This window comes from Paenibacillus yanchengensis (assembly GCF_042684845.1).
GTDB lineage: Bacteria > Bacillota > Bacilli > Paenibacillales > Paenibacillaceae > Pristimantibacillus > Pristimantibacillus yanchengensis.
In genome coordinates this window covers 1-97,369 of record NZ_JBHUMH010000056.1, presented here as the reverse complement: position 1 = coordinate 97,369, position 97,369 = coordinate 1, and the positions used below count along the sequence as shown (strand labels likewise).

Genomic DNA, 97,369 nt, shown 5'->3' with positions numbered 1-97,369 from the left:
GCCCCCCTTAAGATGAATTTTCCCAATTAGTAAGACCCCTTGAAGACGACGAGGTTGATAGGTTCGGGGTGGAAGCACAGCAATGTGCGGAGCTGACGAATACTAATCGGTCGAGGGCTTATCCTAACGAATGAAGCAAGCGATGTGTAACAAGCGACGATGTTCCTATCCAGTTTTCAGGGCGCAAATCTATATAACAATGGACAAGCTTTGTTGTTATATTACATTTGTGATTAGACACTTGGTAATGTCTAAACCTGAATAAACCTTTATTTACATAAAGGTATGATAATAGTGTGGCGGTGTAGCTCAGCTGGCTAGAGCGTACGGTTCATACCCGTGAGGTCGGGGGTTCGATCCCCTTCGCCGCTACCAATATAGTGTTAGATGGAGGCTTAGCTCAGCTGGGAGAGCATCTGCCTTACAAGCAGAGGGTCAGCGGTTCGATCCCGTTAGCCTCCACCATCTAACTTTCATCATTAGTGTGGAGCTGTGGTGTAGAGGCCTAACATGCCTGCCTGTCACGCAGGAGACCGCGGGTTCGAATCCCGTCAGCTCCGCCATTTTTTATTTTTTTATGTTTGGCTCGATAGCTCAGTCGGTAGAGCAGAGGACTGAAAATCCTCGTGTCGGCGGTTCGATTCCGTCTCGAGCCACCATTTTCTGCTTTGCGGAAAATTACGGAGGATTAGCGAAGTGGCCAAACGCGGGAGACTGTAAATCTCTTCCTAACGGTTCGGTGGTTCGAATCCATCATCCTCCACCATTGTATGAGCCATTAGCTCAGTTGGTAGAGCACCTGACTTTTAATCAGGGAGTCGAAGGTTCGAGTCCTTCATGGCTCACCAGTTTTTAACTGGTAGTAATATTAAAATCGATTGTAAATGAATGATAACCGAGACAAATTGTCGCGGTTTTTTTGTGTTTAGTTTTAATAATTTTTGATGATTGTTACAATAATAGATAGTATGAGTTGCTTTGAGCCGCTATTATTGTTTACACTATTTATAGTGTAGTTAATTTAAACGTAATACGATTACAGATACTGGACTGATAAACTATAAGCGGATAGTGGAGAGTGGAGAGCGATTATGAACAAACCAGAGTGGGTTCATACTTTACAACATATACTTAATTGCCAAATCAATATTAACAAGATGACGTTAAGCAATTGGCAAATGATGATCGATAATGAACTTTTAGAAAAGCATACGTTAGATAATGAAGCTTCGCGTAGTTTTGGCAACAGTGGCGATTATTTAATTAATTCTAAAGTGCTATCATACATACTATTTATAGATGAAAATCAAGTTATATTAGCTGAACTTCCTTATATCGAAAAAGCTACAGAAAGAAACTTAATCGGGTTATTAATTAAACAAAATGTGGTCATGGGAGATATGATAGATCCGAGTCCAGCTATATCTGAGAAAGAGCGAGGAGCACTGAAAATTGCAGAGTGGTTGAATGACCAATTACAAGCTGCTGAGCCAGCTCATTTTTTACCAGATCATTTAGTAGTCGGTAGTAGAATGTATACGGAAATGATTCCCTTCTTATTAGTGACAGAACATTTAAATATGGAGCAAGTGAAATATAGTGAGTTGGAAAAACTATTGCGTTCTTTTTTGGCGGACGAAGTTTTATTAATACCACTAAGAAGCGAAGAATGGTTAATTTGGGGACCAGTATCTTTGTTTCGTGATGAAGATGATGTGCTCGATATGCAAGAAGAAGAATCGGCAGAAGAGGCACTTGCTTCTATGGCTCTTGGACTGAACGAAATGCTCGCTAGTGAATGGTTAGGGGATTGTCACTTAGCTGTTGCTCATCCAGTATCACCTGCTAACAGTATGGTAGAAACAGTACAATTACTCCGAGAAACTATTAATTTGGGCAGAAAATTTCATATTGGAACAACTATACACTTACCATGGATGTTACAATTAGAAAGAATAATCAATGCAATACCGGAATCTCATCGTGTGAAATATTTGGAACAATCACTAAAGAAAGCGGATTTATTCGTGGAATCCGAAATGTTGGCAACACTCGAAACGTTTTTTTCTTTAGATTGTAATGTAAGTGAAACCGCAAAACGACTATATATACATAGAAATACGTTATTATATAGACTGGATAAGCTAAAACAAGAAACAGGACTGGACGTTCGGTTATTTCGTGACGCGGTATTGGTCAAGATTATATTACTTTTGTACAAAGTTACGAAAAGGAATTAAATTTTTTGTAACGTTTGTGCATAGTCAACAGCCCGATATTGGGATAAGATATAAACATAACGAAATTCCAAGTAGGGGGAAAAAACATGGCAGGCGTACGTTTAGAAGGAATTTACAAGAAATATCCAGGTGCAGAGACAGCGTCAGTAACAGATGTTAATCTAGATATTAAGGATAAAGAGTTTTTGGTTTTGGTAGGTCCATCCGGTTGCGGTAAATCTACAACTCTTCGTATGATAGCAGGTCTGGAAGAAATTAGTGAAGGTAAGCTATTCATCGGTGACCGACTTGTAAATGATGTAGCTCCTAAAGATCGTGATATTGCGATGGTTTTCCAATCCTATGCTTTGTATCCACATATGAACGTTTATCAAAATATGGCCTTTGGTCTAAAACTTCGTAAATTTAAAAAAGCAGATATCGACAAACGTGTTCGTGAAGCTGCAAAAATTCTTGATATTGAACATTTGCTTGATCGTAAACCTAAAGCATTGTCTGGTGGTCAACGTCAGCGTGTTGCTCTAGGACGTGCGATCGTTCGTGAGCCACAAGTGTTCTTGATGGATGAGCCGCTATCTAACCTTGATGCTAAACTTCGTGGTCAGATGCGTGCTGAAATCAGTAAACTTACAAAACGTCTAGAGACAACAACTATTTATGTTACGCATGATCAGATAGAAGCAATGACGATGGGTGACCGTATCGTAGTTATGAAAGACGGTTTCATTCAACAAACAGCTTCTCCAGAAGAGCTGTATAATCATCCAGTAAATATGTTTGTTGCAGGCTTTATCGGTGCTCCATCTATGAACTTTATTAGAGGGACACTAAGCGAGCAAGGAGGAACTGTTTCCTTCAAAACTACAAGTGTTGATATCGTTGTTCCTGAAGGACGTGCTGCAACGCTTCGTTCTAAAGGTTATATTGGCAAAGAAGTTATTCTAGGTATTCGCCCAGAAGACTTGCACGAAGAGCCAGTATTTTTGGAAGCATCTCCTAACACGATTGTTACTGCTAACGTAGACGTTGCAGAAAACTTGGGACATGAGATGTATCTATACTTGAACGGTATTGGTAATGATACTGTAATCGCACGTGTAGACGGACGTTCTGCAATCCGTGATGGCTCAAATGTAAAACTAGCTATCGATATGAACAAATCACACTTGTTTGATACAGAATCAGAATTGAATATTTTTGAAGTAGAATAATTACTAATATATAAAAACGATAATGAAGGATACGTCCTTCGTTATCGTTTTTTTTGTGCAAAGATTGCGTTCGAAGCTATTTTCATTTACGATGAAAGGAATGGATATTTAGAACATCCAATAATGGTAACAGTAAGAAAGTGAAAGGGGCCGAAGCAGTGGCGAAAAAACAAGTGAAGGTTGCAGAATTGGCCAAACATTTCGAAATGGAAGTATTAGCTGGCGAAGTTGGTCTGAAAAGAGTAATTACAGTAGATGACTTGTATCGACCTGGGCTAGAGATGGCAGGTTATTTTCATTATCATCCTAGTGAGCGAGTACAACTACTTGGTCGTACAGAAATTTCTTTTCTAAATACGTTAAATGCAGCAGAACGAGAAGATCGAATGAAGCACTTATGTCAGGATGATACTCCGTGTATTATATTGACTAGAGAGTTAGAGGCTCCTGAACAATTGTTGGATCAAGCGAATCGAACAGGAACACCTGTATTGCGCAGCCCGATTTCGACTACGATATTGATTAGTAGAATTACCGGATTCTTGGAGCATAAACTTGCACCGACAACTACGATTCATGGCGTACTTGTTGATGTGTACGGGGTTGGTATATTAATTACTGGTGGTAGTGGCATTGGTAAAAGTGAAACTGCATTAGAATTAGTAAAACGTGGACATCGGTTAGTGGCAGATGATGCTGTTGAGATTAGACAAACAGCAGATAGTCATTTACATGGTACAGCACCGGAGTTAATTCGTCACTTGTTAGAAATACGTGGTTTAGGTATTATCAATGTAATGACATTATTTGGGGCGGGAGCAGTTCGTACTCAAAAAAGGATTGGTTTAGTAATTAAATTAGAAATTTGGCAGCAAGAAAAGCAGTATGATCGTTTAGGGTTGGATGAAGTAAAAACAAAAATTATTGATACTGATGTACCATTGGTTACTGTACCAGTCCGTCCTGGTCGAAATTTGGCTGTTATTATTGAAGTCGGTGCAATGAATTTCCGATTGAAGCGGATGGGCTTTAATGCGGCATTACAGTTTACTAACAAGTTGACAGAAACAATTGCAGACGATATCGATGATTATGATTAAAACAATAAAGGAGTAGATCATCACAATGTATACACTGGCAATTGATTCAACCGCATTTCAAATAGGTTCATTAACCGTTCAATGGTACGGGATTATATTAGGCTTTGCAGCTCTTGTAGGTTTATTAATAGCCATTCAAGAAGGTAAAAGATTCGGTATGGCGTCGGAATTCTTTATGGATCTGTTGTTATTTGGCGCACCTTCGGCTATTATTGCAGCTCGTATCTATTACGTTGCTTTTAAGTGGGATGATTATAAACATAATTTTTGGGACGTATTTAAAATATGGGAAGGTGGCATAGCCATATACGGCGCGATCATTGGTGCGTTTATTTGTGGCATGATCTACTCTCGTTATAAGGGATATAGCTTTCTACGTATTGTAGATATTTGTGTGCCTGGCTTACTTGCAGGTCAGATGATTGGTCGTTGGGGTAACTTTATGAACCAAGAAGCGTTTGGTGGACCGACAACAGAGGCGTTTCTATCCAATACGCTACATTTACCTTCGTTTATTGTCGATCAAATGTTTATTATTGACTCTGCCTTTCCTGAAGGGGCATTCCGTCATCCAGCGTTTCTATATGAATCAGTTTGGAGTTTAGTTGGAATTGTTATATTACTTGTGCTTCGTCGTAGATCCTTTTTGCGAACTGGTGAGTTAATGGCTACTTACTTTATATGGTACTCTATTGGTCGATTCTTTATAGAAGCATTGCGCACAGACAGTTTAGCTTTTATGGGACCAAAATGGTTAGTGTCAATTATGGATGCGCTTTGGTCACCGATGACGTTGATGTTTACACAGGGCTATCTTGATCCAGCTTACGGCAATATCCGAATATCACAAGTAGTAGCATTGCTATTGATTGTTGGTGCAATTATATTTGTAGTCGTGAGACGTGTCAAAGGGTTTGCTAATACACGTTATTTAGATCCGATTGTAACAAGTAAACCAGAAAGAAATGTTCCGCTGTCCGATAAAAAATAAAGTAAAAACCAACTAGAATGAAAATGAGCGTGGAGAAAGGCAAGTACAATGATTAAAACAGTGTTATTTGATTTAGACGGTACAATACTAGATACGAATGAATTGATTATTATGTCCTTTTTGCAAGTGTTGGAGAACAATACTCCGGAACCATTAACACGGGATCATATTATTCCTTACATGGGTGAATCGTTAGTCGATCAATTGCGCAAATTAAGCGGTCGCCATGATGTGGATGATTTGGTTGCGGCATATCGAAAAATTAGCAGTGAACGGCATGATCAATATGTGAGGTTATTTCCAGATGTGAAGGAAGTAATACAGCAACTACGTAAACATCAGGTGCAGATTGGTATCGTGACGACGAAGGCTCGATTAACAACGATACGTGGGCTAGAATATACCGGTATAGCTGATTTAGTTGATGCTGTTGTTACAAGCGATGATGTAGAGAAAGTAAAACCAGATGCGGAGCCTGTTGTACAAGCATTACAATTGCTCAAAGCTACGCCACAATCGGCTATAATGGTGGGTGACAGTGCTGTAGATATAATTTCTGCCAGACGAGCAGGTGTACAAGCAGTCGGCGTTAGTTGGTCGTTAAAAGGTAAATCGCTACTGGAACAAAGTGGTGCAAATTATATGATAGATCATATGCGTCAGTTGTACGCGATTGTAGGATTGGAGTGACTAATCTCTGAAGCGTAAAGTGGATCGTTATGCTGTAGAAGGTGCTAATTCGCTGTGGCAGTTATATTCTACCGTTAGTCCAATTAGAGTAGTATGGAATTTTATTTGGATTCAGTTGTCTCGTTACTGTCCTATTCTACCCTTGAAAAATTGGATATACCGACATATGCTGCGAATGAAAGTTGGTAAACAAACGGCATTTGCACTTATGGTGATGGTTGATGTATTCTTTCCACAACGGATTTCTGTCGGAGATAATTCTATTATAGGGTACAATACAACGATATTGACCCACGAGTACTTGATTCGGGAATATCGTATCGGCAAGGTGATGATTGGATCAAATGTAATGATCGGTGCTAACAGCACGATATTGCCTGGTGTCACTATTGGTGACGGAGCGATAATATCGGCGGCAACACTTGTGCATCGAGATGTTCCACCCGGCGCTTTTGTTGGTGGTAATCCTATGCAAATTATATCGCATACAGAGCAATAGCATATGAAAGAAAAAGAAACGTTTTGCGTGGGGAGGAGACTCACATGCAAAACGTTTCCTTATATCTGTGAAGTTAGTTTGACGAAAATGACAAAAATATGATAATATAACGATGTCTTTATTTTATTAGCAAGATAACAAGTTAATGCTTTAATACACTAAAACAATAGCGGGTGACATAGATGAGTAAACCAAAAATGTTTGAAAAGCCACATGGTCTGACAGATTATTTGCCAGGTGCTGTTCGCAAATTGCGTTATATTGAGCAGACTGTATTGTCATGTATGGCAAATTGGGGATATGAACAAATAGTAACCCCTTCGATGGAATACTATGACACAGTAGGAATGGCAAGTTCTACTTCGGATCAGAAGCTGTTTAAATTACTTAATAATCGTGGAACAACGATGGTGCTACGATCAGATATGACAGGTCCAATAGCACGTGTCGTATCTTCTTTATTGCAAGATAGACAATTTCCAATTCGGCTTTCTTATCATGCGAATGTTTTTCGTTCCATTGAAGAAGAAGCTGGGCGGGAAGCAGAGTTTTTCCAAACAGGGGTAGAGTTAATCGGAGATTCTTCGGCTGAAGCAGATGCGGAAGTAGTCGCACTAGCTATTGCGACATTAAAAGCGATTGGTATCGATCGGTTTAAAATTGCGATAGGGCACGTTGGATTTATGAATAGTTTGTTTGCAGCTATATTAGCAGATGATCCATTGATGCAAGAAACGTTAAAAAGTAAACTACTCGATCGGGATTATGTAGGTTATCGTCAGCAGTTGCAACAGTTACAGCTTGATGTAGCGTTGAAAAACGAACTGGAAGGTATGTTGCTGCTACGTGGAGGCAAAGAAATCTGTGCCAAAGCGATGCAGATGAACAAAGACGAAACAGCACATAAAGCTATTTCGCATTTGAGTGATCTGTGGGATGCGCTACAAGATTATGGGGTAGCGGAGCATGTGATGATTGATTTAACGATGATCGGTGATTTCACTTATTATACAGGTATGATTTTTGAAGGCTATGCTGCCGATCTTGGCTTCCCCGTCGTTAGCGGAGGTAGATATGATAACTTGCTCGCACAGTTTGGCAGACCAGCAGCAGCGACCGGCTTTGCACTTAAAACAACGAGACTAGTGGAGCTATTGCAGCCAGAAGAAGATGGAGCGTCTTTACGTCATTTGATTGTATATACGGATGCGGGACGTAGTAAAGCGATCGCTGCTGCGCAACAGATGCGTTTGCAAGGCAAAGTAGTGATTACAGAGTATCTTGCTCAGATTCCAGCTAGTTTGTCAGTGCAAGATGCAAGCAAAGTTTATAAGGGACAATCTTTTATAGAAATACATTTGTATGATGGTGAAGAGAAGTAGGAGGAAAAATAATGAGTAAAGTAAATACAGAACTGCTGAAAGTTGCCATGCCGAAAGGCCGAATATACAAACAAGCATCACGTCTATTTCGTGAAGCAGGTATTCCTATACAAGACGATTTGGATGATTCCCGAAAATTAATTATTGAACTTCCAGAAGCGGGTATGGAGTTTATTATGGCTAAGCCTGTCGATGTGCCAACGTATGTGGAGTACGGTGTGGCGGATATAGGGATCGTAGGAAAAGATGTATTAATGGAAGAAAATCGTGATGTCTATGAACTGTTAGATTTAAAAATAGCTGCTTGTCGGATGTCAGTCATTGGTTTGCCGGATTGGGAGCCAACCTTTTATCCAAAAGTAGCAACGAAATATCCGAATGTAGCTTCTGCTTATTTTCGTGAGCAAGGGCAGCAAGTAGAAGTTATAAAATTAAATGGTTCTATTGAATTAGCACCTTTAATCGGTCTTGCTGATCGGATTGTCGATATGGTGGAGACAGGTCGGACATTGCAAGAGAACGGGCTAGTGGAGCATGAGACGATTTTTGGCATTACGAGCCGTCTGATTGCTAATAGAGTCAGTTATCAGATGAAAAATGAACGTATTCAACAAATATGTGATCAATTACAAGCGACTATCATTGCCAAGGGATAACCAAGCTTAGCATAATAAAAGCATGGCGATCAACTTAGCTTAGTCTCAATGACAAGGAGGAAAGTAAAGATGCGAGTAATGCGTGCGGAGCAATTTGGCATTAAACGAGAAGTAGAGTACGGAAATAAGCAACAGAATGAAGCGGTCGTTCAAATTGTAGCGGATGTCAAAGCTAGAGGAGACGCGGCGTTATTAGATTATACGAAACAGCTTGACGGTACGGAGCTTACCCCTCAACAATTGCGAGTAGATGAAAAAACGATTGCAGCAGCATATGAACAAGTTGATGAGCAGTTTTTGACAGCGATTCGGGAAGCTGCTCAGAACATTCGGTTGTTTCATGAAAAACAGAAACGAAATTCTTGGATGGACATGGAATCGAATGGTACAATATTAGGGCAAATTATGCGTCCGTTAAAGCGTGTAGGATTGTACGTGCCAGGTGGTAAAGCAGCTTATCCATCAAGCGTACTTATGAATGTAATACCTGCGCAAGTAGCAGAAGTTCCAGAAATTGTAATGGTTACCCCTCCAGCAACGAATGGTCAGCCCGGTGTAGATCCGTATATTTTAGTAACGGCAGCAGAAGTAGGGGTTACCGAAATTTATCAAATTGGTGGAGCGCAAGCAGTTGCTGCTCTTGCTTACGGTACAGAGTCGATAAAACCGGTCGACAAAATATGTGGACCGGGTAACATTTATGTAGCACTTGCGAAAAAAGAAGTATTTGGAGTCGTAGATATTGATAGTATGGCTGGTCCTAGCGAAATAGTAGTGCTTGCAGATAAAACAGCAAATGCTGTATATGTAGCAGCAGATTTACTATCACAAGCAGAACATGATGAAATGGCAGCAGCGATTATGGTGACTACTTCCGAGCAGCTTGCTCACCAAGTAGCAGCAGAAGTGGAAAAACAATTGGCAGTATTACCACGGGAAGCGATTGCCCGACGTTCTATTGATCAGTATGGAGCAGTATTACTGGTTGATAGTTTGGAGGACGGCATCCGTGTAGTTAACGATTTAGCACCAGAGCATTTGGAGATTATGACAAATGATCCTATGAGCATATTAGGTAAGATCGAGAATGCGGGAGCAATATTTTTAGGAGACTATAGTTCAGAGCCGGTTGGTGATTACTTTGCAGGGCCGAACCATATTATTCCGACGAATGGAACGGCAAGATTTGCTTCTCCTGTTAATGTGGACGATTTTATGAAAAAATCGAGTATGATTTATTATAGTAAACAAGCGCTTATGGACAATGGTCACAAAATAATGACGCTTGCTCGACACGAAGGATTGGAAGGGCATGCGAGAGCAATTGCCGTCCGATTAGAAAATGAGCAATAACAAGCTTCACGTAGTATGCAACTTTCGTAAAAGATAAATATGATATAAAGTGAGGAATAACAAGCGATGACAGACATTCAAGTAAGAAAAGCAGCAGTAGAGCGAACAACGAGTGAAACAGATATTAAATTGTCATTTCAAGTAGATGGCACGGGCAAAACAGAACTAGAAACCGATGTACCATTTCTCAATCATATGCTGGACCTATTTGCAAAACACGGTCAATTCGACTTGGCGGTACGTGCGATTGGAGATGTTGATATCGATGATCACCATACGACAGAAGATATTGGTATTTGTTTGGGGCAAACATTGCGTGAAGCATTAGGTAACAAAGCTGGAATTAAACGTTATGCTTCTGTATTTGTTCCGATGGACGAAGCATTGGCACAAGTCATTATCGATGTCAGTAATCGCCCACATCTACATTTCCAAGCAGAGTTTCCATCTGCACATGTAGGTAGTTTTACAACAGAGTTAGTTCATGAATTTTTATGGAAGTTTGCACTTGAAGCTCGGATTACACTTCATGTCATCGTTCATTATGGGCAAAACACGCACCATATGGTCGAAGCTATTTTCAAAGCGCTTGGTCGAGCACTAGATGAAGCGACTACGATTGATCCAAGAGTACAAGGTGTTCCTTCTACGAAAGGACTACTGTAATATGATTGCCATAGTTGACTATGGCATGGGTAATTTGCAAAGTGTACATCAAGCAGCAGCACGACTTGGGTTTACAACAGTCATTACAAGCGATGCCGATGTTATCGCTGCTGCTCGTGGACTAATTATTCCCGGTGTAGGTGCGTTTGGCGATGCGATGAGCAATTTAACAAGTAGTGGGCTTGATCAAACAATTCGGAAGTATGCTGCATCAGGCAAACCAGTGCTAGGTATATGCTTAGGTATGCAGTTGTTGTTTGAGACAAGTATGGAGCATGGTCTGCATGAAGGATTATCGTTATTGCCAGGACAAGTGGTACGATTTTCTAATAAGGATCATCGAGAGATGAAAATTCCGCATATGGGGTGGAACAAGCTACAGATCGTACAGCCAGAGTCTCCGCTATTTGCTAACCTTGCTATGGATTATGTTTATTTTGTCCACTCCTACCATGTTAAACTGTCTCATCCGGAGCTTTTGTTAGCACAAACGGATTATTATGGGGCAGTTACTGCAATTGTAGGTAAAGAAAACATATACGGTATGCAATTTCATCCAGAAAAAAGCGGTTTGTTTGGATTACGATTATTGCAAAATTTTTTAAGTTTAACGAACTGATGTTGACGCAAAGGAGAGGACGCAATGTTAACTAAACGCATCATTCCATGTTTGGATGTATTCAACGGTCGAGTAGTAAAAGGGGTTAACTTTGTTAATTTAAAAGACGCTGGAGATCCTGTAGAGCTAGCAGCTCTGTACGATCGTGAAGGTGCTGATGAATTGGTATTTTTGGATATAACGGCAACAAATGAAGGACGCGAAACAACGATAGATATGGTGAAAAGAACGGCAAGTGAAGTGAATATTCCTTTTACTGTAGGCGGAGGAATTGCATCGACAGATGATATGATGCGTTTGTTGCGTGCAGGAGCAGACAAAGTAGGTATTAACTCTGCAGCAATTCGTAACCCTTCTTTGATTGAAGAAGGAGCGCGCAAATTTGGTTCGCAGTGTATTGTTGTCGCTATCGATGCGAAGTATAACGAAGAAATGCAAGACTATGAAGTTTTTACCCATGGTGGTAAAAAAGGTACTGGTTTATCTGCTGTGAAGTGGGCGCAAGAGGCAGAAAAGCTCGGAGCGGGTGAACTACTCGTTACGAGTATGGATGCTGATGGTACAAAAGATGGTTTTGATATTACATTAACAAAAGCAATTGCGGATGCAGTGAATATTCCAGTTATTGCTTCAGGTGGAGCGGGAAAAGTGGAAGACTTTCATCGCGTGTTTACAGAGAGCAACGCTTCTGCTGGGCTTGCGGCATCGATATTTCACTATAAGGAAATTACTATTGCTGAAGTAAAGGCTGACTTGCAACAGAAAGGAATAGAGGTACGCTGATGGATATTATGTTTGAACAGATTAAATGGGACGCTGCCGGCTTAGTTCCCGTTGTTGTACAAGATTTCCAAAGTAAAGCGGTGCTGATGCTTGCTTATATGAACCGAGAGTCGCTACAAAAAACAATCGATACGGGAAGTAGCTGGTATTGGAGCAGATCGCGTAGTGAATTGTGGAATAAAGGAGCGACCAGTGGTCACACGCAACAAGTGAAATCGTTAAGCTATGATTGTGATGGAGATACTTTGTTGTTACTGGTAGAACAAGTAGGTCCAGCTTGTCATACAGGCAGTTATACTTGCTTTACTAACCCCATCGAAATAAATGCTGATGCTCATCCGAGCAGCTCGAAAGCGGATCGTTTTGCGATGCTGGCTAAAGTAGAGGAAGTTATTGCTACTCGTGACGCAGAGAGAACGGAAGGGTCCTATACTTCTTACTTATTCGACAAAGGGCTCGACAAAATATTGAAAAAAGTGGGCGAAGAAGCAGCAGAAGTAATTATTGCAGCCAAAAATAACGATCAAGACGAGCTGCGAAGTGAATCAAGTGATTTGATTTTTCATTTGATGGTATTGCTTAGACAACAAGGACTTTCGCTTGATGCATTGATGACAGAATTGGAAAATCGTTATGGTAAACCAACGACTAATAAGATGCGATAATTCAGGAGATGTTAAAATTTCATCTGATTGTCGAAAAAGATAAAAAATGTTTTTTGATTATTCGTAAATTCAATGTATAATAAGACAAGTAGCTTGAAATTATTTGGTTGAAATGCTCAGGAGGGTATCATGTTAAGCGACAAGGTGCGTATATTTTCAGGATCGTCCAATCCCGCAGTAGCACAGAAGATAAGTGATGAACTAGGGATTCCATTAGGAGCTATTAAATTATCGCGATTCAAATGCGGGGAAATTTATGTTCACTATGAGGAGACTATCCGAAATTGCGATGTGTTTCTTGTGCAATCTTTTTCCCATCCGATTAACGAACATTTTGTTGAACTTTTAGTTATGATCGATGCAGCGAAGCGAGCGTCTGCTAGAACTGTCAATGTCATCATTCCATATTATGGATATGCACGCCAAGAGCGAAAAGCTGCTCCACGTGAGCCGATTTCTGCAAAAATGCTTGCTGATGTTCTTACGACAGTCGGAGCAAGTCGTGTAATGACGATTGATTTACACGCGCCGGCTATTCAAGGCTTCTTCAACATTCCGGTTGACCATCTCACTGCATTAGATTTAATTAGTGATTATCTAAAAGCTAAAAATATCGTTAATCCGGTTGTGGTGTCTCCCGATGCTGGTCGTGCTTCTACAGCAGAAAAGCTAGCTAATTATTTGGATACATCTTTTGCAATTATGATTAAAAAGCGACCTGCACACAACGAGTCTTCTATTACTCATGTTATAGGTGACGTGGAAGGTCAAACACCAATCATTATTGAAGATATGATCGATACGGGATCAACGATCATGAACGTTGTACAAGGTTTGAAAGATCGAGGCGCAAAAGATGTTTACGTATGTGCAACACATGCGGTTTTCTCTAATGCTGCGCTTGAACGATTAGATCATCCGAATATTAAAGAAGTAATTGTAACGGATACAATTATGCTTCCAAGTGAAGTCTCTACCAGATTCAAAATTTTATCTGTAGCACCGCTGTTAGCAGAAGCTACAAAGATTATACTTGATGGCGGATCAATCAGCACTCTGTTCAAAAACAGAGGAGTATAACGAAAAATAAAGATATAAGCTGAATAGTAAGAATAGCGGGTAGCGGCAGCTGCCCGCTTTTGTTTCTATGTACTTGGTTAGTATCAGTATTGTTATGGCTATGGTATAATTGTAACAGGCGGAATGAGGGAGGTGCCTTTTGTTTGGCAGGAAAAAAACATATTGCACTCAGTAATCAAACGAATATTATAGCGGTAAAGTGGGATGCTACGTTTTTTTTTGAAAGGGCCGTTCGCTCGCTGGATCGAAACCATTATGATAAAGCACTTAAATATTTTCGATTAGCTGTGGAATATGAACCTAAAAATCCAGTTAATCAATGCAATCTAGCAGGAGTTTTATCCGAACTGGGAAACTATGCAGAGTCTAATCAAGTATTAGATTTGATTATAGATACAATTGACCCATCGATGACGGAATGTTTATTTTATAAAGCTAATAATTATGCCAATTTGGAAATGTATATAGAAGCAGAACATGCTCTAGTTGCCTACTTGCAAGAAGATGCAGATGGTGTCTACTTGGAAGATGCAGAAGAAATGCTAGAGTATTTGCAATATGAGCTAGATCGCCCTACGAAACTTACAAGCATCAAAGCTCGAGCAGGGGTAGTGGAACATGATTTGGCAAGAGAGTTATTGGAAGATGGAAAGTTTCATGAAGCGGTGCAAATGTTGGAACAAATTGTAGCAGAACAACCTGATTTTTTAGCTGCGCATAACAATTTGGCATTAGCTTATTACTATATGGGAAAGTTCCAGCAAGCATTGGAGGCAGCGTATAGTGTCCTAGAAAAAGATAATGGTAATTTGCATGCACTATGCAATTTGGCTATTTTCTATAAGCATGAAGAAGATGAAGAGCAGTTATATGAAATGATTTTATTGCTGAGAAAATTAGCCCCATTTGAGGAAGATCATTTGTTCAAACTTGCGACGACGATGGGAATACTTGGTGAACATGAGTATGCCTACCGCCACTTTACGCGAATTATTCGTTCACAACAAGCAATGATTGATCCAAGTTTATATCATTATGCTGCTGTTGCAGCTTGTAATATGGAGCGATACGAAGAAGCTAAGCGCTTATGGAAGCAAGTAATAAAGATCGATCCTGTCTCTGATATTCCTCATTACTTTTTGTCACAAATGGAATTGAAGCAATCGGAGCAAATTACTACTTCATTAAACTACCATTACCATCTTCCTTTTGAGCAGCAATTCGCTGAGTGGGAGCATTCCCCAAGCGGTATGCCGGATTATGTTAAAAATGATCCACTTGTTCGTTCTTCGTTTTTTTGGGCACTGCGCCATGGCGATACGAACACTAAGCTACAAGTAATACAAGCGTTAGGGATGATCGCGGATAGTGAAGTCGAGCTTGTGCTTCGTTCCTTTGTTAAAGAAGCAGAAGAATTCGATTATTTGAAAAAAATGGCTATATTTGTTTTACGCAGTATTGGCGTGCAAGAACCCATTAGTGCAATGCTCGGTGGGAAAGAGATTGTAGTAGGTGCTAACCGTTTACCGATGTCGTTGCCCATTTGGGAAAATAGTTGGGAAGAAGTAATGAATCTAGCACGTCAGAAGATGGATCAACAATATGATCTGATTCAACAATACGATATGATGACACTATGGGGCGACTTTCTGTCGAAACTATACCCTAATACGCCTAAAATAAGTAAACCAGCGAGTTGGTCGGCGGCGCTCGAATATTTAACTGCAAAAATGCATCGACGAACTATTTCTTATTATGAAGTAGCTCAAAAATACGATGTCTCCATATCGACAGTAAGCCGTCATGTCAGATTAATCGATGCGACATGCAATATAAAAGAGAAGATGATTTCTCTAAATGCTGTTCTTCAGCCTAATGAGTCGGAGCAAAAAGAGTAATCTTTTAAATAAAAGACGATATTATACACGAGGTGAAAATGATGTACAAATCAATTATTATTGGAACTGGTCCAGCTGGATTAACTGCAGCAATTTACTTAGCACGCGCGAATATGAATCCTCTTGTTATTGAAGGACCTGAACCAGGAGGGCAGTTGACAACGACTACTGATGTAGAAAACTTCCCTGGTTTTCCTGAAGGTATTCTTGGACCAGAGCTAATGGCGAGCATGCGAAAACAAGCAGAGCGCTTTGGAGCTACGTTTATGACTGGTTGGGTCAATAGTGCCGATCTTTCTGCACGCCCATTCAAAATTCAAGTGGAGGGCAAAGGTGAAGTAGTTGGTGAAACATTGATTATTTCGACAGGCGCTACTGCAAAGTATCTAGGTATTCCTGGTGAAAAAGATAATGTAGGTAAAGGTGTTAGTACATGTGCGACATGTGATGGATTTTTCTTCCGTGATAAAAAACTTGTTGTTGTTGGTGGTGGAGACTCTGCTATGGAAGAAGCAAATTTCTTAACTAAATTTGCTTCTAATGTAGAGATTATTCATCGTCGTGATGAATTACGTGCCTCGAAGATTATGCAAGATCGTGCACGAGCTAATGATAAAATTAGTTGGAGCTTAAATCGAACACCGCTTGAAGTTGTTTCTGGACCGCTAGGAGTTACGGGCTTTAAAGTGCTTAACAATGCTACTGGTGAAGAGGAAATCATTGAAACAGATGGCGTATTCGTGTCGATCGGACATACACCAAATACGAAGTTTTTAGCTAATCAAATCGAAACAGACGAAATAGGCTATATTCAAGTACAGCCAGGAACGTCGCTTACTAATGTACCAGGGGTATTTGCTTGTGGTGACGTACAAGATAACAAATATCGACAAGCTATAACGGCAGCTGGTAGCGGATGTATGGCAGCATTAGACTGCGAAAGATTTTTGGAAAGTTAATAATAAAACTGTTAAGTAGTCATGCAAATAAAGAAAGCTATACCTGCCAGTTCCAAATGGATGGTATGGCTTTCCTTCATTCATGCAACTATCTTGACCGAAGGTAATGCAAAGTTTATAGTTGGAACAGAGAACTTTAACTATATAGATGAGGTGGATAAGTAATGTCTGAAAATATTTACGTTGGAGTAGACGTCGGAGGTACTTCGATTAAAGTTGGAGTTTGTGATGAAGAGGGGCACTTGTTACACACATATGAAGGTCCGACGGATACGAGTAAAGGAACGGACACTATCCTGCAAAATATTGCAAACTATTCACGACTTGTAGTTAGTGAAGCGAATTTGGACTGGGAAAAAGTTGCTGGGGTTGGTATTGGAATTGCAGGCTTTCTAGATATCGCTAATGGTATTGTAAAGTATTCCGCTAATTTGAATATTGTTGATACTAATTTGAAGCAATTTTTGGAGCAAGAGTTACAGAAGGTTATTAAAATTAATAACGATGCTAACGTGGCTGCACTGGGAGAAGCTTGGGCTGGTGCAGGTCGTGGAGTCGATCATTGTGTTTGTTATACACTTGGTACAGGCGTTGGCGGAGGTATTATAATAGATGGCAAAATTGTAGAAGGATACAATGGTATGGCTGGAGAATTAGGTCATATCGCGATTGTTCCAGATTTAGAAGCGATACAGTGTGGTTGTGGAAAAATGGGCTGTCTAGAATCCGTATCTTCAGCAACGGGTATTATTCGCATGGCGAAAGATGCTGTAGAACGTGGGGAGCGTACAAGCTTAGTGCAAGTAGTAGATATTGAAGCTAAAGATGTGTTTGATGCAGCGAAAGCTGGCGATGAAGTAGCGGCAAGAATAGTAAGTAGAGCTGCTTATTATTTGGGTAAATCTATGGCTATGATGTCAATAATATTAAATCCACAAGCATTTATTATTGGTGGTGGAGTTTCTAAAGCAGGAGATTTCTTATTCGATCAGATAAGAGAAGTATATGAAAAATATGCGCTTGATCAAGCAAAAGAAGGCGTAAGCATCGTACCTGCAGTGTTAGGCAACAATGCGGGTGTTGTTGGAGCAGCTGGGCTTATTCTAAGAGGATAGTAGGTGTGTACTGTGGAATCGACAGCAGCAATGGCTAAGCTTGTAATTATTACGGGAATGTCCGGAGCAGGGAAAACGATTGCTGTTCAGAGTCTAGAGGATTTGGGATTTTTCTGCGTGGATAATTTACCACCTGTACTTATTCCTAAATTTGCCGAATTAATTGAACAGTCTAATGGAAAGATTGGTAAGGTAGCATTAGTAATTGATTTGCGTAGTCGTGAATTTTTTACTGCATTATCAGAATCATTAGGATATATGAAGGAACATACTACGATAAGCTGTGAAATTGTATTTTTAGATGCAACGGATCAAGTGCTAGTACAACGTTACAAAGAAAGTAGAAGAAGACATCCGCTTGCGCAAGATGGCATGCCGCTTGAAGGAATTCGACAAGAGAGAAGAATGCTGGAAGATTTACTTGGATCAGCATCATTTGTGATCGATACAAGTAAGTTAAAACCTGCGCAATTAAAAGAGCACATTATTTCTCGTTTTTCTACTTTGGAACAAAGTACGTTGTCGGTGCATGTTACTTCGTTCGGCTTTAAATATGGCTCACCTATTGACGCCGATTTAATATTTGATGTACGTTTTTTACCAAATCCACATTATATTGATCATTTACGTCCTAACACTGGGCAACATCCAGACGTGTATGATTATGTGATGAAATGGCCAGAAACGCAACAATTTTTAGCTAAACTTATTGATATGTTGCAATTTTTAATGCCATTATATAAAAGAGAAGGTAAGAGTCAAGTCGTTATTGGTATTGGCTGTACTGGTGGAAAGCATCGATCTGTAGCAATTGCGGAATATTTGGGCAATGTTTTGAGTAATAGTGAAACAGAGCGTATTCGTGTAAGTCATCGGGATAGTGATCGCGACAGGCCATAACGAGAGGAGGACACACAAATCAGAGATAAGATTGATGTGCATCCAAAGATTGTTGTGATCGGTGGAGGAACGGGATTATCAGTGATGTTGCGAGGTCTTAAACATAAACCACTGGATATTACTGCTATTGTGACGGTAGCTGATGATGGTGGTAGCTCAGGACGACTTCGCAATGAATTGCAAATTCCACCTCCCGGTGACATTCGTAACGTGCTGATGGCACTAGCGGATGTAGAACCGTTACTTACCGATGTGTTGCAGTATCGATTTAATAACGGTACAGGGCTTGCGGGACATAGTTTAGGTAACTTGATGTTAGCTGCTATGACCGACATTTCTGGTGATTTTGTAACAGGTGTCAAGGAATTGAGTCGTGTACTCGCTGTAAGAGGAAGAGTTTTGCCAGCAGCGGCAACTGCCATCGTATTGAGCGCAGAGATGGAAGATGGTTCTATCGTTACTGGTGAATCGAATATACCTAAATCAGGACAAATTATTAAAAGGGTTTTTCTTGAGCCAGCAGTGATCGAAGCTTTGCCAGAAGCGGTGGAAGCAATTGAACAAGCTGATGCGGTACTAATAGGACCCGGAAGTTTGTATACAAGTATTATGCCAAACTTGCTAGTGCCAAAACTATCCGAAGCGATTCTAAAATCAGACGCAGTTAAACTATTTGTTTGCAACGTTATGACACAACCAGGCGAAACGGATAACTATACGGTAAGTGATCATTTGGATGCTATTTATCATCATATTGGTCATCATCTATTTGATTATGTTATTGTCAATAATGGGGAGATACCACAACAAATTGAAGATAAATATGCTGAAAAAGGAGCGAAAGCGGTTCAATTAGATTTGGATGAAGTCGCGCAACGCGGATATAAAGTAATTGCAGATAGACTTGTATTATTCCAAACTTTTTTAAGACACGATACCGAACGTTTAAGTCATCACATATATAAGTTAGTGGAGAACTGGATGTTGAGAAAGAGGTGAGCGAAAGATGTCTTTTGCAGCCCAAACTAAAAAAGAGCTAACATTGATTGAAGCGGATAGTTGTTGTGAGCTTGCAGAATTATCTGCAATGTTACGGATGAATGGGTCCGTTAGCTTATCTAGCCGTAAAGTCGTTCTTGACATTTCTACGGAAAACGCAGCAATTGCTAGGAAAATCTATACGTTACTAAAAAGACACTTTGATGTGCATATGGAGCTATTAGTTCGTAAAAAAATGCGTCTAAAAAAAAATAATGTATATATTGTTCGAATTCCGGTAAAAGTACAAGAAATATTAAAAAAACTTGGCATAACTTCCGAAGGATTTGTTTTTGTAGCTGGTATTGAAAAAAGAATGATTGAAAAAACTTGTTGCAGACGATCTTACTTGCGAGGTGCATTTTTGGCTGGTGGCTCTGTGAATAATCCAGAAGGTTCATCTTATCATTTGGAAATTTCATCGATGTATGCCGAGCATTGTACAGCATTAGTATCACTGGCTAACAGTTTTGATTTGAACGCTAGATATATCGAACGGAAAAAAGGCTTCATCATGTACCTCAAAGAAGGCGAAAAAATAATTGAATTTCTAAATATTATTGGTGCTCATCAAGCGTTGTTTAAGTTTGAAGATGTAAGGATTATGCGCGATATGCGTAATTCTGTTAATCGAATTGTTAATTGTGAAACGGCAAACTTAAATAAAACGATTGGTGCTGCTGTCCGCCAAATTGATAACATTAAATTGTTACAAAAAGAAATTGGTTTGGACAGTTTACCTGACAAGCTGCGAGAAGTGGCAGAAGTGCGTCTTGAGCATCCAGATTTGAATTTAACCGAAGTGGGCGAAATGCTCCGAGTGAAGGTGAGCAAGTCCGGTGTTAACCATAGATTGCGAAAAATTGATGAACTTGCTGAAAAAATTCGTGGCGGGTGAATTTTACCTAGTGCAATGTGCTGTAAAATGATATAATCAAGTATATGTGATTATTATGGTGATTAATGATTTAATAAAATAGAGGGGGTTATGATTTCATGACAAGGCTTCCTGTTGTCGTTCGTCTAAAAACAGGTCTTCATGCTAGACCGGCCGCGTTATTCGTACAAGAGGCAAATAAATTCTCCTCCGAGGTATTCGTTGAAAAAGACGATAAAAAAGTGAACGCGAAATCAATTATGGGTATTATGAGTCTTGCAATCAGTTCAGGCACCGAAGTATCCATTAGTGCAGAAGGTTCGGACGCAGAACAGGCTGTAAACGCTCTAGTTGCTCTTGTAAGCAAGGAAGAGCTAGAAAACCAATAATACTTAACTCTTCAACTTGAAGAGTCGCTAAAGTGCGAGGAAAGGTCGCATGACTAACTTTTCATTCATGCAGCTGGCTTTTCTTTTTACTTTTGCACCGGTACTTAGTATATTCGTAACAACTAAGAAGCAGCTACTATTGTGGATAGTTATAAAAAAGCGTAAGTTTGGGAACAAGTTATCCCTAACTTACGCTTTTTTTGTTTAATAAATTTATTTTAATCTCGTTGTTGCTCGAGTGTTGATTTATTTAAGTAGTAGTATAGCCATCCCATAAAGAAACTTCCACCGATAATATTGCCGAGTGTTACGGGAATTAAATTGTGCAGAGCACTAGCGATTGTAATCGCATCTGGCTCATTAGTAATAAAGGCTATCGCAAAAGTTCCCATATTTGCAATACTATGCTCATAACCGGAGATGAAGAAGGCAAATACAAATAACATTTTCGCAAATAATTTAGCGCCATCTTGTTTCATGGACATCGGGATGTAAAAAGCTAAACTAACCAACCAATTACAAAGGATCGCTCTAAAAAATAATTGTGTCACTGGCGCGCTTGTTTTTGCTTTAACAACAGATAATAAGAAGCCATTAGCGGTAGCTGATTCGAATAATCCTGTCGCCCATATGAGTAAAGCGAATAAAATGGCACCTATAAAATTACCGCTATAATTAATAATCCATAATTTGATCGTTTCTAGCCAGCTAATTTTTTTCCGTAATGAGGTGTAGGTGAAGTAAAAAGTATTGCCAGTAAATAAGTCGCCACCTGCATACGTAATTAAAATAATGGCAGTAGAAAATGTTAACGCGGCGATGGGATATGCTAAAGGTGAATCAACGTTATAAAAAAAACTGCCTGATTTGAATGAAACGATTACACCAAATCCAATAAACATACCAGCTAATATCGCGCGCATTATATACAATCGCTTACTTTGTAGATAGACGCCCCTTTTTTTTAGTGCTAATTGTTCCACTTTTTCTAATGTAGCTAATTCCATACGGTCACTTCCCTGTAGCAATAATGATGTAAGCTCAGCATAGCATCGACGGCGGTTTGCAGAAGTGAGGAAAATCACCTGAAAAGTAGCTGTAAACGCAAAAGAAAACCACAACTATTTATTATATATAACGAGTTTTTGCTACTACAAATAGTAGGTTTCTCGTTAGATCGAAATAGTTGTGGCTGTCATATCTGTTGAGGTTATATTATCATTGTTAGGAAGTATTGATTATACTCGTTCAATTACTTTATCAATCAGACCATACTCTACCGCTTCACTCGCACTCATAAAGTAGTCACGATCGGTATCTTGTTCAATGCGTTCTAACGGCTGCCCTGTACGATCTGCAAGAATGCCATTTAACTTGTCACGCATTTTTAGAATGCGACGAGCGCGAATTTCGATATCGCTTGCTTGCCCTTCTGCTCCGCCAAGCGGCTGATGAATCATCACTTCACTATTCGGTAGTGCAAACCGTTTGCCTTTGGCACCAGCTGAGAGCAGAAACGCACCCATAGATGCTGCCATACCAACACAAATGGTAGATACGTCAGGCTTAATAAATTGCATCGTATCATATATAGCCATTCCAGCTGTAATCGAACCACCTGGGCTGTTAATATACAAAGAGATATCTTTTTCTGGATCGTCGGCTGTTAGAAATAATAATTGAGCAATAATTGAATTAGCAACAGCATCATTGACACCTGATCCGAGAAAAATAATACGATCTTTGAGCAAACGGGAGTAAATGTCGTAAGAACGTTCACCTCGATTGCTTTGTTCAATAACCATAGGTACAAAATTCATATTTGTGCTCCTCCTCTGTTTACATAAGCTTAGTGGCTTATCCATTATATTCGTATTGCTGCCAGATATAGACTGGATTATTTTTTATAAACTTATCATAACGGAAAAAAACTTAAAAGTCAAAGATGGTCAGAGATTATTTTTTAAATAAAAAACTGCTGCAATATAACACGGTTATATTACAGCAGTTTGTACATCATATGTAAGAAGTAAACTTATTTAAGTAAAAAATGGCGCGCCCGCCAAGAATCGAACTTGGATCTCAGGCTCCGGAGGCCTACGTCATATCCATTGGACCACGGGCGCAAATGAAAAATAGTCACAAAAACGATTATAGGCTACTCAAGCGCTTTAAGCAAGAGAACGCTGAAAATTTGTTGTATTTTTTTCAGACAGGTCTATAAAACCTAATTATAAACAATACTATACAAAATATTTACATCGTAATCGTTTTCAAGTGATAGATAGCACTTGCAGTTATCTGATAACTTAGTTAAAATATAAGTGGGACTAAATTTGGTTATACGGGACGAAAAAAGTCCATAAGAGAAATGATAATCGAAATTAGCTGAGGTAAAGATAGGCTGAGTCGATTGATGGAGTGAAGGATAACAAATGCGACAGATCATTGAACTGCAACAGCAACTTGTACCCGAACTTCTGGATGTTATGCGAAAACGCTACTTAATATTGCATCAGGTGATGCTATCTGATCAGATTGGTCGCAGAGCATTGGCGCAAGCACTGTCTATGACAGAACGTATATTACGAGCTGAGACAGATCGCTTGAAAGAACAAGGACTGCTGGAAATAAGTGCGGTCGGCATGCGGATAAGTGAGTCAGGTAAGCTATTATTACAACAGTTGCAGCCGATGTATAAGACGTTATTTGGTTTAACAGAATTGGAACAGGAAATAAGCCAACATTTTGGCTTGAAACAAGTTGTAGTCGTTGCTGGTGATTCCGAAACATCCATTCAAACGAAGAAAGAGCTAGGCAGAGCAGGATGTCAAGTGTTGCGCGAAGCATTACGTCCAGAAGACGTAGTAGCGATAACAGGTGGTACGACAATGGTTCAAGTAGCGAATCAAATGACTTCATCGATGCCGCTGAAAAGCAACTGGTTTGTACCGGCTCGTGGTGGTCTAGGAGAAAGTGTAGATTATCAAGCCAATACACTTGCATCTACTATGGCAAAGCGTACAGGTGGTCATTATCGATTGCTTCATGTACCCGATCATTTGGGGAAAGAAGCTTATGATTCGATTATGCAAGAACCGAACATTAAAGAGATCGTCCAAGTTATTCGCAGCGCACGTATTGTTGTGCATGGTATCGGTGATGCTATGGTTATGGCACGTCGCCGCAAATTGTCAGAGGAACTTGTAGCTTCATTGGAGGCTGAAGGAGCGCTGGCTGAAGCATTTGGATATTACTTTGATCGTAAAGGTGCAGTAGTCCACAAAACCCAAACCGTTGGTTTACGACTCGAAGATATTTTAAAAATGGAATTTGTTATAGGTGTTGCTGGTGGCAAAAGTAAAGCGGAAGCCATTATAGCAATTATGCGTTTTGGGCATAATGATGTATTAATTACAGATGAAGCAGCAGCGCAAGAAATAGTCCGTATTATTCGGCAAGAAAGCGATAATGATCTGCTAGTACAACTGTAAATCGTACAATAGAGCTAGTCATAAAAGTGGTCTCATAACGCAAGGTGTTTATGAAATGTAATAGGGCATTGCTTTTACTCGTGAAAGCCCGTTCCGCTCCTACTACTTTTTAATATGCTGTTGCGTTTTGAAATAAATATGAGTTTATAATGCTTAGGAGGAATTTACACATGGTTAAAGTAGGTATTAATGGTTTTGGACGTATTGGTCGTAACGTATTCCGCGCTGCACTTAATAACACAGAGGTGGAAATCGTAGCGGTTAATGATTTGACTGACACAAAAACACTTGCACATCTTCTTAAATACGATACAACTCATGGCGTTTTGGATGCTACTGTAGAAGCAAAAGAAGGCGCAATTATCGTTAACGGTAAAGAAATCAAAGTATTTGCAGAACGTAACCCAGCAGACCTTCCATGGGGAGCTCAAGGTGTGGAAATCGTTGTAGAATCAACAGGTATTTTCACAGCAAAAGATAAAGCAGAATTGCACTTAAAAGGTGGAGCTAAAAAAGTTATTATTTCTGCTCCAGCTTCTGATGAAGATATTACAATCGTTATGGGTGTTAACGAAGAGAAATACGATGCAGCTAATCATACTATTATTTCCAACGCATCATGTACAACTAACTGTCTAGCTCCTTTTGCAAAAGTACTAAATGAAAAATTTGGTATCGTTAAAGGTATGATGACAACAGTTCACTCTTATACAAATGACCAATCCGTACTTGACGTACCTCATAAAGATCTACGTCGTGCACGTGCAGCGGCAGAAAATATTATTCCATCCACTACAGGAGCTGCTAAAGCAGTATCTCTAGTATTGCCAGAGCTAAAAGGTAAACTAAGTGGTATGGCTATGCGTGTTCCAACTGCTAACGTTTCTGTTACTGACTTGGTTGTAGAAGTTAAAGCTAACGTTACTGTTGAAGAAGTAAACGCAGCGTTGAAAGAAGCTTCAGAAGGCGCAATGAAGGGTATTCTTAACTTCAGCGAAGAGCCACTAGTTTCTAGCGATTACAATGGAGATCCAGCATCTTCTACAATCGATGCACTATCTACAATGGTAGTAGAAGGAAATATGGTTAAAGTAGTTTCTTGGTACGACAACGAGTGGGGTTACTCCAACCGTGTAGTAGATCTAGCTGCTTATATTGCTGCTAAAGGTCTGTAAGGAAAGAAAGCTGCTGACCAAAGCTCTCTTAAGAGAGCTTTGGTTTCTGGTTTGCGCCTTTACAGGCCCGACCATCGAGCGTTTCTTCCTGCATGCAGGAAGAGGCGCTTTCTTTTTTAATCTACTTTAGGAGGCAAAAAAATGATGAAAAAAAGTATCCGTGATATTGCTGATCTAACTGGCAAAAAAGTATTCGTTCGCGTTGACTTCAACGTACCTCTAGAAAATGGTGTTATTACTGATGACAAACGTATTCGTGAGACGTTGCCAACCATTAATTATTTGATAGAAAAAGGTGCGAGAATTATTTTGGCAAGCCATTTGGGACGTCCAAACGGTCAAGTAGTAGAAGAATTGCGCCATACTGCTGCACAAGCTCGTCTATCCGAATTACTTGGTAAACCAGTAGCGAAAGCAATGGAAGCTATCGGTCCAGAAGTAGAAAAAATGGTAAGTGAATTGAACAATGGTGACGTATTGTTGCTAGAAAACGTTCGTTTCTACGAAGGCGAAGAGAAAAATGATGCTGAGCTAGCAAAAGCATTTGCTTCTTTGGCTGATTTGTTCGTAAATGATGCTTTTGGAGCAGCACACCGTGCTCATGCTTCAACAGAAGGTATTGCACACCACTTGCCAGCAGTATCTGGTTTGTTAATGGAGCGTGAACTAGAAGTTCTAGGAAAAGCACTACACAACCCAGAACGTCCATTTACAGCTATCGTTGGTGGATCTAAAGTAAAAGATAAAATTGCTGTTATTGATAAAATGTTAGAAATCGCTGATAACGTTATTATTGGTGGTGGACTTTCTTATACATTCTTCAAAGCACAAGGTCATGAAATTGGTAAATCACTTGTAGATAATAGTAAACTAGATTTAGCGCTTGAGTTTATGGAAAAAGCGAAAAAACTAGGTAAAAACTTTTATATTCCAGTTGATATAGTTGTAACAGATGATTTTAGTGCTGATGCAAACACGCAAATCGTTGATAGCACAGCTATCCCAGCAGAATGGGAAGGCATCGATATTGGTCCAAAAACAAGAGAGATCTATGCGGATGTTATTAAAAATTCTAAACTTGTTGTTTGGAACGGGCCGATGGGCGTATTTGAGATCGATCCATTCTCTCACGGTACTGTAGCAGTTGCTAATGCTTGCGCAGCAACGGAAGGTTATACTATAATCGGCGGTGGAGATTCTGCTGCAGCTACAGAGAAATTTGGTTTGGCGGATAAAATGAATTTTATCTCTACCGGCGGTGGAGCTTCTCTAGAGTTTATGGAAGGCAAACAATTGCCAGGAGTAGTTGCTCTTAACGACAAGTAATCGAGGAGGGGTTAGCGTGAGTACAAGAAAGCCTATTATTGCAGGTAACTGGAAAATGTTTAAAACAATATCCGAAGCAAAACAGTTTGTTGAAGCTGTTAAAGGAGAAGCGGAAGTAGACGGGGTAGAAAGTGTTATTTGTGCGCCGTATACGACGCTGCCAGCTTTGGTAGAAGCGGTACAAGGAACTAGCATTGCAATCGGTGCACAAAACGTTCACTTCGAAGATAACGGTGCTTATACTGGTGAAATTAGTGGATTGATGCTAAAAGAAATCGGTGTGAAATATGTTATTATCGGACACTCTGAGCGTCGTGCGTATTTTGCAGAGACTGATGAAATTGTAAATAAAAAAATGCATGCTGCATTTAAACATAATCTTCTTCCTATCGTTTGTGTGGGTGAAAAGCTGGAAGAGCGCGATGCTGGTCAGACAAAAGATGTGTGTAAAACACAAACGGTTGGAGCATTAGCAGGTCTTACAGCTGCACAAGTAGCGGAAACAGTTATTGCTTACGAGCCGATTTGGGCGATTGGTACTGGAAAATCATCTACAGCAGCAGATGCACAAGATGTTATCGGTTATATCCGTAGTATCGTAGCGGAATTGTATGATCAAACTACAGCTGATGCAGTACGTATTCAATATGGTGGAAGTGTAAAACCAGAAACTGTTGTAGAATATATGGGGCAAACAGATATTGATGGTGCGCTTGTAGGCGGAGCAAGTCTTGAGCCGGCATCCTATATCGCTTTGGTCCGGGGGGCCAAGTAAGATGAGTACTCGTAAACCAGTAGCTTTAATTATTATGGACGGTTTTGGTTTGCGCAATACCGCCGAAGGAAATGCGGTACAGCAAGCTAAAAAGCCTAATTATACACGCTATTTAACAGAGTATCCGAATACGACGTTAGTAGCATGTGGGGAAGCGGTTGGTCTGCCAGATGGACAAATGGGTAACTCAGAAGTTGGTCATTTGAATATTGGAGCGGGACGTATCGTCTATCAGGATTTAACTAGAATTAGCAAATCCATTCGCGATGGCGATTTTTATAGCAATGAAACGTTATTAGCAGCAGTAAAGCATGCGAAAGAAAACGGAACGAAGCTTCATTTGTACGGATTAGTATCTGATGGTGGGGTGCACAGTCATATCGAGCATCTCTTCGCATTGTTGGAGCTAGCCAAAAAAGAAGAAATGAAAGACGTATACATTCATGCCTTTTTGGATGGACGTGACGTGATGCCAGATAGTGCTAAAGCGTATATTGAAAAACTACAAGCGAAAATTACAGAGCTTGGTGTTGGACAAATTGCAACAGTACAGGGGCGTTACTATGCGATGGATCGCGATAAACGGTGGGAGCGAGTGGAAAAATCTTACCGTGCGATGGTATATGGCGAAGGACCTGTAGCTACCGATCCGGTACAGGCAGTTGTACAATCGTATGAAGCATCTGTATTAGACGAGTTTGTGCTGCCGACGGTTATTGTCAATGAAGAGCAACAGCCGGTTGGATTAGTAGAGTCTGGTGATTCAGTAGTATTTTTTAATTTCCGTCCCGATCGTGCTATTCAACTTTCACAAGTGTTTACAAACGAAGATTTCCATGGTTTTGATCGTGGAGAAGGTAGACCGACTAACCTACATTTTGTTTGTTTGACTAAATTTAGTGAGACGATTGGCGGATATGTTGCCTATTCACCAAAAAACCTGGATAATACTCTTGGAGAGGTTATTGCCCAGGCTGGTATGACACAATTACGTACAGCTGAGACAGAAAAGTATCCGCATGTGACATTTTTCTTCAGCGGTGGGCGGGACGTGGAACTACCTGGTGAAACTAGAGTGCTCATCAATTCTCCTAAAGTAGCTACCTACGATTTGCAACCGGAGATGAGTGCTTATGAATTAGCTGCATCTACGGTGAAGGAAATCGAAGCTGATAAGCATGATGCGATTATTTTGAACTTTGCTAACCCAGACATGGTAGGTCACTCAGGGATGCTAGAGCCAACGATTAAAGCGGTTGAAGTAACAGATGAGTGTGTTGGGCAGGTAGTAGATGCTGTGCTCGCCAAAGGTGGCGTGTGCATCATTACAGCCGATCATGGTAATGCTGATATGGTGTTTGATGAACAAGGTCGTCCCTATACTGCACATACGACGAATCCTGTACCACTAATTGTTACTAGCAAAGACTATAAGCTACGAGATGATGGTATTCTAGCTGATATTGCTCCAACGTTGTTACAGCTGCTTGGTTTGCAGAAACCAGCAGAAATGACGGGCAGTTCACTACTTGTTGATTAATCTAACTGGCTAAACAGTTAAGGTGAAATCGATGATTAGAACTATTTATGAAAATGTAAACTACTATAATGGATAACAGAGAGGATGTAATAAATATGTCAATGATCGTTGATGTGTATGCACTTGAAGTTTTGGATTCACGTGGAAATCCAACAGTCGAAGTAGAAGTAACGTTAGAGTCTGGTGCAAAAGGTAGTGCAATTGTTCCTTCAGGAGCTTCTACAGGAGCTTATGAGGCAGTGGAACTTCGTGATGGAGATAAAAGCCGTTACTTAGGTAAAGGGGTAGAAAAAGCTGTAGATAACGTTAACTCTATTATCGCTCCTGAGTTGATCGGTATGGATGCTCTGGAGCAAGTAGCGATTGACCGTTTGATGATCGAGCTAGATGGTACGCCTAACAAAGCAAAACTAGGTGCTAACGCAATTCTAGCTGTATCCATGGCGGTAGCGCGTGCTGCTGCTGATGCACTAGATGTACCGCTTTATAATTACTTGGGAGGATTCAACGCAAAAACATTGCCAGTTCCAATGATGAACATCATCAATGGTGGTGAGCATGCGGATAACAACATCGACGTACAAGAGTTTATGGTATTGCCTGTAGGTGCAGCAAACTTCAAAGAAGCTCTACGTATCGGCGCAGAAATTTTCCATAACTTGAAATCTGTTTTAAGTGAAAAAGGATTGAACACAGCAGTAGGTGATGAAGGTGGTTTCGCTCCTAACCTATCATCTAACGAAGAAGCAATTACGACAATCATCTCGGCTATTGAGCGTGCTGGATACAAACCAGGCGTTGACGTATTCCTAGGTATGGACGTAGCCTCTACTGAGTTCTACAAAGATGGAAAATATGTACTAGCTGGTGAAGGTAAATCCTTTACATCAGCAGAATTTGTAGACTTGATGGCTTCTTGGGTAGACAAATATCCAATTATCTCCATCGAAGACGGTTGTTCGGAAGACGACTGGGAAGGTTGGAAGCTGTTAACAGACAAGCTTGGCAACAAAGTTCAACTTGTTGGTGATGACTTGTTTGTTACGAATACAGAGCGTCTATCCGATGGTATCAAACAAGGTGTTGGTAACTCGATTCTAGTTAAGGTGAACCAAATCGGAACACTTACAGAAACATTTGATGCTATTGAGATGGCAAAACGTGCGGGTTATACAGCAGTTATCTCTCACCGTTCTGGTGAAAGTGAAGACAGCACCATTGCAGATATCGCTGTTGCAACAAATGCTGGTCAAATTAAAACAGGTGCTCCTTCACGTACAGACCGTGTTGCGAAATACAACCAGTTGCTTCGCATCGAAGATAAATTGGGTAGTACAGCGCAATATGGCGGTAAAGAAGCATTTTATAATATGAAAGATTTCAACTAAAAATTGTAGTATAATGAAGATGCTCTCGACTGGAGAGCATCTTTTTTATGTTAAATTGACAGCTAAAGAGTACACTTATGAGATAAGAAAAAGATGGATTTACTAGTAAAAATATAGAAGAAAGGATAGAAGCATATGCTGATTGAAGTGATTGCAACTAATATTGCGGATGTACATACCGCTTCAGCAAGTGGAGCAGACCGAATTGAACTGGTAACAGGCATACAAGAAGGGGGACTAACACCTAGTGCAGCGATGATTGCAGCAGCGGTTACAGCAGCTACTATTCCAGTGCAAGTGATGATTCGTCCGCATAGTCAGTCCTTTTGCTACAGTTCCGAAGATTTGCAAATTATGCGAAACGATATTCAAATAGCTAAAGATAACGGTGCAGCAGGAGTAGTACTTGGTGTGCTGAATGAACAAAAAGAAATTGATCAAGCGGCGTTAGAATCATTGTTGAAAGTGGCTGCTGGTTTGAAAGTAACATTTCATCGTGCATTTGATGAACTAGATGATCAGTTTGCTGGACTTGATGTATTGTCTCAATATAAAGGTGAAATTGCTCAAATATTAACATCTGGTGGAAAGCCGAAAGCGATAGATGCATTAGAACAGTTAGCGCAATTGCAAATAGCAGCTGCAAAACATAATATCGCTATACTTGGTGGTAGAGGACTATCACCAGAAAACAGTAAAGTATTTGTGGAGCATACAAAGGTAAAGCAAGTACATTATGGGAGTGCTGTACGTTACAATAACAGTTTTATGGAAGCCATTAATCCAGAGCGAATTGCTCAAATTCGTAGTATTGTTAAGTAACAAGCTCGCTCTATTGTAATTCATTTGCAATTATGATAAAATTACTTCATATGTTTTTCGGAGTGCCTATCTTGGAGGTGGAATTCGTGGAAATCACTTTAAAAATTTTGCTTGTTGTCTTTGCGATAGGACTTATCGCAGTCGTTCTTTTGCAGAAAGGAAAAAGTGCAGGTTTATCTGGAGCAATTTCTGGAGGAGCTGAGCATTTATTCGGCAAGCAGAAGGCACGTGGTTTGGACTTGTTTTTACAGCGTCTGACTGCTGGATTGGCGACAGGATTTTTCTTATTATCGTTAATTCTTTCATATTTTATTGAATGGTAATTCAATCAATATTAGACGAGCGAATAAGGCTCGTCTTTTTTGTATTGTTTTCCATCCCTATATACGTAGAAAAGTTATTTTTTTATTTATAAATGATGGATGCTGTTCAACAAATACGTGTATACTACTTAATAGATAGAGCAAACCTTGAAATTATTAACATATAAATATATATATAAACCGATACAGTGCTTGTATTAAGAGGAGAGTATTACAATGGATCATAATGATCAACAATTAGAACAGCATATATTGCAATTCATGCAAGAAGTTGCTTACAAACCAATGACGTATCAGGAGTTGGAAGCACATTTCGCTATTGCGGATGCTCGTTCATTTAAACAATTTTTACAAACGTTAAATCGATTAGAAGAAGAAGGTAGCATCCTTCGTACACGCAATGATCGCTATGGTGTGCCAGAACGAATGAATTTAATTCGCGGTAAAGTTCAAGCACACGCCAAAGGCTTTGCTTTTTTAATTAGTGACGATAAGGAACAGCAAGATATTTATATTCACGCTAACGATTTGAAAAGCGCAATGAATGGCGACATCGTATTAGTACGTGTAACTAGTCAAAGTGCAAACGGTGGTCGCATGGAAGGCGAAGTTGTGCGTATTATCGAGCGAGCAGTTACACAATTGGTTGGAACATTTGAAGCATTGGAAACGTATGCCTTTGTTCTGCCAGATGATACACGTATTCAGCGTGATATATTTATCCCCCAAACCGCATTTAATGGTGCAGTGAATGGGCAAAAAGTAGTTGTTCGCATTGTCAATTATCCAGAAGGTAGAACAGCAGCGGAAGGCGAAGTTATCGAAATTCTGGGACACAAAAATGATCCAGGCGTTGATATATTATCGATTGTTCGCAAACATCAACTACCAGAAGGATTTCCAGAAGAAGTGATGGAGGAAGCGTTACTTCGTCCGGATCATATAGAACAACAAGAAATAACAGAACAAGGTCGAGTCGATTTACGAAATGAATTAATTATTACAATAGATGGTGAAGATGCCAAAGATTTGGATGATGCTGTACATGTAAAACGGTTAGAGAATGGTAATTTCTTATTAGGAGTCCATATTGCTGACGTTGGTTACTATGTGCCGGAACGATCAGAGCTAGATCGAGAAGCGTATCGACGTGGCTGTAGCGTTTATTTGGTCGATCGGGTTATTCCGATGCTGCCTCATCGTTTGTCGAATGGAATCTGTTCGCTAAATCCGCAAGTTGACCGTTTTACACTATCATGCGAGATGGAATTTGATGCAAAAACGATGCAGCGAGTAAACCACCGCATCTTTTTAAGTATCATTAACACGACAGAGCGTATGACTTACACTGATGTACGTAAATTAATTGTTGCTGATGATGAAAACCCAGAGCTTGAGCTTAAAGAACGATATGCTCCCATACTAGATATGGTCATGCAGATGGAGAAATTGGCAACGAAGTTAAGAACAAAACGAATGAAACGCGGCGCAATCGATTTTGACTTTCAAGAAGCAAAAATTATTGTCGATAGTGAAGGAAAAGCCATCGATATAGTAAAGCGAGAACGTTCGATAGCCGAACAATTGATTGAAGAATTTATGTTGGCAGCGAACGAAACGGTAGCCGAACATTTTCATTGGTTGAAGGTCCCTTTTATATATCGTATTCACGAAGATCCCGATCAAGAAAAACTACTAACATTTATGCAATTTGCAGCTAACTTTGGCTATACGGTCAAAGGTAAAGGAAATTCTGTTCATCCACGAGCGTTGCAAACATTGCTGGAAGATATTGCAGGTACGAAAGAAGCTACTGTTTTATCGACGATGATGTTGCGTTCTATGAAACAAGCGAAGTACGATGCGGAAAGTTTAGGACACTTTGGATTGGCAGCACCTTACTACTCACACTTCACCTCACCTATAAGACGTTATCCTGACTTGATGATCCATCGTGTTATTCGAGAAGTATTAGCAAACGGCGGTACACTTACAGAAGCTCGTTTCGAAGTATTGAAAGGTAGAATGCCTGATGTGGCAAAACATTCCTCTGAGCGAGAAAGAGTAGCTGTAGAAGCTGAGCGTGATACAGAAAAATTGAAAAAATGTGAATACATGTTCGATAAAGTGGGCGAAGAATTTACTGGTATTATTAGCAGTGTTACGAGCTTCGGTATGTTTATAGAGCTGGATAATACAGTAGAAGGCTTGATTAGACTTAGCGACCTAACAGACGATTATTACAATTTCCATGAGCAGCATATGATTTTGGTTGGAGAACGAACATCGCAAATATACCGCATTGGTGACGAACTAGCAGTACGTGTCGCACGTGTTGATATGAATGAACATACCATTGACTTCGAGCTTGCCAGTCAAAAAGCTGGTAGTAGTGCAAAATCATTTAAACATTTTAAACAAAGCGGTCGTGGCAACGGTAGAAATAATAAAAGCGGTCAAGTTGGTTCAACTGGTCAAACAGGTAGATCTAGTCGAAGTGCTGCCACTGGTGGAAGCACTGCTAACGGTGCAAGTAACAAAAGCGTCGCAAGCAGCAATCCTTGGACAAACAAAAAGGAACAGAGTGGTAATAGAACGAGTAGAAACAACAATTCAAATAGCATCAATAGTAGTAAGCGTAATAACTATAATGGTAAAAACATTGGTACAAACAGTAGCAATAACAGCGGCGGCAGATCGCCTCAAACTGCTAATCGTAACATAAATGGGGAACAAGATAATAGCGTCAGGACACAACGTACATCATCCATCCAAACGGATATGTGGGGGCTTCCGGTAAAAAAGAAGGCAAGCAATTCTGGGACACCGTATTGGCAAGAGCCATATAATAAAAGTAAACGAGCAAAAGCGAAACAAGCAGATCAAGCGGGAGTCATCCCAACAGAGCAGTCAGAGGAAACGACGATTTTGTTCGGAGAACGAACGGGGAAAAAGTTAAAACATAAAGCACGTGATAAAGTATCTACGAAACAAGGTAAGAAAACGGACAAGAAAATAGATAAAAAACCAGTTAGAAAACCAAATAAAAAGAAAAATAAATCGTAAAAATTCCGACATTGTTAGCTAGGTATGAATAAAAAAACGGCAAAATGTGATACTAAATGTAGGCATCCATTGCGATGCTAATCACATTTTGTCGGTTTCTAGCCAATATGTCGAAAAGGCTGCATACACTTCCTGATATGGAACTTGTATTTAGAAATTTGTTACTTGCAATTTAATAAAGGGTATAGTATACTCAAGACATATCGATGATATGAACCTGAATTCGCATATTGAAAAGGGTGTCATTACGATCATGAACCTTTTCCAATGTGTGAATTTTTTGTGTAATAACGAAACAGGCGCATATTAATACAATTTTTTTTGGAGGTATATCCACATGCAACAAGGTACAGTAAAATGGTTTAACGCTGAAAAAGGTTTTGGTTTCATCGAAGTTGAAGGCGGAAACGATGTATTCGTTCACTTCTCAGCTATCGTAGGTGATGGTTTCAAAACTCTTGATGAAGGCCAACGTGTTGAGTTCAACGTAGTTGAAGGAAACCGCGGACCACAAGCAGAAAACGTTGTAAAGCTATAATAGCTAACTAACAACGAGTTCGGAAAGTCGCTTACCTTATTGGTATAGCGGCTTTCTTTGCATATTAGCCAAGTTTGATGGAGAATAGAAATTGTTGATTTTGCACATTATAATTGTTATAATTAGTATCTGCTTTGGAGTATATTTAACAAGCGAGGTGAATGACGTGGGTAGTAAAAAAAGTGATGGTAAACAACTGGCCCAAAACCGCAAAGCTTCCCATGATTATTTCATTGAGGAAACCTTTGAAGCGGGAATGGTATTAAAAGGAACAGAAATTAAATCGTTACGTAATGCAAGAGCAAACATTAGTGACGCGTTTGCTACCATTAGAAATGGTGAAATTTTTATTCACAATATGCACATTAGTCCTTTTGAACAAGGAAATATTCATAATCCAACAGATCCGACTCGCACACGGAAATTACTGATGCACAAGGAACAAATACGTAAGCTGCTCGGACAGTCCAAGCAAGAAGGCTATTCAATCGTGCCGCTCAAAGTTTATATTCGCAACGGTTATGCGAAGTTATTGCTCGGACTCGGAAAAGGGAAAAAGCAGTACGATAAACGTGAGACAGCAGCTAAACGAGATGCACAACGCGAAATTCAACGTGTGTTACGTGAAAAGCAAAAAGTGATCCGATAGTAAGTTACTAGTTGGAAATAACAAGTGTGCACAAAATCAACGTAGATGTGATACAATAACGTTGTAGGAAATAGTGTGATTGAAGAATGAACGAAGCTTAGAGCAGAGTATAAGAGTTGATTACTTTGTAGATGTGAAGCTACTATACTTCGTTTTAATCGCTAAATACTCACCTACGTTGTGATGTATTTATGCTTATCTGGGGGCGTTCTTGGATTCGACGGGGATTGGACGAGCGCGAGCCAGCGGGTAGCAGGGAGTCGTCTGCTTCATCAACGCTAAAGCCTATTAAACGGCAAACAACAAACAAACTACGCTTTAGCAGCTTAATAACCTGTTAGCGTGCTCCTACCTAGCATCGCCCATGTGACTAGACTAGGGGCTAACAAGTAGTGGGATACGCCGCTTCGGTCTCCGCCTGGGGTCGACGGAAGAAGATAATCAGGCTGACCTATGAAGAACCGCGTTGCAGGGGGTCTTTCTAGGTGACATCAAAACTGCAGCTACACCCGTAGAAAGCCGTGTGGCGTGATCTTCGGACAGGGGTTCAACTCCCCTCGCCTCCACCATGAAAAGCCCTACCGCATGAGGTAGGGCTTTTGTTATGGAATAAATTTTCGGAATAGAAACTGTATTTGTCTGAAGTCATGTTATAATGAAGTATTCCGATCGATTAGGAAAGAGAGAGGAAACCCGATATGAACAGATTTGAAGACTGGAATCTAAAAGTAAAAAAGACGTATAATGCAACGAGTAAAATAGTTGTATTAACCGTCACGGAGGCAGGAGGATTACTCGGTCTCTCCAAAGACGAAATGAAGTTGTTCGTGGAGAAATATAACTTAACCAAAGTCCCGATCATGAGAAGTGTTCATAGATACCTGTTACTTAAATGTGAAATAGACGATATTGTAGCGAATAGGACCGGATAGTACAGGGTGTTCCCGCAGATAAAATCAAAATTGTGACTATACCCTTAGAAAAAACGTGTGACGTGATCTTTGTACAGGGGTTCAATTCCCCTTGCCTCCACCATGAAAGCCTAGTCCGCATGAGGACTGGGTTTTATTTTTTCCTAAAATTGTAGACGGATTGTAGACATCGGAATTTTAGAAATTGATTAAAAAGAGACCGTCAGGCCAATTCTCCTGACGGTTTTCCTTAATTAAGAGCCTTCTCCGTGGTTGCTGCGCGAATGATTCAGGTTTTTTACTTTTTTAGATCCTGAAAGCGGTTCATTTCCGGGTTTTGTTTTATTGGAATGATGATCGTTATAGTGCGGATTGCTAGTATTAGGCTCAAGATTTTTATCTACGTCAGTTTTAGCTTTTGTCATTGCTTTGTCAGTCCTTTCAACTGTTGTGCACATTCGTGAATATCTCTAATATAATCTTCAATTAACAATCGAATATCCTCAGTTTGCTCATCAATGGATTTGTTATCTTGCTCGACATCGAGAAAATCAACATGAACCTCACGTTTATCGACATATTTACATCTAAAATCAAAGGAATAGTGAGAGCGTCCTGCATTTTTAATATGAATTAATAATGTGTCTGGAAATTTTTCATCAGCTTGAATATGGCATTCATCAGATGTTTTCATTACGGTAGGCAGCGTTTTTTGCCAAGCCTGCACTAGACTGTCGGTATCTATATTCAGCACGCTAGCTTCTGTCATCTTTATCACCTCCAAAGCTTATTATGCCGTTATAGGAGAAGTCGTATGCATTGCAAAAATCGAGTTTTTCCGGCATGAACTTTTTAATTTTGGTGAAAAAAACGCAAGTTCAAGGACTAGATCTATACCTTGAACTTGCGCTTTTTGCTATGACGCATCCACTTCTCTTTAAATGAGTATAAATACCTATTTTTTGTCGAATAAAGTCGACCGATAAATTGGAGTAAGGATTTTTTACACAACAAAGGAGTGAGCTAATCATGAGGATTTCTACCTGGCTTAAAATGATGAGTGGAGTTTTTGTTTTTCTAACGGTCCTGAACGGAATTAGTGTTGTTATCCTTCAAAAGAGCGTAGCGCAGGAACGTGACGCTGTAAAAAGGCAAGCAGAATTCAAACAGCTAGGTTTCGATTTAGCCAACTCCTCAGACTATCTAACTAACGAAGTTAGAGCCTTCGTGCAGTTCGGAGACAAAGTCCATTATGATAACTATTGGAAGGAAGTAAACGAGACCAAAACGAGAGAGCATGTAGTGGATAGATTAACTGAATTGGGAGCGCCCAAAGAAGAGCTGGATCTTATATCATTGTCAAAGCAAACTTCGGATGCTCTTGTCAAAACAGAGAACGAAGCAATGAAAGCTGTGGAAGAGAAAGATTTTACCAAGGCCCGACAACTCATGTTTGACAGCAAATACAATAATATTAAAAAGACCATCTCAGAGCCGCTACAGCAGTTTCAAGAGAAAATGAATAAGAGAGCGGAAAATGAAGCAAACGCTTCAAAGCAAAAAGCAAGCTGGATGCTTAAAGTAACTGTGCTTTTGCTTATCATTACATTTGGAGCATTACTTGCGATATTTATTATTATTTATGTTAAGTTAAAGCCGCTTAAGTTAGTCAATGAAAAAATCGCCGAAATTGCGCAGAGCGGGGGGAATCTTACCGGAAGACTCAATTACTCTGGCAAAGATGAAATCGGAGAAATCTCAAAATCCTTAAATGCTATGTTGGAGACTCTGCAATCTATTATTAAAGATGTCCGTGATACCTCCAGTAGTGTATTGGCTTCTTCAAGTAAACTGGTAGAGAATACGAAAGAAACTGCAAGTGCGACAGAGGAAATAGCGAGACAGGGAGTCAGTATTGAGCTGGGGGCAACAACATCGGTGCAAAGTACACTTGATGCTTCCCATGCAATCAATGAAATGTCTATAGGTGTACAGCGTGTCGCTATATCTGCGGAGGATCTTGCTAATGTCGCAAATGAGACGGAGAAAGAGGCGGCAAGCGGCGTGAATTTTATACAGCAAGTTAGCAAGCAGATGATTCAAATAAGTGATTCTGTAGGTTCTACAGTAGAAATCGTATCTAATTTGAAAGAACGGACGTCTCATATTGAGAAAATTGTCAGTGCCATTACGGAAATAGCGAGTCAAACGAATTTGCTTGCGTTAAATGCTTCAATTGAAGCGGCAAGAGCAGGCGAGCATGGAAGAGGCTTTTCGGTAGTGGCCAGCGAAATCCGCAAACTGTCAGAACATTCATCAACTTCAGCAGGAAAAATATTTGGATTGTTACAAGATATTGTAAAAGACTCTCAAGAAACTGAACGAGCAATGCAGCAAGTTACGGAAGAGGTAGTGACGGGTCAAAAAAAGATGAATGAAACAATCGAGTCGTTTTCAAAAATTTTGAAATCCACTCAGCAAGTGGCTTTGCAAGTTCAAGAAGTATCTGCTATTAGCGAACAAATGGCAGCAGGCTCAGAAGAAATTGCAGCATCTGTTACCGAGATGGCAACCATAGCTGAAGAGTCGCTTACAGGAGTTAAAGCTGTGAATAATATGACAGCCAAGCAAAATTCTTTAGTTCAGGAGGTTGCCTCACTTACAGACTTGCTTAGCAAAGATTCACGAAGTCTTGAAGCTCTTGTTATGAAGTTTAAAGTGTAAAAAAATAGCATAGTGAAGCTCGCAAAGGTGTTGTCTATGGTCATTTCTGACTTTTAAGACAGCCCTTTTTGAGCTATGGATGTATTAGCAGCCCTGACTAGGCGTTAAATAGCCTAACGTTCCATGAATACGATGAAACACGATCAAAATATTCCGAAGCTTATAAAACTCATAAATAAGGAGAGTGCTGAAATATTTATTGATAGCGCTTTAATGCAAATATAGACTAAGTGTGGTAATCTACTGAGTAAGAGGGTTTTGAGTTAGATTCGCTGTAAAAGGTTATCGATAACATTTTGCGCTTTATGTTATTGGAATACCTCAACAGGCTTACTGTAAAAGTTCTACTGGTATGGTGTAAATAAAACAAAGGTCGAGGAATCTACTTGAAGTGGCGAAACAAAAGTAGTAGCAAATACAATAAGTGCATTTGTAGGAGGATATATTGATGACGAATAAGACGGATGTTACGAAAGCGGCAATTCCAGGTGTTGTTGCATTACAAGAGGATGGACGTATAGCTGATTGGCAGCGGCTTCGATATGGGATGTTTATTCACTGGGGTCTTTATTCTGAAATTGGTGGTGTTTGGAATGGAGAGCCGGTAACAAAAGGGTATAATGAGCAAATTCAAATGTGGGCTAATATTTCGGAAGAGGATTATTTGGATGTGGCGAGTAAATTTACTGCAGACCAATTTGATGCAGCCGAAATTTGTAAGTTAGCAAAAGATGCTGGGATGAAATATATTGTTATTACGACGAAGCACCACGATGGCTTTTCGATGTTTCATACAGCAACTACGGCATATAATATAGTAGAAAAGACGCCATATGGCAAAGATCCACTTCAATTATTAGCAGAGGAATGCCGCAATCATGGTTTGAAATTTGGTATTTACTTTTCTCTTGTTGACTGGCACCAAGGTCATGAATTTGACCATAATAATTGTAATCCGATACCTGAATCAATGGAGCCAGTTATTGAACAACAGCTTCGTGAGTTGTTAACGAATTATGGTCCTATTGCAGAGGTATGGTTCGATATGTCTGCTCCAACTATGAAGCAGAGTCAAAAAATTGCTGGTCTTGTTCGTGAGCTTCAACCGGAAGCGATGATCAATAGCCGAATATGGAATAATAATAGTGATTTCCGGACGTTGGGTGATAACGAGATTCCTTCTGTTCCGCTTGAAGGGGCGTGGCAAACACCTGCTTCGATTTACCATTCTACTTGGGGCTACCGTAGCTGGCAAGAGCGAGAAGATTTGGAAGGTAAAACGAAAGAGCTTGTACAAAGTTTAGTCAGTATTTTTGCTCGAGGTGGAAATTATCTATTAAATATTGGACCGCGAGGAGACGGATCAATTGTTGCGTTTGAGGCAGACGTTTTGCGTGGCATCGGGAGCTGGATTCAGCGCCATGCATCGTTTGCGGGTGATCTTTCTGCAACATACTTTGATCAACATACGTGGGGCGAAGTGCTTGCTGATGAAGGGAATTTGTATTTATGTGTGAACAATTGGCCAGAAGATGGAAAGTTAGTATTGTCTGGTCTGGCTAATAAAGTTACTAAAGTTGTAGAAGATGGTGAGACAACTGTGCTGTCTTATACAACGGAAGGAGATCAGTTAATTATTGAACTTCCTAAACAAGCTAAGGATGAAATATTGCCCGTTATTCGAGTGAGTATCGAAGGAGCGCTTCGTGTTATTCCGAAAAATACAGTAAGCGAGATCGATGGCGTGTGGAAGGTTGACGGCACTTATTTGTATACAGGTAATGGTTATGCTGATGAAGGACATTATTTCACACTTAAACAGACGCAAGTTCGTTTAACAAGTTATCTTGCTGTAAAAGAATCTGGTAATATTTCTATCCACTTAAATGTAGAGGCAGATCCAAATCGCAAGTATAAAGTTGCTGTAGGTAACCAAGGACAGGTATTGTTAGGTGCTGAGTTATCTACAGTTGAAATAGGACCATTTGCTGTACCTGCTAACCAAATCATTCCATTGACGATTACATTAGCAGATTCCGCATATGTTGGTGATGATTTGAGGATTGATTTTTCTGCGGCTACTGTAACAAGGAAGTAAGTTGTTGGCGGTTAAAGGAACAGATGTTAATAAGTTTTAGTATCTAAAACACCTTCAAATAAATGATTTCTTATCGTGAGATGATGAGATTGGTTTGAAGGTGTTTTTTTGATTGTTAAGAAATTTTACAGGTTGACATTATATAGTTTAGAAACTAAACTAAAACACATGGACAATAATTATTCTAATACTAATCGACAGGTAGATGATGAAGAGGAACGAGGTAGTCGCAATTTCGGTAAGCTAATTATGCAATTGCAGCGTTTGGAGCGTCAGCCTCATACATTCGGTGCAGCTGGTCCGCTATCTCCGAGCGAGATTCATATGATTTCGGCTATCGGTGAAACGGATCATTTGCTAATGAGCGATCTTGCTGCACGACTTGATATTACGAAAGGAGCTGTCACGCAGCTTTTTGCTAAGTTAGAGAAAAAAGGGCTTGTCTACCGCATTACCCATCCACAGGATGCACGAAGTACACTAGTTATGTTGACAGAGCTAGGTCAGCAAGCTAATGCAGCTCATGATGAAGTGCGTCTGCAATTTTATCGTCAGTTGCGACAACAATTAACGGAGCATGAAATAACTGTTTTTGAAACTTGTTTAGAGAAATTAAATGATTTTTTACTTATGCAGCAGTAACTACATCGCTGCAATTTTTTTAAACATATAGTTTAGCTGCTAAACTATATTGAAAGGGAGGGTATTGTTTGAATCGTTTGTTAATGATGGTCGCTATTTGTTTAGGTGCATTTGTATCACATTTTACAGCAGGTGTCATTAATGTTTCACTGCCGCAATTTGCTACAATTTTTGAAACTAATTTAGCTACAGTACAGTGGGTGACGACTGGCTATTTACTGGTTATTGCTTCATTATTACCGCTTATGGGTAAGCTGGGTGACCGGTATAGTCATCGTACTATTCATAATATGGGATATATTTTGTTCACGGTAAGTTCTATTTTGGTAGCTTTTTCTCCTAATATTACAATTTTGCTTTTGTTGCGTAGTTTGCAAGCTTTAGGAGCATCGATGTTTCAAGCAACTAATATTGCTATTATATCTATTTTTCTTCCGAAGGAAATGAGAGGAAGAGCGCTTGGGGTAGTAAGTACTGCGGTGGCTTTAGGTGCAATGAGTGGACCAGTTGCAGGCGGATTTATTGCAGAGTGGTTAAGCTGGCATTGGTTGTTTTTGATTCATGTACCGATTGCTCTTATTGCTACTATATTAGCTTGGCGTTATATCCCGTCTCGTGCTAGGAAAGAGGTTATCGCGAGTGGTACTAAAGTAGTTCAAGTGGCAAGTACGACTAGTAAAAATGTCAAAAGTAAGTTTGATTTTGTAGGAGCATTATTGTTTATTATTACAATGAGCACGCTTATTTTGGCTATTTCGATTAATCAGCTATCAATATTTGTTGTAACTTTGCTTGGGATAATCGCTTTTATTATGTGGGAGCGACGCCAGCCCGTTCCTTTTTTATCACTTGATCTATTTCGTTCGGCTTCACTTTCGGGTGGAATGATCGTAAGTGTTATGACGTATATGATCGCGAATACAGTATTGGTGACTTTGCCTTTTTATTTGTCTGGTTCAGCTGGTTTGCAGCCGTCAACCGCAGGAAATATAATGGCTACTTATCCGATATTGTTGGCTATTGCAGGTCCAATCGCTGGCTATTTGTCTGATCGATTTGGTTCTAGATTATTGATGCTCATTGGTACCACAAGTATGATGGCAGCTTTGGTTTTATTTGTAGTATCACCAGCAATTGCACCAATTATTTTGTTATTGACTGCTTTGTTCTTATTAGGAATAGGGATGGGACTGCTGTCTGCACCGAACAACAGTTTTATTATGCAGCATGCGCCAGTAGAGCATGTCGGAGCAATCGGTGGAATGATCGCATTGACTCGTAATCTGGGTATGGTGGTTGGAGCGGCGCTTGGGCTTGGTTCTATGTCATTTGCTGGCGAAGGGCAAGGGAAGCTCTCGTTGCTTCATACGCTTCGTCCTGTATTTGGAAGCTATATATTAGTTGCTCTGTTAGTCGTCATTGTGTTGGCAGTTAGTTTGCGCTCGAAAGTACAAGGGCGTAAGCGACAAAACGTATAGGCGAAGTGGTTATATGAATGAAACGGTATATGTTATACTGGAATTGTTTTATGGCAATACGTAGAGACTAGGTAGAGGAAGGATTAATGATGAATACTAGATATCGAATTACTAGAAATCCTCATGATGAGCAAGAGAAAGAAGTTATTTCGCTGGAAGAATGTAAATTGTTTTTTGCTAAGCAAGCTGATTTTTCATATGTGAAACAGTACTCAGTTCGCTCCAATGAAACGGTAATGACAATAACAGGTGAGTTTTTTCTGTGGAGCGTATTAAACACGTCTATTCCTTTTCGTTATTTCGAAGGTGATGTGTATGTGGCTGTGTCGCATGAACTGATATATAACAAAATGCTAGAAGTAGCTCAAGGATTAAAGGCTACGTATTTGGAAGGGTAGTAAAAACATAGTGCGATAGGAAGATGTTAGATGAGATGTGGGGAACGTTGTTTTCTTGTCACTGTCCAAATCGATGGTGAACAACAGACGGATAAGATAACAGCTAGAACGTCGGTCGATGCGAGGAAAAAGGTTCGTCGTATGTATGGAGTAAAGGCGAATGTTATATCGGTCGTGCGAGATAACACTCGTCTTTATCGTCCATAATAGTTTGGCTGTAAGCAGTTGTTTATTTTGCGTTTTCATCTGGTTGATGGATACCAAATGTATTACCTTCTGTATCGATATAGTATCCTTGCCAAGCCATGCCAGGTAGTGCATATTTGGGTAAGGCAACTATTCCTCCTAGTTGGAGAATTTTCGCCTCTGTAGCATCGTAGTCTTCTACGCCAATGGTACTGACAAAGCCATTCATAGGCTGAGCTATTGGTGGAGAGGCTCCATGACGTTGCATTAAAGCTCCATCGATTCCGGGTTCATTGCTATCTCCAGTAATTGCGCCAAAGTAAGGAATACCAGCGTAATCGCTCCAATCCTCGAAAGTCCATCCAAAAATTTCACCATAAAATTTTTTCGCGCGATCCATATCATTTACATGAATTTCAAAATGTACTATTCGTCCCATAGTTACCTCCAAAATTGAATTGCATTATTTTTTCTTTTATTATACTTGCCCAACCTCCTAAAAATATAAACAACTATAGACAAATAAAACATTTATTCTATAATGGTATATTGAAAGTTTTGTAAATATATATTTAAAAGATTCTTAGTTGATGGTTGGTTATTCATTTTTATTATTATTATTATTTTGGGGTGTTAAATATTGGTTATAACTATTAGCTATAACCAGATATTGCTTTTAAGTGTTACATAGCTACTAGTCTTCCATGTTAAAATGAAATCAATACAAAAGAGGATCGTTTACTTAAGGAGGAGTTAGTATGTGTAATAAGTTTCAAATCGTGGGAAGTCTACTACGTCCAGCGGATTTGTTAGCATATAAAAATGAAATTGAACACCGTGATGATATTGCGTATCCTTTTTATGAAAGTTTCGAAGGTTATGAGCAATGTGAGGCAAAGGCAATCGAGGAGATCGTTGATAAATCTATTGAAAATAATATCTTTCCTCTTACGGATGGAGAGTACTCTAAATCGATGTGGCATCTAGATTTTGTGTGGGGCTTTGCAGGGATTGATCGTTATATAGCAGATCATGGTTACTTTTTTAGAGATACAGATGGAGCGTCAAAATATGAAACTCGCAAAGATATCGGTTTACGTATTACAGGCGAATTGAGCGGGAAAAATCACCACTTTATTCATATATTTAAAAAGCTACAAGCTGCTGCTGGAGAACATGAAACTAAGTTGTGCGTACCTTCTCCGTCTCACATTTTTGGTGAGCTATCATGGTCGGATAATATCGGAGGCACTGACTCCGTATATAAAGATAAGTATGAGCTGAAAAATGGTTTGGTTAAAGCTTATAAAGAGTTCGTGGAGGAATTCGCTGCTGTCGGAGGGAAAATTCTACAGTTTGATGATTGTCTATGGGAGCTATTTGCAGATGATAATCCGAACTCTCCATATACAGGCGAGCATATTAATCAAGAAGAAGTACAGGCATTAGCTACAGAATTTATCGATATTAACAATACGATTATTGATTTTGGACATAGTTTAGGCTTGAAAATGTGGACGCATAACTGCCGCGGTAACTACGATTCTCGTAATATGGGTGGCGGATCTTATGTCAAAATCGCTAACTTATTTTTAAAACAGTTGAAATATGATCGTTTCTTCCTAGAATGGGATGATGAGCGGGCGGGATCGCTGGAAGCGCTAGAAGTATTCAAAGATAGACCAGATACGGAAATTGTGCTTGGATTGTTGTCATCAAAAACCAATACGTTGGATGATGAGGCACGTGTAGTTAAAATGCTCGATGAAGCATCAAAAATTATTGATAAAGATAGATTGCTACTGTCTCACCAATGCGGATTCGCTTCTTGCGATGGTGGTAATGAATTGACGGAAGCAGAGCAATGGGCGAAAATTAAACAAGGGCAACGTATCGCCGAGCAATACTGGGTAAATTAGTATTTTCCTTAGTATTGGTATTATCCCCTTTAAGGAGACACTCAATAACGACTGCATGTTTTCATGCGGAAAGAGTGGACTTAGAGGGGATATTTTTAGTTGTTATCGCTATTAATTGAAGCGAACTAATCGTTATCCAATTTAGCATTGAAAAAAATATTTACTTTGCTTCTTAAAGTACTTGCCAAGATAGCCGCTATTGTATAGCATAGATAATATAACATATTCATATTTCTAAAGACGAAGAAGAGGAATAGTAAAGCTTTCCATGCGTCCAGAGAGCTGTTGGTTGTTGCGAAACAGTCGCGGAAGAAGTTTGAACTCGCCTTGGAGTTGCCCGCTGAACAAAAGAGTAGGTGGGGTCGGTTCCTGACCGTTATCATCAGGAGGTATGAGATTTGCCGCTGCTAACAGCCGCGAATTTCTATCTGTAGAGTGCACGCCATAATAAGCGTGAATGTCAGGGTGGTACCGCGTAAGATTTTTGAGTCTTTCGTCTCTGTTGAGGAGATGAGAGGCTTTTTTTGTTTTTAACATTTATATTTGATAAAATTTGGGACAACAATGTCGGAGTAAAGGGATGAGTATATCTATGAAAAATGTTGAAAAATATGCTAGAGGATATTATATGCCGCCACAAACAAGCCTTAAGTGGGTGCAAAAAGAGTACATCACCGAAGCACCAATCTGGTGCAGTGTTGACCTTCGTGATGGTAATCAAGCGCTAATTGTGCCGATGAATTTGGAAGAAAAACTGGAGTACTTTAAAGTTCTCGTCGATATCGGATTCAAAGAGATTGAAGTAGGATTTCCGGCTGCCTCCGAGACAGAGTTTACTTTTCTTCGCAAGCTCATTGAGCAAAATTTGATTCCAGAAGACGTAACGATCCAAGTGCTGACTCAATCACGGGAGCATATTATTCGCAAAACATTTGATTCTTTGAAAGGTGCTCACAAAGCGGTTGTTCATCTATACAACTCGACTTCACTGGCGCAGCGGGAGCAGGTATTCCGAAAGTCAAAAGAAGAAATTATTGAGATTGCTGTAACTGGAGCGCAATTGGTGAAGCAATGCGCAGAGGAAACAGAAGGAAACTTCCAATTTGAGTATTCGCCAGAAAGTTTTACAGGTACAGAAATCGAATTTGCACTCGAAATTTGCAACAAAGTATTGGATGTGTGGCAACCAACAGCAGAGAATCAAGTTATTATTAACTTGCCAGCAACCGTATCGATGTCAATGCCGCATGTGTACGCAAGTCAAATTGAATATATGAGCGAGAACCTAGGTTATCGCGACAATGTTATTTTGTCAGTACATCCGCATAATGATCGGGGTACAGGTGTGGCTGATGCTGAACTAGCTATGTTGGCTGGTGCACAGCGCGTGGAAGGCACGCTGTTTGGTAATGGCGAGCGGACGGGCAACGTTGACGTCGTTACACTTGCTTTGAATATGTATTCGCATGGGGTTGATCCAAAACTGAATTTCGAACATCTGCCGGAAATATTGGCTGTGTATGAACGAGTGACGAAGATGCGCGTAAGCGAACGTCATCCGTATGGTGGCGAGCTTGTGTTCACTGCTTTTTCTGGCTCTCATCAGGATGCGATTGCCAAAGGGATGAAATGGCGTGAGGAGAAAGAGCGTCAGCATTGGTCGGTTCCGTATTTGTTAATCGATCCGAAAGATATCGGCAGACAATATGAAGGTGATATCATCCGCATTAACAGCCAATCCGGTAAAGGTGGTATTGGTTATGTACTACACCAAAAATACGGCTTAGACCTTCCAGCAAAAATGCGTGAGCATTTCGGTTATGTTGTGAAGAATGTATCTGATCATGAGCAAAAAGAGTTGATGCCGGAAGATATTTACGATATTTTCAAAAACGAATATGTTAACCTAAGCACGCCTGTAGAGTTTGTGAAATATCGTTTCAAGGAAGATGATCAACAATTCGAAACAATTGTAACTATCCGTACTGGTGGTGAGACGAAAGAAATTGTGAGCAACGGAAATGGTAGGTTGGATGCTATCAGCAATGCGTTGCAAACCGAATTGGGTTTTGGTTACTCGGATATGTTATATACTGAACATGCATTAGAGAGTGGTTCGAAATCGCAAGCAGTGTCCTATATTGGGATTAAAGCAACAAATGGAACGGTATATTGGGGCTGCGGCATCGACGCGGACATTATGGTGTCCTCTGTCAAAGCATTGTTTAGCGCCGTCAATCATCTAGTCGAAAAATAAGTTATTTTTACAAACATGAATACCATCGGGACTGATCCCATAGTATGAGACCCATCAAAACACCTTCAAGAAATGTAAATCATGTCATAAGATATGAGTACAACTTGGAGGTGTTTGCTGTTCTTTCATTCATCATTTTTATTGAGAATTGTTATCAATTATTGTATATTAGATAGTAACGACAAAAATAATGAAGTAAGGAGAATATATCATGCAAATATATTGGACTAAAATAAATAAGATTATCGAAGAAACGCCCGAGGTTAAAACGTACCTGCTTGATTGCCCGGAAGGATTTACATGGGAAGAAGGTTCCCATACCCACTTTGCGCTGAAAGGTTTTAATTCTGGAGATAAACCGAATCGTGGTTTGATTCGCCATATGTCAATCTCTACTTTACCGCACGAAAATGCAATCGGTATTACGACACGGATCAGAGAGCAATGTTCTGAGTTTAAAACGGTTTTAAAAAATCTTGCAGTAGGCAATGAAGTTGCGATATTCAAAACACATTCGAATGTACCGCTTAGAAGAGAAGATAAAAATGTTTACTTGCTGTCATCAGGTGTTGGTCTGGCAACTTTTAGACCACTTGTACTTGATTATTTCGAACGTGCAGACAACGTCAATAAAATTCATTCCTTGAACATCGATTCGTCAAAAGATTTTTTGTTTACTAATATTTTCGAATCTGCCACTGACAAAAAGTTCACATCACAGTTCGTCGATAACCGTAAAGACTACTATGAAGAAGTTAAAAATCTTGCAGCAGACAAAGATGGACTTTTCTACGTTGTAGGCAGCGATGAATTCCTCGTTCAGAACATTGAAGTGCTACGTGAGCAGGGCATCAAGCCAGAACAAATTAAGCTCGATAAGCGTGAACAACAATTACCGGAGTTTTTATCATTCGATTTGTCAGTTTAATAAAGATAAAATAATGCTCGATAAATAATAAACAAGTGTTTCGTTAATGGTACGTTTGTTAAAAAGTGTAAGCCTAATTCTTCGCTAAAAGTGCGGAGGGATTAGGCTTTTTATGTTTATATTTATAACTGGTTTTTTCATAGAATTTCATTGTCTGTTCGAATTATAGGTTACTGATCTACTTTGAGTTTAATCGTTTGAAAAAGGTAATCAAGACTACAGACTGGTACGCTAAATTGTTTTACAATGTTATGTGGAGATCTTATGTGAGGGATGGCAAGGCTAGTTAATTAATGAGGCAATATGTAAACATAAATAAATTGACAGGGCGGCTATGGACGGATAATCTGGAACAATATTAAGAGGCTTTTTAATGAAATGGGGAGTAATAATGGACAAAAGAGTTTTAACTGTATTAATGACTTTAGCTATCTTGTTCACACTGATCACACCTGGGTTGGTACCAAGGGTTGAGGCGGCAGGGAGCATAGTTACAAAATCTTATACAGCCACGATGGATACCATGGAATTAAACGGTCATATTCAAGATGACGGTATTCATGATAATGATGGAGATGGTTTTCTTACCATTGGTAGAAGTAACGACGAATTTGGAAATGTTTGGAAGAGGGCTGGCATAACGTTTGATTTGGGTGCGTCAGAAGGGACTATTGTTTCAGCAGAACTGGTGTTGACGGTTGCTAATACGATCAGAAAACCTGACCATACTTTATTTATGGAAGTGCGAGGATCTGCGGTAAATGAATTAAATTATACTAGCTTCCCCTCATGGAATGTAAATAGTCCATATGCGGATAAATTCACTGCTAAAAGCATTGCAGAAGTACCTATGGCTACTTATCTTCAGAATCAATCGATTACATTAAATGTGAAAAGTGTTGTAGATGCTTTTACAGATATTTCGGATCGTAAGATCACCTTTATGCTTAATGGAAATGAGGCAGATGCAGATAGTGGTTGGTTCTCCATTCATTCCTTGGAGACTTACGGGAATGTTGAATACCGCCCAAAGTTAGTCGTTACTTACGTGACGGGACCGGATAATACCGCTCCTACCGGCTCTTTTACGATTACGGAAGGAGCAATGACAAACAAGAACGTTGTCAATCTTTCTATCACAGGATCAGATCCTGATGCTGGTGATAGTGTTACCCATATGAGATTTGCGGACAGTGCTGCTAATTTGTCAGCGGCATCTTGGTTGCCTTTCAGCAATACAGCAACATTCAGTTTAAGTGGGGGAGATGGAGCGAAGAACATCTATATGCAGTTGAGGGATTTCAACAATGGAATCTCAAGCAATTCATCCCAGACGATTCTATTGGATCAGACGGCTCCTACCGGCACGCTAATTATGAATGATGGTGCTACATGGGCGAATTCAAACAGAGTCACTTTGAAAGGAACCTATACGGATAGAAGCGGCTCAGGAGTTGAGGAGGCACGGCTTTCTAATAGTAGTGGAAGTTGGCAGACCAGTTGGTTCAAAATTGCTGATTTGAATGGGAAGTCTTGGACATTACCAGCGGGCGATGGTGCTAAAACAGTATACGTACAATATAAAGATGTAGCAGGCAATATGAGCAGTTCAATTAGTAGTGTGATTACAGTTGATACGGTTAAGCCAATTATTACGAATGTAGAGCATGGAAAAGTATACAATGGCATAGTTTCGCCTCAATTTAACGAAGGTAGTGGATTGCTCAATGGGAACCCTTATTCGAGTGGTACAAATATTACGCAGAATGGAGCGTATACGTTGATCGTTACTGATTCAGCGGGCAATAGTGCAACGGTGAGCTTTCAGATTGATACGTCCTCACCAATAGTGTTGGGAGTAGCGAATGGTGGAATATACAACACAAGTAAAGTGATTACCTTTGACGAAGGAACAGCGACATTGAACGGAGCTGCATTTGTTAGTGGTACAGAGGTTTCACTAGATGGTGCGTATACCCTGATCGTAACAGATACAGCGGGAAATATTACATCAGTTAGTTTCATTATCGATAAGGTAGCACCTATAGTAGTGGGAGTTAGTAACAATGGAAGTTACAAAGAGCCTGTTAATATCACCTTTGACGAAGGAACAGCGACCTTGAACGGAGCTGCTTTTGTTAGTGGGACGGATGTTGATCAGGAAGGTAGGTACACCCTTGTTGTCACGGATGCAGCAGGTAATGTGACGACAGTGAATTTTGAGATAGATAGGGCAGGACCAACTGTTACGGGAGTAGCAGAAGGCGAGGTTTATCAATCGGCAACTCCTGAATTTAATGAAGGAACGGCAACGTTGAATGGAGCTGCTTATATTACAGGGACAGAGATCGATCAAACGGGTTCCTATACGTTAGTTGTAACGGATGAAGCAGGCAATGTGACAACCATTTCATTTCAAATTGATGCGACTGCACCAACAGGTACGGTAGTTGTTCAAGCGGATGCAGAATGGAGCAATGTATCGGAAGTTACACTCACGCTTACTAGTGACGATGGGAATGATGGCAGTGGTGTAGCAGAGATGCGGATTTCTAACGACGGAAATGGCTGGAATAGCTGGGAACCATTAGCGAATACAAAGAATTGGAATCTTGCGTCGGGTGATGGCGAGAAGGCGGTATACGTGCAGTTTAAAGATAAGGTCGGCAATGTAAGTGAAACCATCCAAGACGTTATTAAGCTAGATCAAACGATACCTACAGGAACAATAATTATAAACGGTGGTGCTACTACAGCAACTAACAAGCAGGTAACATTAACTTTGACATCTGCTGATGGTACAGGTAGCGGTGTTACGGAAATGCGTTTTTCTCTAGATAATGTAACATGGTTGGATTGGGAAAATGTACTACCTTCGGCACAATGGAGTTTTACTGGTAACTCGGGATTGCAAAAGCTTTATGTTCAATTTCGAGATGCTGCGGGTAATGTTAGTATAGCAAATATGGCTTCCATTACCTTTCAAGAAAGTTATCCTGCTTACGAAGGCAGTAATTCAGGAAGTACGGATAATACAGAAGTAGTTCCTAGCGATGAAGTTCTCATTAGTATAGGGAGTGAGTCGGAAAATACAGCTAAAGTTGATGTTAAAACTGTAGAAGGAAAGAAAGTAACAACTATTTTCTTGGAAGACGATCAGCTTGAAGGGATGCTAAATGAATCAGGTAATAGACCGGTTATTACCATTACAGTACGTAGTCATTCAGATGTGATTAATTGGGAGATGAATGCTGAACTCTTGCAAAGATTGGTTAGCAAAAATGCCATCATTCAAGTAAATACAGAGAACGTGGCATATACTCTTCCTCTAGATCAAGTTAGCGTTAATAAGTGGGGGAATCAGTTAGGAACAAATATTTCTTTGGTGGATATGAAGATCAAAATGGAAATAATTACTCACCCATTGTCAGCATTCGAGCATTTGGTCAGTAGCCAGGTATCACTTGTTGTCCCGCCAGTCAGTATCGCTATAAAAGGGGTATATGGTAATAAGGAAATAGAATTAAATCAAACGGATACTTTTATGGAAAGACGCTTAGTCATTCCAGCAGAGATAGATCCAGCTCGTGTTACGACGGGAGTAAAGCTTATGTCGGATGGAATGATTACTCATATTCCGACTAAGATCGTTCATGAAGCTGGGCGAAATTACGCTATTGTTCATAGTAATACGAATAACATATATGGACTTATTTATAATAAAAAAACCTTTGATGATGTAGCCAGACACTGGGCTCAAAAAAGTATTAATGATCTAGCGTCCAGACTTGTTATTAATGGAGCAGACGAACAGCGATTTTTACCAGATAGTGAAATTACGCGTGCAGAGTTTACCGCTATTATGAGTAGAGCATTAGGTTTGAGCTCAGCTAACAAGACGGCTTCTTTTAACGATGTAGGGGAGAAAGCATGGTATCATCAAGCTGTTCAGATCGGATATTCTTATGGATTAGTTGATGGATATAGTGATGGTTCCTTCCAGCCTAATGAAAAGATTACTAGACAAGAAGCGATGATTATACTATCTAAAGCAATGAAGCTCGTGGGGCTGAATAAGGAGATAGATGATGCGAAACAGCAAGAACTAATGAATCATTTTGTAGACAGTGAACAATTGGCTTCTTGGGCTCAGCAAGCAGCAGCGTTAACCATTGAAATTGGCATTATCGGAGGGTACCATGGCGAACTGCATCCTCAGCAAAATATTACGAGAGCAGAAACCGCAGAAATCATTCAGCGACTGCTTCAAAAAGCTGATTTTATTAATTAATAAGCGTTGTAAAACGAAGATACTCTCGAAGTGTGGTCTTGTACAGTTACAGTTTTGAAGAAATATCCCTTGTTGCTTCAGACCACAAGAAAATGCACTCATAAGATGGACTTTCTCAAAGAGTCTATCTTATTAGGATATATTTTGTTATTAGATTACGATAGTGCTATTCATTGAGTAATATACGAAGCAATTTTAAAAGATAGGATATAGTCTATAAATTTTGGATAGGTAATTAAACAAAAATAATTCAATTTTGATTAATACATTTTTTTCATATGCATTTAATCTTGATAAGAAAAGGGATATAGCCCATTGGGTTAAATTCCTTTTTTTGATTAAATTTACTTACCATGGCTACGAATTAATATATACTATATATAAGTAAATGAATACATAGAAAATTGAACGCTGAATAGTATTTTATGATTTACAGATAAAAGGAGTTAAGCAATATATTCAATTAATATTAAGGTTTAATTTTCAGTTTGAGGGAGGAATACAAATGCCAGTTTTACTTAATAAATTACATGAAAAACTAGAGAGTGCTTTAGATGAATACATATCACATCTAGAAGGAACAGAGAAACTTGAAATTTTAGATAAAAAGAATGAAATAGTTTCAAATCTTATGGCAGGAAGATTTAGAGAATTAGGTGGATTAACTGCTATGAGAGGGTTTGTTTACCAATATTATGTTTCGATGTATTACATGATGTCAATGATATCCCCGACGCGCGAAAGTTGGTGGAACGCAGTGGTATTAGAATATTTTGATGATATTACTCTTATTGGAGAAGAAAAAATTAGATTTATACAGGTAAAAACAATAAGAGAAGGTGGAGATAAAAATCATCAACCTAACAATTTTTATACGAGAAAATCTTTAGACCAGACAGAAGATGCTAGAAGTCATTTTAATAGCTGGATAGAAAAAAACGTACTGAATTACGATTATTTTCTAGAATCAAATACGATTGAAGATATTACTGATAGAAATAGATACGAACCACAATTTGAAATAGTAACCAATACTACAAAGAGTAGTTTATCAACATTGAAAAATTATACGGAAAATATCAATTATGAAATTAAAGACAGTATTAATGCTAAAGGGAAAATTGATGACGCTATAAAAGAGGATGATGTATTTAAAAAAGCAATACAAAAGCCAGTAACTAAATTTGATTATAGGTTTGAAGATTATTCTAAAAAGGACATTGATTACTATTTAAAAAGACTTTACATAAATAAATTAGGCTCTACTAGAGAACTTTATGAGGATACTTTAAACATGATCGAAGAAACTGTTTATGTTACCGATATTAGAGCTAAATCTATAGGAGAGCACATCTTTAATAGGATGTTTGCTTTTGTAATATCAAATAGCCACGAAGATAATGAGGATAAAATAAAAAAAAGTGAACTAATTATAACAAAGCCACAAATTAATGATTTAATTAAAGGTTGGCTTGTTGAGGCTAAGGAGCTTATTAGTGAGAGTTCTTACTACGATAGCGCATGGGGGATATTTGAAACCACTATTGGAAGTCTAGAAAATGAATTCAAAGAGCAATTTACTAATGGAAGTTTAAAAGGAGAACTTCTTACTCAGCTAGACTGGCTTAATAATCATATAACAACTAGTAATAGAGAGAATAGTACGTACTGCGTATCTATTTTCAATAAAATATTTAATGGCAATAATAAACTTTCAATTTGGGATTTTGAACACGGTGATATTAAAAGTAATTTAAAAGAATCATTAAGATTTATTGTATATTTTACAGTGTTTTATGAAAGTCACTCAGAGGTTTATCATAATGCTAAAATGTTATTTCACGAGGGCAAATCAAGTGTTATTGATAACGTGCTGTTTACAATATATCATGCAAGAAATAAATTGAATAAAGTAACATCAATTGAAAAAATTAAATCCAGTTTAGATGAGTGCCACGAATTAAGACATATTACTTTGGATTTATATTGCTTACTAATTGGTTCTAAAAAAGATGTATTAAATCCACTTGCATCTAAAATCTCAGCTAAATTTAAAATCACTACTGATGTTGATTCACTTAAAAAAATTACAGATGTTCCTGATCACATGAAATTTGTTGATGGTAGTGAGTTAGAAGATTTCTTCGAAGTCTTCAAGCAAGAAGGAATCGAATTAGATAGTTTTAAAGAAATTGAACTATTACCAAGTTGGAAAGAATATTTAGATAAAATTGTAGAGAAAATGAAGGTGAATTATATTGAAGCATGAAACAGTTATCAAGTTATTAGGAGAAAAAGGTTTCAAGAATTTTCTGCTTGAATCTGATCTAATGACTCAACTTGAACAGCATAATATAAGTATTTGGGCAAGTGAGTCTAAGTTAGTTCTTGTTAAAGAGTATAGGACAAAAAATTCTTTAATTGATTGGAAATTAGAAGACCAAATTTATATATCGACGGCATTACAGTACTTTCCAAACAAGTATATTAACAATTTATACTTTTTCATGGTTTTAGATTTTAATTCTGATGATATTGCTACAAGACTTGAAATAAATAAGATTGAAAAAAACGATTTAGTCTGTAAAAAATACGTATTAAAAAATGAAGCTGATGTAAATAGAGTTCCTTTTTTAATGAATCTAATAATAGAAACCGAAGAATTTTCTTTTGACAAGAAATTCCAAGAAAGAATTATGAAGTTCAAAGAAAAAATTAGTGAGGAAAAAGTTTTGAATTTGGAACTAATATTAGATGATTATTTCTCTCATTATTTACATGATAAAAAAACCAGCAAAATTAAAATAGAGACTTTATTAGAAACAGGAGACTAGAATGTTTATTCAAAAAATAATATTAAATAACTTTCGCATTTTTAGAGGAAAGCATGAATTCGACTTTTCAAACAAGAAAGTAATTGTTATAGAAGGACCCAACGGGCATGGCAAAAGTACAATTTTCGATGCTATTAATTGGGTTATCTCTGGAAAAATATCTAGATATGTGGGATCTTCAGAACATCTTCAGTTCAATTTTATAATAAATAATGATGCACTCAATAAAGGGATGGATGAAGCATCAGTTGAAATACATTTTAATAGTAGAGAAGAAGTATGTATTAAAAGATCTATTAAGAATACTGGCTCACAAAAATTAGTTGTAAATGGTCGAAGAATCGGAATAAGAGAAGGTCAAAAAGAAATCGTGCGTTTATTAGTTAATGAGAATATAACTAACGATGTAAATTTATTAGAGTCCATTGATTTAATATCATTTATAGAATCAACTTTGATTTTATCCCAAGAAAATCTAGAAGAATTTGTTAGAGGAAATAAACCTACAGAACGATATTCAAGATTGGAACAAATTCTTGGATTAACAAGGTATGGGCAAGACTTTAAAGAGTACTTACAAGATTTGAAAAAAGAGTATGTGACAGAGTATGACACAGCAGATTTGGAACAGAACAAATTAAAGCATGAACGAGAGCTTCTAAATGCAGAATACCAGCCTAAACTAATTCAAAATGAAAGAATCGGTAGCAAGACAAAGAAAAGTATTTTAAACGAACTTAACACCTTTCAAGGAGACTTGAAAAATTATTCGCTTAAATCTCTTACTACTGACCAAAATTTTAAAGAGCTTACTAAAGACGAATATGAAATAGTAAAAAGATATATTTATTTGATAGAAGAAGAATTGAAGCAACTAGAATATTTTGAGTTTGAGATAGAAAAAAAAGAAATTTATGTTGATGAGTTAGAAATTAATGAAAATATTATTGAATACAAAACAGATATAGAAAACTTAAAAAGAAAAATACTTAATCGTAAAAAAGGTTTGGATAGAGCTGATTCAAGAATAGAAAATTTAAATATGGTTTCACGTACAAATAAATATTTAGAGACTAAAAAAATTGAAAAAGAAAGTATAATAACAAATATTAAGAGCATCACTGAAAACTTAAAAAATATTACAAAAAAATTAGAGATAAAGTATCCTAATTTGACTTTTGAAGAAATCTCGATTTTTGAGAATGAATTTAATGCGAATAATGATCGTTTAAACAAACTTTTAAAGAAAAAAAGGGTTTTAGAATTAGAGGGACTTCTGAATGAGAAGAAAATAGAAGCTGGAGATTTAGAAAAAGGATTCGAAATTGAGGATAAACTTGTAAATGATTTGAAAATAAGAATCCAAGAAATAAATGAATTAATCTCAGGTTTGAATATTAAAAAAGATAGTAGTTTATTGCTTCAAATAAATTCAGTTATACATGAAGTTCAAAGTTATTTATTGGATAGCAACGAACAAAAATGCTTAGTATGTGGGACTGATTATAAGAGTGATGAAAAATTAAAGTCTGCAATACGCATAGAATTAGAAAACTCAAGTAAGTTTATGAATGAAGTTGAAATATCAATAAATGAGCATAAAGTTAAGAGAAACAAGATTGCTAGTGAATTAGATTTCGCTGAACAAAAGTTAATAGATTTCAAGCGAAAAAGAGAGACATTGGAAAAAGTTATATTTAACTTACAAAGTGAAATTGCATCTATGCGACTTAGTGATTCTATAGATCAAGAGGATATTAAAAAAATTCATATAGAAATAGAAGTAGTTCAAAAATATATACAAAGTAATGAGAATAAATATAAAGGTTATATAGAAATTAAAAAAGGTATAACTTTAATAAATGATTTGAATCAAAAAATTTATGATATTGCTGAGGAAGAGAAGGCAGCGACTGAAAAACATAATCTTTATAAAGAATTTATTGGAGACCAAAGAAATCTTCAACTGAAAAATAATGCAATAAATAGTTATATTGATAATGCGAAAATTAAAGTTCAAGAATACAATAAAAAAATAGGAAAATTGGAACAGTATATTCAGAATTCTGAAAGAAAATTACAGTTATTAATTCGAATTAAGTCTAAATTAGAGAAGATGATGGATTGCGAACTGAGATTAAATAGTAGCCATATATTAAAGTTCGTAAAGGAGAATATTGATTTAATAAAGAACGAAGAATATAAAGCTAGAAATATTTTAATGCAAATAGAAAAATACCTAGGAGACATTGAATTAAGAGAGATAGAAACAAAGATTAAGAATTGTGATAAAGAAATTTCAACTTATCAAAAGCAACTTGATCAATATTTAATTATGGATGAACAATTAAATAATCTTATAACATACCATACTGAAGTTCAGAGTTCTTTAATTAATCAATACTTGGGTGGATTATCGTTTACAATAAATAATTACTTTAGACAAATTTCTCCTCATTCTTATTTTAATTACATCAATTTAATGACAAAGAAAAATGAGTTATTTGTACTTATGAATGATAAGGAATTGGAATTCGAAGTTTTGGATGAAAATATTAATGAATCTATAAATGCTAGTCTCACTTTAAGTGCAGCACAATCCACAATACTAGCAATGAGTATATTCTTAGCATTAAATAAATCTCAAAATTGGAGTAAGTTAAATGTTATAGGCATTGATGATCCTTTCCAAAATCTAGATGATATTAATGCATATTCTTTTATAGATGTTATTGCTAATCTAATATTAATAGAAAATAGACAAGTAATAATTAGTACGCATGATTCTGATTTTGCAAAGTTATCAGTCAGAAAAATGAACTTAAAACCTGAGGATTATGCATATATCAAGATACAATCTTATACTAGAGAAGCTATAGAGATTGAATCAGAACAATACAGATTGTTAGGTGATTAACATATGTGTTTTTTCTTATACAAAAGCTACTTTCAACCATGTATCACGGTATTTCAAACTCTCATTATATTACTAATGATGAATTGTAATACTAAGTTTAACACGTAAAGAAGGCCTACAAAGCCTCATATACAATGTTGTTATCACAAAGATATTCAGAATAGGGATTGTTATGAGCTAGACATACTTTATTATATCCAAACAAGCTAAATAGAAGTCTATCTTGATTTAGGTCATTTCCAATGGGAAATTGCTTTAAAACATAGACCTTCCACTATTTCAAGAGAGTTGAATCGCTATACAAATTGGTAAGTTGAAAAAGCACACAATCACTATCAAACGAATAAATCAAATTGTAGTGTAAAGTCGAAATGAAACCAAGTTTAAAGAAGGTTGTTTAAGAAAGTTGGAGAAAAACTGTTCAACAGAACAGATCTTCAAGAGAAGAGGAGTATTAAATTGATCTATAGTTGGAACTATAATGGTTTATTGACTGTGCCTAAAACGGTCCTTCATCAAAAGAGAAAATGCTAACAACCTCAAGAAATAAGTGGGTGCTTCAATATCGGTATACTTATTTCTAAACGCCCAGAAGATGTCCGTACGCGAGAAACATTTGGTCTTTGGGAGCTTGTTACGGTTGTTTCTGGACTAAGATAAGTAACAGGTTGCATCGCTATTTTTATGGAGCATAAAGCACACAGTTTTAACGGTGTTTTAATTTCAGACGGTTCTGCGCTATCTATAGAAATAGTTGTTAGGCTATTACATCTACCATTAGCTAAAGGTGCCATTTAGATAGCGACAGCCTATCGTGGAAAAAGATTTGTTGTTACTACGTGGTTATGAAAGAACTGATCGTTCATGTCTATTTAGACGATTTTTATTCTTCTTGGCAGCGTAGAAGTAGCGAAAATGGAATGGATTACTATTTGAGTTCCTTTCAAAAAAACAAATTTTGATCACGTTACGCCAGATAAAATGAACCAAGCACTTCAACTCATCAACAACCAACCCAAAAAATTCCTTGGCTGCAAACTACATACGAGGCGATTCAGGAAGAGTTGTTAGACTTAATTTGACAATCGTTCATCATAAAAATAATTTTCTTTTAAGAAAATCGTTATAGTTAATATATAAAATATACCCTGTAAGATGGATTTTTTCGCACTGTCTATTTTATAGGGTACATTTTTAATAATGGTAGGTTTATTTTTGTTGGGGATTCAAAAAACACAGCGTTCAATCACGACATTAGGCGATATAATGATGATGTTATTACGGTACAAGCGAAGAGGTTAGGAATAGAATTTGTTGAGTGTATTGGAAACCATCAGAGTTGGTACGCTACATTCTATGTAATGTTTCATGATAAAAGATTCGATTCGTGGGATCAGTATGTCTATACGATATCGCCTAGTTCGTTTAACTCTAAAACAATCCTTCTGAATTTTGGAGGTAAATTATCCTTCCAACGCTGTTGCTAGAAATATAGGATTTATCAAGGAAGTTGGATTTAAAGGATATGAATATAGATTGTAGATGGTAGAATAGTTACAAATAAGCATGTGTAAAAAAAGTGTAGCTAAGGATTTAACACTCGCAATGACACCTTTAGAAAGTCGAAAGTTACTGCTTTACTGCTTTTGACCCCCTCACTTCCACTGATAGTAGACTCTGAATATACTTTCCGTATAAACATCACGATCGCACCATATGTAAGGTTTTATTTATAATTTGATGGGTTATTGTACCAAAAGTAAAGAAAATAACGCTTATCTCCCTATAAAAACAATAATTTAAGCCTATAAATGTTGATTCAATTATGTGTAAAGTAGTAATCAACAAAGTATATAGGGGGAGAAATATGGGGTATTCATCAGATTCTATTCGTTTTGTAGATAGAACTATCGCTAATCTTGATTATCATCATGGTCAATTAAGACCGGTAATAGGTGTGCAAAGTCGGCAGGTTATGCGTGCTAGCAGGTTTGAAGATAATGAAGAATCCAGTTGGACGTATAATCATGCGCCGATGTTAGCTTATTGGCAGGGATTATTTTATTTGCAATATTTGAGTTGTCCTGTTCATGAACACGTACCTCCTGGAAAAACGTTGCTGGTGACATCAGCGGATGGTTATCGTTGGTCTCAACCAACCACTTTGTTTCCAACTTATAAACTGGAGAGCGATCATCATTATGCAGATGGAGAAGTATTGCTAGAGGGTACGGATGCCCTTATGCATCAGCGGATGGGCTTTTATGTAGCAGATAATGGTTGTTTGCTAGCGCTTGCATTTTATGGGTTCTGTCCTACTCCTAAAATTAGCCCTAACAATGGTAAAGGGATTGGACGAGTGGTACGACAGATTAATGCTGATGGCAGTTTTGGAGAAATTTATTTTATTCGATTGAATGAGCATGCCGGCTGGACAGCAAGTAATGTGAACTATCCACTGTATACGGAGTCACCTGATGCAGCGTTTGTTGCGGCTTGTGAGCAGTTGTTAGATGACAAAATAGCTACGCAGCAGTGGTGGGAAGAGGATCGCAGTTCGGATGGATTTTATACGATAGAAGGGGGAACTGCTTTTTCATCGTATCCTTTGGCGGATGGTAAGCGAGTCGGTTTGTGGAAGCATTCTAAGTACGCTTTTACGGAAGATGAAGGATTAACTTGGACACCGATGAAACAAGCAGATTCGCTGATTATGGCAGGTGGCAAAGTATGGGGAGAGCGTATGGAGGACGAACGTTATGCTCTAGTCTATAATCCGTCTCCGATAGGGAATCACCGTTGGCCGTTAGCGCTTGTTAGTAGTGAGGATGGTTTGCAGTTTCGAGAAATGCTAGTAGTTAATGGCGAGGTACCTCCGCGAAGATACTTTGGTTATCATAAAAATTATGGGATGAGCTATACGAGAGGGATAGAAGCAACAGATGCGACTTCACCAAATGGCAATATGTGGGTTACGTATAGTTCGAATAAAGAAGATATTTGGATAAGTGAAGTTCCTGTACCTATTCGTTCAGCGATAACGGGTGTTGTACATGATAATTTCAATCATATCGAAACGGATAAAGCGATTACAGATTGGAATATTTATAGTCCGATATTAGCTCCAATTCATGTAGTAGCGTTTCCTTCTAACGATAATAAAAGTTTGGAAATTAGTGATGCAGATCCTTATGACTATGCGAAGGCAGAACGGGTTTTTGAAAAAAGCTCAAAGGGGCAAATGATGCTGCGCTTGGCAGCGAGTCAAACGGAATATGGTCAGTTATATATAGAGTTATGTGATGCTGGAGGTCTTTCTCCGATTAGAATCAGATTTAATTTCACTGGGCAAATAGAGCTGTTGCAAGCTGGTACATGGCAGCCAATACAACCATATGAAACAAATGAGTGGGTTGAGTTAAAGGTGGAATTTGACGCTATTAAGCACCGATTTAGTTTATTCGTTAACGATGTTATCGTCAAAAAAGGTATTTTTTCGATGTCTGTTGCTACGTTGGAGCGACTGGTTTTAAGAACTGGCGAGAGTAGAAGAACACCGCATGTGGAAACGCCTTTAATAACAGAAGATGTGTTGCAACCAGATAAGGTGGAGCATCGAGCTGTATACCATGTGAATGAAGTGAAGCTACAAGCAATCGAAAGGGGTAATAACGATGAGTCATAAAAGTAATGTAGTGTATACAAATAATGTAGTGTATACAAATAATGTAGATGGTAATCACTTTGTGATGCCGGAAGTTACCATACCTAGTTTTGCTAATCGTGTAGTAAATGTAGAAGAGTATGGTGCAGTTGGCGATGGTATGTATGCTAATACGACAGAAATATCTGCTGCGATTGCCGCTTGTGCGAAGCAGGGAGGAGGAAAGGTAGTTATTCCCGCTGGAGTGTGGCTAACTCATCCTATTCGGATGCAAAGTAATGTGAATTTACATGTAGAGGCAGGCGCGTTAGTTATTTTTAGTAAAAATAGAGATGACTATCCATTAATTAATACGAGCTATGAAGGGCTAAGAACGGTTCGCTGTATAGCTGCAATATACGGTGCTGATCTAGAAAACATTGCAATTACAGGGACGGGAATATTGGATGGCTCCGGAGAGGTATGGAGACCTGTAAAAAGAATGAAGCTTACAGCAAATCAATGGAAGCAACAATTGGCTTCTGGTGGTTATGAAACAGGAGAAACGTGGTGGCCGTCGAAGCAAGCTTTCGATGGTGCTGGGTATGTCAAAAACTTAATTGCTAATGACGTACAAGATCCGAATGAATTTGCACCTGCTAGAGATTTTTTGCGACCAGTATTATTACAGTTTGACCGTTGTAACAATATTTTATTAGATGGTCCAACGTTTCGAAATTCAGGAGCTTGGAATGTGCACCCATGGCTATGTGAGCATGTGACGATACGTAACGTGCATATACAAAACATGTGGTACTCTCAAAATGGTGATGGCCTAGACTTGGATTCTTGTCGTTACGTCAATATTTATGATGCGATATTTGATGTTGGTGATGATGCTATTTGTATTAAATCTGGTAAAGATGCTGATGGTAGAGATTTGGGTGTAGCGACAGAGTATGTGAATATATGGAATTGTCGGGTATATCACGGGCATGGTGGTTTTGTTGTCGGTAGTGAAATGTCTGGCGATGTTCGAAATATAAACATAACAGATTGTACCTTTATTGGTACAGATGCCGGTATTCGTTTTAAAAGTACTAGAGGGCGTGGCGGTATCGTTGAAAATATTTATATGAATAACATTAGAATGAAGGATATAGCAAAAGAAGCTATTATTTTCAGTAAACTTTATACAGGGAAAAATAATGACGGAGACGCACCTGTAACAGAAGAAACGCCAGTGTTTCGTAATATTACGATTAGTAATACGATCTGTCATGGGGCTGGCAGAGCATTGCTGATTAGTGGTTTGCCAGAGATGCCGATTGAAGGGCTTGTTTTCGATAGAGTGACTTTAGTGGCACGAAACGGTGTTAGTTGTACTTATGGTCGTAATATTACGTTTAAACAAACGGTAATTGAGGCCGAACATGGTGAATCTTTTGTAATTGAGTCATCAGAAAATGTTAATGTTATCGACTGAATAGTGTAAGTAAAGAAACGAAAGAGATGGGAGTGAGGCGACTTGCAAGAAGTAATTGTCATTGGATTCGAAGAGGATGAATCTGCCAGAATGCTTTATGGCATTGAACTACTGCAAAGAAAGTTAACCGAATTAGGATATATGGTACAGTTACGTGCTGGTGGTTGGGATGGGGATGGCTATCGTTATTCAAGCGAGAGAAAAATTTATGTAGGTCGCCGGTACAGCTCAGAGCTAATAAACAGTTTAGAAGAACGGGAAGTATTGCTGTACCATACTTCCCCTCCCGTTCAGGAGGGATTTTACTTAACCACTTGTTCAGGAAAACTGACGGTAATCGTGGCAGAAGAAGACAGTGGACTGTTATACGGATGTCAGGAGTTAGTAAATATAATTAGCGAGCAAGGTAGTTTACCTTTTAATATAGTTCGGGCGGATGGTCCTCGTTTTGTTTGGCGTGGTGCTGCTATTGGATTACAACAATCTAAGATTGAAGAGGGAAAAGGGAATTTTGAATATCCACTAACGCCAGATCGTTTCCCTTGGTTTTATGATAAGCCAATGTGGACTAAGTATTTAGATCATTTGTTGGAGCAACGAGCGAATCGATTATCATTGTGGAATGCTCATCCTTTTTCTTCGTTAGTATATTTGGAGGAAGAGCCAGAAGCTTTGGAAGTTAGTAAACGGCAATTAGTAATTAATAGAGAGATGCTTAGTTGGTTGATAGAGCAAGCGGAGAAGCGGAATATTAAAGTACTTTTCTCCTTCTATAATATACATATCCCACATGCTTTTGCGGACAAATACAATTTAACCTATACGCAGACACATCCTTTACCAGTGACTAGTATGTATACTAGTCGGTTAATTCGTTTGTTTGTAAAAGACTTTCCGACGGTAGGTTTTATGATTTCATTGGGGGAAAAATTAAAAGGGCAAATATACGGAGAAGAGTGGCTTTGTGAAACGATTTTGCCCAGTATAAAGCAAGGGTGGTTACAATCAGGAGCCGCAGCGCTTCCGGAAGTTGTATTGCGTTCACATGGATCTCAAATTGAAAAAGTATTGCAAAAAGCGGATAAAATTTATCCGAACATTATATCAGAGAAAAAATATACAGGGGAATCGATTACGACTTGGGTTCCTAGAGGAACAACGCAGCAAACGCATCAACGATTGTCTACAAGAGAAGCGGGTCATATAGCGACCATTCACATGAATACTAATTTAGAGCCATTTCGTTTTGGTGCGGTGAGTGCTATTCAGCGTATGGTGCAATCTATGGAACATAGACTGGGTACGAATGCGATTCAGTTTTATCCGTTGAATTATTGGAATTGGCCTTATTCGTTAGATCGTGTGGAAATTCCATTGCTCCAAATAGAACGCGACTGGATGTGGCATGAAGCTTGGCTACGATATGCATGGAATCCTGATCGAGATGCAACTAGCGAGAAACGTTATTGGGTTTCAAAATTAGCAATGCAATTTGGAAATGAAGAAGCAGCGGAACTGGTGTTGAGTGCTTATGAGGATGCTGGAAATTGTGCTCCACGATTGTTGCGACGATTTGGTATAACACAAGGTACTCGCCAAACGTTTAGTTTGGGGATGACGATGAGTCAGCTCATTAATCCCGAACGGTATTTTCCTTGGAAAGAATTGTGGGAATCTCATGCTCCATATGGTGAAAGGCTAGAAGAATATGTAATTAAAGCATTAGCAGGTATGAATCACAGCGGCGAAACGCCATTGAATGCTGTCGAAGAAGCTGAAGTGTTTATGGAAGATGCGATGAGAAAGATAAAGCAAGCGGATAGTTTCGTTTGTCATAATCGATTAGAATATGAGCGAATAGTATCAGATATGGAAGCGTTGCAAGCATTGGTCGATGCTTATACTTACAAAGTTAGAGCAAGTCTTTTAATTTTAATGTATAAACATACCGTTGAGAAAAGTTACTTTGAAAAGCTGGAGCTGTTAGAAGAGTCGGTAGAATGGCTGGAAAAAAGTGTGGAAAGATATAGAGAGCTTACTAATATTACAAAGGAAACGTACACTTACGCTGGAAGCTTGCATACGAGGCATCGAAAAATACCATTTCGTGATGGTGCAATTTTTAATCATTGGCAGCATTGTTTGCCGTTGTTTGAAGAAGAGCTAGAAATTTTCAAAAAAAGAATCGCTAAGTTACAATCTAATAAAGTTCCACGCAAAGTATCAGATGCGGAAGCAGAAATTTGGACGAAATATCAGCGGTATCATCAAGTTTCATTTGAATTATTAAGCGCTAATGCGGAAGTCTATACGATAGAAAAAGGCGCTCGTGTATTTACGGATGGTGATATACCTATTGTAGAGTGTGCGGAAGAAATATATGGGTTGACCGGAGTTCGTTTTAATCAGGTGGATGCAGTGTATGAGGATATGAAAATAGAAATGAAGTTGCATGCAGACGCTTATATTTTAGTCGGAATATTTTTCTCAGAAGATATGCAGTGGTTAAAAGCTCCAACAGAGCAATTACCATATATAGCAAATAAAAAGTTTGAATTGTTAGTACAAAAAGGTGTGCTTTTGTTTTCTTATCCGGCAGTACATATTTATGCGGTACCTTATAAAGCAGGTCGTCATGTTCTTCAGTTTGGAAAAGGAGCATTTACTATACTGGGAGTCATTGATAGCAACGAGCGGTTAATAACGAGGGAATTTGTACCGTATCAAAATAATGTATCTAAATTGGACTGGTTATTCGAAATGGACTACGTGGAAATAACATAAAAGCTGCAATTCTTATATGTTGTATACAATCGACCTATACAAATGATAGAATTGCCCTAATAACATATCTCTTTTTTTAGTTATTATTTAGATGTGACCATAGTACACAATAAATAGTCAGAGTGGATAGCAATTACTTTCGTCCATGTGATAACGCTTACAGAAAGAACTTACTATGGGTAACCTATTTAAATTTTTTAAAAAAAGGGGAATTGTATAATGACAAGAAAAATGCTAGTGACCGTACTATCTGTTGTTCTAATTATGACAGCGCTTGCTGCTTGCAGTGGTGGAAAAGACGAGCCGTCAACGGAAGGGGAAACACCAACCAATAATGGAGAAGCAACGACACAGCCATCGGATGAAACTGGTAATGGTGAGGCAACCAGTGAAATTCCAGAGCCGGAAGGTGATTTGACATGGTTTGGTTTGATGGGACAAGATCAATTTGAAGATAGAGTAGGGCAATATTTGAAAGAAAAGTTTCCAAAATTAAATATCACTTATATTAATCAGACGGATGAGCAGCGTTTGGAACAGATCATTACTAGTGGCATGGAAATTGATATGTACTTCTCGACAGCTGGCGAATTGTACGAAGATTACATTCCTGCTAATTTGGCAACGGACTTAACAACGTTAATTGAGAAACATGGGATAGATTTGGACACCTTTGATTCCGCATATTTGGATCAAGTAAAAGTAGATGACAAACTACATTTGCTTCCAATAAGTGATAGTAAGTTTGTAATGTATTACAACAAAGATATATTTGATCGTTTTGGTGTTGATTACCCTACGGATGGAATGACTTGGGATCAAGCGTTAGAGCTTTCTAAAAAACTTACACGTAATGAAGGTGGACAACAGTATGTAGGGCTATGGTTATCTCCGAAACATTACTTACGTGTCGCTCAAAATTCTGCTAACTTTGTAGATCCAGAAACGAATAAAGCAACAGTAAACAATGATGATTGGAAATTTATTTTTGAGAAAATATTTTATAACTTTTCAAGAGACCCAGGAGTACAACAAAAAGCAACGGAAAGATGGTTGGCTCATGGTGATTTTATTAAAGATTTTACAATGGGAATGTATGTATACACGACAGTATGGATGAACGATGCCGAAAATTCATTACCTTTTAATTGGGACGTAGTATCTGTTCCAACATTCGAAGAATACGCAGGGTTAAGTACTCAGCCACTTGCTAACTTTGTAGGTGTATCGGCTACTTCCAAAAAGCAAGATACTGCTATGCAAGTAGTGAAGTACTTGGTGTCAGAAGAGTATCAAACGATTATTTCTAAAAAAGGAATGGTAACTCCTCTAAAAACACAATCTGTAAGAGATGCTGCTTTTGAGGATTATGAGTTTGCTGATTCTAAAAATGTAGATGCTGTATATTATGGTACACCTGCTCCTGGTCGCAAAATTACTAGGTATGATGAGCTTGTTATTGAAGAAGCGTTTGCATTAGATGCGATTGTAGAAATTGTACGTGGGAAGCTTGATGTGAATACAGCGTTAAGACAAGCGGAGGAGAAAGCGAATAAATTAATTCAAGAACAAATGGCTTCAGAGTAAAACAGAAAAGAAAGAGAGGGGGGGTGATCCTTCTCTTTTTCTCTTTTTTAACGTTAAAATACAAATAAGTTATAAAAAAGCGTTAAAGACCTATAAAATGACTATTAACCCTAATGAAATATAGGGCAAAAGTGTTTATAATAAATAAAATAGATAATTAGGGGGGGATAGTAGTATGATTGATGAGCAACTAAAAGCAAATCGTAAAGTATTACGAGCTTTGCCAGACGGTTTATTGCTAGGATCGACTGGAGCTAGATTATGGGCAGATTATTTGGATGCGGTTGCAGGATTTTCGGGTCGTTTTGACTTTATTCATAAAGTGAACTTGCCTTTACTGTTTTCTATTCAAGTGAATGGAGAAACGAAGGTGATGGATACTGCTGATGTGACATGGTATCCAAGTCATTTGTCTATGAACTATTCTAATGATTATTATGCTTTGGAAGAAACAAAGTTTATTACTTATGACGATTGTGCTATATCTAATCAAACATGGCGCAATACAAGTAAACAACCTATTCATTTGACGATGCGGGTTCCAGATCATTTTGAACATATAGCAGACAATTCGATACAAGGTCAATATGAAATTCCATTTTTTAGCTACAAAATGAATGCCCATATTATAAGTAGTGAAATGGAGTTATTGCGTAATGGTATTATAATCCAACCTGGGCAACAAGTTTCTTTTATTGTAGGTGCTACGTTAGGTATCAATGGGCAGGATGATCATAGCTTATTGCGAGAACGTTTGCAAAATATAATAACTGCGAATGCAGATGTAAAATCTGTGTTACAACAACAGCAACGACAATATCAACAATGGTTCGATCGTGCGCCAAAGTTCCACAGTAGTGATAAGTTGTTAAATAAAACATGGTTGTATCGTTGGTTTATATTGAGATACAATTTAGCAGATCCGAAATATGGATTACTACAGCATCCATTATTCTATGAAGGAAGATCGCACAAGAAAAGTAAAAAGCCTTTTTCAAAAGGTGGTTGGGAATTTAGCAAATTAATTAATTTATCTGCACCGCTCCATTTGACGGATGCTAGATGGCATCATGATGCTACACCGAGTATAGGGTCTTTGAAAAATATGGTGGATACACCAATGGAAGACGGTATGTTCTGTTGTTTGACGGTTGATTATTCGATGCATTCCTTTGCTAACTATATGTGCTGGGCGGTGTATCAATTGTATTTGGTACATCGAGAAAAAGAACCTTTTGTGGAAGCGTTGCCAGCGTTAAAGAAACAATTGTCTAGCTGGCATCAAGTGTATGGGAATGAAGTAGACTTTTTAATGACAGAGTTCAAACATACAAGAACAGGAAAAGAATACCAACCAAGTTACTGGTACTTTCACGACTATCCTAAAAACCCGAAGGATCAAGAAACGTATACTCCTGTCAAAAGAGTAGACCGCACAGTATATCATTATCTCAATGCGCTTGGAGTAGCTAATCTTTGTAAAGAGCTACAAGATCCAGAAGCAGAGTATTATGAAAATTTGGCAAAAGAAATTAAAGCATCTATTTTAGATAAAATGTGGGATGAGGAGACATCATTTTTTTACGATTTACACTATGAAACCGATGAAAAAGCGTTGGTGAAAAATATTGTTGGGTTTTATCCAGCTTGGGCAGAAATACTTGATCAGCAGCATAATGAGTTAATGGCTCATTTGGTCAATCCAGAAGAGTTTTCGACTGCTGGTGTATATCCTACTGTGTCGATTGACAGTAAAGTTTTCGCTCGAGAGGGCGGATGGTTTGGTAAATTTATTAAAGGCAGAAATGGTTGTATGTGGAATGGACCTAGTTGGCCGTATACTACTGGGATTGCGTTGGATGCGCTTGCACGCGAAAGTAAACGACAACATTTGAAATATAACGAAGCGTTTGCTGAAGGGTTGCGTGCCTACTCGTTCCAACATTTTCAAAATCATGATTTGAACCAACCTGGATTGGTGGAACATTATAATGGAGAAACTGGTGAGCCATTAAGTGATGAGCAAGAATATAACCACTCTTATTATATAGATTTAATTGTCACACATGTAGCGGGGCTACAATTAACAGCAACTCATTTATCATTACAACCTATCGATGTTGGACTAGATTATTTTGTATTAGATGATGTAATGATTGCGGGCAATAAGTTGCGTATAACGTATTTGAAGTCAGGATTGGACAGCAATGATAGTAATATACAGCCAGGTTATCATCTATATAGTAATAATAAATTAATTTTTTCAGCAGAATCTTTACAGTCAGTTGAAATACCATTAGTAACTATCAATTAAAAATGAGGTGCTTGAGTAATGGATGTAACAGTCAATTTAACAGAAAGATATGATGGAATAATTAAGCAGTCTAGTCAAGATGCTGAGTTGTATGAAGCTTTGTTACCTATTATGTATGAACCGGACAGCCATTCAGCTAGTCTGTTGCAACTGGATAATGGCGATTTACTTTGTGTGTGGTTTTCTGGTAGTGGGGAAGGGAATCCGGACACGAATGTTATTTTTTCTAGACTACCTAAAGGATCACAGATATGGACAGAGCCGGTGGAACTAGCAGCTAATTTGGAACGTTCCGAACAGAATCCATTATTTTTTCAAGACCCAAGCGGAAAACTATGGTTATTTCACACCTCTAATGAACCTCATACGCAAAAAACGGCGATAATTGTCGTTCGCACATCAGACGATCGAGGGTACACTTGGAATGAGCCGTATGTGATGCATGAAGGACCGGGCATATTTTTGCGACAACCAGTCGTTATTATGAGTAACGGAGAATGGTTATTGCCATGTTATTACTGCAAAGAAGGTGGTCACTATAGTGTTGTATTAATATCAGCAGATCATGGTAAAACTTGGACAGAGCATGAAGTGGCAGGTAGTGTTCATCGAGTACAAATGAGTGTAGTAGAGCGTGATGACCAATCATTATTCGCTATATTCCGTAGTAGAGAAGCTGATCGAATTTACAGTTGTGTATCTACTGACTTTGGTAAAACGTGGACCGTTCCACAAAAAACGGTGTTACCTAATAATAACTCTTCTATTCAAATGGCTAAATTACATAATGGTCATCTTATCGCGATATACAATGATGCTACGATGGAACGAGATCAGTATCGTTGGATAGAAAGCAAAGGAAGCTGGAGAAAAAAAACGTTGAGGACACCATTAACAATAGCTATATCGGAAGATGGTGGAGAAACTTGGCCTCATGTGAAGAACATACAGGTGTCTGATTTGGAACATAAAGATACACCGATTGGATATTCTTATCCAGCTATACTTGGTACAGCTGATGGACAAATCCATGCAGCCTACTCTTATTTGCGAAAAGCTATTAAGTATGTACGATTTACGGAAGATTGGGTCAAAACAAATGCCCGCGAACCAATGTAAGAAACTGTGAATATAGTTTGACCGTTGGAACTAGGAACACCGATCTAACCAAAAGAGGTGAGGGTATGAGTTGGCGAATTATTGAATTGGATGCAAACCGTTTCTTTGATCCTCATTTTGACATTTTTATTAATCGTGAGGTAGAATCATTTGCACTTTTGCAACATACCCATAACTTTATAGAAATTAGTTACGTTGAGGAAGGTAGAGGGTATCATTATATTGAAGATCAGATGATTCCAGTAAAACGTGGCGATATTTTTATTATTCCATTGGGAACTTCACATGTGTTTCGACCTACATCAACAGACAAACCGCTTGTTATTTATAATTGTATATTCCGAACGAGCTTGTTAGACAAATTAAAGGATGTTATTAATAGTAAAACTCATTTGTATCGCATGTTATATAAGCCTTCCTCTACGACACCGAAGTGGCTTCATCTGACAGATGAGTATGATAAAGCATTAACGATTGTATATAATATGTATTGGGAATTTTTGAAGCGGGAACCTGGTTATGAATATATGATAACCGGGCAATTAATACAGTTGGTTGCACTGATGCAACGTTATGAAACTCATCGTAAACAAGAGGAAATACCGAATGACCGTTTAGATGAAGCGATTCAATATATTAATGAACATTTCTCACAAAATATTAAAGTGCAAGCGGTAGCGGAAAGGACCTTTATGAGTCCTAGCCATTTTCAGAGGCGCTTTAAAAAAATAACAGGTGTGACGTTTGTAAACTACTTGCAAAATATACGGATTCAACGTTGCTGTGAATTACTTAAAACAACACAAATTTCGATTCAACAAGTTGCCAATCAAGTAGGATATCAAGACATGAAGTTTTTTCATGCATTATTTCGCAAAAAAATTGGAGTTACTCCACGACAATATCGTTTGCACGCACAACAAGAAGTTGCTGAAGAAGTACAATGAACCATAAGCTACAACGCCGTTTAATTCTGAATATATGCAACGGCGTTTTTTTACCTCAAAAATAATAGTGGAGTGATGCGATTGCCCTATAAATTCGACAAAAAACACCTATATTAGCTATTAATAGTAGTAGTATAATTAAAAAAATATGGCATATATAAAACATATAAGCTTATTCTTGTATATAACATTTATGAATTGAAACCGTTACCATTGCTGTTTCGAAAAACTGGAGGTGTCAATATGGGGAGCGTTGTGCTCAAAAATATTGAAAAGCGATATGGAAAAGATAAGGAATTGGCTGTCAAAGATTTTAATCTAGAAATAGAAGATGGCGAATTTGTCGTCATGGTTGGTCCATCTGGATGTGGAAAGTCTACAACACTTCGTATGATTGCTGGCTTGGAAGATATTTCTGGTGGAGAATTATTTATTGGCGATAGATTGGTCAATCATTTGCCACCAAAAGATCGTGATATAGCGATGGTGTTTCAAAACTATGCGCTTTATCCCAATATGAATGTCTATGAGAATATAGCTTTCGGTTTACGATTACGTAAACAACCGAAACATGAAATTGATTTGGCTGTAAAGTCTGCATCTAGAGTGTTGGAAATTGAACAATTTCTTGATCGTAAACCACGAGCTATGTCAGGTGGTCAGAGACAGCGTGTTGCATTAGGAAGAGCAATTGTTCGTGAGCCAAGTGTGTTCTTAATGGATGAGCCATTGTCTAACTTAGACGCTAAGTTAAGAGTTCAGATGCGGACAGAAATTGTCCGTCTGCACAAACAATTAGGAGTTACTACTGTTTACGTTACTCACGATCAAGTAGAAGCAATGACGATGGGGAACCGTATTGTCATTATGAAGGATGGTATTATTCAGCAAGTGGATAATCCTCGTGTCGTATACAACAATCCGGTTAACATGTTTGTAGCTAGTTTTATCGGTACGCCACCGATTAACTTTATTGAAGGTACTGTTTTAGAAACAGGCGAAGGAAAGTTGTCACTTCGTATTCAACGTAGTTATTTAACTATTCCAGAAGAACACGCAGTAGTATTGCGTAAACGAAACAAAATAAATCGGAGAGTAACATTAGGGATTCGTTGTGAACATGTCCATGTTGATCCAGAAATAATAAGTAAATACCCAAAAAGCCAAGTTACTGGAACATTAAAAGTTTCTGAGTTGATGGGAGCCGACATATACCTCTATACCGATATAGGGGAAGAGTCACCAGTTGTTGGACGTACCTTATCTTTGGCAGATTTTAAAGAGGAAGATAAGATGACACTTGCATTAGATATGTCAAAAGCTTTGTATTTTGATACGGATACGACAGAAAACCTCTTGTATAATAGTTAATCGCAAAAAGGAGAGATTAGTTTGAGAGTGTTAGCGAAAATACGATCGGCGGTCTGTCTACTATTGGTTCTCGTTTTACTCTTTCCATTGATTCACTCTGAGGTAAATGCAGAAAAGAATTTATCAATTGAAAGCGATTCATCTACATTGGATGGGGATGGACAGCTACAATTTGAGAAATCGGAAGAGCCGTATTTTCATGAACGGTTAGAAGAATGGAATGTTAAAGGAAGCGAGCACCACGCCAATACTGTTACGTTGCCGGCTGTAGATTATACCAGCGTATCTGAAAACTCAAAATTAAAAGTTACTACGGAAGATGGGCGAGAGAATGTATTGGAGTGGCGTTTGGACAATGAGGAATGGATTGAATATGAATTTGATATAGCTGATGCTGGATTGTATCAAATTACAATGTCCTATCGACCAACGACCGACGAAAATAGACGTCGACCAATATTACTTAATGTCACTATTGATGGAGAAAATCAATTTATAGAATCACGTTCTATCACGCTTGATCGTCGTTGGCAAGATCCGCAATCCACTGGGGTCGACGCTGCTGGTAACCAGGTCCGACCGATGACGAAAGATGTTAGTGGCTGGATTACTACGGAATTAAGAGATTCTGGAGGAGCTTATGTATCGCCATTACTTTGGAAGTTAGATAAAGGCAAACACGTTATTCGTTTTCAAAGTAGTGAGCCGATGTTTATCGACACCATAACATTAGAAGCACCAAAAAGTAGAGATGATTACAATAGTTATTTGCAAGCGCAACCGAAAATTGACGCAGCAGCACAATTAAAGCAACAACCGATTGAAATAGAAGCGGAAGCGTCAGATTGGAAAAGTGATTCCTCCATCTCTTTACGCTATGACCGTGATATTGAGAGTACGCCATATAAACGAGGGAAAATTACTTACAATACGATAGATGCTACACGTTGGTCAACTGGAAATAGAGAAATAAGCTGGAGCTTTGACGTGCCTGAAAGTGGCTATTATAAATTTGCTTTGCGCGCAAAACAAAGCGTGTCTTCCAACCGGTCCTCTTTTCGAACGATTCGTATAAATGGTGAAATTCCATTTCGAGAAATGGAAGCTTACAAAATTCCATTTGCTTCTGGTTGGCAAGGGTTACAAATCAAAAACGAAGAGGGAGAAGCATACAAATTTTATTTGGAAAAAGGTCGTAATACAATTACGATGCGAGTAACTTATGCGCCGCTGAAAGAATCAGTAACAGAGATGGAGAAGTTAGTGGCAAAGTTAATGAAGCTATCTACAGATCTTAAAGCGTTGACAGGTGGATCGGAAGATAAAAATAGAACATGGAAAATAAACGAAGAGCTACCTGGTTTTACGGATGACTTGCAAGCTGTAATGGATAAATTAATTTATTTGGAGCAAGAAGTTAAGGGGATTAATGGGAAAACGGATTCCGTTACGCAAGGTATTGGGACAGTAGTGAAAGATCTTGAATCCATGATGTCTACACCGAATGAGATACCGTATAAGCTGGATCGATTTGTGTCATTACAAGGTAAAGTTGCAGATTTATTACAACAGCTGAAAAACCAGCCGCTTAGTTTGGATCGTCTGTATGTCATTCCTGCGGAAGAAGATGTACCTAAAATTACTGCCAATTTTTTTGAAAAAGTAGAAGGCTCGTTAGTGAATTTTTTCTATTCCTTTCAGTCTGATGGAAAAATAAGTAGTTTGGATAAAGACGTTCTAAATGTGTGGGTATTACGAGGTCGTGATTATGTTAACTTACTGCAAGAAATTGTTGACGAACAGTTTACACCTCAGACGGGAATTAAAGTAAAAGTTAATTTATTGGCGGATACCAACTTACTTGTTTTGATGAATGCTGCTGGGAAAGCGCCTGACGTTGCGCTCGGTTTGCCACAAGCGATTCCGTTTGATTATGCCGTTCGTAATGCTTTGTATGATTTTACTACTTTTTCTGATTTTGATGAAATATTTGAGCGATTTGCACCTGGTTCATGGTTGCCATTTTTCTATAACGAAGGATATTACGCTGTACCTGAAACACAGAGCTTTTCAATGCTTTACTATCGTAAAGATATTTTGAAACAACATGGGCTCGAAGTTCCCAATACGTGGCAAGATGTTTATGATATGTTGCCAGTGTTACAGCAAAATAATTTAAACATGATGCCACCGCAGCATATTCCATTTTTCTATCAAAATAATGCAGAATATTTTGAGGTAGATGGAATGAAAACTGGTCTAAACTCGGAATCAGGATATCAAGCATTTAAAGAATGGACAGATATGTTTAATGTTTATGCAATTGATCGACAAGTAGCTAGTTTTTATCAATCATTCCGTAGTGGAACAGTGCCTATTGGTATCGCAGATTTCAGTATGTACATTCAGTTGATGGTAGCTGCGCCCGAATTAAACGGTTATTGGGGAATTGCTCCCATACCTGGAATGGTGCAAGAAGATGGAACAGTTGCCAGGTGGATGGGTGGCGATATGCAAGGCTCAGTCATGTTTAAATCAACGAAAAAAGCAGAGCAAGGCTGGGAATTTTTGAAGTGGTGGTCTTCTGGTGAAGTGCAAGAGCGCTATGGTAATGATTTGGAAACGTTAAATGGTTTAACTTTCCGTTGGAATACAGCTAATATTGATGCATTTACTAGATTGCCATGGAAAAAAGAAGATATGGAAAGCATTTTGGAGCAATGGCGCTGGTATAAAGAAATTCCTAACGTACCTGGTAGTTACTACTTAGAGCGTGAGCTACAAAATGCATGGAATAGAACCGTTATTGACGGGATGAACTATAGAAGCTCATTAGAGCAATCGATTAGAGAAATTGAAAGAGAAATGTTACGAAAAATGGCAGAGTTCGGTCATTTGGACAGCAAAGGACAGTTAATAAAATCTCTTAATTTACCAAGAGTAACAGAACCATGGAAAGGGGTGGAGCGATATGTCCGAGATTGATCTGTCTGTTGGCAAGGAAAATATGGTGATGCCTACTCGTCGGAAGGAAAAAGGCAAGTTTGCAGAACTTTTAAGTCAGATATGGCGGTTTAGACTATCTTATATGTTTATAGCTCCTTTTATGGTCTGTTTTATCATTTTTATTATGGTTCCAGTTATTAGTGCTTTTTTTCTCAGTTTTATGTCCTATAACTCGTTGGAACCTCCTAAGTTTATAGGGTGGGAAAATTTTCGCTACATGATTTCAGAAGATTTGTTATTTTTGAAACATGCATTGCCTAACACCTTTAAGTTTGCGATTATTGCAGGTCCCGTAGGATATATACTGTCCTTTTTACTAGCATGGCTTATTTCAATATTACCGAATGTAACCAGAAAGTGGTTTGCGCTCGCGATGTATTCACCTTCTTTAATGGGTGGTATTGCGATGACTATTGTATGGCTACCGATGTTAAGTGGTGACCGGATTGGTTACTTAAATAGTTTTTTACTAGAAATTGGTTTAATTAATGATCCAATTTTGTGGGTGACCAGTAAAGAACATTTAATGACATCTATGATCATTGTAACGTTATGGTCAAGTATGGGAATTGGGTTTTTATCAATGCTTGCAGGGGTGCTTAATGTTAACCCAGAGATGTATGAAGCAGGTAGACTCGATGGAATCAAATCTCGGTTGGAAGAGATATGGTACATAACAATTCCATCTATGAAACCGCAAATGTTGTTTGGAGCAGTAATGGCTATTGTCAATACGTTCAAAGCGGGGGCGATTGGAACGCAGTTGTCTGGGATGAATCCAACGCCGCAATATTCCGGACATCTTATTCTAAATCATGTGGATGACTATGGATTTATTCGTTTTGAACTTGGCTATGCGTCTGCGTTATCTGTGTTCTTGTTGCTACTGATGTACTTATCTAATAAGTTTTGTTGGGGATTATTTGGTTCGAAGGAGGATGAGTAATAATGGTGCAGCAAGCGATACGTAAAGTTTTTCGTTTTAAGCGAAAATCTAGATTAAAGGCAATGAGTACGTTCGAAAAGCTGATTGCTTTGTTGTTAGTGGTGGCTAGTATATTTATGTTACTACCGCTTGTCTATATTTTTAATCATGCCTTAAAGCCTTATGAAGAATTATTTATATATCCACCGACCATTTGGGCGCGGAATCCTGCATTTCAAAACTTTATAGAGTTGTTCCAAGTATCTGCCGATTCCATCATTCCTGTCAGTCGATATTTATTTAATAGTTTTGCGGTCGCCGCGCTTAGTGTCGCTGCAATTACTTTAGTTAGTGCTTTATGTGCGTATCCATTATCAAAACATAAATTTCCAGGTCATAAGCTACTATTTGCAACGATCATGTTAACTTTAATGTTTACACCGGAGACGGTAGCAATTCCAAGATATTTGGTCGTTAGTAATTTAGGGATTATGAATACGTACTGGGGACATATTTTACCATTGGTCGCTGTGCCGGTCAGCGTGTTTCTAATGAAGCAATTTATTGACCAACTACCAAACGAACTATTGGAATCGGCAAGGATGGATGGGGCTAATGAGTTTACCGTATTTTTGCGGATTGTCGTACCAGTTATTATGCCAGCGGTAGCGACGATAGCGATAACTTCGTTCCAAACTGCTTGGGGTAATGCGGAGACTTCTACTTTATTTATGCAAGACGAACAGATGAAGACATTTCCGTTCTTTGTCCAAACGTTAACAGCGAATATGGCTAATAATGTAGCGAGGCAAGGAGCAGTCGCAGCAGCAGCATTACTTATATTTTTGCCTAACTTAATTATATTTTTAGCTTTCCAACGAAAAGTAATCGCTACAATGGCGCACTCTGGTATTAAATGATAACGCAGGAGGAGAAGAAAAAATGCTGAGAAAAATGAAAAGCACCCGTCTTCTACCTGGCCTGCTGGTTGCATGTCTTCTAGTAGTCATGTTTCCGGCGACGGCGTTTGCGGAATACCCCTATTCCACTAATTATAGAACGTCTTATGGAACATTAGTTTGGACCCAAGCAGCTTACGCCCCAGATCAAGTGCTTGGTCGAAATATATTTGTTACTGACCCGGAAAATCCAGAGGCAAAGGTATTATCGCCATTACAACAACCGTCGGACTTGTTTATTGACAAGGAAGATCAGATTTATGTGGCTGATACAGGGAATAATCGTATTGTTATATTTGATGAAAATGGTGAGTTTGATCGTATATTGCCACCTTTAGAAAATAAACCGTTATCAGGGCCTAAAGGATTATATGTAGATGAAAACAGAAATATATTTGTGGCAGACACCGGTAATAGTAGAGTAGTGAAGCTTGGTCAACAAGGAGAATTATTACAAGAGTACACATTACCAGACTCTCGGTTTATTCCGGATAATTACCGCTTTGAGCCTATTAAAGTAGCAGTAGATAAAAGAGGGTTCGTCTATATCGTTTCATTAGGAAGTTATAACGGCTTGTTGCAGTTAGATAGTGATGGTGGTTTTGTCCGCTTTTTTGCAGCTAACAAAGCTCCATTTTCTTTTTTGGATTCGATGAAGCGAATGATTTACTCCAAAGAAATGTATGAGAAACAATTAAGTAAACTACCACCGGCTATTGCCAACGTCAACATTGATAAACGTGGATTTATTTATACTGTATCTTATGGTAGCGAGTTAAAAAGTGAACAAGTTAAAAAACTGAATAATGCTGGTAAAGATTTTTTGGGAAAAAGCAGCGCTCCGGGAGGAGGCAATAAAAAGTTCGGCGAATATCGCTTCCGTAGCGGTACTAGCTCGGTTAATAACTTGAAAGATATTGCAGTAGACGCTACAGGGAATTTTTCAGTTATTGATGGAGAGTCGAAAATGGTTAGCCAGTATGATGCTTTTGGAAACTTATTGTTTTTTTGGTCAGGAGATGCAAGCCCTAATACGACACAGTTGGGTATTGTGAAAAGCCCTTCGGCAATAGAAATAAATTCCAAAAACCATATATATATTTTAGATGATAACGCTAACCTCATTCAATCATTTCGACAAACGGAATTTGGAGAAATGGTATATACAGCTAACAATTTGACACTCGATGGAAAATATAAAGAAGCGGAGCCATTGTGGCAGCAAGTGTTACATTATAATGCACATTACACTCCGGCGATGGTAGGGCTTGCACAGTCCGCTTTTCAAAAAGGAGATTATGAGGAAGCGCAACGATTGTATTTGGCAGCAGGGCTACAAGAAGGTTACTCGGATTCCTTTTGGCAGCTTCGTCTAAATTGGTTACAAGAACGATTTGCTTTAATTATGAACATTATAGTCGTAATTGTTGTTTTGTATCTTATTTTTAAATTTATTAAAAAACGAAAACCAGATCTTTTCAAAGTTAAGTTACAAATGAAAGGCGATAACAAGCTTAAGCGATTAGGAGAACAACTACGACATGGATTGTATCTCATGCGCCATCCGATCGACGGATTTACAGCTATTCGCTATGAAAATAAAGGGAGCTATTGGAGCGGAATCATTATATTATTACTAGCGTTTGTTTCTTATGCTCTCTCCCGCTCAGGTACTAGTTTTGTTTTCAATGCGGATCTGATTAAACCGTTTAATTTGTTTAACATTTTTATTCAATTTTTCTTATTGTGGACGGGGTTTGTTATTTGTAACTATTTGGTTAGTAGTATTTTACGAGGGGAAGGGCGTTTTAAGGATGTATTTATTGGTAGCGCCTATTCTCTTATTCCATTAATCATTATTGGATTGCCGCTTACACTAATTTCTAATGGTATGACGTTAAGTGAAGAAGCTATATACAGCTTTCTCAATCAAGGGATGTTTGTGTGGGTAGCTTTACTAATCATTTGGCAAGTGAAATCACTGCAAAATTATTCTGTAAGTGAGACAGTAGTCAATTTGCTGTACACGATTGGTACGATGATTATTATCGCTGTTATTTGCTTTATCGTTATTGGATTAGGAGCGGAATTAAGAAACTTCATTTATTCTATCATTCAGGAGGTGTCGGTACGGTGACGGAACTATTGAAACGTATATCACTGCGCAAACTACTTCCTTGGATGGTAGTACTTGTAATTGTCGTTGCTGTTGGTTTGTTTTTATTTCTTAAAACAGATACGGCAACAGTAATGACAGAGCAATCATTTGATCAATCGCTGTTTGATCCTCAAATGAAGATGGCTACTAGTACGGCAGGTGAATTACCTAATGAAGCTGATTTTGAACAGGTAGCCGAAAATAGTACATTAATTTTACTAGCGGATCGTCATACAGGTCACTTCAAAGTATTGGATAAACGAGACGGAAGTGAGACATATTCTTATCCTAATCCGAAAGATTGGTCTAAGGAAAAGATAGGTGGGGCATGGCGAAGTCATTTGTTATCTCCAGTTATTATGGAGACGACAGAAAAAGATGCAGTAAATAAATCGGTACAAGTGAACAGTTTACTATCCTCGCAAGGAGGGATTATGGACTGGGAGCGTATTGATAAAGGATTCAAGCTAACATTCGCTCTTCCAGCGTTACAATTATTAATTCCAGTTGAAGTAAGATTATCGGATGATTTCATTGAAACAACGATTAACGACAGCAATATTAAAGAAGGAAAAGATATGCTACTAAGTTTAAAGCTATATCCTTTTCTAGGATCGACTCATCCCGGTGGGGAAGAAAATTATTTACTACTTCCTGATGGATCAGGCGCACTATATCATCTAAAGGATAATGTTTCTAATGATAAAAGTGTCTATCGTGAACAAATATATGGTGGAGATTATGCGTTCAACTCTATCTATACGAATCGACGACCTGCTTCCATGCCTATTGTTGGGATGAAATCTGATACTGGTGGTGTGTTAACAGTAGCAGATGAAGGAGAAGAGTATGGTTATATTTATGCCGCTCCATCAGGTGTTTATAGTAACTATGCTTGGGCTACGATCGAACACAACTATCGTTTGCAATATTATCAACCAACATCGCAAAGTGCTACGTCAGGGTTTTATACGTACAGTAAAGTGAAGTTTAATAGTGAGCGAAAAGTGCGACACTACATTCTTCCACAAGCAAGTAGTAGTTACTCTGCTATGGCAGCCGTATATCGAGACTATTTGATAGAAAAATTCGACTGGCAGACGCAGCAACATACTGAAAACAAGCTGCCTCTGTATATTGATCTTATCGGTGGGGATAGGCAAAAAGGCTTCTTGAGTAATGATTATATTGTAGGCACAACTACCAGCGAAGCAAAACAAATCGTGCAACAATTACATGATGCTGGTATACCAAACTTAGCGATCACTTACACTGCGTGGCAAAAAGGTGGGTTGAGTAATCTAACATTTGATCCGGATGTAGAAAAGAAGCTTGGTGGTAATAAAGGGATGCAAGACTTTGTAGCATTTGCCCAAGCACAAGGCGATACAGTTATGTTAGAAATTAATTATACAATGAATACCGATGGAAAAAAGTTTGATGCTAAACGGGATGGTTTACAAGATCAAGCGGGTACGTTGTTGCAATATGTAGCAAACCATTCTAATGAAAAAATGACGCTGGTAAGCCCTTTGTTTTCACTTAACAAGCTGCAACAAAACATAGCTAGCTTCAGCAAATTAGGAGCAAATGGTTTATCTTTTGTTGGTATTGGTAGTGAATTATCAAGTGATTATAATCGTCGCAATCGATTAGATAGAGATCAATCAACAGAGACGCATCAACAGACTATTGCAGTAGCGAAGGAAGTGATGTCTCAAGCAGCGATTCGAGATGGTCACGCTTATGTATGGAAAGATGTCGATGTTATTCGTAATCTACCTACTGGCTACTCTTATGATTTGTTTGTAGATGAAGCTATTCCTTTCGCTCAAATGACGCTACACGGCATCGTTCCATACACGCTTCCATGGGGTAATATGCGCGATGAATATCGTAGTGATTTCCTTAAAGGGATTGAATATGGAGCCATCCCTTCTTTTGGAGTGATGCATGCTCCGAGTGAAGCGATGAAAGATTCTTATAGCATTTGGCAATATAGTTTGAATTACGACGATTGGGAAGAGGCGATTGTTCAGGAATACGAGCGATTCAATGCAGCATTGGGAGATGTGCAGAATGAATATATGATCAATCACCGAACAATTGCTACTAATGTCAAAGAAACAACGTACTCTGGTGGCAAAAAAATAATTGTTAATTATAATGACCGACCAGTTACAGTAGATACGTTAGAAATAGCAGCACAAGATTTCATTGTGGTGGAGGGGGGAGAGTAATCATGAAAGGACGGAAAATACAGAAAGCTTCATTTTTACAACGATATGAAGGAATATGGCTAATCGCACCATGGATTATCGGTTTTCTGGCATTTATAGCATTTCCGCTGGGATACTCTCTCTTTATGAGCTTCCATAATGTCAGAATAACTGGTACAGGAATTACCCATGATTACGTTGGATTTAAGTATTACTCCAATTTGTTGTTTGACGATGGCGGTATATTTTATGATCAATTGTTACCGTTTTTGCGACAAGTACTATTTATGATTCCAATTATAGTAATCTTCTCGTTTATGATTGCGATTATATTAAACCAAAAGTTTTGGGGCAGAGGATTTTTTAGAGCAGTATTTTTTCTACCAGTAATCTTTGCTTCTGGTAATATCATTGAGCGTTTTCTTAGTCAAGGACAGGGACAGTTAGGATTTTTAGAACAGTTTTCACTTGCTACAACTTTAACAGACTTTTTACCCGCAGCATGGGCTACGCCGATAGTGGCGGTATTAAATTCTTTTGTTCTTATTTTGTGGTATTCTGGTGTGCAAATTTTACTTTTCTTGGCAGGACGACAAACGATTTCGGCATCTGTCTATGAAGCGGCTCGTATTGATGGAGCTAACCCATGGGAAGCGTTTTGGAAAATTACATTGCCAGCCATGATGCCATTTGTACTTTTAAATACTGTTTATACAGTAGTAGATTTGTTTACTTTTCCAGGAAATCCGATTATAGCTAGCGTAAATCCAACACAGTATGGCCCTACAAGCGCATTAATTTGGGTGTACTTCATCATTATTATGATATTTTTGGCGTTAATATTTCTACTGCTAGGTAGAGGTAGCCGTAATCCGTCGAGCGCGAAGTGAGGAGTGTGGAAGATGGAAAAAGTGATTAATAGTCTTCGTCAGAGACAACTGCGTCCAGGCTCAGTAGGAATAGGAAAACGTGCTAAATTGCTCTTATTAGGGCGGGAGGCAGATAAAGGGCTACTGTTCCGAGTGTTTATATATGTGGTGTTGATAGAAGCTGCATATTTATATTTGAACCCGATATTTTATATGATCTCTACGATGATCAAAGGAACAAGCGATTTAATTGATCCAACGGTTAATTGGATACCTAAAAGTGTGTTTTGGGGTCATTTGCAAGAAGCCTGGAGTCTGTTAAGTTATCCAACTTCATTCACAATTACGTTGTTTTTATCGCTTGGAGCTACATTGTTACAACTTATTGCTTGTGCGATGGCTGGCTACGCCTTTGCGAGAGTGAAGTTTCCTTTTAAACGATTTTTCTTTGCCTGTTTACTGTTTGCATTTGTGTTACCGCCACAAGTAACGGTACTACCACTTATTATTATGTATCGTGAGTTTGGCTGGATCGATACTTTTCTGCCGATGCTTATTCCGGCATTGTTCGGACATGGTTTGAAGGGTGCGTTGTATGTCATTATTTATCGACAGTTTTTCTCCGTATTGCCGAAGGAGCTTGAAGAAGCAGCTAAAGTAGACGGTGCTAGTATATACCGTATTTTCTTTAGAGTCATGTTGCCGATTGCGACTCCAGCAATTGTGGTCGTGTTTTTGTTCTCCTTTGTATGGAACTGGAACGATAGTTATTATCCAATGATGTTTTTATTCAAAATGGAAGATGTGCCATTGTCGGTTGCTTTAGTGAAAGCGGCTGGAGCGGTCGCCACAGAAGACGGTCAATTATTTGCTGCATCTCTTGATATGGCAAAATCATTTTTAGCGATTATGCCACCGTTAATTTTATATTTATTTACGCAACGATGGTTTGTCGAAGGGGTAGAACGTACAGGTTTAGTGGAATAAAAAAAAAGCTGGACAGAAGAAAGGGGCATCAGTAGATTGCTTACCGATCAGCAGGTGGAAAGATGGGGAATATTCGAAGTTGCTTTGTCAGGGCCAACAGATGGTAATCCATTTGAGGACATTCAATTAACAGCGGTGTTTCAATACCGAAATGATCAAATAAAGGTTAGAGGATTTTATGATGGCGATGGTGTGTACAAAGTTAGGTTTATGCCAGATCGTGAAGGGGTGTGGACCTATACGACAGATAGTAATGAACCACATTTAAGTGGTTTACAAGGAACGTTTATATGTACAGCTGCTCAACAAAATAATCATGGTCCCGTTCGAGTAAAGGATAATTATTTGTTTGCTTATGAGGATGGAACATCATATTTACCATTTGGAACGACTTGCTATCATTGGACACATACAGGCGATGCTGAAAATGAGCAGCAAACGATAACGGAATTAAAACAGTCACCGTTTAACAAAGTACGGATGTGTATATTACCGACGAAAACGATGCGACCTCCAATGGTCGCATACGCGGGAACGGTGCCAGAAGATGTCGATATTAAAAAATTCAATCCGTTGTTTTTTCAACATTTGGAACAAAAACTAATCGATTTGATGGAGCTAGGGGTTGAAGCGGATTTAATTTTATTCCATCCCTATGACAAAGAAGAAGGTTGGGGATTTAATAATTTAACGGTAGAGGAAGACTGCTACTACTTACAGTATGTTATGGCTAGATTGGGAGCATTCCGAAACGTATGGTGGTCGTTATCGAATGAGTACGATTTTAATAAAATGAAAGATATACCACATTGGGATCGATTGCTACAGTTTGTCCAACGGGAAGATCCTTATCAACGTCTACGCTCTATTCATAATGGAACGAGAATGTACGAAACTTCTTCGTTATATGATTTTAGCAAATCGTGGATTACGCATCAGAGTATTCAACATTGGGATGCGGCGACGGTAACAGAATGGCGAGAAAACGTTCGTAAACCAATTGTAATTGACGAAATATCATACGAAGGAAATGTCTCTAAACGTTGGGGGAATATTACCGCTTTGGAGTTGATGCATCGTTATTGGGAAGCTATTGCGCGCGGTGGTTTTGCTTCTCATGGGGAGTGTTTTGAAAAAAAACCACGATCATGGATTTCCAGCGGTGGCAAATTGTATGGCGAAAGCCCTGCACGAATTCAATTTCTTCGTGAAGTGCTGGAGGCTGGTCCGCAAGATTGGATGAAGGCGAAAGAGGATGGCAATTATGCTTTACTATATTTAGGAAAATACAGATTGAGTTCATATCAACTGCCAATGCCAGCGGATCGTAGTTATAAAGTAGAGTTGATTGATATATGGAATATGACAATAACGGTACTGAAAGAGACATACACGGGACAAAGTGTCATACCATTGCCAGCCAAACCATATACTGCTATCCGAATACAGGCAAATTGAGAGGAGACAAGAATAGATGCTGTATACACAAATAGTAGAGCGTTGGGCAAAATTTGAGTGGAAGATACCTATTAATACACCACTCCAATTAACGGATCGTACGGGTCTTAAAGTGACTTTTAACCATACTGGTCGATATTTTGAGACGGAAGGCTACTATGATGGATCAGGAGCAATAACGGTTCGATTCATGCCTGATCAGGTAGGAGAATGGGCTTTTCAAGCAGAAGGAGCGATGTTTCCCACCGGTATTTTCAGTGGAAAGTTCCAGTGTGTAGCTTCATCGCAAAAGCAACACGGTAGAGTCCAAATCATGAATCAGACGAGATTCACTTATGAGGATGGAACGACGTTTATTCCGATGGGTACTTGGCTGGAAGAATGGCATGTACAAGAGGAAGCTAGACGATTACAAACGATAGAAACGTTACAGGCGAGCCCTTTTAACAAAGTGAATATGTTAGTAATGCCTTACCGTAGTGAAGCTGTTACTCAGCAAGGATATTTCCCTTTTGTCTCCACTGCGGAGGGGAAATATGATGGCAATCAGTTGCACTTACCGTACTTTGATCTTTTGGATAAAAGCATTGCTCGATTAGCAGAGCTAGGTATACAAGTGGAGCTTGTTCTCTTTTCGCCAAAAGTTGAGCAACTAGGTCTGATTCATTTAACGGAGGAGCAAAAGCACCATTATATTCGTTATATCGTCGCACGCTACGCCGCTTATGCGAATGTATGGTGGACAATAAGCGACAATGGAGATCAAGTCATCGACGATACAGAGCAGCAGTTGCTTCCGCTTATCCGAACGATTAAAGAAAATGATTACGGTCATCACTTGTTAACCGTTCATGGCGTGACGAACGCCTATAATTGGGGCTTGCCGACATTAACACATATTAGCTTAAAGGATGAAGATATTAAAAAAGCATCTGATTTTACGTTGCAGTATGAAAAGCCAGTCGTATTGGAACATTGCGGTAGAGAAGGTAACGGGGCGACTCCCGATGATGCATTACTAGCGGAAGAAATGACATACCATATTTGGGAAGCGATTATGCGTGGAGGTTTTGCTTCTCACGGGGAGTCCATGCTACAAGCAGATGGAACGACATGGTCTGTTCATGGTGGTTTATTAGTAGGGGATAGTATAGCTCGATTAACTTTTCTACAAAAAATTATAAGCGAAGCGCCACATGACGTTAGCTATAGCCGGCTTCGACATGACGCTTCAACATTAGAAGAACGTGGTCATTATTATTTACAATATTTTGGTCCTCATCGATTTTCTTCACGTGCATTTATGATGCCGGAAGGCAAATACGAAGTCGATATCATCGATACATGGAATATGACAATTACTACACTCGAACAAGCGTTTGAAGGTAGATTCGATATAACGTTACTAGGCGAGTTATATTATGCACTGCGTTTACGAAAAGTAGGTACTGGTCAATTGCAAGGAGATGTACAGCAAATGGTCATGCAAGATGTAGACCAAGTAGATTAGAAACCATGGTCTGATAAACAGGAGGCGGCGTGAAATGGAACTGTATTCATTGCTTAGCGCTAGCAGAGCAAGGAAGTTGGAAGTGAAAGAGAGTACGCAGGGAGCGGAAATTAGTTTATATCATCAAGATGAAAAAATACCTTACTACAAAAATGATATACAACAGATGCTAGTTTACTCGACTGGGCGACCTTGGCACAATCATCAATTGCAGCTTACAAGTGTGGCTATTCATAGCAATGAAGAGCAAATAACGATAGTAGCTAACGCAATGCAGTTACGAGTAACATGTACATTACTTTTTAATAGTCATGATTTGTTAGAAACAATAATAGAATGGGAAAACGTGACGTCTACCATTTTGAATGATGTTGTCGTTGGAGTAGAGTGGCAATTACCGATAGATGGTCAAGAGCAAATTACAATTCCACATGTCATATATAATAATAACCCATCGGCAGATCCTGATCGACTTGTGCCTCGTTTAGGTGTAGGGACTGGGCAAGGTTTACTATGTGAAGAACACCGTTTGCCGATACCTTGTGTCAATATGGAATGGCCAGTTGCTGCTGTTGGACAACGTTATTTTACACTATATTCGATTCCAGACTATGTGGAATGTGAGGATGGGACGATCCATTATGGTTCGATTGGTGCTTACAAGGATAATACGTCACTAACTATTGCCACGATGAGTGGAGCGCTTATGTTCAATGGTGAAAAGGATATCGTTTATGTGAGCAAAAGCCAAATTGCACCGTATGACCAAGGCTATTTAAACTTCGAATCTGGATTTACATTGAAGAAGCATTATGTAGTGGATTGGGGCATGGTAGCACAGCCAGGACGTGCATTTGTTGAAGTTGTACATCAGGCTGAAAAAATATTTAACGTGCCAACTGCAACCCCTTTAACGTTAGACGAAATGATTCGCTTAAAGACTGCTGCCATGGATGATCGTTGGAGAGAAGCTGGTGCAGCAGCAGGATATGTGAAGTTTAACGACCGTAACAGTTTCGGTTTTCCATCCAAAAAACATGAATTACATTTTATGTATGGATGGACAGGGCAAGCGTTAAAAATGGCGTGGTGTGATGCTCATCTTGGTTTTTCTGAGCAGCAGTTGGAACGGATCGATCGTTGTGAGAAAGCGGTTAACTTCTATGTTAATCATAGTACATCGCCAGTTAAAGGATTACGTCATAGTGTTTACTTACTAAAGAGTGGACAATGGGATAGCTTTAACTGGATGCAAGAAAAGGTAATTTCTAGCCGCGCCTTCGGTGAAACTATTAGCGATTTAGCAGATATTATTCTGTTGTATCGTAATTATGGGCGGGAAGTTCCTGCTAGCTGGGTTAGCGCAGTAGAGGAAGCCGCACAGTTTTTACTATTAGCGACTACCAAAGATAATATATTTCCGGCAGCGTTTCGACATGATGGAAGTAGTGTAGATCCAGCATCCATAACTGCTGCGGGTATTCCTTGTCAAATAGCACTTGCCAAAGCGTATCAAGTGACTAATCAAGAACTATATTTGGAAAAGGCTCATCATATATTAGAGAGCTATTATAGATTACATGCACTGACATTTGAACGCCCATTTGCTCGTTCTACGCTAGATGCTAGATGTGAAGATAAAGAAGCGGGAATGTTTTTCTTCTTGGCAGCTTATGAGATGTTTGTCCTGACGAAAGAAGAACGTTATCAGCAATGGGCGGAAGTAGCGGCAGAATGGCAATTAACGTTTGTTTATGTATGGAATCCAGTGTACGATGCGGGAACATCTTTTGCGGAAGCAAATTTCTTGGCTGCAGGATGGCCAGGAGTGAGCGTGCAAAACCATCATTTGGATGTGTTTTTTCCGACGTATGAAGTGTGGCAGCTAGGCAAGTGGACTGGAAATGAGCGCTTTGTGAAACTTGCAGAAAAGATTTTTGCAGCGATGGGGCAAGGCATTTGTACTACACCTGGTGAATGGGGATTTACTGTCGTTGGGGAACAAGCAGAAGGATTTTTTCAATCCAATTTCCAAGGTCGTGGTCGAAGCAATACATGGAATCCGTCGTGGATTATTTCAGAAGTATTACATCATGGGTTACGTATACGAGCAGCAAGTGTAGTAAAAATATAAAGATAGCAGGGTAGGGGGAGCAATATATGTTTAAACCGCAAGGAATTATACCAGCGTTAATTACACCGTTTTTAGCTAACGGGAAAATAGATGAAGAAACACTTCGGACGATGATCCAACGTCAAATAACATCCGGTGTACATGGCATTTTTGTACTTGGTACTAATGGGGAGTTTTTTTCCCTTCATGAGGATGAAAAGGTAGAGTTAGTAAAAATAGCAGCTGATGAAATTAAGGGAAAAGTTCCGCTATATGCCGGTTCAGGTGCCATTACTACAGAAGAATCCGTTCGTTTATCGCAGAAGCTAGAAAAAGTAGGAGCGGATGTATTATCTGTTATTACACCGTATTTTGTACCGATCAATCAGGAAGAATTGGCTACACACTATAAAGCGGTAGCAGCGTCTACTTCTCTGCCAATCGTGTTATACAACATACCAGCTCGTACAGGAATTATGTTGGAAGCTAGCACCGTTGCGCAATTGTCGCATATTGAAAACATTGTAGGCATTAAAGATTCCAGTGGAAACTATGAACATTTATTGCAATTAATCGATCAGGCTTCAGATGAATTTGCTGTATTGGCAGGAACAGATTCCTTCATACTTTCTGCATTACTTGCAGGTGGTTCAGGAGCTATTGCAGCATCAGCTAACGTATCTCCAAGTTTAGTTGTATCTATTTATGATTATTACCAAGCGGGTAAGCTTACTGATGCTAGACGTGCCCAATCCGAAATAGCAGAGATAAGAAAACTAATGAAGATGGGAACAGTACCAGCAGCGCTGAAAGAAGTAATGCGTCAATTGGGCTATGGAAATGGATTGCCAAGGTTACCGGTATTGCCAGCAGATGTGCAGACAAAAACGGTGATTGAAAATAGTTTGCGGACATCAAGCTTACAGCATTTAAAAGCACATGTGTAATAGCTAAAAAGTGTTTCTATTAAAAACAACATAAAGTAGGTGAAGAAATGCGTACATGGGTAGTCGATCAACAAGGAAGCGGTGACTTTGTAACAATAGCGGAGGCGATAGCAGCTGTTCCTGATCAAAGTGCTGATATTAGCCTAATTGAAGTGAGAAATGGAGAATATAGAGAAAAAATTAACGTATCTGAACTAAAAAGAAATATTCGCTTAGTTGGTGAAAGTCGTGATCAGACCATTATTATATATGATGATTCGGTATCTCGACGAAAGCCGGATGGTAATATGATGACGATGTATGAAACAGCTACCTTTACAGTATTAGCAAATGATTTTACAGCGGAACGAATAACCTTTGCTAACGATGCTAGTCGTATCCAATCCCAAGGTCAGGCGATTGCTCTGGAAGCAGCCGGCGACAGATTAATTTTTCGAGATGTAGCAGTATTAGGGCATCAAGATGCGCTGTATACACCTGGGCATGGGCGACAGTTATATGATCGTTGTTATATTGAAGGTACGGTCGATTTTATATTTGGCTCGGCAACGGCTGTATTTGATCATTGTGTTATTCATAGTTTAGATCGACATAACGGGTATGTTACAGCAGCATCGACAGCAGAAGATCAGCCGTATGGTTACGTGTTTCTTAACTGCCGCTTAACTACGGATGCTCCAACAGCAACGGTGTACTTAGGAAGACCGTGGAGACCACATGGTAGCGCTATATTTGTTCAGTGCTGGATCGATCATCATATTCGTCCAGTCGGATGGGATAATTGGCGTGATCCAGATAGGGAAAAGACAGCTCGCTATGCGGAATACGGGTGTAGTGGTCCAGGATCAGATAAAAGCGAGCGTGCCCCATGGGCAAAGGAGTTAACAGCAGAACAAGTAGCTGCTATGACGGTGAGTAATATACTGCGTGGAGACGATCAATGGCAACCGGAACTATAAGGAGGGAAAAAAGTGTGGAATCCTGATAGTTTTTTGGAATATTTATATACACAATTTGCGAATGAGAGAAATGATAAACTGCAAAATGGACTTATAAACGATGCGTTGGAAACGGGAGTGCAGCGAGAAGAGTTAAAAAATCGATTGCAACAGTCACTCGGCAATTTTAGTCAATGGCGGACTGCTCTAGAACCAATAGTATTGGAGCGAGTAGAATACGAAGATTATGTGCAAGAACGAGTGGAGCTTGGTACAGCCATCGGTTTGCGAATGCCGGCGTACGTACTCATACCCAAAAGTGTCATGAATAGCAATAATCACGCTACTTCTGCTGTGCTGGCTATACATGGTCATGGTTCGGGCAGTTGTGAAGTTGTAGGTTTAGATGCGGACGGAAATCCAATATTAGATGATCGTAATCCTAATCACCGCTTTGCAGTACAGATGGTGAAGAGAGGGCATGTTGTATTGGCACCGGAGTTAGTCGGTATGGGTGGTCGGAAGCTAAGTAGAGATCAGGGAGCTAATAATAAAAATTCTTGTCAGCCAATGTCAGGTCATTTACTTATGTATGGTTTATCTTTGGTAGGCTTACGAGTGTTCGAAATGCAGTGTGCATTAGATTATTTGTCCACACGTCCAGAAGTAAATTCAGCACGAATAGGCTGTATTGGATTTTCTGGCGGAGCAACTGTTGCCGCCTACACCGCAGCACTCGATCAACGAATCAAAGCAGTCGTTTTGTGTGCGTTTGCTAATACGTACAAAGGTAGTATTCTAGCTGTTAATCACTGTATAGATAATTATCTACCTAATGTGTTGCAATATGCAGAATTGCCACAACTGCTCGGGCTAATAGCACCTAGACCACTATATCTAGAGTCCGGAGATCAAGATACTATTTTTCCTAAACATTCTTTTTTACAAACAGTAGAGCAGTTGAAAAGCTATTACGCTAAGGAAAATCCTGAAAAATTGCAATATGATTTATTTGCAGGTTCGCATGAAGTAAATGGGAAATATTCGTTTTCATGGCTACACTCTATTCTAATATCTGAAACAGTGCTGTAACGATTTACAGTAATCGTGTAAGAAAAAATGAGGAGGACAGAAAATGAAAATAGTAATAAGTATGCAAGAACAGGCAACTTCGCGGATGTTGCATGGTTGTCAATTACTAAGCGAAGCACTTCGTCAGTGTAATTATGAAATAGAGCAATTGGATGAGTCATGGGATGCTACATCGTATCGCCAGCAATCTGCTTATAAAATATTTATAGGAACGAGACAATCGTCTGAATTTATAAAAACACTAGAAGAGCAAGAAGTGCTGCTTTATCATACAAAAGCTCCAGAAAAAGAAGGTTTTTATGTAGCGACTTTACCCGGAAATTTGCTTGTTGTCGTAGGTGGTAATGATTCGGGAGCCTTATATGGAATGCAAGACTTGGCGGAACGAATTACGAAGCTAGGAGCTGTACCTTCTTTTTTGGCACATAGTGAAGCCGATCCACAATTCGTATTACGAGGACCTGCACTAGGGCTACAAAAAACAGAGATTGAACCACCGAGACGTACTTACGAGTATCCAATTACTCCGACTCGCTTTCCATGGTTTTATGATAAACAACTATGGCTGCAATTTTTGGATATGCTTTGTAGTCAACGCAGTAACGTATTATATCTATGGTCCGGTCATCCGTTCTCTTCTCTTGTAAAAGTAAAAGAGTATCCAGAAGCTTTGGAAGTGACGGAGGAAGAATTCGCACGTAATGTGGAAACTTTTACTTGGTTAACAAAAGAAGCGGATAAACGAGGGATATGGATTGTTCTTAACTTTTATAATATTCATATTCCATTACCGTTTGCGCAAAAGCATGGGTTAGATTTACATCAGCCACAGCCATTACCGATTACAGCTGATTACACTCGCAAGTCTGTTGCTGCGTTTGTTCGTGATTATCCGAATGCTGGATTAATGTTATGTTTGGGGGAAGCTTTGCAAGGTAGTATTTATGGAACCGAGTGGTTCACGGAAACGATATTAGCTGGTGTGTTCGATGGGCTGGAAGATACGAACCGCAAAGAGCTACCACCGATTATACTGCGGGCGCATGCGATAGATGCGGAACCAGTGATTGATAAAGCGGCACCACTATATCCGAATTTGTATACGGAAGCAAAGTATAATGGAGAATCGTTAACGACGTGGACACCACGTGGAGAATGGGTGCAGAAGCATAATCGTCTCAGTTCGATGCAATCTGTGCATATTATTAATATTCATATATTGGCGAATTTGGAGCCATTCCGTTACGGATCTGTTTCATTTATTCAAAAAAGTATGCAAGCTGCTAAATATCGTCAAAAAGCAAACGGTCTACATGTGTATCCATTGTTTTTCTGGGATTGGCCGTATAGTGCGGATAAAGTGGAGCCCCGTGTAAAACAGATGGATCGAGACTGGATATGGTATGCAGCTTGGGCAAGGTATGCTTGGAATCCAGATCGTGATGCTGATACAGAGCAATATTATTGGATAGAAGAGTTCACCGAACGATTCGGAAGTCGGGAGACGGCTACGGCATTGATAACAGCATACGATGCTTATGGTGAATGTGCGCCGCGCTTGTTACGCCGTTTTGGTATTACAGAAGGAAATAGACAAACGTTGTCACTCGGCATGACGTTAAGTCAATTAACTAATCCAGATCGTTATTCCCCGTACAAGGGATTATGGGAAGATCATGCTCCGCAAGGGGAAAAAATAGAGCTATATGTGCGTCGAGAAGTAGCTGGACAACCGCATGTGGGCGAAACACCATTTGACGTTATCGAAACGGTTGAAAAGTTAGCGGATACCGCATGGCTTGCTATTCAAGAAGCACAGAAATATGTAACGAAAAACAAAGTAGAGTTTAATCGATTAGTGACAGATATAGAAGCGATAAGGTATATGTCATTTTTCTATGGCGAGAAAGTGAGAGCAGCTGTTCAAATAATGATGTATAAGCAACTCGTAAAGGATGACTATTTAAAGCAAACAGAGTTGTTGGAGCAAGCAGTTGTACATTTAGAAAATAGTATGGCATGGTTTGAGAAGTTAACAGCATTGACAGAAAACACTTATTTATATGCAAATAGTATGTTAACGAAGCATCGGAAAATTCCAATGCCTGATGGGTTTAAATATAAGCACTGGGCAGATGTGTTACCTGTCTATGAGAAAGAATTAAATAACTTTAGAACAAATGTTAAACATTTAAAAGCAGGTAAGCTGCCGCAGCAAGTAACTTCACAAGAAAAAATAGAACCATATCAACAAGTACCGTTCAAGCTCTATTCTAATAATGTTGAAACGTTCTCGCTAGAGAAAGAGACAGCAATGTTTACGGATGGTGAAGTATTTGCAGCTAGTTTTGCGGAGGAAATAGAAGGACTGACAGGTATTCGGTTTAGTCGGGAAGTGGCAGCTAAAGAAGGTGTAACCATTGAGTTTGAAGTAGAGCAACCGGTAAGAGTGCTAGTAGGTTACTTTAATTCTAACGATCCACAATGGCTGCAAGTGCCTCAATTAGATGTAAATACGCATGCCGATGATCGTGGTGGTTTACATCCTATTCTACGGAAAGCGATTAAAAATAGTTTCTATCCAGGCGTTAATGTCCACGCTTTCCTATATGAAGCTGGTAGACATACGTTACAGTTAGGTGTTGGTGCATACGCTGTGTTAGGTTTTATTGATGCAGATCAGCCGCTGAAAGAACGAGATGTATCTCCTTTTAGTGAACGAGCACAAGCAATGGATTGGCTCTACGAGCAGTCTTCCTTTTCATAAATAGAAAAATAGCATCATGTTAAAGTGATATGCTCCCCATATGGTAGACAGGTAGACAATAAAGCCTGTTGCTGTAAGGGGATTTTTTATGTTTAAGATCAATGGAACCGTAAACTTGTACGTTTTTTCGTATAAAGTTGCATTCCGATCAACGCAATTGTGGTTGTTTGTTTGTTTTATCGTATAAAATCCTTACGTTCAACCTATTATCGGGGTCACTTTATATGAATTTTCGTATAAACTTGATCTCCCCCGGTCAAGTCCTTTTTTATGTGTAAATTCCCTTTAGATATGATCTGCCGGACTTATGACTTGGGTTCGGCTTTCTTCTTCTCTTTTTTCCACGTCCAATATAGGTCCATATCGATGTATTTCCTCTG

Annotated in this window: 73 protein-coding genes, 7 tRNA genes, 1 rRNA gene, 1 other RNA gene and 1 other annotated feature; of the genes, 76 read left to right on the top strand and 6 right to left on the bottom strand. The window is 38.8% G+C overall.

Annotation, left to right across the window (positions count from 1 at the left end):
• The 28 genes from ACFSTH_RS15215 to ACFSTH_RS15080 all read left to right on the top strand — a co-directional run.
• A 23S ribosomal RNA gene (locus tag ACFSTH_RS15215) occupies positions 1-126 on the top strand; the annotation flags it as partial.
• 172 nt (positions 127-298) lie between these two features.
• Positions 299-375, top strand: a tRNA-Met gene (locus tag ACFSTH_RS15210).
• 14 nt (positions 376-389) lie between these two features.
• Positions 390-465, top strand: a tRNA-Val gene (locus tag ACFSTH_RS15205).
• A 21-nt stretch (positions 466-486) separates the two neighbouring features.
• A tRNA-Asp gene (locus tag ACFSTH_RS15200) sits at positions 487-563 on the top strand.
• Between the two features lie 20 nt (positions 564-583).
• Positions 584-659 (top strand) — tRNA-Phe (locus tag ACFSTH_RS15195).
• A 23-nt stretch (positions 660-682) separates the two neighbouring features.
• A tRNA-Tyr gene (locus tag ACFSTH_RS15190) sits at positions 683-766 on the top strand.
• A gap of 6 nt (positions 767-772) precedes the next feature.
• Positions 773-848: transfer RNA gene (locus ACFSTH_RS15185), tRNA-Lys, on the top strand.
• Between the two features lie 243 nt (positions 849-1,091).
• Positions 1,092-2,240, top strand: a complete 1,149-nt coding sequence (locus ACFSTH_RS15180; RefSeq protein ID WP_377769945.1) for a PucR family transcriptional regulator — start codon at positions 1,092-1,094, stop codon at positions 2,238-2,240.
• 86 nt (positions 2,241-2,326) lie between these two features.
• The gene (locus tag ACFSTH_RS15175) at positions 2,327-3,451 is read left to right on the top strand and encodes an ABC transporter ATP-binding protein (RefSeq protein WP_377769946.1); all 1,125 of its coding nucleotides are present in this window, start codon (positions 2,327-2,329) and stop codon (positions 3,449-3,451) included.
• A 158-nt stretch (positions 3,452-3,609) separates the two neighbouring features.
• Entirely contained in the window at positions 3,610-4,551 is a 942-nt protein-coding gene (hprK, locus tag ACFSTH_RS15170; RefSeq protein ID WP_377769947.1) for an HPr(Ser) kinase/phosphatase, read from the top strand.
• Between the two features lie 19 nt (positions 4,552-4,570).
• A complete protein-coding gene (gene lgt, locus ACFSTH_RS15165; RefSeq protein WP_377770011.1) occupies positions 4,571-5,542 on the top strand; it encodes a prolipoprotein diacylglyceryl transferase in 972 nt (323 codons plus the stop codon).
• Positions 5,543-5,590: 48 nt separating this feature from the next.
• Positions 5,591-6,232, top strand: a complete 642-nt coding sequence (ppaX, locus tag ACFSTH_RS15160; protein WP_377769948.1) for a pyrophosphatase PpaX — start codon at positions 5,591-5,593, stop codon at positions 6,230-6,232.
• 7 nt (positions 6,233-6,239) lie between these two features.
• Entirely contained in the window at positions 6,240-6,731 is a 492-nt protein-coding gene (locus ACFSTH_RS15155; protein WP_377770012.1) for an acyltransferase, read from the top strand.
• Between the two features lie 182 nt (positions 6,732-6,913).
• Positions 6,914-8,113 (top strand): ATP phosphoribosyltransferase regulatory subunit, encoded by a 1,200-nt coding sequence (locus ACFSTH_RS15150; RefSeq protein WP_377769949.1) that lies wholly within the window; start codon positions 6,914-6,916, stop codon positions 8,111-8,113.
• Between the two features lie 11 nt (positions 8,114-8,124).
• The gene (gene hisG / locus ACFSTH_RS15145; RefSeq protein ID WP_377769950.1) at positions 8,125-8,769 is read left to right on the top strand and encodes an ATP phosphoribosyltransferase; all 645 of its coding nucleotides are present in this window, start codon (positions 8,125-8,127) and stop codon (positions 8,767-8,769) included.
• Positions 8,770-8,838: 69 nt separating this feature from the next.
• Positions 8,839-10,122 (top strand): histidinol dehydrogenase, encoded by a 1,284-nt coding sequence (hisD, locus tag ACFSTH_RS15140; RefSeq protein WP_377769951.1) that lies wholly within the window; start codon positions 8,839-8,841, stop codon positions 10,120-10,122.
• A gap of 66 nt (positions 10,123-10,188) precedes the next feature.
• Positions 10,189-10,788 carry an imidazoleglycerol-phosphate dehydratase HisB gene (gene hisB, locus ACFSTH_RS15135; RefSeq protein ID WP_377769952.1) on the top strand — a complete coding sequence of 200 codons (600 nt, stop codon included), beginning with the start codon at positions 10,189-10,191 and terminating at the stop codon, positions 10,786-10,788.
• 1 nt (position 10,789) lies between these two features.
• Positions 10,790-11,407: an imidazole glycerol phosphate synthase subunit HisH gene (gene hisH, locus ACFSTH_RS15130; protein WP_377769953.1), complete on the top strand. Its 618-nt coding sequence runs from the start codon at positions 10,790-10,792 to the stop codon at positions 11,405-11,407.
• A 24-nt stretch (positions 11,408-11,431) separates the two neighbouring features.
• Positions 11,432-12,190 (top strand): imidazole glycerol phosphate synthase subunit HisF, encoded by a 759-nt coding sequence (hisF, locus tag ACFSTH_RS15125; protein ID WP_377769954.1) that lies wholly within the window; start codon positions 11,432-11,434, stop codon positions 12,188-12,190.
• Positions 12,190-12,855, top strand: a complete 666-nt coding sequence (gene hisIE, locus ACFSTH_RS15120) for a bifunctional phosphoribosyl-AMP cyclohydrolase/phosphoribosyl-ATP diphosphatase HisIE (protein WP_377769955.1) — start codon at positions 12,190-12,192, stop codon at positions 12,853-12,855. Before hisF ends, hisIE begins: the two co-directional genes overlap by 1 nt.
• A 129-nt stretch (positions 12,856-12,984) precedes the next feature.
• Complete coding sequence (locus ACFSTH_RS15115; protein ID WP_377769956.1) at positions 12,985-13,935, top strand: ribose-phosphate diphosphokinase; 951 nt, start codon at positions 12,985-12,987, stop codon at positions 13,933-13,935.
• 143 nt (positions 13,936-14,078) lie between these two features.
• Entirely contained in the window at positions 14,079-15,833 is a 1,755-nt protein-coding gene (locus ACFSTH_RS15110; RefSeq protein WP_377769957.1) for a tetratricopeptide repeat protein, read from the top strand.
• Between the two features lie 41 nt (positions 15,834-15,874).
• Positions 15,875-16,792, top strand: coding sequence for a thioredoxin-disulfide reductase (gene trxB, locus ACFSTH_RS15105; protein ID WP_377770013.1), 918 nt, complete (start codon positions 15,875-15,877; stop codon positions 16,790-16,792).
• A gap of 164 nt (positions 16,793-16,956) precedes the next feature.
• Positions 16,957-17,907 (top strand): ROK family glucokinase, encoded by a 951-nt coding sequence (locus ACFSTH_RS15100; protein ID WP_377769958.1) that lies wholly within the window; start codon positions 16,957-16,959, stop codon positions 17,905-17,907.
• A gap of 30 nt (positions 17,908-17,937) precedes the next feature.
• A complete protein-coding gene (gene rapZ / locus ACFSTH_RS15095; RefSeq protein ID WP_377770014.1) occupies positions 17,938-18,807 on the top strand; it encodes an RNase adapter RapZ in 870 nt (289 codons plus the stop codon).
• A 36-nt stretch (positions 18,808-18,843) separates the two neighbouring features.
• Positions 18,844-19,806 (top strand): gluconeogenesis factor YvcK family protein, encoded by a 963-nt coding sequence (locus tag ACFSTH_RS15090; protein WP_377769959.1) that lies wholly within the window; start codon positions 18,844-18,846, stop codon positions 19,804-19,806.
• A gap of 7 nt (positions 19,807-19,813) precedes the next feature.
• Positions 19,814-20,743 carry a DNA-binding protein WhiA gene (whiA, locus tag ACFSTH_RS15085; RefSeq protein WP_377769960.1) on the top strand — a complete coding sequence of 310 codons (930 nt, stop codon included), beginning with the start codon at positions 19,814-19,816 and terminating at the stop codon, positions 20,741-20,743.
• Positions 20,744-20,841: 98 nt separating this feature from the next.
• Complete coding sequence (locus ACFSTH_RS15080; protein ID WP_028609180.1) at positions 20,842-21,111, top strand: HPr family phosphocarrier protein; 270 nt, start codon at positions 20,842-20,844, stop codon at positions 21,109-21,111.
• A 218-nt stretch (positions 21,112-21,329) separates the two neighbouring features.
• On the opposite strand, the gene ACFSTH_RS15075 is transcribed toward ACFSTH_RS15080, so the two are convergent.
• The 3 genes from ACFSTH_RS15075 to ACFSTH_RS15065 all read right to left on the bottom strand — a co-directional run bounded on the left by ACFSTH_RS15075 (position 21,330) and on the right by ACFSTH_RS15065 (position 23,237).
• Positions 21,330-22,118 carry a formate/nitrite transporter family protein gene (locus ACFSTH_RS15075; RefSeq protein WP_377769961.1) on the bottom strand — a complete coding sequence of 263 codons (789 nt, stop codon included), beginning with the start codon at positions 22,116-22,118 and terminating at the stop codon, positions 21,330-21,332.
• Between the two features lie 231 nt (positions 22,119-22,349).
• Positions 22,350-22,976, bottom strand: a complete 627-nt coding sequence (gene clpP / locus ACFSTH_RS15070; protein WP_377769962.1) for an ATP-dependent Clp endopeptidase proteolytic subunit ClpP — start codon at positions 22,974-22,976, stop codon at positions 22,350-22,352.
• A 186-nt stretch (positions 22,977-23,162) separates the two neighbouring features.
• Positions 23,163-23,237 (bottom strand) — tRNA-Arg (locus ACFSTH_RS15065).
• A 309-nt stretch (positions 23,238-23,546) separates the two neighbouring features.
• On the opposite strand from ACFSTH_RS15065, the gene ACFSTH_RS15060 reads away from it, so the two are divergent.
• The 13 genes from ACFSTH_RS15060 (at position 23,547) to ACFSTH_RS15000 (ending at position 37,139) form a co-directional block, all read left to right on the top strand.
• On the top strand, positions 23,547-24,605 hold the full coding sequence (locus tag ACFSTH_RS15060) for a sugar-binding transcriptional regulator (RefSeq protein ID WP_377769963.1): 1,059 nt from the start codon (positions 23,547-23,549) through the stop codon (positions 24,603-24,605).
• Positions 24,606-24,775: 170 nt separating this feature from the next.
• Entirely contained in the window at positions 24,776-25,780 is a 1,005-nt protein-coding gene (gene gap, locus ACFSTH_RS15055) for a type I glyceraldehyde-3-phosphate dehydrogenase (RefSeq protein ID WP_377769964.1), read from the top strand.
• Between the two features lie 141 nt (positions 25,781-25,921).
• Positions 25,922-27,106: a phosphoglycerate kinase gene (locus ACFSTH_RS15050; RefSeq protein WP_377769965.1), complete on the top strand. Its 1,185-nt coding sequence runs from the start codon at positions 25,922-25,924 to the stop codon at positions 27,104-27,106.
• Between the two features lie 16 nt (positions 27,107-27,122).
• Positions 27,123-27,881 (top strand): triose-phosphate isomerase, encoded by a 759-nt coding sequence (gene tpiA, locus ACFSTH_RS15045; protein ID WP_377769966.1) that lies wholly within the window; start codon positions 27,123-27,125, stop codon positions 27,879-27,881.
• Between the two features lies 1 nt (position 27,882).
• Complete coding sequence (gene gpmI, locus ACFSTH_RS15040) at positions 27,883-29,421, top strand: 2,3-bisphosphoglycerate-independent phosphoglycerate mutase (RefSeq protein WP_377769967.1); 1,539 nt, start codon at positions 27,883-27,885, stop codon at positions 29,419-29,421.
• A gap of 95 nt (positions 29,422-29,516) precedes the next feature.
• The gene (gene eno, locus ACFSTH_RS15035; protein ID WP_377769968.1) at positions 29,517-30,809 is read left to right on the top strand and encodes a phosphopyruvate hydratase; all 1,293 of its coding nucleotides are present in this window, start codon (positions 29,517-29,519) and stop codon (positions 30,807-30,809) included.
• 135 nt (positions 30,810-30,944) lie between these two features.
• Positions 30,945-31,631: a copper homeostasis protein CutC gene (locus tag ACFSTH_RS15030; RefSeq protein WP_377769969.1), complete on the top strand. Its 687-nt coding sequence runs from the start codon at positions 30,945-30,947 to the stop codon at positions 31,629-31,631.
• 86 nt (positions 31,632-31,717) lie between these two features.
• Positions 31,718-31,954: a preprotein translocase subunit SecG gene (gene secG / locus ACFSTH_RS15025; protein WP_377769970.1), complete on the top strand. Its 237-nt coding sequence runs from the start codon at positions 31,718-31,720 to the stop codon at positions 31,952-31,954.
• Positions 31,955-32,170: 216 nt separating this feature from the next.
• Positions 32,171-35,020 carry a ribonuclease R gene (gene rnr / locus ACFSTH_RS15020; protein WP_377769971.1) on the top strand — a complete coding sequence of 950 codons (2,850 nt, stop codon included), beginning with the start codon at positions 32,171-32,173 and terminating at the stop codon, positions 35,018-35,020.
• Between the two features lie 337 nt (positions 35,021-35,357).
• Positions 35,358-35,558: a cold-shock protein gene (locus ACFSTH_RS15015; RefSeq protein WP_377769972.1), complete on the top strand. Its 201-nt coding sequence runs from the start codon at positions 35,358-35,360 to the stop codon at positions 35,556-35,558.
• 166 nt (positions 35,559-35,724) lie between these two features.
• Positions 35,725-36,207 (top strand): SsrA-binding protein SmpB, encoded by a 483-nt coding sequence (gene smpB, locus ACFSTH_RS15010; RefSeq protein ID WP_377769973.1) that lies wholly within the window; start codon positions 35,725-35,727, stop codon positions 36,205-36,207.
• Between the two features lie 201 nt (positions 36,208-36,408).
• Positions 36,409-36,776, top strand: a transfer-messenger RNA (tmRNA) gene (gene ssrA, locus ACFSTH_RS15005).
• A gap of 129 nt (positions 36,777-36,905) precedes the next feature.
• Positions 36,906-37,139 carry a DNA-binding protein gene (locus ACFSTH_RS15000; protein WP_377769974.1) on the top strand — a complete coding sequence of 78 codons (234 nt, stop codon included), beginning with the start codon at positions 36,906-36,908 and terminating at the stop codon, positions 37,137-37,139.
• A gap of 233 nt (positions 37,140-37,372) precedes the next feature.
• Here ACFSTH_RS15000 and ACFSTH_RS14995 read toward each other — a convergent pair whose 3' ends face one another.
• Both ACFSTH_RS14995 and ACFSTH_RS14990 read right to left on the bottom strand, forming a co-directional pair.
• Positions 37,373-37,543, bottom strand: a complete 171-nt coding sequence (locus tag ACFSTH_RS14995; protein WP_377769975.1) for a small acid-soluble spore protein P — start codon at positions 37,541-37,543, stop codon at positions 37,373-37,375.
• Positions 37,540-37,887: a hypothetical protein gene (locus ACFSTH_RS14990; protein WP_377769976.1), complete on the bottom strand. Its 348-nt coding sequence runs from the start codon at positions 37,885-37,887 to the stop codon at positions 37,540-37,542. The genes ACFSTH_RS14995 and ACFSTH_RS14990 overlap by 4 nt, the downstream gene beginning before the upstream one ends.
• A gap of 260 nt (positions 37,888-38,147) precedes the next feature.
• Here ACFSTH_RS14990 and ACFSTH_RS14985 point away from each other — a divergent pair, with 260 nt between their 5' ends.
• From ACFSTH_RS14985 to ACFSTH_RS14960, 6 genes are all read left to right on the top strand, one after another.
• Positions 38,148-39,842: a methyl-accepting chemotaxis protein gene (locus tag ACFSTH_RS14985; RefSeq protein ID WP_377769977.1), complete on the top strand. Its 1,695-nt coding sequence runs from the start codon at positions 38,148-38,150 to the stop codon at positions 39,840-39,842.
• 448 nt (positions 39,843-40,290) lie between these two features.
• A complete protein-coding gene (locus ACFSTH_RS14980) occupies positions 40,291-41,940 on the top strand; it encodes an alpha-L-fucosidase (protein WP_377769978.1) in 1,650 nt (549 codons plus the stop codon).
• Positions 41,941-42,048: 108 nt separating this feature from the next.
• A complete protein-coding gene (locus ACFSTH_RS14975; protein ID WP_377769979.1) occupies positions 42,049-42,582 on the top strand; it encodes a MarR family winged helix-turn-helix transcriptional regulator in 534 nt (177 codons plus the stop codon).
• A 68-nt stretch (positions 42,583-42,650) separates the two neighbouring features.
• Entirely contained in the window at positions 42,651-44,060 is a 1,410-nt protein-coding gene (locus ACFSTH_RS14970) for an MFS transporter (protein ID WP_377769980.1), read from the top strand.
• A gap of 86 nt (positions 44,061-44,146) precedes the next feature.
• A complete protein-coding gene (locus ACFSTH_RS14965) occupies positions 44,147-44,458 on the top strand; it encodes a hypothetical protein (protein ID WP_377769981.1) in 312 nt (103 codons plus the stop codon).
• Positions 44,459-44,488: 30 nt separating this feature from the next.
• Complete coding sequence (locus tag ACFSTH_RS14960; RefSeq protein ID WP_377769982.1) at positions 44,489-44,665, top strand: hypothetical protein; 177 nt, start codon at positions 44,489-44,491, stop codon at positions 44,663-44,665.
• A gap of 22 nt (positions 44,666-44,687) precedes the next feature.
• On the opposite strand, the gene ACFSTH_RS14955 is transcribed toward ACFSTH_RS14960, so the two are convergent.
• Complete coding sequence (locus ACFSTH_RS14955; protein WP_377769983.1) at positions 44,688-45,083, bottom strand: VOC family protein; 396 nt, start codon at positions 45,081-45,083, stop codon at positions 44,688-44,690.
• A 319-nt stretch (positions 45,084-45,402) separates the two neighbouring features.
• On the opposite strand from ACFSTH_RS14955, the gene ACFSTH_RS14950 reads away from it, so the two are divergent.
• The 29 genes from ACFSTH_RS14950 (at position 45,403) to ACFSTH_RS14810 (ending at position 96,989) form a co-directional block, all read left to right on the top strand.
• The gene (locus ACFSTH_RS14950) at positions 45,403-46,563 is read left to right on the top strand and encodes a cobalamin-independent methionine synthase II family protein (RefSeq protein WP_377769984.1); all 1,161 of its coding nucleotides are present in this window, start codon (positions 45,403-45,405) and stop codon (positions 46,561-46,563) included.
• Between the two features lie 234 nt (positions 46,564-46,797).
• Positions 46,798-47,067: a binding site (T-box leader), on the top strand.
• Positions 47,068-47,155: 88 nt separating this feature from the next.
• Complete coding sequence (locus ACFSTH_RS14945; RefSeq protein ID WP_377769985.1) at positions 47,156-48,820, top strand: 2-isopropylmalate synthase; 1,665 nt, start codon at positions 47,156-47,158, stop codon at positions 48,818-48,820.
• A gap of 211 nt (positions 48,821-49,031) precedes the next feature.
• Positions 49,032-49,748 carry a dihydropteridine reductase gene (locus ACFSTH_RS14940; protein WP_377769986.1) on the top strand — a complete coding sequence of 239 codons (717 nt, stop codon included), beginning with the start codon at positions 49,032-49,034 and terminating at the stop codon, positions 49,746-49,748.
• A 391-nt stretch (positions 49,749-50,139) separates the two neighbouring features.
• Positions 50,140-54,039: an S-layer homology domain-containing protein gene (locus ACFSTH_RS14935; protein ID WP_377769987.1), complete on the top strand. Its 3,900-nt coding sequence runs from the start codon at positions 50,140-50,142 to the stop codon at positions 54,037-54,039.
• Between the two features lie 505 nt (positions 54,040-54,544).
• A complete protein-coding gene (locus tag ACFSTH_RS14930; RefSeq protein WP_377769988.1) occupies positions 54,545-56,308 on the top strand; it encodes a dsDNA nuclease domain-containing protein in 1,764 nt (587 codons plus the stop codon).
• Positions 56,298-56,873: an ABC-three component system middle component 1 gene (locus ACFSTH_RS14925; protein WP_377769989.1), complete on the top strand. Its 576-nt coding sequence runs from the start codon at positions 56,298-56,300 to the stop codon at positions 56,871-56,873. Before ACFSTH_RS14930 ends, ACFSTH_RS14925 begins: the two co-directional genes overlap by 11 nt.
• Before the next feature lies 1 nt (position 56,874).
• Positions 56,875-59,790: an AAA family ATPase gene (locus ACFSTH_RS14920; protein WP_377769990.1), complete on the top strand. Its 2,916-nt coding sequence runs from the start codon at positions 56,875-56,877 to the stop codon at positions 59,788-59,790.
• A gap of 1,867 nt (positions 59,791-61,657) precedes the next feature.
• Complete coding sequence (locus tag ACFSTH_RS14915; protein ID WP_377769991.1) at positions 61,658-63,475, top strand: hypothetical protein; 1,818 nt, start codon at positions 61,658-61,660, stop codon at positions 63,473-63,475.
• On the top strand, positions 63,465-64,919 hold the full coding sequence (locus ACFSTH_RS14910) for a glycoside hydrolase family 28 protein (protein ID WP_377769992.1): 1,455 nt from the start codon (positions 63,465-63,467) through the stop codon (positions 64,917-64,919). Before ACFSTH_RS14915 ends, ACFSTH_RS14910 begins: the two co-directional genes overlap by 11 nt.
• A 42-nt stretch (positions 64,920-64,961) precedes the next feature.
• On the top strand, positions 64,962-67,703 hold the full coding sequence (locus ACFSTH_RS14905) for a hypothetical protein (RefSeq protein WP_377769993.1): 2,742 nt from the start codon (positions 64,962-64,964) through the stop codon (positions 67,701-67,703).
• A 219-nt stretch (positions 67,704-67,922) separates the two neighbouring features.
• Positions 67,923-69,290 (top strand): ABC transporter substrate-binding protein, encoded by a 1,368-nt coding sequence (locus ACFSTH_RS14900; protein ID WP_377769994.1) that lies wholly within the window; start codon positions 67,923-67,925, stop codon positions 69,288-69,290.
• Positions 69,291-69,465: 175 nt separating this feature from the next.
• Entirely contained in the window at positions 69,466-71,604 is a 2,139-nt protein-coding gene (locus ACFSTH_RS14895; RefSeq protein ID WP_377769995.1) for an MGH1-like glycoside hydrolase domain-containing protein, read from the top strand.
• An 18-nt stretch (positions 71,605-71,622) separates the two neighbouring features.
• The gene (locus ACFSTH_RS14890) at positions 71,623-72,723 is read left to right on the top strand and encodes a sialidase family protein (protein ID WP_377769996.1); all 1,101 of its coding nucleotides are present in this window, start codon (positions 71,623-71,625) and stop codon (positions 72,721-72,723) included.
• 65 nt (positions 72,724-72,788) lie between these two features.
• Positions 72,789-73,670, top strand: a complete 882-nt coding sequence (locus tag ACFSTH_RS14885; RefSeq protein WP_377769997.1) for a helix-turn-helix domain-containing protein — start codon at positions 72,789-72,791, stop codon at positions 73,668-73,670.
• A gap of 243 nt (positions 73,671-73,913) precedes the next feature.
• A complete protein-coding gene (locus ACFSTH_RS14880; protein WP_377769998.1) occupies positions 73,914-75,041 on the top strand; it encodes an ABC transporter ATP-binding protein in 1,128 nt (375 codons plus the stop codon).
• A gap of 27 nt (positions 75,042-75,068) precedes the next feature.
• Positions 75,069-78,026 carry an extracellular solute-binding protein gene (locus ACFSTH_RS14875; protein WP_377770015.1) on the top strand — a complete coding sequence of 986 codons (2,958 nt, stop codon included), beginning with the start codon at positions 75,069-75,071 and terminating at the stop codon, positions 78,024-78,026.
• Positions 78,027-78,048: 22 nt separating this feature from the next.
• Positions 78,049-78,993 (top strand): carbohydrate ABC transporter permease, encoded by a 945-nt coding sequence (locus ACFSTH_RS14870; protein ID WP_377770016.1) that lies wholly within the window; start codon positions 78,049-78,051, stop codon positions 78,991-78,993.
• Between the two features lie 2 nt (positions 78,994-78,995).
• The gene (locus ACFSTH_RS14865; RefSeq protein WP_377769999.1) at positions 78,996-79,892 is read left to right on the top strand and encodes a carbohydrate ABC transporter permease; all 897 of its coding nucleotides are present in this window, start codon (positions 78,996-78,998) and stop codon (positions 79,890-79,892) included.
• 22 nt (positions 79,893-79,914) lie between these two features.
• The gene (locus ACFSTH_RS14860; RefSeq protein ID WP_377770000.1) at positions 79,915-82,068 is read left to right on the top strand and encodes a YIP1 family protein; all 2,154 of its coding nucleotides are present in this window, start codon (positions 79,915-79,917) and stop codon (positions 82,066-82,068) included.
• Positions 82,065-84,329, top strand: coding sequence for a DUF5696 domain-containing protein (locus tag ACFSTH_RS14855; RefSeq protein ID WP_377770001.1), 2,265 nt, complete (start codon positions 82,065-82,067; stop codon positions 84,327-84,329). The genes ACFSTH_RS14860 and ACFSTH_RS14855 overlap by 4 nt, the downstream gene beginning before the upstream one ends.
• Positions 84,330-84,331: 2 nt before the next feature.
• Complete coding sequence (locus ACFSTH_RS14850; protein ID WP_377770002.1) at positions 84,332-85,198, top strand: carbohydrate ABC transporter permease; 867 nt, start codon at positions 84,332-84,334, stop codon at positions 85,196-85,198.
• Between the two features lie 12 nt (positions 85,199-85,210).
• Positions 85,211-86,164 (top strand): carbohydrate ABC transporter permease, encoded by a 954-nt coding sequence (locus ACFSTH_RS14845; protein ID WP_377770003.1) that lies wholly within the window; start codon positions 85,211-85,213, stop codon positions 86,162-86,164.
• A gap of 36 nt (positions 86,165-86,200) precedes the next feature.
• Positions 86,201-87,622, top strand: coding sequence for a DUF5060 domain-containing protein (locus ACFSTH_RS14840; RefSeq protein WP_377770004.1), 1,422 nt, complete (start codon positions 86,201-86,203; stop codon positions 87,620-87,622).
• A 16-nt stretch (positions 87,623-87,638) separates the two neighbouring features.
• Positions 87,639-89,132 (top strand): DUF5605 domain-containing protein, encoded by a 1,494-nt coding sequence (locus ACFSTH_RS14835; RefSeq protein ID WP_377770005.1) that lies wholly within the window; start codon positions 87,639-87,641, stop codon positions 89,130-89,132.
• A 34-nt stretch (positions 89,133-89,166) separates the two neighbouring features.
• Positions 89,167-91,266: a hypothetical protein gene (locus tag ACFSTH_RS14830; RefSeq protein ID WP_377770006.1), complete on the top strand. Its 2,100-nt coding sequence runs from the start codon at positions 89,167-89,169 to the stop codon at positions 91,264-91,266.
• A gap of 26 nt (positions 91,267-91,292) precedes the next feature.
• On the top strand, positions 91,293-92,192 hold the full coding sequence (gene dapA, locus ACFSTH_RS14825) for a 4-hydroxy-tetrahydrodipicolinate synthase (RefSeq protein ID WP_377770007.1): 900 nt from the start codon (positions 91,293-91,295) through the stop codon (positions 92,190-92,192).
• Positions 92,193-92,239: 47 nt separating this feature from the next.
• A complete protein-coding gene (locus ACFSTH_RS14820) occupies positions 92,240-93,151 on the top strand; it encodes a pectinesterase family protein (RefSeq protein ID WP_377770008.1) in 912 nt (303 codons plus the stop codon).
• 12 nt (positions 93,152-93,163) lie between these two features.
• A complete protein-coding gene (locus ACFSTH_RS14815) occupies positions 93,164-94,222 on the top strand; it encodes a dienelactone hydrolase family protein (protein WP_377770009.1) in 1,059 nt (352 codons plus the stop codon).
• Positions 94,223-94,265: 43 nt separating this feature from the next.
• Positions 94,266-96,989 carry a hypothetical protein gene (locus ACFSTH_RS14810; RefSeq protein ID WP_377770010.1) on the top strand — a complete coding sequence of 908 codons (2,724 nt, stop codon included), beginning with the start codon at positions 94,266-94,268 and terminating at the stop codon, positions 96,987-96,989.
• The last annotated feature ends 380 nt before the right edge of the window (positions 96,990-97,369 follow it).

Coding starts and splice junctions, on each gene's coding strand:
- ACFSTH_RS14965 (WP_377769981.1), top strand. CDS start 44,147: ATGATGAATACTAGATATCGAATTACTAGAAATCCTCATGATGAGCAA.
- ACFSTH_RS14865 (WP_377769999.1), top strand. CDS start 78,996: ATGGTGCAGCAAGCGATACGTAAAGTTTTTCGTTTTAAGCGAAAATCT.
- ACFSTH_RS14895 (WP_377769995.1), top strand. CDS start 69,466: ATGATTGATGAGCAACTAAAAGCAAATCGTAAAGTATTACGAGCTTTG.
- eno (WP_377769968.1), top strand. CDS start 29,517: ATGTCAATGATCGTTGATGTGTATGCACTTGAAGTTTTGGATTCACGT.
- ACFSTH_RS15180 (WP_377769945.1), top strand. CDS start 1,092: ATGAACAAACCAGAGTGGGTTCATACTTTACAACATATACTTAATTGC.
- ACFSTH_RS15115 (WP_377769956.1), top strand. CDS start 12,985: ATGTTAAGCGACAAGGTGCGTATATTTTCAGGATCGTCCAATCCCGCA.
- ACFSTH_RS14920 (WP_377769990.1), top strand. CDS start 56,875: ATGTTTATTCAAAAAATAATATTAAATAACTTTCGCATTTTTAGAGGA.
- hisIE (WP_377769955.1), top strand. CDS start 12,190: ATGGATATTATGTTTGAACAGATTAAATGGGACGCTGCCGGCTTAGTT.
- ACFSTH_RS15000 (WP_377769974.1), top strand. CDS start 36,906: ATGAACAGATTTGAAGACTGGAATCTAAAAGTAAAAAAGACGTATAAT.
- ACFSTH_RS14960 (WP_377769982.1), top strand. CDS start 44,489: ATGAGATGTGGGGAACGTTGTTTTCTTGTCACTGTCCAAATCGATGGT.
- ppaX (WP_377769948.1), top strand. CDS start 5,591: ATGATTAAAACAGTGTTATTTGATTTAGACGGTACAATACTAGATACG.
- whiA (WP_377769960.1), top strand. CDS start 19,814: ATGTCTTTTGCAGCCCAAACTAAAAAAGAGCTAACATTGATTGAAGCG.
- ACFSTH_RS14830 (WP_377770006.1), top strand. CDS start 89,167: ATGGAACTGTATTCATTGCTTAGCGCTAGCAGAGCAAGGAAGTTGGAA.
- ACFSTH_RS14990 (WP_377769976.1), bottom strand. CDS start 37,887: ATGACAGAAGCTAGCGTGCTGAATATAGATACCGACAGTCTAGTGCAG.
- rapZ (WP_377770014.1), top strand. CDS start 17,938: ATGGCTAAGCTTGTAATTATTACGGGAATGTCCGGAGCAGGGAAAACG.
- ACFSTH_RS14890 (WP_377769996.1), top strand. CDS start 71,623: ATGGATGTAACAGTCAATTTAACAGAAAGATATGATGGAATAATTAAG.
- ACFSTH_RS14870 (WP_377770016.1), top strand. CDS start 78,049: ATGGTGATGCCTACTCGTCGGAAGGAAAAAGGCAAGTTTGCAGAACTT.
- ACFSTH_RS14935 (WP_377769987.1), top strand. CDS start 50,140: ATGGACAAAAGAGTTTTAACTGTATTAATGACTTTAGCTATCTTGTTC.
- dapA (WP_377770007.1), top strand. CDS start 91,293: ATGTTTAAACCGCAAGGAATTATACCAGCGTTAATTACACCGTTTTTA.
- hisB (WP_377769952.1), top strand. CDS start 10,189: ATGACAGACATTCAAGTAAGAAAAGCAGCAGTAGAGCGAACAACGAGT.
- ACFSTH_RS14820 (WP_377770008.1), top strand. CDS start 92,240: ATGCGTACATGGGTAGTCGATCAACAAGGAAGCGGTGACTTTGTAACA.
- ACFSTH_RS14860 (WP_377770000.1), top strand. CDS start 79,915: ATGCTGAGAAAAATGAAAAGCACCCGTCTTCTACCTGGCCTGCTGGTT.
- ACFSTH_RS14980 (WP_377769978.1), top strand. CDS start 40,291: ATGACGAATAAGACGGATGTTACGAAAGCGGCAATTCCAGGTGTTGTT.
- hisF (WP_377769954.1), top strand. CDS start 11,432: ATGTTAACTAAACGCATCATTCCATGTTTGGATGTATTCAACGGTCGA.
- ACFSTH_RS15080 (WP_028609180.1), top strand. CDS start 20,842: ATGACAAGGCTTCCTGTTGTCGTTCGTCTAAAAACAGGTCTTCATGCT.
- ACFSTH_RS14810 (WP_377770010.1), top strand. CDS start 94,266: ATGAAAATAGTAATAAGTATGCAAGAACAGGCAACTTCGCGGATGTTG.
- ACFSTH_RS15030 (WP_377769969.1), top strand. CDS start 30,945: ATGCTGATTGAAGTGATTGCAACTAATATTGCGGATGTACATACCGCT.
- hisD (WP_377769951.1), top strand. CDS start 8,839: ATGCGAGTAATGCGTGCGGAGCAATTTGGCATTAAACGAGAAGTAGAG.
- ACFSTH_RS15060 (WP_377769963.1), top strand. CDS start 23,547: ATGCGACAGATCATTGAACTGCAACAGCAACTTGTACCCGAACTTCTG.
- ACFSTH_RS14915 (WP_377769991.1), top strand. CDS start 61,658: ATGGGGTATTCATCAGATTCTATTCGTTTTGTAGATAGAACTATCGCT.
- trxB (WP_377770013.1), top strand. CDS start 15,875: ATGTACAAATCAATTATTATTGGAACTGGTCCAGCTGGATTAACTGCA.
- hisH (WP_377769953.1), top strand. CDS start 10,790: ATGATTGCCATAGTTGACTATGGCATGGGTAATTTGCAAAGTGTACAT.
- ACFSTH_RS14955 (WP_377769983.1), bottom strand. CDS start 45,083: ATGGGACGAATAGTACATTTTGAAATTCATGTAAATGATATGGATCGC.
- ACFSTH_RS14900 (WP_377769994.1), top strand. CDS start 67,923: ATGACAAGAAAAATGCTAGTGACCGTACTATCTGTTGTTCTAATTATG.
- ACFSTH_RS15075 (WP_377769961.1), bottom strand. CDS start 22,118: ATGGAATTAGCTACATTAGAAAAAGTGGAACAATTAGCACTAAAAAAA.
- ACFSTH_RS14945 (WP_377769985.1), top strand. CDS start 47,156: ATGAAAAATGTTGAAAAATATGCTAGAGGATATTATATGCCGCCACAA.
- ACFSTH_RS14950 (WP_377769984.1), top strand. CDS start 45,403: ATGTGTAATAAGTTTCAAATCGTGGGAAGTCTACTACGTCCAGCGGAT.
- ACFSTH_RS14845 (WP_377770003.1), top strand. CDS start 85,211: ATGGAAAAAGTGATTAATAGTCTTCGTCAGAGACAACTGCGTCCAGGC.
- gap (WP_377769964.1), top strand. CDS start 24,776: ATGGTTAAAGTAGGTATTAATGGTTTTGGACGTATTGGTCGTAACGTA.
- ACFSTH_RS15050 (WP_377769965.1), top strand. CDS start 25,922: ATGATGAAAAAAAGTATCCGTGATATTGCTGATCTAACTGGCAAAAAA.
- gpmI (WP_377769967.1), top strand. CDS start 27,883: ATGAGTACTCGTAAACCAGTAGCTTTAATTATTATGGACGGTTTTGGT.
- clpP (WP_377769962.1), bottom strand. CDS start 22,976: ATGGATAAGCCACTAAGCTTATGTAAACAGAGGAGGAGCACAAATATG.
- ACFSTH_RS14910 (WP_377769992.1), top strand. CDS start 63,465: ATGAGTCATAAAAGTAATGTAGTGTATACAAATAATGTAGTGTATACA.
- ACFSTH_RS15175 (WP_377769946.1), top strand. CDS start 2,327: ATGGCAGGCGTACGTTTAGAAGGAATTTACAAGAAATATCCAGGTGCA.
- ACFSTH_RS14885 (WP_377769997.1), top strand. CDS start 72,789: ATGAGTTGGCGAATTATTGAATTGGATGCAAACCGTTTCTTTGATCCT.
- ACFSTH_RS15015 (WP_377769972.1), top strand. CDS start 35,358: ATGCAACAAGGTACAGTAAAATGGTTTAACGCTGAAAAAGGTTTTGGT.
- ACFSTH_RS14835 (WP_377770005.1), top strand. CDS start 87,639: ATGCTGTATACACAAATAGTAGAGCGTTGGGCAAAATTTGAGTGGAAG.
- ACFSTH_RS14995 (WP_377769975.1), bottom strand. CDS start 37,543: ATGACAAAAGCTAAAACTGACGTAGATAAAAATCTTGAGCCTAATACT.
- ACFSTH_RS14850 (WP_377770002.1), top strand. CDS start 84,332: ATGAAAGGACGGAAAATACAGAAAGCTTCATTTTTACAACGATATGAA.
- ACFSTH_RS14940 (WP_377769986.1), top strand. CDS start 49,032: ATGCAAATATATTGGACTAAAATAAATAAGATTATCGAAGAAACGCCC.
- hisG (WP_377769950.1), top strand. CDS start 8,125: ATGAGTAAAGTAAATACAGAACTGCTGAAAGTTGCCATGCCGAAAGGC.
- ACFSTH_RS15100 (WP_377769958.1), top strand. CDS start 16,957: ATGTCTGAAAATATTTACGTTGGAGTAGACGTCGGAGGTACTTCGATT.
- ACFSTH_RS15150 (WP_377769949.1), top strand. CDS start 6,914: ATGAGTAAACCAAAAATGTTTGAAAAGCCACATGGTCTGACAGATTAT.
- ACFSTH_RS14985 (WP_377769977.1), top strand. CDS start 38,148: ATGAGGATTTCTACCTGGCTTAAAATGATGAGTGGAGTTTTTGTTTTT.
- rnr (WP_377769971.1), top strand. CDS start 32,171: ATGGATCATAATGATCAACAATTAGAACAGCATATATTGCAATTCATG.
- ACFSTH_RS14880 (WP_377769998.1), top strand. CDS start 73,914: ATGGGGAGCGTTGTGCTCAAAAATATTGAAAAGCGATATGGAAAAGAT.
- ACFSTH_RS14930 (WP_377769988.1), top strand. CDS start 54,545: ATGCCAGTTTTACTTAATAAATTACATGAAAAACTAGAGAGTGCTTTA.